Genomic DNA, 113,368 nt, shown 5'->3' with positions numbered 1-113,368 from the left:
AGCGACTGGGATCCCTGGCCGGAGGTCGACGTCCGCGTGGACACGCAGGCGTTGCTGCGCAGTGCGCTGGCCCGGCTCAAACCGGAGGAACGGGAAGTGCTGGGCCTGGTCGCCTGGGAGGACCTGACCGTCGCGGAGGCCGGGCGAGTGCTCGACATCCCGGCGGGCACGGCCCGCCGCCTGTTGCACCAGGCGCGCAAGACGTTGCGTGAGACCCCCGAGGTGGCCGCGCTGCTGCAAGTCCCGACAACGTGAAAAGACACCCCATGGATGAAATGGATCTGATGAAGAATCTGCGTGAAGTGCCGTCCCCAGGTCCCGAGGCCTACGACCGTGCTCGCACGGCGCTGCACACGGCGATGACGGAACCCGTTGCCGCGGTCGTGCGGCCGAAGCGCTGGTTCTCCTGGCCCAAGGTCAGCGTTGCCGCGGTGGGCGCGGCAGCCGTCGCGGCGGCGGTGGTGATGGGCACGACGGGTGGCAGCGCTCCGGTCGGCCCGTCCGACGCGGCTCCGCGGGTGGTGGTCGAGTCACCGCTGGTGAAACTGGCCGGAGAGGTCAAGGCCGCCGCGCAGCCCGGTGACTCGTCGCTGGTCATCACCAAGAAGATCGCGCCGGACGGCTCGCTGTACGTCGTCTACACCGTCTACACCGACAAGGGGCAGGTGTTCCACGGAGACTCGGCGCAGACCCTGTCTGCCGCGGCGGCCAAGGGGGACGACGCGGCCCGTCCGTACGACCAGAAGGTGATGGCGGCGGCCCGCCTGGCCGCGAGCGGCGACGTGGAGAAGGCCAAGGCCGAGATGGTCTCCGCGGCCGGCAACTTCCTGGGAGTCGGCCTGAGCCCCGCGGAGGCGGAGAAGGCGTGGGCGGACGCCCAGGCGAAGACGGCCGAGATGTTCCGCGAGCTCGGCAAGGAGGGGTTCGTCCCCAGGCCGCGGCCGACGGGTGTGGAACTGGAGAACCTCATCGGCAACCACCTGTGGAGCAACACCACGTACGCGCTGTTCGTCGGCGCCGCCAACACCGAGGTCCGCGCGGGGGTGCTGAAGCTGCTCGCGAGCATGAAGGAGGTGACCGTCGGCGAGACCGACGTCAACGGTCAGCGCGCGCTGACCCTCACCGGGAACGCGGCCATTCAGGGTGGCGGCGGTTCGCAGGTGATCACCGTCAACGCCGACAACGGCCTGCCGATCAGCTCCGAGGTCGTCCCGGCCAAGGACTCGGCTGACCCGTCGAAGCCCTCGATGGTCAACTACAAGTCGTCCCGCGTGAACCTCGCCGACGTGGTGGCGGGCAAGATCTGATCCACCTGCCGAACCGTCCGGGGAGGGCCGAGATCACGTCGGCCCTCCCCGGACGGGTGCGTTCAGGCGAAGCGGTCCGTGGCGGCGATGATCGCCGCGGTCATGCTGCCGCCGCCGTGACCGGTGTCGTCCAGCACCACGAGCTCGCTTCCCGGCCAGGCCCGGTGCAGCGCCCAGGCCGTGCCGAGCGGAGCGCTGACGTCGTAACGACCGTGGATCAGCACGGCGGGAATCCCGTGGAGCCGTTCGATGCCGCGCAACAGCTGCCGCTCCTCCAGAAAGCAGCCGTGGGACCAGAAGTGGGTCACCAGGCGGGCGAAGGCGAGCTGGAACTCCGGATCGGCGACCGACAGGAAAGGGGCGGCGTCGGGGGCCAGCGACATGTGCGTGTCCTCCCACAGGCACCACTCGTGGGCGGCCGTGGCGCGGACCTCGGGGTCGGGATCGTGCAGCAGCCGGCTGTAGGCGGCCGCCAGGTCGCCGTCGCGTTCGGCCGCGGGCACGGCGTCGCGGAACCGTTCCCACTCGCGGGGGAAGACGCGGCCCATGTCCCGGGTGATCCAGTCGGTGTCGCGGCGGTCGCCGTCGGTCACGGCCGCGAGCACCAACTCGGTCACCCGCTCCGGATGTGCCTGCGCGTAGGCGAGAGCGAGGGTGACGCCCCACGAGCCACCCTGCACCAGCCAGCGCTCGACTCCCAGGTGGACCCTCAGCGCCTCGATGTCGGCGACGAGGTGCTGAGTGGTGTTCGCCGACAGGTCGACGACCGGGTCGGTCGCCGAAGGCGTGCTGCGCCCGGCGTTGCGCTGGTCGAACTGGACCACGCGGTAGCGGTCCGGGTCGAACAGGCCCCGCTTGCCGGGAGAGCTCCCCGATCCGGGACCGCCGTGCAGCACGACGGCCGGTTTGCCGTGGGGACTGCCCGACACCTCCCAGTACAGCGAATGGCCGTCGCCGACCTCCAGCACGCCTGACTCGTACGGCTCACTCGCTGCATAACGCCCGTCGTCGGATGTGCTCGCCATGCGGACATGATCGCGCAGCGGTGCCTGGCGCGTCAGTGGTTGTACATGGTCTCCAGCGCCGCGCGGCGGGTGGCGACGTCGTCCGGGTCGTCGCCGAAGACGAGCAGGTGCAGCGTGGTCTGCTTGATCGGGGCGTCGGTGCGGCGGGTGTCGTGCCCACCGGTGACGAGAAGTCCTCCACGTAGCAGCGCGGGTCGCAGCGCGGCGAGCAGCGCGGCGACGGAGGCGGAGGTGGTGATCTTCGTGGACTCCGACGGGCGGTCGAGGGCGTCGGGGCGGATGGTCTGCAGCGCCAGCAACGGGATGGACCCGCTGGTGATGCGGAAGTTGAGGTCGAGCATGACGAGTCGGCCGTCGTGGGTCTCGGCGCAGTCGAGGCTGCACATGCCGCGGTAGCCGACGTCGGCCGCGCGCTGCGCGATCGCCAGGCACTCGACGAGCAGGTCGGCGGGCAGCGGGACGACGAGCCCGAACCGGCCGCCGGTGTAGACGCCGTCGGCGTCGACGCGCTGGTCGGTCACGGCGAGCAGGCGGGCCTGACCGTCGGCGGCGACGTAGAGCTGGACGCCCCAGTTGCGGTGGATGCTCAGGTACTCCTCGACGACCACCTCGGTGAGGAGGTCGGTGAACGCGGGGAGCTCCACCAGGTCCCCTGCTCGGTGCAGGTAGACGTCGAGGCTGGCGCCGTGGGCGGCGTTCGTGGCGGCCTTGAGCACCCAGGACTTCTCGGCGGGGGCGGCCTGGGCGAGTTCGTCGGTGGTGACGATCTCGCGGCGGGCCTGGAAGCGCGGGGCGACGAAGGTGCTGATGCTGGCCTTGTTGTTGAGGTAGCCGACGAGTTCGGCGCTCTTCACGGAGCGTTCGTCCGGGTACAGGCTCGTGGGCTGCGGGTACTCCATGGACAGGCGTAAGCCGTCGCTCAGTGCCTCGGTGACGCGGGTCGCGAACTCGGCCTCGGTGCGGAACTCGCGCGGGTCGGTGCCGACGGGCAGGCCGCCGTCGCGCAGGGCGGCGATCAGGTTGGGTTCGGTGCCGCCCGCGCTGCTGATGACCGGGGTGCCGGCGGCGACGGCGAGGGGGCGGGCGGACAGGACGTCACGGGTGTTCCGGTGCCTGCTCGAGGGCACCATCGGTTCCTGGGCGGGACGTGCGCAGACGGCGATGTCAGGGCCGTAGATGTCGGTGAGCGTGCGGGGAGCGGCCAAGGTCGGCGTGAGCGCGGAAGCGGTGATGGGAGATCTCCCTCGTGGGGTCGTGCGGGAGCCCGGTCCTGGGCGTGGAGTGGAGCGAACTGACCGGGAGCGGTGAAACGCGCCTGGATGAGGCGGCGTCCGCTCCGGGGTGAAGGGCGCGCCTGCAGGTGTGGACCCGAGGCGGGCGGAGATGTCCACTCTCTCACGTTTCGCGAGGTTGGGGGCGATGCCGTCGGCGCGGTGACGGGCGGCACGCCGGTGGGCGCGAGCGTGGTGGGCCGGTCGCGGGCGTGCGCCGCGGGCCAGGGGACCTTCCTGGCTCGCGGCGCGTCCTCAGGCAGGCTCTCCCGACGGCGCGGGGACCTGCGCGCCGAGCGGGACCGGGGTGCCGAAGTCCGGGGTGTCGTCGGCGTTCCAGGTGAACTTCTGCGCGCGCGTCGACCGCTCCATGCCGCAGCCGGCCGAGGCACTCGTGTTGCCGTGGTAGACGATCCAGTCCTCGGTGCCGTCGGGGGACTTGAAGAACCCGTTGTGGCCGGGACCGAACACGCCGTGCTCGTCGTTGCGCTGGAACACCGGGTCGGGCGACTTCGTCCAGTGCGCGCGGTTGAGCGGGTCGGACCCGGTGAGGGTGAGCAGACCGAGCTTGTAGTCGGGACCCCAGCAGGCACTGGCCGAGTACACGATCATGGTGCGGCCGTTGCGGTACAACGGCTCCGCGCCCTCGTTGACCGGCGCGGTCTGCCGCTCCCACGCCAGGGTGGGCTGCGAGATGGTGCGCCGCGCGCCGCTGATCGTGTACGGGGTCGACAACGGGGTGATGGTCAGGCTCTGGGTGCCGTCCATCGCGCTGCCCATCAGGTACAGCTTCCCGTTGTGCCGCAGGATGCTCGGGTCGAGCTCCCACGTGTCGCCCAGGTCCGCCTTGAACGAGTACGGGCCCATCGGGTCGGTGCCCGCGCTCTCCAGCACGTGCAGGCGCTGGGTGGGGTTGTAGTCGGGCACGTTCTGCCCGGCCACGTAGTACAGGTACCACCGGCCGTTGAGGAGGTGGAACTCCGGCGCCCACATGGTGCAGCACCCGTTGGGCCGCCCGGACAGGGTGAACACCACCGTGTCCGCCGCGCTCGACAGCCCCGCCAGCGTGCGGGACCGGCGCATGGTGATCGTCGAGTTCCACGTCGTGGTGGCCAGGTGGTAGTAGCCGTCGTGGAACTGCAGCCACGGGTCGGGGCCGCCCCGCTTGATCGGGTTGGTGACGTTGCCGGGGGCGCCGATCTTCACCAGCCGCCACTGCTGGTTCCTGCCGCCGGTGTCGGGCCACTGGATCACCTGCGCGCCGTTGGCGGCGGAGAAGTCGAGGACGTCGACCGCCTTGCCGCTCGCACGGCTGACCAGCCGCACGTGCCCGTCCGGCGAGTCGGCCAGCCGGAACTGCTGGCCCGCGCGGCCGGCGTCCGTCGTCTGCACGAGCCCGGCCCGGTCCGCGGTCGACGGGAAGTCCAGCACCTTGCCGCTGTGCCGGGACTTCACGCGGTAGTGGCCGCCGCCGGAGTCGACGAACTGCCACAGCTGCCAGGCGCCGTCGTTGCGCGCGTACTGCGAGATCCTGGCACCGTCCGCAGTGGACAGGTCGTAGACGTCCAGCGCCTTGCCGCTGTTGCGGTTGACCAACGCGTACGACGCGCTGGTGTCCACGACCGCGGCGGCCGCCACCGCCGGCACGGCGACGGTGATGCCGCCGAGCAGGAGAACGGTGGCGGCCAGGACGGTGCCGCGCGAGCTGCTGATCGAGGTCAAGGTCTTCTCCTCACCGCAGGTACGGCCAGCCCGCCGAGTCGATCGCCAGCAGGTTGATGCCGAGCCGCGACGCGCCGGTGTCGGTGTAGTAGTGGTAGATCAGGACGTCACCGTCGGCGTCGGCGAGGACGTCCTGGTGCCCGGGCCCGTGCACGCTGCCCTGACCGGCCAGGACCTCCGTGCCACCGCCGGACGTCATGGCCGTGCCGTCGCGGGCGACGTAGGGCCCGGTGACGCTGGTGGAGCGGCCGGCGACCACCCGGTACGTGCTGGACGCGCCCCGGCAGCAGTAGTCGAACGAGACGAAGAGGTAGTAATAGGCGCCGCGTTTGACGATGTTCGGCGCCTCGATCGGACCGCCGTTCCTGCCCGCGAGGGACCGGACGACCGAGTCGGACCGCAGCCCGGTGGACGGGTTCAGCGCGACCATCTTGATGCCGGACCAGAACGAGCCGAAACTCAGCCACCAGCGGCCCTGGTCGTCCACCACGAGGTCGGGGTCGATGGCGTTGAAGTTGTCGGACGTCCTGGTCTCGACGACCAGGCCGCGGTGGGTCCACGTGCCGGAGTCGCCGCTCGGACTGGTGGCGAGGAAGATCGCCGACCTGTTCGAGCCGAACGTCGAAGCCGAGTAGTACAGCCAGTACCGTCCGTCGCGATAGGACAGATCCGGCGCCCAGAGGTTGGTGCCGCCGCCCGTGTACGGGGTGGTCCACGACGCGCCGCCGGGAAACACCGAACCCGCGTTGCGGAACGCGATCCGGTCGGTGGAGGTCTTCAGCGCGATGTTGGTGCCGGTGTGCGCCACCAGGTAGCTTCCGTCGGCGCGCTTGACCACGCTGGGGTCGTGCACGTTGACGTCACCGGTGACCCGGCCCGGCAGGGGATAGGCCGACGCGGGCGGTGCCGTCGCGACCGCGGTGGTCAGGACCACCGCCACGGCCACCAAAGCTCTTCTCACTGAGGTCGTCCTCGAAGCGCTCATGTCACTCCAGTACGAACGTCGCGTCTGCCCGGCCCTGCGCGTCACCGACCGTCTGCAGGTAGAGCAGTCCGTTGCTGACGCGGATGTGGCGGCCGGGGAAGTTCACCGACTCGAACGACACCGCCGACGTGGCCGCGAGTCCTGCCCGTTGGGTGAAGCTGGCGTCGTTGCGGAACAACGTGCTGCCGTCGCTTCGCTCGACCCACAGCTCGTTGTCGCGGTGCCGCAGGTAGTAGCCGGGGAAGTTGGCCGACTCCAGCGACACCGCGCCGGATCCCGCCAGCCCCGTGACGAGCCTGAACTGGGAGTCGGCCAACGGGGACACGTTCGCTTCCAGACGCGCTCGGTACTCCCAGTGCCGCACGAAGCGGTCGGAGGCGGCATAGGACCGGAGCCTGACCGGGGTCGGCCCGTCGGCGACAGGGATGCCGAGATCCGGTGAGCCGTCGGCCTTGTAGTAGACCTTCTGCACGCGCGTGCGGCGGTTCGGGTCGTTGAGCGGGTCGCCGCTGATGTCGCGGTAGTTGCGGTCGTGGTAGACCATCACGTCGCTGCTGCCGTCCTCGGACACCGTGAACGAGTTGTGGCCGGGCCCGTACTGCCCGGTCGCGTCGTTGCTGGTGAACACGGGACTGGCGCCCTTGGACCACGACGCCGGGTTGAGCAGGTCGGCCGACGCAGAGGCGGTCAGCAGGCCGAGGCAGTAGTTCGCGTCGGTGGCGCTGGCCGAGTAGGTCAGGAACACCTTTCCGTTGCGCTGCAGGACCGCCGGACCTTCCGCCACCTTGTACCCGCGGGTCTCCCAGGCGAGCGACGGCACCACCAGCCGGGTCACCGTGCCGGTGATCGTCCACGGGTTCGCGCCCATGCGAGCGAGGTAGACGTTCGAGTTCGTGGCGATTCCCGGCTCCTGCTGCGCCCAGGTGAGGTACCGCACGCCGTTGTGCGTGAACGTGGAGGCGTCCAGGGAGAAGGTGTCCCACGGGGTCGTGATGCGGCCGCGCTCGGTCCAGGATCCGCTCACCGGGTTGGCACTGGAGCTCTCCAGCACGTACATCCGGATGCGCCAGATGTCGTCACTGCGGCCCGCCGCGAAGTAGACGTACCACTTCCCGTTGATGAAGTGGATCTCCGGCGCCCAGATGTGGGCGGCCATCTCGCCGCTGGAGTGCTTGCGCCAGATCACCGTCTCCGCCGCCGAGGCCAGTCCCTGGATCGTGGTCGCGCGGCGCAGGACGATCCGGTCGTACTCCGGAACGGTCGCGGTGAAGTAGTAGAAGCCGTCGGTGTGCTTGAAGACGTGCGGGTCGGCACGCCGTTCCGCGATCGGGTTGGTGTAGCGCAGCGCGGGCGTCGCACCCGCCTGCGGCACGGGCATTCCGGCCACGCAGGTGACGGCGGCGAGCACCAGCACGGCCAGGCGGAGGAGAACCGTCTTCATCGACTGTCCTTTCAGGCCAGTGGCGCGGTGACGGTGAAGGACGCGTCACCGGCGAACGCCGAGTCCGAGGTGCGCCAGTCGACGCGCAGTTCGTAGTTCTGGTGGCGCAGGTACCGGCCGGGGTGGGAGTAGGACTCGAACGACGTGCTCCCGCCGCCCGCGAGACCGGTCCGGCCGCAGAACGTGGCGTCGCGGGCGAACACCGCGTCGCCACTGTTGACGTCCAGCCGGACGCGGAAGTCGTAGTGCCGCAGGTAGCGGTCCGGGTAGTTCACCGAGCGCAGTGAGTAGCAGCCCGCGTTCGCCAGGCCGGCCACGACCGTGAACGTCGCGTCCTGGCGCACGGGGAGCGTGCTCGACGAGCTCACCGGATCGACGTACGCGAGGTTGTCGCGGTGCCGGACGTACCGGTCGGGGAAGTTGGCCGAGCGCAACGACCTCGCGCCCGTCGCCACCGCCGTGCCGTCACCGGAGTCCTCCCGCAGCACCGTGAAGTGCCGTGCGGTACCGGACAGCCCGGTCAGTTCGGTCTTGGCGCCGAAGCTGCCGAGATTCGTGCTGTCGGCGTAGAAGTACCGCCGCTGGCCGTACTGGTCGAAGTAGATCCGCCACCGGCCGTCGGGCAGCCGCACGAGCGCGGGCCCTTCGAGACCGGAGCCCCAGCCAGCCCAGTTGCCCGTGCCGACGAACGTCCACGGCCCGTTCAACGACGTCGCGGTGGCGTGCTCGATGTACTTCGTCGTCTCGTTCTTGAGGAAGTTGTGGTAGGTGCCACCGACCTTGACCAGGAAGCTGTCGATGTAGTTGGCCGGGATGCCGAGCGCGACCGGGCTGCTCCACGCCGACAGGTCCGCGTTCGTCGCGGTGATCCGGTACGGGCGGAACTGTCCCGCCGTTCCCGTCGTGGACGCGGAGAAGATCACGTGCACGCTGCCGTCGGAGTCCTTGAACCACTCCGGCGCCCACGTGCTGCCGGTGGCGCCGTTGAGTCCTACCCGGACGGTGCGCAGGAACGTCCAGTTCACGTAGTCCGCGCTGCGGGCGAAACCGATGGTGTCGCCCGTCCAGTTCGTCGTGTGGACGATGTAGTAGTAGCCGTCGGTGTGCCGCAGGACGCTGGGATCGCGAATCAGTCCCGACGGCGGCGTGTAGGCGTTCGCTTTGACCTGGGTGAAGCCGGTCGCGTTCGCCGAGTCGTAGACGTACATGTTCGACTCGCTGCTGTTCGTGAACGCGGTCATCAGGTAGTGCGGCACGGGTCCGGCGGCGGATGCCACCGGACCCGGGACGACGACACCGGCGACGAGTGCTGCGGTGACAGCGATCACCGGCAGGGAGAGACGCATGGACCGGCTCCTTGGTGTGGTCAGAACGCGACGGGCTTGCCGCCGAGGGTGACGACGAGCCTGCCGTCGGAGGCGAACGACCAGCCGAGTGCGCCGGTGTAGCCGGAACAGCGGGAGCCGTTGGTGCCCGCCCAGAACTGGTTGGAGGAGTCGGCGTCGCCGACCACCTTGTCGTTGCTCCCGCTGCTGCCGCGGCAGGAGGTGTTGGTGCGGAACACCGAACTGCCCGCGTCGAAGGAGAAGTTGCGTTCGTCGTTGTCGATGCTCAGGTTGCTCGACACGGCCATGGAGCCGAGGTTGCGGTTGTAGGTGAAGCCGTGTTTGCCGTTGTCGTAGGCGATCGTGCGGGTGATCGTGTGGTTCACGCCGATGTCCTCGCCGCCCAGCTTGAAGCCGTTGCGGTCGCCGTTGCCGGCCTGGCCGCCGTTGCTCAGGGTGCCGTTCTTGTACGCCAGCGAGTCCTCGATGGTGACGGCGCCGATCGGGCCGGTGTCCGACTTGGTGTAGAGGTCCCACCCGTCGTCGATGTTGTTGTGCGCCACCGAGTAGCGGAACACGTTGCCGGGTCCGGACGTGAGCTTGGCGGCGAACCCGTCGGCGTCCTCACCGTCGGAGTCGGCGTTGTCGTGCGACTCCGCGCCGAGGATGAGGTTGTGGGACGGCCACTGGTCCTTCGGGGTGCTGGACAGCGTCCGGGAGAGCTGCAGGCCGGTGTCGCGGTTGAACCGGGTGATCGTGCGTTCGAAGATGTTGTAGCTGCCGCCTACGAAGATGCCGTTGTCCCCGGCGCGTTCGACGATGACGCCCTGCACGTGCCAGTACGAGCCGGTCACGGCCAGGCCGCGGTTGGCGGGGTCCTCGGTCTGCGCCGAGAAGTTCAGCACCGGCTTCTCGCCCTGGTAGGCCGCCAGCTTTTTGCGGGCGCTCGCGGTGCCGTTGTTGGTGGGCGGGATCGTCACGGTCTGCGAGAAGCTGTACGTGCCACCGCGCAGGAAGATCGTGCCGCCCGCGGCGACGCGGGGGAGTGCGGACGTCAGCGTGGTCGGGTCGGAGATCGTGCCGGAAGCACCGTCACGACCGGTCGGCGACACGTACAACGCGTTGGCGGGCGGCGTGCCGGTCGTCGTGGTCGTAGTGGTGGTGGAAGTGGTCGTGCTGGTCGGACCGCCGGCCGGTGTGAGCGTCCACTGCTTGGTGGCGGCGCTGTCGCAGGAGTTGGTCTGCACCAACGCGTCCGGCGTGGTGGCGTTGTCCTTGACGTTGAGGCACTTGCCGCCGTTGGCGTTGACCAGGCGGTGGTCGCCGCCGTTCGGGGTCAGCGCCCAGACCTGGCTCGTCGCGCCGGTGCACGCTTCGAGCTGGACCGGTTTGCCCGCGCTGGTCGACGCGTCCCGCACGCCGACGCACAGGCTTCCCGCGGTGATCCGTACCCCGCCGCTGACCTCGGTCAGCACCCACTCCTGGCCGGCACACGCCTGTTGCCGCAGCTGCGTTCCGCTCGTCGGGCTCGTGCCCGCGTCGAGGCACTGGCCGCTGCCCGCGTTCTTCAGCACGTAGGTGCCCGCGACGTTCGCGTTCGCGGCGATGGCGGGCCACGCGGCGAGCGCGGTGACCAGTGCGACGACCGCGCCACCCGCCACCAGCCCGGCGCGAACACGGCGTTGCCGCGCGAGCTTTTCCGAAATGCCCATGAGGACTCCGCTTCTCAACGCTGAGAGAAAGGATTTCCGTTCGGATGTGCGGCGGGTTCTCGCCGGATGTTATGAGCGTTCTCCGTGCCAGGTCAAACGTCGAAAACGGGCGAGTGCAGTCGATGTTCGTGGTCGAATCAATCGAATGGCCAGGTCACCGCCAATCGAATCGATCAACAGGCGTGAGCAGGAAATATCCGCTGGTCACACTCGTGAACGGAATGGGTCGTCCCCGGGTTCATCACCATGAACTCGTGGTGGTTCGATGTTCCCGCCTCACTGCGGCGGACGCCGACGTACTCCGCACGCGGTGGCGGCCAGCAGGACCAGCAACATCTCGATCAGGCGCACCGACAACAACGAGGTCTCCACCGTGATCTGCATCGGATTTCCTTTCATCCGTTTTCCCGTGGTTTCACGATGAGGCCTGCGGTCGTGCGCGTCATCCTCCTGTTCAGGAGGTGCGGAGAGCGTTGCCGGTGGTCAGGACCCTGTGCTGGAATGAGGTGATCTCCAGGGGGTCCTGTGCGCTTCAACGACGAAGTCGACTGGCCGGAAGTGTTCGGGGAGCACATTTCCCGCCCCAGCCTCGCCGATCCCCGCAATCCGCGGCGCTCGGTCTACGTCACGACGATGGTGTTCCTGGAAGGCGGGCTCGAGGAGATCGACGACCAGCTGTCCGGCCGCAACTCGCGCAGTCGCGACGAACTCGCGGGCGCCCGGTTGACGCGCGAGATCGTGGTGCGTCGTGCCGCCGGAGTCGCCGCGGAGCTGTCCGGCGTCGCCCACGTCGGCGAGGGCGCGTTCCGCGATCGCTGGCCGGGACCTGGTGGCATGGCGAACTTCTTCATGTGTCTCATCAAGTACACGTGCACGGCGCCGCGCTGGAGCAACTTCCTCGACTACGGCCCGCGCCGTGCGCTGGCCGAACTGCCGAAGGTGCGCGACGGCAGGCTGGATCTGACCGATCTCATCGCGAAGATCGCCACCCACGACCTGCGGATGCGCAGCCGGCTGGCGAGGTACTGGCTGTTCCAGCTCTCGCTGACGATCGACGCCAAGTGGCGGTCCGTTGCCACGAAGGCCTACCGGGAGATGCTGGAGGCGTACTCCACGCGGTGGGTGCCGGTGTACGAGGAGGGCCTGCGGCTGTTGGACGTGCGGTTCCGGCCGGGCGTCACGGCGCGGCAGCTCTGTCTGATGATCTCCGCGCAGACGTCGGGTTTCGCGCAGCAGGTCGCCGGTGCCGGTGACGACACGGGGGAGAACCGGGAGCTCTTCGTGGCGTCGGTGCAGGCGATGATCTTCGCCGCACTCGATCCCGGAGACGGGCACGGGATCGCGGAGGCGCTGCGCCAACGTCTTCGCGGGCCTCTACGGTGATGCCGTGGCCGACACCCGACAACGCCTGATCGACGGCGCGATCGAGACCATCCGCACGCACGGCCTGACCGGCACGACGGCGCGGAGCATCGCGGCCACCGCCGAGGTCAACCAGGCGCTGGTCTTCTACCACTTCGGCACCGTCCACGACCTGCTCCAGGCCGCGTGCCTCGCCGCGACACAGGCGAGGGTCGAGCTGTTCGCCGAACGCCTCGACCAGATCACCGACCTGCGGCAGCTCCTCGCGCTCGGCCGTGGCCTGCACACCGAGGAGCGCGCCCAGGGCAACGTCATGGTGCTCGCCCAGTTGCTGGCGGGCGCCCAGACCGACCCGAAACTCGCCGAGGCCACCGCGGCGTCCCTGCAGTTGTGGATCACGCCGATCGAGCGCGCCCTGACCAGGTTGCTGGCCGGCTCGCCGATGGCCGAGTTGATCGACACGGCGGGTCTCGCCCGCGCGGTGAGCGCCGGGTTCATCGGTCTGGAGCTCTACGAGGGCGTCGACCCGGACGGGGCCACGGCGGCGTTGGACGCGCTCGACCGGCTGGCCGTGCTCATCGAGGTGGTGGACGACCTCGGGCCGGTCGCCCTGCGCGCCCTGCGCGGCAAACTCCGCAAGACGGCCAAGAAAGTGCGCTAGGACAGATTTGAGCATCTGCTCAAATCTGGCTACCCTGCTGTTTGAGCAGATGCTCAAACAGCAGGAGGTCTCATGGCGCGGCGAACGCTCTACGTGGAGACGGTGATCCAGGCCGACCTCGACGAGCTGTGGCGGCGGACGCAGGAACCGCGGCAGCACCAGCGGTGGGACCTCCGGTTCACCCGGATCGAGAACCTGCCGAAGGCGGAACCGGACGCGGCACAGCGCTTCCGGTACGCCGTCCGCGTCCTGCCCGGCCTGACGGTGGACGGCACCGGCGTCAGCGTCGGCGAGCGCACCAAGCCCGACGGCTCACGGACGTCGGCGCTGCGGTTCAGCTCGGCGCATCCGTTGTCCCTGATCCGCGGCGGTTCCGGCTACTGGCGGTACGTGCCGACCAGCGCCGGGATCCGGTTCCTCACCGGGTACGACTACCAGCCCGGCTGGGGCCGGCTGGGGGCGCTGGCCGATCGCCCGTTCCGTCTCCTGCTGGGGTGGGGCACCGCCTGGTCGTTCGACCGGCTCCGGCTGTGGCTGGAACGCGGTGTCCCACCTGAGGTGTCGCTGCGGCGGGCGCTGCTGGACGCGGGAACGCGGCTCGCGGTCTGTGCCGTCGCCTGGTGGGCCGCACCGGCTGTGCTCGCCGCCGCTGTCACTCTCGCCGCCCTGCTGGCCCCGCCGTTGCCGTCCACGCCGGCCGCCAGGCGGTGCCGGCGCAATCCACCGGACCGCCGTTCGTCGACGGCGCCCTCCACCCTGTCCACCTTGGAGCACCCATGACGTCGATCTTCCAGCGGGCCCTCGGCGACGACTTCGACCGCCTTCACCCGCAACTGCAACGCCGGTTCGGTTTTGCCAGTGCGGACGGCGTCGCCTGCGTCGGCACGGGCACGATGGACCGGGTGTGGCACGGCCGCGGGTTCACCCGGCCGTTCCTCTGGCTCGGGGCCCAGCGCCACATCCTCCTTCCCGGCCACGGCCGCGACATCCCGTTCACCATCGAGAACTACCCCTACCGCGACTCGCTCGGCCGGGAGACGGTGACCTTCGTCCGCACCTTCACCTTCGACCGGCCGCGGCGCTGGGACGCCACGATGATCTACAGCCCCGAACGGGAGTCCGTTGTGGACTACCTGGGCACGCACCAGCACGTCTCCGTCGACCTGCACATGTCCGTCGACGAACGTGGCGGGCTCCTGATCCGCAGCGGGGAGCAGCGCTTCCACGAAGGCCCGCTGCACTTCCGCATCCCGGACCTGGTGACCGGTACGGCGGAGGTCCGCGAGTCCTACGACGACGAACTGGGCCGGTTCCGCATCAACGTCCAGGTCACCAACCACCGGTTCGGACCGCTCTTCGGCTACCACGGCACCTTCACCTGTGCCTACCCCGAAGGCGATTCCGTGCCGGACGCGATCAGGCCGGTGCGGGAGCAGGCAAGGGTCTGAACGGAGGTATAGACCAATACTGGCAACTGGCAAGCCGTGGAAACCCGTCGCGGAGCCAGTAGATCTCAGGGTGGGCGCCAGAGATCTACTGGAGGGGGCGTATGAGCGACAGGTGGAAACGGTCCGTCGCGGTCGCCGTGATCGCGGCGACCGGTCTCGTCTGGCCAGGAACACAGGCACACGCCGCACCGGTCACGCCGGGCGGCCAGGGACGCACGATCACACTGATCACCGGTGACCAGGTCGTGCTCACCGGATCCGGGCACGCCGAAGTGCGTGCGGCCGAAGGAAGAGAGAAGATCGGCTTCGTCACCCGGACCGACGTCGACGGCGACGTCAGCGTCATCCCGTTCGACGCACTCGGCATGCTGAGGTCCGGACAGCTCGATCCCCGGCTGTTCAACGTCTCCGAGCTCCTCGACAGCGGCTACGGCGACGCTGAGCGCGGCGACATCCCGCTGATCGTCACCCAGGCAGGCAGCTTGAACGCGCGCAAGGTGCGCGAACTGCCGAGCGTCGGCGGCGCGGCTGTGATCGCGGCCAAGGGCACGGCGTTCTGGAACACCCGCGACGCCACCAGGATCTGGCTCGACGGTCCGGTGCACGCGGTGCTGGACAAGAGCGTTCCGCAGATCGGTGCGCCCACGGCCTGGCAGGCAGGCCACACCGGGCAGAACACCAAGGTCGCCGTGCTTGACACCGGCATCGAACCCACCCACCCCGACCTCGCCGGCGCGGTGGTCGAGGCCAAGGACTTCACCAGCAGCGCCAGCGGAACCGTGGACAAGCACGGACACGGCACGCACGTGGCGTCCATCGTGACGGGCGACCACACCACCTACAAGGGCGTCGCGCCGGACACCAGGCTGCTCGTCGGCAAGGTCCTCAACGACTCCGGCAGCGGCACGGAGTCCGGGATCATCGCCGGGATGGAATGGGCCGCCACCAACGGCGCCCAGGTGATCAACATGAGCCTGGGCAGCGATGCCCCCAGCGACGGCACGGATCCGTTGTCGCAGGCGGTCAACGAGATCACCGCTCGGACGGGTGCCCTGTTCGTGATCGCCTCGGGCAACAGCGGACGCACGCCGGGCTCGCCCGCCGCCGCGGACGCCGCGCTCACCGTCGGCGCGGTCGACCAGACCGACGCACTGGCCGACTTCTCCAGCCGTGGCCCCAGGTTGCGCGACAACGCCGTCAAACCGGACATCACCGCGCCGGGTGTGGCGATCGTCGCCGCGCTGGCGAAGGACAGCATGATCAGCCGCAGGTTCCCGCCGGTGGGGGAGGACCACGTCGCGCTGGACGGGACGTCCATGGCCACCCCGCACGTGGCAGGGGCCGCCGCGATCCTGGCCGGTCAGCACCCGGACTGGAAGGCCCCGCAGCTCAAGGCCGCCTTGATGGGCAGCGCGAAGCCGAACCCGGCGCTGACCGTGTTCGACCAGGGCGCAGGACGGGTCGACGTCGCCAAAGCGGTGACGACGACGGTGCACGCGTCCGTGGGAAGCATCAACAACGGCATCGCGCAGTGGCCGCACACCGACGACGCGCCGATCGCCACCGCGGTGACCTACCTCAACTCCGGTACGTCACCCGTGACCCTGAACCTGGCCGCGGAGGTCAAGGGCCCCAACGGGAAAGCCGCTCCGGCGGGGATGTTCACCGTCGCCCCGGCGACCCTGACGATCGAGCCCGGTGCGACCGCCCAGGCCACGGTCACCACGAACACGAAGATCGATGGTGCCGACGGGATCTACAGCGGTGTGGTCACCGCCGGGGACGTCCGCACGCCCATCGCCGTCACGCGTGAGGTGGAGAGCTACGACCTCAAGGTGAACGTGCTCGGCACCGACGGCAAGCCCACGCCGGACTACGCGTTCCGGCTGGTCGACCTGAGCAAGCCGGAAATGCGCGTGCCGTACGACGCGTCGGGGTCGCTGACGGTCCGTGCGCCCAAGGGGCACTACTACTTCGAGTCGCAGGTGTCCACAACGGACGGTCGGTTGTCCGTCGCCATCGAGCCCGACGTGAACCTCGGCGCGGCCACCACGATCACGGTCGACGCGCGGCAGGGCAAGCCGGCCGGGCTCGTCCTCGACCGGCGCGGTGCCAAGGCCGGCGAGAGGTTCGTGGAGTTCGCCCGCTCGACCTCCTACGGTGGCAAGGACTTCCTGCGCACCAGGATCAGCCCGCCGGAGTACGGCGACGTGCTCGTCAGCCTGTCGAAGACCTCGGCGCCCGGCCAGTTCCGGTACTCGGCCGGCGGCAGGTTCGCCGAGCAGGACGGCACCGGGAGCTTCGACGCCAGTCCGTACCTCTACAACGTGCGAGGCGACGTCAACGGACGCATGCCCGCGGATCCCGTGCTTCGGGTGCGGGACAAGGACCTGGTCAAGGTTCGCACCACGCACGCCGCCACCGCGCCCGGCACCCTCGGCAACCGTCAGGGCATGATCACCAAGCCGCTGCCGTTCGCTCTCGACGAGTTCTACTCGCCGGAAACGCCGTGGCCCACCGAGTTCACCGAGATGACCGCCGAAGGGGAGTACAGGTCGCGCCTGTTCTCCAGCACCCCCAAGAGCTTCCCGCGGGTGAGGGCGACCACGGACTCGTACAACCTGGGGGTGTTCGGCCCCGACCTGCCCTCGAACCCGGACCGGCCGTCCCGGTACGCGGGCCGTTCCGGCGACACGATGGTGTTCCAGATCCCGCTGTTCGCCGACTCCCGCGACGACCGCGAAGGGTTCTCCGCGCACGCCGGGAGTTCCACGCTGTACCGGGACGGCGTCGAGATCGGCAGGATCAGCAGCACCAGCGGGCTTTTCGAGGCTGGGCCGGGGAAGGCCACCTACCGGTTGCACACGGAGGCGACCAGGGACCGCACGCTGACCAGCAAGATCATCGCCGACTGGACGTTCGCGTCCGACACGGTCGCCGAGGGCCCGGCCCAGCCGTTGCCGTTGATGGCCGTGAAGTTCGCGCCCGCCCTGGACGGGCACAACCGGGCGAGCCGATCGTCGTCGACGATCGTGCCTGTGTCGGTCAACCACAACACCGGCGTCGACGCCAAGCCGACCGGCGTCCAGGTGTCGCACGACAGGGGCGTGACCTGGCGAGCGGCCCCGCTGTTGTGCCGTGACGGCAAGTGGTTCACCGTCCTGAACCACCCGAAGGGCGCCACCTCGGTGTCGCTGCGGGCATCGGCACGGGACACCGCCGGCAACTCCGTCAGCGAGACCATCGTCGACGCGTTCCTCCTGAAGTGACCACGTCCGGCGGGGTGCCCCAGCGGTACCCCGCCGGACTTGCTCCGTTCGAGGAATTTGTATTGCCCGCGTAACGACCCGATCGCTCACAGAGACATCAGCCTTGGTGTCCGCGCGAGGTGAGGGTGTGTCGATGAAGATCGATCTGTTCAACGAGATCCAGAACCCCGGCCCTGCCCCCGAGCAGTTCCGCTTCCGCCAGGCCCTCGACCAGGCCCGGCTCGCCGACGAGCTCGGCTACGGCTGCTGGTGGCAGGTCGAGCACCACGGCGCCGGCGAGTTCAGCCTGTCCTCCGCCCCCGAACTGATGCTCGCCGCCCTGTCCCAGCAGACCTCCCGGATCCGTCTCGGCCACGCCGCCGTGCTCGCACCCGGCCGCTTCAACCACCCGATCCGCGTCGCCGAACGCGCCGCCACCCTCGACCACCTGAGCGGCGGCCGCGTCGAACTCGGCCTCACCCGCTCCACCATCCCCGAGTGGAACCTCTTCGGCGTCCAGCCCGCCGACGCGCGCACCCAGACCGCCGAGGCGTTCGAGATGGTGCCGAAGATGTGGACCACCGACCGCTTCTCCCACAGCGGCGAGCACTACGACGTCTCCGACGTCTCGATCATCCCCAAGCCCCTGCAGACCCCGCACCCGCCGCTGTGGCAGGCCGCCGCGTCCCCGACGTCGTTCGAGGAGGCCGGCCGCCGCGGTGTGGGCGTGCTCGGCACCACGATCTGGGAGTCCATCGACCGGGTGGCCCGCATGATCGACCTCTACCGCGCGGCCGCCGCCGAGTGCACCTCGCCGGTCGGCTCGTTCGTCAACAACCAGGTCGCCTACTTCACCTTCGTGCACTGCGCCGAGACCGATGAGCAGGCCATGCGCAACGGGGCAGCGGCCGCCGCGGCCTGGTACACGGTGACAGCGCTGCGCTTCTTCAACGCCGCCGCTGAGTTCGCCGCGACCATGCAGCGCCACCAGGACATCCTCGCAACCGGCGACGGCGGCCTCACCGGCGAGTTCCTGCGCGCCGAGGTGGACGCCGTGCCCACCGACGCGCAGCTCGTGATCGGCCGGATCATCCAGGGCGAGGACGTGCCGGAGGACGAGCTGTTCGAGGTGCTGTCGGCGCAGCAGTCGCTGATCGTCGGCAGCCCGGACACGTGCCGCAAGAAGCTGCAGGCCTACGCGGACCTCGGGATCGACCGGCTGATGTGCCTGCAGCAGATCGGGCCGATCGGGGCGGACGAGGTGATGACCAGCATCCGGCTGATCGGGGAGCTGATCCCGGAGTTTGACCGGTCCTGACACCTCGTTCACGCCTCCGGCCCGGCCAACTTGCTTCGAGTCTCGAACTTGTTATGCTCGCTCGAAGATACTTCGAGACTCGAACGACTTGGGTGGGTCATGGACTCCTTGAACGGCATCACCGCGCTCGTCACCGGAGCGTCGAAAGGGCTCGGGCGCGCCTATGCGGTGGAACTGGCACGCCGGGGCGCCAACCTCGTGCTGGTGGCACGCAGCACGACGGCGCTGGAAACGCTGGCGGCAGAGGTGCGGGCCGCGCACGGCGTGACGGCGGCGGTCATCGGCGTGGATCTCGCGGACCCTTCAGGCCCCGAGACCGTCGCCAAGGCCGTCGCCGGGCTCGGCGTCCAGGTCGACCTGCTGGTGAACAACGCGGGCTCGGGCTCGGCCGGCCGGTTCCTCGAGCGTCCCTTCGAGCAGAGCACCCGCTCGGTCGCGCTCAACGTCGGCGCGCTGATGGAGCTCACCTACCTGTTCGGTCGCGAGATGGCGGCCAGGGGAGCGGGCGGCATCATCAACGTGAGCTCGACGGCGGCGTTCCAGCCGATGCCCTACCAGGCGAGCTACGGCGCGACGAAGGCGTTCGTCCTGTCGTTCACCGAGGCCGTCGCCGAGGAACTGCGGGGCTCCGGCGTCCGCGTCATGGCCGCGCATCCCGGGGCGACCGACACCGGTTTCTTCGACGGCACCACGGCCACGATGGATCCGCGCGTGACCGACTCGCCGGAGTCGGTCGCCGCCCGCACGCTCGACGACTACACGCGCGGGCGCGTCGCGTCCTATCCCGGACGCGGCGTGAATCGGCTGACCACGCTGGTGTCGCGGGTCATGCCGCGTCGCACGGTCACCAACGCCGTCGCCGCGCTCAACCGCAAGCTCGGCCTCGACGTGGTCACCGACGTGCCCTGAGCCGTCACGGTCCCATCGCGTCCAGGGGCAGCACGACCTGGAACCGCGTGTCGCCCGGTGCCGACTCCACGCGGATGGAGCCGTGGTGCTTGTTGACCACGATCCGCCACGAGATCTCCAGCCCGAGCCCGGTGCCCTCGCCGACCGGCTTGGTGGTGAAGAACGGTTCGAAGATCCGGCTCTTCACCTCGGCCGGGATTCCGGGGCCGGTGTCGCCGATCTCGACGACGAGGTGCTTGTCCTGCCTGGAGGTCCGGACGGTCAACGTGCCCGACCCGCCCATCGCGCTCAGGGCGTTGTCGATCATGTTCGTCCACACCTGGTTGAGCTCGCCCGCGTACGCGGGGATGTGGGGGAGCGTCCGGTCGTAGTCCTTGACCAGCCGGACGTCGCCGAGCTTGCCGCCGAACATGACCAGGGTGGAGTCGAGCAGCTCGTGCACGTCGACCACCTGGAACGGCGCGCGGTCCATCTGCGAGTACTGCTTGGCCGCACCGACCAAAGTGGACACCCTGGTGGTGGCGTCCTCGATCTCGTTCATCAGCATCTCGGTCTCGACCGTGTACCTGAGCCAGTGCACGGCCGAACCGGTGACGGCCGCCGGGCACGCCTTGAGCTCGCTCTCCAGCCACTCGACGTCCAGTCCGGCCGCGACCAGCACGGGTGCGACGTCCCAGCCGCCGCCGATGTCGTGGTCGTCGAGCCAGTCGGCGACCTCGTCCTCGGCGTCGCTGGCCTGCAGCGGACTGAGCTTCGGTGCCTTGGCGACCCGTTCGACCGCCTTCTCCTGAAGCTTCACCAGTGAGGGCAGCGTGGCCGGGTCGAGCGCCCCCTGCGCGAGGAGGGAGAGTTTGTGTCGCATGCCCGCGACCCGCTCGCGCAGTGCCGCGGTCGCCCGCACGGCCGCCGCGGCCGGGTTGTTGAGCTCGTGGGTGAGGCCCGCGGACAGGGCACCGAGCGCGGTGAGCCGTTCGTGCTGGCCCACCGTCGCCTGGGTGTTGCGCATGCCCCAGAACAGGCCCTCCAGCAGGTGCATCGCCATCGGGAACCACGCGCGGATCATCGGCCCGAACTCGTCCGCGTCGAACTGCAGCATCGACGTGGCGGTGATCGACTCGACGGTCATCTGGTAGGTCGGCTGGTCGAGCTCCAGATAGGCCTGGGTGGCACCGAAGTACGAGCCGCGCAGGTCGCTGCGGCTCACCTCGATCCGCTGACCGCCGATGGTGCGGCACAGGGCGACGGTGCCCTCGAGCAGCACGAAGAAGCACGTCGCGGGCTCGCCTTCGGTGAGCACGGGCGTGCCCGCCGCGCGGGTCTCGATGTGGCCGTGGCCCGCGAGCCAGTCCAGCTGTTCCTGGCCGAGCTTCTCGAACAGGAACAGTTCGCGCAGGTCAGCCGCGGTGAGCCTCTCCATCACGACCTCTCCAGATAACGGTGGACCAGCGTGACCGCCATGGCACCCTCCCCGACCGCGGACGCGACCCGCTTCACCGAGTCCGCCCGGACGTCCCCCGCGACGAACACGCCGGGCACGTTCGTCTCCAGGTGGTACGGCGCCCGCTCGAGGTCCCACCCGGACGGTGAGCCGCCGAGGTCGGGGCCGGCGAGGAGGAAGCCGTGCTCGTCGCGTTCCAGTGTGCCGTCCAGCCAGTCCGTGCGCGGGGCGGCGCCGATGAACGCGAACAACCAGCTCGCCTCGACGGTCGTCGTCTCGCCGGTCTTGTTGTGCAGCAACGTCAGCGTCTCGAGGTGGTCCTCACCCGTGCCGCCGCAGATCTCGGTGCGCGTGCGCACCTCCACGTTCGGGATCGCCGCGAGCTGGTCGATCAGGTACCGCGACATCGACTGCTCCAGCGAGTCACCCCTGACCAGGATCACCACCTTGCGCGCGTGCCCGGAGAAGTAGACGGCCGCCTGGCCCGCGGAGTTCGCCCCGCCGACCAGGTAGACGTCCTGACCGGCGCAGTTCGGGCCCTCCGTGGTCGAGGCGCCGTAGTACACGCCCCGCCCGGTCAGCTCGCCGAGTCCGGGCGCGTCGAGCAACCGGTACGACACACCGGTGGCGAGGATGACGGTGTGGGCGGCGAGTTCGGTGCCGTCGCCGAACCGCACGATCCGCGCGGCACCCCGGCGTTCCAGGGCGACGACGTCGCGGGTGGTGAGCAGCTCGACGCCGAACTTCACCGCCTGCCTGCGGGCCCGTTCGGTCAGCTGCCCGCCGGACACCCCGTCCGGGAAGCCCAGGTAGTTCTCGATGCGGCTGCTGGTCCCCGCCTGGCCACCCGTCGCGATCCGTTCCACCAGGACGGTCCGCAGTCCCTCCGACCCGCCGTACACCGCCGCGCCGAGCCCCGCGGGCCCGCCGCCCACGACGATCAGGTCGTAGAACTCGGCGGACGGCTGCGTGCTCAGCCCCACCTCGGCGGCGAGCTCCGCGTCCGACGGGTCGACGAGAGCCGTGCCCTGAGCCGTGACCACGACCGGCAACGTCGCCCCGTCCTGGTGCGCCGCCGTGAGCAGGCAGCGCGCCTCCGGCTCGTCGAGCGCGTGCCAGCGGAAGGGAACGTTGTTGCGTGCCAGGAAGTCACGCACCTCGTAGGACCGCGGCGACCAGCGGTGCCCGATCACCCGCACCCGCTGCGGTGGCTGCCGGTCGCTCACCGCCCAGGCCCGCAGCTGCTCGTCGAGCACCGGGTAGAGGTTCTGCTCCGGCGGGTCCCACGGCTTGAGCAGGTAGTGGTCGAGGTCCACGACGTTGATCGCCTGGATCGCGGCGTCGGTGTCGGCGTAGGCCGTGAGCAGCACCCGGCGTGCCTGCGGGAACACGTCCATGGCCTGCTCGAGGAACTCGATGCCGCTCATCTGCGGCATCCGGTAGTCCGCGAGCAGCGCCGCGACCTCCTCACCGCGCAGCTTGATCTCGTGCAGCGCCTCCAGCGCCTGGGACCCGGACTCCGCCCGGACGATCCGGTAGTGCTCGCCGTACATCCGGCGCAGGTCGCGCGCGACCGCCCGCGACACGGCGGGATCGTCGTCCACCGTGAGAATCGAAGGCCGCGCGACGCGGCCGGCAGTCGTCATGCGCCCAGTCAAACACCAGAACTTGTCGATGACAGCAACAGAGGTACCGTCGTGCCGTGGCAACTACTTGCGAACACGTCGCCGAACTGGGCGCGGAGCCCACTCCCAGCACGCTGGAGGGGTGTGAGGACTGCCTGGCCGTCGGCGGCGGGTGGGTGCACCTGCGCCTGTGCCTGGGTTGCGGCAAGGTCGCCTGCTGCGATTCGTCGCCCGCCAAGCACGCCTCGAAGCACTTCGCCGACGAGGGTCACCCGATCATGCGCTCCTTCGAGCCGGGGGAGACCTGGCGCTGGTGCTTCGTGGACAACACGGTCGTGTGATCCTCAGCCCGGCACCTCGTCCAGGTACGCCTGAGCCTGCAGCGTGAACAGCTCGGCGTACCCGGCCTTGGCCGCCATCAGTTCCTCGTGCGTCCCGTACTCGGCGACCTTCCCGTGCTCCAGCAACAGGATTCGCTCCGCCTGTCGCACGGTCGAGAACCGGTGCGAGATGTACAGCGTCGTGCGGCCCTCCGACAGCTCCCGCAGTCGTGAGAACAGGTCGTGCTCGGCCCGCGCGTCCAGCGCCGACGTCGGTTCGTCGAGCACCAGGATCGGTGCCTCCCGCTGGAACGCCCTGGCCAGCGCGATCTTCTGCCACTCGCCGCCCGACAGGCTGACGCCCTGGTCGAACCAACGGCCCAGCGGGCTGTCGTAGCCCTGGGGCAGCCGTTCGATCCGCTCGTCCGCGCCGGCTCGGCGGGCCGAGCCCTCGATGTGCGGCCGGTCTTCGAGTCGTGTCAGGTCGCCGAGGCCGATGTTCTCCGCGGCCGTGCCCTGGTACGTCACGTAGTCCTGGAACATCGCGCTGATCCGCGTGCGCAGTGCGACGGGGTCGTACTCGCGGATGTCGACGCCGTCGAGCAGGATGCGGCCGCCGGTCGGGTCGTAGAGCCGGCAGAGCAGCTTGAACAACGTCGACTTGCCCGCGCCGTTGCGGCCCACCACGGCCACCGTCTCGCCGGGCCGGATCTCGAAGCTGACGGCGTCGAGCGCGGGTTCCTCGGCGCCCGGATAGCTGAAGGTCACCGAGTCGAACTCGATGTGACCCTCCACTGTGGACGGCATCGGTCGCGGTGACGCCGGCGCCGTGATCTCCGGCTTGGTGTCCAGGAACCTGTACAGCGTGTCGAGGTAGAGGTTGTTCTCGTACATCCCCGAAAGTGCCGTGAACAGCCCGGACACCGACGCCTGCACGGACGCCGCCGCTGCTGTGTACAGCGCCAGGTCTCCCAGCGTGAGCCGGCCGCCGACCGCTTCCAGCGCGATGTACAGCGTGATGGCCGAACCCGCGGCCGTGCTCAGCAGCCCCCACGAGGTCGAGCTGATGTTGCGGTTCACCGTCAGCTTCCGCTGCCGCTCGTAGGAGACGGTGCCGAGCCGGCGGAACCGGTCGACGAAGTACGGGCCGAGCCCGAACAGCTTCGTCTCCTTGGCGTAGGTGTCCGTCGTGACCAAGGAGGACAGGTAGTCCATCCGCCGCTTGATCGGCGACATCATGAAGGTCAGCCAGAACGCGCGTGAGCCGTACTTCGACTGCGAGATGAACGCCGGGATCGGCGCCACCAGCGCGACCAGGGCCAGCAGCGGGCTGATCGAGACGAGCAGCGCGATCATGCTGCCGAACGTGATCAGCGTCCGCAGCAGCCCCAGCGCGGAGTTCATCATCGACAACGGCCGCGTCGGCGCTTCCTGCGCGGCCTGACGCAGCATGTCGTACGACGTCGAGCCCTCGAAGTAGGCGAGGTGCAGGTCGCTGGCGTGCTGCATCACCCGGTGGCGGATGGTCAGCGTCATGCGTTCCTGCAGCAGTGCCTGCGCGATCGACGTCAGCGCGCTGCTGACCGCGGTCGCGCCGAGCACGCCGAACTGGAGCAACGCGACCTTCGCGATGTCACCCGTGGTGCCGGTGTGCTGGATCGCCGCGACGACGGAGTCCAGCAGCAGCTTCGCGATGTACGCGGTCACGGTCGGCAGCAGTCCCGACAGGAGCGTGATCAGCGCCAGCAGGATGGTCAGGGTCGGGCTGGCCTGCCACGTCAGCCTCGCGACCTTCGGCAGGCCGCGGACGGTGCCCGCCACGGACGTCTTCGCGCGCTTCAGCCGGGAGCGCAGGTCCTTCGGTTCGTCGTCCGGTTTCGGTTCCGGAATGTCGACGGGTCCGGTGAGTCCGCTCTCCGGCACCGTCGTGGCGCGCCGCCGACGGCCGCGCCGGCCCAGCATGAACTCCATGCCGCCCCCGCCACCCGGGATCATTCAGCCTCCACGGCGCCGTGCAGGAAGAAGTCGACCACCTGGCGCGTGGTGGGCGCGTCGATGTCCGCGGCCAGCCGGCGGCCGCCGAACAACAAGGTCAGGAACAGGGCCGCGAGCTGCTCCGGTGGCAGCCGCAGCCGGTCCTTCTCCGGCGTGAACAACTCGACCATCGCCCCTCGGATGGCGGCCATCGACTCGCGGCGCCCGCCCTTCCAGCTGCCGCGCTGGTCCTTGTGGCGCTGTTCGGGGTCGCGGTGCTTGATCCGGCCGGACGCGTGCAGCGCGCCCATCAGCGCGCCCATCCGCTCGAGGTGCGCGCCGAGCGCTTCCGCGGCTTCGACGAGCCGGTCTTCCAGGGGCTGCTCGACGGGGATCTCGGCGATCGCGTCGAGCACGTGGTCGGGTCGCAGTGCCTCGGCCGTGCAGGCGTCGAACAGCTCGTCCTTGTCCTTGAACGCGCGGAAGATGGTGCCCTCGCCGATGCCGGCGGCGCGGGCGATCTGGCTGCTCGTCACGTTGGCGCCGTGCTCGATCAGGAGCGGCAGCACCGCGTGCACGATCATGGCGCGCCGGTCCTCGGCGCTCATGCTCGGCGCTCTGCGCCGGGTCTCGGGTGCTGGTGTCATGCATCCATCATGCGGAGTGAGTGCTCACTCCGTCAAACGAGTATCGACGACCCGGCGGCCGGACCACCGGTCCGCGGCAATCCGCGGTGGCCTGATGCGGTGAGACGTCGATCCCGTTGCGCGATGCCGCATTTCATGGCTTGGGCGGGGGAGTCGGCCCATTTTCGGAGCTGTGAGCTGCGATGAGCTGCCTTCTGCGTTCGAATTTTCGGCATTGCTGTTTCGTGAATCGGGATTTCGTGCCCTCTTTGGCAGGTCGTTAGCTTCGATTCATGGAATGGAGCTTTCACTCGGCCGAAGAACTCGTCACCGCGATGCGCGCCGGTGCGGTGACGTCGGTGGAACTGACCGAAGAGGCGATCGCCCGCATCGAGCGCGACGACGAGGTGATCAACGCGATCTGCGTGCCGGACTTCGACCGTGCGCGGGTCGCCGCGCACCGTGCCGACCAGGCCCGCGCACGTGGTGAAGACCGCCCGCTGCTCGGGATCCCGGTGACGGTCAAGGAGTCCTACGACATGGCCGGGCTGCCCACGACCTGGGGCATGCCGCAGCACCGGGACTACCTGCCGGACGAGGACGCGGTGCAGGTGTCACGACTCAAGGCCGCGGGCGCGGTGGTGCTCGGCAAGACCAACGTGCCGTTGGGGCTGCAGGACATCCAGAGCTTCAACGACGTCTACGGGACCACCACCAACCCGTGGGACCACGGTCGCACGCCCGGCGGATCCTCCGGTGGGTCGGCGGCGGCCCTGGCGTCCGGGTTCGGCGCGTTGTCCATCGGCTCGGACATCGCCGGCTCGCTGCGCACCCCCGCGCACTTCTGCGGCGTTCACGCGCACAAGCCGACGCTCGGACTGGCGGCGAGCCGGGGCATGGTCGCGCCGTCCGAGCCGGCGTTGCCCGTCGACCTCGACCTCGCCGTCGTCGGTCCGATGGCGCGCACCGCCCGCGACCTCACGCTCCTGCTCGACGTCATGGCCGGACCGGACCCGCTGACGTTCGGCGTGGCGCACCGCGTGGCACTGCCGCCCGCCCGCCACGAGCGGCTCCGCGACTTCCGGGTCCTGGTCCTCGACGACCACCCGCTCATCCCGACCGGGTCCGCGGTGCGGGAGGGCGTGAACCGGATGGCCGCCGCGCTTGCCGACGGGGGCGCCCGCGTCGAACGGCACAGCCCGTTGCTGCCCGACCTGGTCGAGGCCGCGACGCTCTACATGCGGTTGCTGGTTTCGGGCTCCGTCGTGCGTTTTCCCATCGGGTCGCACGAACCGAGCGCGGACGACCAGAGTCTTCACGCCGTGCGGCTGCGCGCCATGGTGTGCAGCCACAGCGACTGGATCGAGGCGAACAACCGCCGCGAGGTCCACCGCCACGGCTGGCGGCGGCTGTTCGCCGAGTTCGACGCCGTGCTGTGCCCGATCACGCCGACGCCCGCGTTCCCGCACGACCACCACCCCGACCCGATGGAGCGGCGCATCGACGTCGACGGCGTCGAGCACCCGTACTTCGACCAGTTCGTCTGGGCCGGCCTGGCCACCATGCCCGGCCTGCCCGCCACCGCCGTCCCCGCGGGCCTGTCACCCGAGGGCCTGCCGGTCGGAGTGCAGCTGATCGGGCCGATGTTCGAGGACCGCACCCCGCTGCGGCTGGCCGAACTGCTCGAGCAGGGGCCTGCCCACCCCAGGCAGGCCCCTGCTCAGTTCGTCAGGCCTAGCAGCCGCCTGGGCGGATCGAGCTGATCTTGTCGCTCATGTCGTACTGGGTGACGTTCCCGGTCCAGATGGCCGCGATGGGCAGGCACCGCCCCTTGAAGCTGGCCTCGGTGTAGACGGACCACACCTGTCCGGTCCGGTTCCTGATCGACGAGGTGATGTTGTCGAAGTCCAGCGGCAGCGTGCGCTTCTCGGCCTTGTGGCCCGTCACCCTTCCCTGTCCGTCGACGTGCTCGAACAGGCAGAAGTTGCCGGCCCCGCACCGGTCGAACCCGGACGCGGCGGGCGCGGCGGACGCCGTCGCGGCGCCCCCGATCGAGATCAGGCCTGCCGCCACCACTGCCGCGGCCGCGATGAATCGGTTGTTCTTCACGAACTTCCCCCTCTGTGGATCCGCATGTCAGATCCCGTCACCACGCTGCAGGGACCCGTCCTCACCGCGTCACCGCGCCGTCCTCCCGCAGGTCAACTGGCTAGGATCGGCAGCTGGGGGAGGGGAGTCGATGGACTTCTGCGTGCTGGGGCCACTGGAGATCTGGACGGCAGGGGGACGGCTGGCGCTGCCGGGGACGCGGCACCAGCGGGTGCTGGCGACGCTGCTGCTGACTCCGGGCGCGGTCGTGCCGATGGCGCGGCTGATCGAGTCGACGTGGGAGGACGAGCCGCCGGCGACCGCGACCAAACAGGTGCAGAACTGCGTGTCGGCGTTGCGGGACCGGCTGGGCGACGCCGAGCAGCGGCTGATCGTCACCGACGGTCCCGGCTACCGGCTCGTCGTCACCGACGACCAGGTCGACCTGCTGCGGTTCACGAAGCACGTCGCCGAGGCGCGACGGCAGGCCGGCATGGGCGCGTTGCGCGACGGGGTGCGCGAGATCCGGACGGCGTTGAAGCTGTGGCGCGGCCCGGCCCTCGACGGACTCGGCGCCGGCGTGCTGGCCGGGCGCGCGGCGCGGCTCGACGAGCAGCGCCTGGACGCGTTCGAGTCGTGCGTGGACTGGCAACTCGAGCTGGGGCAGCACCGCGAGGTCATCGACGAACTGGCCGAGGTCGTGGCCGAGAACCCGCTGCGCGAACGGCCGCACGCCCAGCTCATGCTCGCCCTCGACCGCGCGGGGCGGCAGGCCGACGCGCTCAGGGTGTTCCAGCAACTGCGCGCCGGACTGGCCGAGGAACTGGGCATCGATCCCGGCACGGAAGTCCGGAAGCTGCACGAACGCGTCCTGCGCGGCGAGAACCGGCAGCAGCGCGCGACTCCGGCACCGGCCGACGACCTGGACCGCGCGGCGAAGGAGCTCGCGGCGGCGATCACCCGGCAGTGGACGGCCGAGGCCGAGATGCGGTCGTTGCGACGACCGAAACCGGTGCCGCTGCGCTGGTCGAGCACCGAACGCGAGGTGGCGGCCGCGGCGTCGGCGGTGCTGGGCGAGCGTCCCGGCACCGGCTCGGAGCGGCTGGTGCTCAGCGGCGACCTGACCGACGTCGTGGCCAAGTTCCGGCAGGTCCCGTCGCGGCAGCTGGTCGTGCTGGGCGAGCCCGGTGCCGGCAAGTCGGTGCTGGCCATCCTGCTCACCCTCGGCCTGCTCGCCGACCCACCGCCGGGGGAACCGGTGCCCGTGCTGCTGACGCTGGCGTCGTGGAATCCGCACCACGAGCACCTGGACGCCTGGCTGGCCCGGCGGCTGGTCGAGGAGTACCCGGGGCTGGCCAACACCGCCGTCTACGGCCGGGACGCCGGGCTGCGCCTGGTGCTCGAAGGCCGGGTCGTCCCAGTGCTGGACGGACTGGACGAGACGCCGCCCGGCCTGCACACGGCCGCGATCGACGCCCTCGACCAGGCCGTCGGCTCCGGCCGGCCGCTGGTGGTGACCTGTCGCGGGGCCGAGTACGAACTGGCGGTGCGGGCCGCGGGCTCGTTCCTGACCAGGGCCGCCGTGGTGGAGATCGAGCCGGTGGAGATCGAGGACGCCGTCGAGTTCCTGACCGCGCGCCGACGTCCCGGCGAGACCCGCTGGCGGCCGCTGGTCGAGAGGCTGCGCCGGGAGCCGGCGGGAGCGCCGGCCCAGGCGCTGCGCACGCCGTTGATGGTCGACCTGGCCAGGAGCGCCTACGCCAACCCGGCCACGGACCCGGGCGAACTCTGTGACACCGCACGGTTTCCGGACCGCGCCGCGATCGAACGGCACCTGCTCGACGCGTACCTGCCGTCCGTGTACGCACGCCGTCCGTCCCCGCCGGACAGGCTCGGCGAGCCGCGCGACTACGACCCGACGGACGTCGAGCGCTGGCTGTCGTTCCTCGCCCGGCGGCTCGAACGCGACCGCACCCGCGACCTCGCCTGGTGGCGGCTGGACCGGGCGGTGCCGCGCCACGTCGTCGGCCTCTACCTCGGCCTTCCGCCCGCGCTGCTGATCGCGCTCGCCGGTGCGCTGGCGGCGGACCCGGTCACCGCGGCGATCTACGGCGTCTCCTTCGGCGCCGCCGGCGTCGTCACCCACGGCATCGGCCGCAGGCCGGGCCCGCAGCGGGTCGAGGCGACCTTCACGGGGATCGCCGGCCGGTTCACCCGCCGTTTCGCGGCGGGCGCGGCGGCCGGGGCCTGCCTCGGCTTCGGCTGGTCGCTGCCCGCCGGGGTGATCGGGCTCGTCGCGGTGGTGTTCGGCCTGGCAGTCGGCGTGCACGTCTGGCTCGGCACGCCGCTGGACGCCAACCGGGTGTCCAGCCCCGGCACCGTGCTGCGCCAGGACCGCGCCGCCGCCCTGTCGTTCACGCTGGCGTTCACGGTGTCGCTCAGCCTGTTCTACGGCCTCGCGCTGCGCCTCACCCAGGACGAGCCGACCGTCCAGTTCCTGGACGGCCGCTTCGACGTGGTGTTGAGCCTGGCGGGAGGCGTCGCCGCCGCCCTGCTCGGGCGGTACTTCGCGCCGAAGCCGGGCACCGTCACGTACGGCGTCGCCGGGGCGCTGATCGGCGGCCTGGTGATCACGAACGTGCCCGGCGTGGGCCAGGCGGTGGCCGCCGGAGTTCTGTTCGGGCTGGCAGTGGGGCTCAGCGTCTGCCTGTCCCGCGCGTGGGGCGCGTTCGGCTGCACGCGGTTGTGGCTGGCCGCCCGCGGCCACATTCCGTTGCGATTCATGGCCTTCCTCGACGACGCGCACCGCCGCGGCGTGCTGCGACAGGTCGGCGCGGTGTACCAGTTCCGGCACGCCCGGCTGCAGGAGAGGCTCTCCGGCGACGAGTCCGCGCGATGATCGGGGAACCTTGGGCCGTCTCGTGCGTTGGCGTTGGTGAGACCTTGAGCGCCCCAGCGGGAGGACCGGGAATGAGACTGCCGGACCGCGAGCAGCAGGAACTGGACGAGATCGAGCGCCGCCTGGCCGAGGACGACCCGAAGCTGGCCGCCAAGCTCACCCGCCCGGCACCCAGGGTGCCGCGCCGCACCCTGGTCTTCGCCGGGTTGCTGCTGACCTATGCGGCCGGGCTGATCGTCGTGATGGCCGGAGTGACGCTGTCCTCCGTGGTGCTGATCGCGCTCGGCGCCTGCGTGGTCCTCGGCGTGTTCGCCTGGTTCGCCGTGCGGGTCTGGCGCGAGCACCGCGAGTAGTGGTGGCGGGATCGGCAGACCGGCTCGCCTGGGCGGTCGCCATCGCGGCCGCGGCGGGTGTGCTGGCCGTCGAACCGTTCGCCGCTGGTACCGGGCGCCGGTGTGACAGGCGGCGCTACCGCGCGCCCTGCCGAGGGGTCTTGACCGGGCCGGGGAAGAACATGTTGGTCCTGGCCTGGTAGAGCGCGTAGTCGGGGCGCTTGCGAAGGCTGTAGTGCTCGGCGGGGCGCGCGCCGGTGTGCTTGGTCAGCGTGACGTACAGCGTCCAGGAGGCGAAGAACAGGCCCAGGGTCAGCATCACCCACACCAGCGGCGTGGTGTCGTGGAACCTGGCCGGCAGTGACGGCAGCGCGACCAGGACCAGGGCGTTCCACTGCATCCACTGGAAGAAGTAGTTGGGGTGCCTGCTGTAGCGCCACAGCCCTCGATCACAGGTACCCCGCGTGCCACTGGCGGCGAACCGCTGCTTCTGCCGGTCCGCCACCGACTCCAGCACGTAGGACGCGGCCCAGAGAGCCAGAGCGGCGCAGGACCAGACGGACAGCGGCCGCTGCCCGTCGGCGGCGACGAGGAACGCGGGGACGGCCAGCACCGACGCGTTCGCCAGTCCCTGCAACCAGATCTCGTACTGGACGGACCACGTCTCGCTGCGGAATCCCTGCCGTTCCCAGCGTCGCCGCTGGTACTGGTAGCGGGGCAGTTCGATCTTGGGGGAGCCGGGCTTCCACCAGCCGTGCCGCACGGTCAGCACCAGGCTCCACAGACCCATCCGCGCCCCCATGGCCAGGTAGGCGAGCGCGACCGCGACCAGCGGAACGCTGAGCCGGTCGGCGGTGAGCAAGGTGACCAGGCCGATGGCCACGAGGCCCCACGGCCAGGCCACGTCGACGTACGACACGTGCCGCGTGAGGTACCCCGGGACGGCCGCCGCCAGGGTGAACAACACGACCTGTGCCACCAGGTTCCACCACGCGGGTCCCGCGGTGGCCGGGGCCAGCAGCAACGCGACTCCGACCAGGACGAACGGCAGCATCGACCAGATCCGCCGCATGCGGTCCTCCTCGCGCAGGGTGAGACATTCTTTCTGATTGTCTCAGTGAGACACTTTATACATGCTGTCTCACGCTGCGGCCAACGTGAACCTGACCACCGAGCCCGAGGTGGATCCGGTCGTCGTGCACGCGCTTCGGCAGTTCCTCCGCGAGAGCCGCATCGACATGGGCGAGCTCGCCACCGAGGCCGGCATCGGCCGGGCCACGCTCTACCGCCGGTACGGCGACCGCGACCGCGTGCTGGGCGAGGTGCTGTGGGCCATCACGCAGCGGGCGTGGGCGCGCCTGTGGCTCGCCAGCCCGCAGCGGGGCATGGCCAGGGTGATCGCGGTGCTGGACCAGGCGATGCGCGACACCGTGGCCTCGCCGGCTCTGCGCGCCCTGCTCGAACGCGACCCCGAGACCGCGCTGCGGGTGCTGACCTCGCAGCGGGGAGTGGTGCAACACCGCCTCGTGGCCGGTCTGGCCGACCTCATCCGCGCCGAACGGAGCGACGACACGTCGGAGATCCCGCCGACGAAACTGGCCTACGCCGTGGTCCGGCTCGCCGAGTCCTTCTGCTACTCCGACGTCATCACCGGCGCCCCGCCGGACATCGACACCGCCACCGAGATCATCCGCAAGCTCCTCGCCTGAAGGCGGGTCGTTCAGGCAACGGGTGCCGGGGCGATCAGCTGCCGGTCCTGGCGCAACTGCCTGGCCATGTTCCAGCCCAGCACGCCGACGACCCGCCCCTGCACGACGTAGTGCGCCACGAACTTCCGCTCGTCGAGCCGCCCGTGGACGACGGACATCTCCGCACCGGCCGGGAAAACGCCGTACGCCTGGACCTTCACGTCGAACTGGTCGGTCCAGAAGTACGGCACCGGAGCGAACGGCGTCCGCTCGCCCAGCAGGGCGCGAGCCACCGCCATGCCCTGTTCGGTGGCGTTCATCCGGTGCTCGACGCGCATCAGACCGCCGAAGTGCGGGTTGAACCAGCGGGCCACGTCGCCGGCCGCGTACACGCCGTCGACGGCGCGGCAGGTGGCGTCGCACACCACGCCGTCGTCCACCGGCACCCCCGAGCCGTCCAGCCAGCCGGTGGCGGGTGCCGCGCCGATCGCCACCAGCACGACGTCCGCCCGCAGCACGGTTCCGTCGGTCAGTTCGACTCCCGACACCGCGATGTCGCCGTGCAACGCGGTCACGCCGGTCCCGGTGCGCAGCCGCACTCCCTGTTCAAGATGGAGTTCGGCGATCGCTGACGCGACTCTGTCACCGAACTGGCGCACCAGGGGCAGCGGCAGCAGGTCGACCAGCGTCACGTCCAGCCCCAGCCGTCGCGCGGACGCGGCCGCCTCCGTGCCGAGGAATCCCGCTCCGACGACCACGACAGCGGACGACCGAAGCAGGTCACCTCGCAACGCCAGCGCGTCGTCGATGGTCCGCAACACGTGCACCCCGGCGAGGTCGTGGCCGAACGGCAGTGTCCGCGGGGCCGTTCCGGTGGCGATCACCAGGCCGTCGTAGGCGATCTCCTCGCCGTTGGACAGCGTGATCGTGCGGCGGGCGAGGTCCAGTCCGCTCGCGGCACTCCCGAGCTTCAGCTCGATGTCGTGGTCCACGTACGCGGAATCGGGCCGCAGCACCGTCTTCTCCGGTTCCCACGTGCCCGCCAGGACCTGTTTGGACAGTGGCGGCCGGTCGTAGGGGAGCACCTTCTCGTCGCCGACCAGGGTGAGCCTGCCGGTGAAACCCTCGCGGCGCAGCGTCTCGGCGGTGGTGACGCCGGCCGCCGAAGCGCCGACGACGACCACCCGTTCGAGGTTGCCCACTACTTGTCCACGACGATCGCCAGCGCCGGGCACAGCAGGGCGGCGTGCTCGGTGGCCGCCTCCAGTTCCGCGGGCGGGTTCTCCACCAGCAGGACCACCATGCCGTCCTCGTCGCGCTGGTCGAACACGTCCGGTGCCGCGAGCACGCACTGGCCCGCTCCCACACAGGCGTCCACGTCGATGCGGACCTTCATCGGTTGTCCTCGCTGTCCCACGTGACGGGCAGCGACCGCACGCCGTAGACCAGCGCGTCGTTCTTGAACTCGATGTCCTCGAACGGAACCGCGAGTCGCAGCGTCGGGATGCGCTGGTGCAGGCGGGCGAACACCTCCTGCAGCTCGACCCTGGCCAGCTGCTGGCCGAGGCACTGGTGGATGCCGTAGCCGAACGCCAGGTGCGCGGTCGCCTCGCGCTTCAGGTCGATGCGATCGGGGTCTGCGAACACCGACTCGTCGCGGTTGCCTGCCGACAGAGCGGCCACGAGCCACTCCCCGGCCTTGATCGTCTCGTCGCCGATCGTCACGTCGCCGGTGGCCTGCCGCAGCACGCCGAACTGCACGATCGACAGGTACCGCAGCATCTCGTCGACGGCGGTGCCCGCGAGCCCCGGATCGGCGCGCAGGGCGGTGAGCTGGTCGGGCTGGCGCAGCAGCGCCAGCGTGCTGAGGCCGATCATGTTGGCCGTGGTCTCGTGCCCGGCGATCAGCAGGGTGATGCCGAGCGTGACCAGTTCCTCGACCGACAGCTCCTGGCCGTTCTCGCGAGACCGGACGATCAGCCTGCCCAGCAGGTCGTCGCTCGGCGCCGCCAGCTTGGTCAGCACCAGCTGGGTCATGAACCCGACGACCTCCTGGTTGGCCTGCTGCAGCGCGTCGGGGTCGCTGTTCGTGCCGATCAGCACGGCCGTCTGCTCCTGGAACCGGTCGCGGTCGGCGTAGTCGACGCCCAGCAGCTCGCAGATCACCAGCGACGGGATCGGCAACGCGAAGTCCGCCACCAGGTCGACCGGCCCGGTGCGGGCCAGCAGTGCGTCGAGGTGGTCGTCGACCAGGCCCTGGATGTAGGGGCGCATGGCCTGGATCCGCTTGACCGTGAACTCCGGCGTCAGCAGGCGCCGCAACCGGGCGTGGCCGGGGCCGTCCATGTTCAGCAGACTGCCGGGCGCCACCGGCCGGTCGAGCAGGCCGTCTGCCACGACGTGCGTGGACGGGGCCGCGTGCGAGCTGAGGTTGGGATTGCCCAGCGCCGCGCGCACGTCGTCGTACCGGCTGACCACGCGGGCGTCGACGCCGACCGGACACGCCACCGAGGCCGTGCCCTCCTGAGCGCGCAGGTCGGCGTACTCGGCGGGCGGGTCGAACGGGCAGCCGGAGTCGCGTTCGGTCGGGAACTCCCGAGAAAAAATGGCAGTCGCTGTCATATGACTGACACTGCCAGATGGCATGGCATGCCGCAACCGTGTGTCATATGGCAGTGACTGCCATGTGGCAGTGCTACCGTTCGCGGGAGACGGGGCAGGGAGGTGCGCTGTGGGCTTGCGCGAGACGAAGATGGAACGCACCCGGAGGTTCATCGCCGAGTCGGCGTTCGACCTGTTCGTCGCGCAGGGGTACGACGACACCACCATCGAGCAGATCGCCGCCGCGGCCGAGGTCGGCACGCGAACGCTGTACCGCTACTACTCCACCAAAGAGGCGCTGGTCGTCAGCTTCGTGGAGAACGGCCTCGACGCGGCGATGGACGCCTTCCTCGCCCAGCCCGACGAAACGCCGCTGTCCGAGGCGCTCTACGCCGTCGTCGACAGCGTCGAGCAGACGATCGGGGCGAACTCGGCGCGCCTGCTCGCGCTGTACGACATCTTCGACAAGACCACGGGGCTGCGGGCCGGCCTGGCCGACCTGTGCTGGAGCTGGCGGCAGCGGCTGGCCGAGGAGATCCTCCGCCGGGAGGGCGGGACCGGGGACGTGCTGCACGCCGCGCTGACCGCCGCGAGCACCATGAACGTGATCGAGGTCGTCGTGCAGACGTGGACCGCGAACGGCGGCAAGGCCGACGTCACGGACATCACCCGCGACACGCTCGACCTGTTGCACACCAAGGCGATCCCGTTCCCCAGCCCCGCAGTTCGCTAGCCGGCCGGAAGGATCTCGACGAACCCGTCGGTCCCGTTCACCCTGATCCGCTGACCGTCCTGGATCGTCCGGGTGGCCTGGTCGACGCCGACGACCGCCGGCAGTCCGTACTCCCGCGCGATCACCGCGCCGTGCGTCATCATGCCGCCGACCTCCGTCACCAGGCCCGAGATCGCCACGAACAGCGGTGACCAGCTCGGGTCTGTGTAGGCGGTGACGAGGATGTCGCCCGGCTCCAGGTCGGCGTCCGCCACGTTCAGGACGACCCTGGCCCGTCCTTCGACGGTCCCGCCGGAGACGGCCAGGCCGGAGAGCGCGCCTTCCGGCAGGTCGTCGCGCCGGTAGCTGCCGCTGATGGCCTCGCCGTCGGAGGTGAGCACGCGCGGGGGAGTGAGCACCTCGTACGACTTGAAGGCCTCCCTGCGCTCGCGGATCACCTCGCCGTAGCTCTGGCCGGTGCGCGTCAGCTCGAGAAGTTCCTGCAGCGTCAGGAAGAACGCGTCCTCTTCGGACTCCAGCAGGCCCGCGCCGGTCAGACGTCCGGCTTCCGCCAGCAACGCCAGCTTGTAGACGAAGTAACGGCTGATCATCCCGTACTTCGGGTACTCCCGATAGCCGATGAACGTGCGCACGCGGTCGATCATCCGCTTGGTGTCGGCGGCCTTCTGCTCGCCGTCGGGGAGGACGAGCAGGCGTTCCAGGACCTCCTGCTCCTTCTTCCACGCCTCCTGCCGGCCCTGGTCGAAGCGGAGCTCGGCGGCGCCCTGCTCGAAGTTCCGGACGTTGGTGAGGATCATCGGCAGGAGCGCGGACGGTTGCTCGCTCCACCGCGTCCTGGTGATGTCGATCTCGCCGACGCAGCGCATTCCGTACTTGCCGAGGTAGTCCTGGATGGCGTCGCGTGCCTCCGAACCGCCTGGGAGCCCTGGCAGTTCGTCGAGGAAGTCGTCGCCGGCGCTCTGCAGGAACGCGACGACCTCGGGGTGCGGGCGGATCGCGTCCGCGACGTCGAGCAGCGCCAGTCCCATCTCGGACGTGACGTTGTGCGGAGCGGACAGCGTCAGGGTGTCGGCGGCGTTCTTCTCGCCGAGCCAGTCGAGCAGGTTCTCGTTGAGCCACCACGTCGCCTGCATCCCGGCCATGATCACCTGGTTGCTGCGCGGGTCGAACAGGATCCGGCGCAGCTCCGCGAAGTCCGCGAGCACGAACTCGATCAGGTCCGCTCCGGACTTCCCCCGGATCTCCCGCTTCAGCACGGCGACGGACGCCTCGGCGTTGCCGATCAGCTCGGTGACGAGGTCCGGATCGGTGTCGATCTCGGCCTGCGCGGTGCCGGGGAACGACGGTCCGGCGCCGTCGCCCGCCGCGACGAAGCCGGTGCGGCCCAGGACGGTGCGCAGGGCGTCGCCCATCAGCGGATCGGACTTGTCCGCGACGTCCAGGAACGCGGCGCTGCTCTGGGGCGAGGCGAGGATCGGGGTGACGTCGACGAAGAGCCGCCCCGCCGCGATCGCCATCGGCCTGGGCGTCGTCAGCTGCCAGACGGAGAGGCCCAGCGGCTTCATGGCGTCGGTCATCATCTGCTGATGGCCGACCGAGACGTAGACGTGGTTGTCGTCGTCGCCGGTCTCCGGAACGGGGAACAGCGTCGTGATCGGCCTGCTCTGGACGATCTGGAACTCGTCGCCCGCCAGGCACCACTCGATGTCCTGGGGCCTGCCGAAGTGCTCCTCGATCCGCCGGCCGAGCCGGGTCAGCCGCACCACCTGTGCGTCCGTCAGCGTCGGTTGGCCGGTGGCGATCGCCTTCTCGATGATCTCCTCGTCGAGGACGCGGTACATGTCCGCGTTCACCAGACCGGACACGAAGGACTCACCGAGCCCGAAAACGGCTTCGACGCAGGAGATCCGGCGGCTGGACGTGACGGGGTCGGCGGTGAAGAGAACGCCGGCCGAGTCCGCGGAGACCATCTGCTGCACGACCACCGCCATCCGCACGCCGCGGTGGTCGAAACCGTTGCGCAGCCGGTAGGTCACGGCGCGCTCGGTGAACAGCGAGGCCCAGCACCGGACGACGTGCCGCAGAACCTCCTCCGTTCCCACGATGTTCAGGTACGAGTCCTGCTGACCCGCGAACGACGCGGTCGGCAGGTCCTCCGCCGTCGCGCTCGACCGGACCGCGCAGGGGATCTGCTCGCCGAGTCGTGCCAGCGCGTCCGTGATCGCCGCCGCCACTTCGCCGGGCATCTCGAGGCGTTCGATCTCCTGACGCACCTCCACACTCCGCGCGGCGATCTCCTCCCGGTCGTCCGCTGCGAGAAGTCCCAACCGGTCGAGTCGCTCGCCGATCGACGGCGCCTCCCGCAGAACCCGGTCGAACGCTTCAGTCGTCACGCAGAAGCCGGGAGGAACCTGGACGCCCTCGAATCGCGTGAGCTCTCCCAGGTTCGCTCCTTTTCCGCCACAGAGCGAAATTCGCGTGCCGTCGACTTCATCGAGACCGACCACATAGCCGCTCATCCGTTCGTTTCCCCCGATTTCTCGTCTCGCGCACTGGCACGAGCTTTGCTTCAGGCGGGAGATTGTGCGCGACGAACTGGGTCTTGCCGCAAGCCCAGGGGTGCGCTATACGTTGAAGTGGGGAGAGGAGATCTCCCCATTTTTCGTCTTCGGCCCCGGGCAATCGTTCACTCGGCCGGGTACACCTGGCGCCAGTGCGGGGGAGACGGCCGTGTCCGGCTCTAGCCTTGTCCGCCGTGGGTTCTGGTAGAAGGTGGAGCGCGGCAGCGTTGACGTTGGCGCTGGCTCTCACGTTGGCGCAACCGGCTGGGGCGGACGAGCCCCTGCTTCCCGATCTCCGCCAGGCACCGGTCGGATGTGCCGGTGGCTACGGCGGCGATCCCTCGCTGTGCCGCGACTGGGACGTCTGCCTGGTCGCCGATGCCCAGGCGCCCAACGGGGAGTGCGTGACGTCCGGTGAGATCCGGGCCGTCCGGATCCGGTTCACCACCGCGATGGACAACGTGGGCGAAGGCCCGTTGATGCTGCACGGCCGCCGGCCCGACCGGACCTCGGACGAGATGTCCGTGCGCCAGGCGTTCCAGACCTCGCGCGGCGGACCGATCCCCGGCACCTACGACGACGCCCGGCGCGCCACTGCCACGTCGATGTACTACGAGCCGACGCCCACGCACCTGCACTGGCACCTCATGGGGTTCGCGCGGATGCAGTTGCGCACGCCGGGAGGCCGGACGGTGGTCGCCGACCGCAAGAACGGCTTCTGCCTGGGCGACCGGTACCGGAACGCCGACGCGGGTCCGCTGCCCGACGCGGCCAGTCCGGAGGGCCAGCTCGCCGAACGCCTGAAGAAGAGCAACTGCGGCAGGAACGACCCGGACGCCACCGAGATGTTCGAGGGCATCTCCGCCGGCAGCGGCGACGACTACCGCAAGGGCGTCGACTTCCAGTGGCTCGACCTCACCAACGTCACCTCGGGCACCTACGACCTGGTCAACACGGTCAACTCCGACCGCACGCTCGTCGAGTCCCGCTACGACAACAACTCCTCCTCGATCTCCCTCTCGGTGCAGTGGCCGGGCGGGGCGAAGCGGCGGCCCGCGGTGATCACCGAGGCCCCCGCCGTCACGTTGCTCCGCAGCTGTCCCGGGCAGGAGCGGTGCTCGGGACAGTTCCGGGCGGACGACCTGCTCGCCCGCGCCCGCAGCGGCCCGATCCGGGAACCCGCGCCGGGCAGGCCGGAGTGCGCGGGCTGCTGCTGTTGCGACTGCCGCTGAACCGGGCGTTCGCGGAATCCTGATCGGACGGTCGCGGCCTACACTCGGTCGTCATGTCCGTCCTGCTGCGACTGCACGGCGTGCGCCCGGCCGAGGTGTCGGCCCGGTGTTCGGCGACCGCCGAGCTCATGGCGTGCCTGCACGTGCTGGCGGAACCGGGCCACCACCCGGACCGGGGCACGTGGGCGCGCAGGGTGCTCGCCGACCTGCCAGGACCTGCGGCGGCGGAGTGCGTCGCGTTCGCCCCGCTGTGGGCCCGGTTCCGCACCCGACTGATGCTGCCGCTCACGTCGGCGGGTACCGGCGACCTGGAGGCCGAGCTCGCCGAGATAGCGGATCTGGACCTCGGCGTGTTCATCCAGATGGCCGGGATGGCGATCTTCGGGCTCCGGCAGAACTTCGGCTGGCCGCTGGACGACACCGCCAGCGCGCAGGCGTTCGTCCGGGCGTGCGGGGAACGGTCCACGCGGCGCGGTGTACTGGCCGGTGAGCTCGTGGCGGATCCGGAGAGGTTCCGCGTCCGGTTGCTCGGGCTGCTGCACGTGGCGTCGGAGACGTTCTTCGGGGTGCTGTGGCGCCGGCTGCGGCCGGCTCTCGAACGATCGGCGGAGCGGGTCGAGGCGTCGCTGCGCACGGAGCCGTTGCCGCTGGTCGTGGGGTCGCTCTCGCCCAACGCCGTCATCGACGTCGCCGAGCACACCGTCGAGTTCAGCAAGCTCCAGCAGGCGGCCGTGACGGTGCGGGGGCGCGGGCTGGTGCTCGTGCCGTCCCACTTCGGGCACCCGCACCTGCTGGTCAAGGACGAGAAGCTGAAGAACTGGCCGCAGCAGCCGCCGGTCGTCGTGCAGTACCCCGCGGAGCAGCACGGGCCGCGGGGTGCGGACACCCTCGACAAGATCCGGGAGCGGATGCTCGTGCTCACCGACGCGGGCCGGCTCGAGATCTGCCGGCACCTGATCAACGAGCAGTGCACCACCACCGAGCTGGCCTGGCGGACGGGGATGACCCAGCCGCAGGTGTCCCGTCATCTGCGGCGCCTGCGCGAGGTCGGCCTGGTCGTGTCGGCGCGGCACGGGCGCACCGTTCAGCACCGCATCCAGACCAGCAGGCTCTACGGCATCGGCTACGACCTGGTCTCCGGCATCGTCGGCTGACCATTACCGCACCCCCGGTAACTCACGGCTCTTCGGCACGGGCCCGGACGCATACTTGGCGCCACTCGCCGCCCGACGTCCCCAGGAGTGCCGATGAAGACGCTTCGCCGCCTGCTCGCCGCAGCGCTCGTGGTGTCCACAGTGGCCGGATGCGCCGCCAAGGCCACTGTGGACACGACCACCCCTCGTCGCGGTGGGGAGCTGGTGATCGCGAGCATGCCCACCGCGCTCGACCCGGTGTACTCGACGCTGCGGAGCAACTGGCTCGCCGCCGCGACGATGTGCGAGGGGCTCTGGGAGAACGACGCCCGCATGGTCGTGCACAACGGACTGGTCCAGGACTACGAGTACGACGGCGCCACCACCTACACCGTCCGCCTACGCGGGGGAGTCACGTTCCACGACGGCCAGCCGTTGCGCGCCGAGGACGTCGTGGCATCGCTGAAGCGGTACGCGGGGAGCAGCCCCGGCGCGACGTTCGGCAAGATCCTCGACACCGTCTCCGCAGCCGGCGACCTGACCGTCGTCATCAAGCTCAAGCAGCCCAGCTCCGCCGTTCCCGCGCTGCTGTCCACTCCGGACACCGCCGCGTACGTCATGCCCGCGCGGCTCGTGGCCGGCGTGCCGCCGAACAAGCCCTTGCCGCGCATCGTCTGCACGGGTCCGTACAAGCTCCGCGAGTTCGTACCGGACCGGCAGGTGGTGCTCGACCGCTTCGACGGCTACCGGGCCCGCGCCGAGCCGTCGGACGGTGCCAGCGGCGCGAAGACCGCCTACGCCGACCGCATCAAGTTCGTGCCCTACAACGAGTCCAACGTCCTGAACCAGCTGCGGACCGACGCCGTCGACATCGCGCCGTCCGGGCCGTTGATGGACCAGCTGCCGAGCTACCGGCGCGACGACAAGCTGAACCCGGTCGTCGTGCCGGGCGGCCAGTTCCGGCTCGTGCAGTTCAACCTCAAGCAGGGACCGGCGACGAACCTCAAGTTGCGCCAAGCCGTTCAGCGCGCGCTGGACCCGAAGCAGATCGCCCTGCAGAGCCTAGGCTCCACCGAGAACTTCCTCGACGACTCCGGCATGTTCCTGGACACCTCGCCGTGGCATTCGACCGCGGGAAGCCAGATCTACCGGGCGGCCCCGGACGTCGAGGGCGCGCGGAAGGCGTTGGCGGAGGCGGGCTACGACGGCACGCCGTTGCGGGTGCTCTACCGGCCCAGCCGCGACCCGCACGCCGAACTCGTCCGCCAGCAACTTGCCGCCGCCGGGATCACCGTGTCGTTGCAGGCCACCGACGAGACCAGCTTCACCTCGCGGCGTGCCGACCCGGCGCAGTGGGACATGTTCCTCGCCACCGGCACCAGCTACTCCGACCCGTTGACGGTGGTGTTCTTCAGCTCCGGCTTCCCCGGCTGGTGGAACACCCCGGCGAAGAACGCGCTCATGAACCGCATCCTCTCCGGCGCCGACGAACCCGCCCGGCAGGCCGCGTGGACCGAACTGCAGGAGCTCGTCTGGACCGATCTCCCGTTCGTGAAGCTCGGCTTCGAGGGGAACCTCGCCGTCACCAGCACGCGCATCGGCGGGTTCACGCCGGCGCTCGGCACGGTCCGCGGCTTCTACAACGTCTGGCTCGGTCGCTAGCTCACCTCGTACGAAGGAATCCCATGCTGCGACAACGTTTCCGCGACCTGATGCGCGATCGGACCGCGATGGCGGGGGCCGCGCTGCTCGGGCTGATGGTCGTGCTCGCCCTGCTGGCCCCGCTGCTCGGCGGCGACCCCTACCGCGTCGATCCCACCAGCACGTTGCGCCCGCCCGGTGCGGGCCACTGGTTCGGCACCGACGAGAAGGGCCGCGACCTCTGGACGATGGTGGTCCACGGAGCCCGCACGTCCCTGGGCATCGGCGCCGTCACCACCGCGCTCGCCGTCTGCACCGGCTACGTGCTGGGGGTGCTGTGCGGTTACTTCCGCTGGGTCGACGCCGTGGTGATGCGGGTGGTGGACGGCCTGATGTCGTTCCCCTCGATCGTGCTGGTGATCAGCCTGGTCGGGGTGCTGGGCGACGGCGTCGCCACGATGATCACCGGGCTGACCGTCGTGCTGATCCCGATGGTGACCCGCGTCGTGCGCGGTGCGGCGCTCGCGGTGAAGGCGATGCCGATGGTGGAGTCGACGACCTCACTGGGATCGCGGACGAGCTGGGTGCTGCTCCGCTACGTCGCGCCGGAGGCGTTGTCGGTGACGATCGTGCAGGCGGCGCTGGCGTTCTCGGTGACCGTGCTGTCCGTGGCGGCGCTGAGCTTCCTCGGCATCGGGTTGCCTCCCGACGTGCCGAGCTGGGGCACCAGCCTGTCGGCCGCCCAGCAGTACTTCTACTCGGCCTGGTGGATCGGGGTGTTCCCGGGCCTCGCGATCGTGCTGACCGTGCTCGGGCTCGTGCTGCTCGGCGACGGCCTCCGCGACGTGTTCGACCCCCGGTCGGCGAGGAAGTGAGAACCCCGTGACCAACTACCTCCTCAAGCGCCTCGGCGCGCTGCTGCCCACCGTCGCCGTTCCGATGGTGCTCCTGTTCGTCATGCTGCGCCTGGCACCCGGTGACCCGGCGGCGGCCATCGCGGGCGACGCCGCGACCTCGGAGGAGATCGCGGAGGTCCGGACCAGGCTCGGACTGGACGCCTCGCTCTGGGAGCAGTTCCTCACCTGGCTCGGCAGGGTCGTGCGGCTCGACTTCGGGAACTCGCTGTTCGCGGATCAGGCGGTGTCGGGCCTCGTGGCCGAGCACGCGCTGGTCACGGTGCAGCTCACCGTTCTCGCGCTCGCCGTGGCGGTGCTGATCGGCCCGGTCCTCGGCATCGCGGCAGGCACCCGCAGGCACGGTCTCCTCGACCGGGTGCTGGTCTTCGGGTCGTCGGTCGGGATCGCGTTGCCGAGCTTCTGGCTCGCCGTCCTGCTGATCGCGGTGTTCGGCGTGGTGTGGCAGGTCTTCCCGGTGGCGGGGTACGTCTCGTTCACCGAGGACCCCCTGCTGTTCCTGCACCACCTGGCGTTGCCGGCGATCTCACTGGGACTGCTGGAGGCGGCCACGCTGTTCCGGTACAGCCGGGCCGGGGTGCTGGACTCGCTGCACCAGCCGTTCGTGACGACCGCGCGGTCGATGGGACTGCCCGAACGCACGGTGATCCGCAAGTACGTGTTCCGCGCGGCCGTGGTGCCGATGGTGACCGTCGTCGGGCTGACCACCGGCTCGCTGATGGGCGGGGCCGTGGTCACCGAGTCGATCTTCTCGATCCCGGGGCTGGGCCAGTTGCTGCTGACCGCGGTGCAACGCCGCGACTACCCGGTGATCGAGGGCTGCATCTTCTTCATCGCCGTGGTCTACGTCCTGCTCAACCTCGTGATCGACCTGCTCTATTCGCTGCTCGACCCGCGCATCCGCTACTGAGGAGTCGGCGTGCACACCACAACAGAGCCAGTACTGCGCGTGTCCGGGCTCTCGGCGCGCGTCGGAGACCTGTCCTTGGTCAGGGACGTCGGCTTCGAAGTCCACCGTGGACGGACGCTCGCCGTCGTTGGCGAGTCCGGATCGGGCAAGAGCATCACCGCCGCCGCCGTGATGGGCATCCTGCCGCCCCAGATCACGGCGGAGGGCTCGGTGTTCTTCGACGGCACGGAGCTGCTCGGCGAGCCGGCGAGACGACGCCGTGCCCGTGGGGGAGCGGAGATCGGTTACGTGTTCCAGGAACCGATGAGCGCCCTGCACCCGTTGCTGCGCATAGGAACCCAGATGATCCGCCCGCTGCGCCACCACCTCGGACTTGGTCGCCGGGAGGCCCGTGATTGTGCTCTCGAACTGCTGGAGCAGGTCGGGCTGGGTGGCGAACGGAAGGTGCTCGACGCGTACGTGCACGAGTTGTCCGGCGGCATGCGGCAACGCGTCATGATCGCCATGGCGATCTCGTGCGGTCCCCGGTTGCTGCTCGCCGACGAACCGACGACGGCGCTCGATCCCACCGTGCAGCAACAGATCCTGCGGCTGCTCGTGCGGCTGCGCGAGGAGCTCGACCTCGCCCTCGTGCTGATCAGTCACGACCTCGGCCTGGTCGCCCGCTACAGCGACGAGGTGCTGGTGATGTACGACGGACGGGTCGTCGAACAGGGCCCCACCGCGCAGATCATCGAGCAACCCGAACAGCCCTACACCCGTGCGCTGATCGACGCGGCACCCCGGCTCGGCCGCCGCGTCGACCGGCTGCCGACGATCGACCGCGCGGTGCTGGACCAGACCCGTGCGATGGCGGGAGGCGCGTGATGGACGTGGTGCTGGACCTCGACGGTGTCGGCAAGGACTTCGCCGCCGGACCGTTCTTCGCGCGCCGCCGCACGGCCGCCGTCACCGAGGTGAGCCTCCAGGTGCACGCCGGCCGGACGGTCGGCCTGGTGGGGGAGTCGGGCAGCGGCAAGTCGACGCTCGGCCGCATGGCCGTCGGCCTGCTGACGCCGGACCGCGGCCGGGTGACCGTGCACGGTCAGGCCCTGTCCTCGTTGACACCGAAGAAGATGCGCCCGTTCCGGCGGACGATGCAGATGGTCTTCCAGGACTCGTCCAACTCGCTCAACCCCCGGATGACCCTGGAGGACCTGCTCGTCGAACCGTTCCGCGCGCAGGACCTGCACACCCGTGCCGAACGCCGGCACCGCGCCGCCGCCCTGGCCGACGAGGTCGGGCTCGCCCGCACCGGCCTCGGCAGGCTGCCGCACGAGTTCTCCGGTGGCCAGCGGCAGCGCATCTCGATCGCCAGGGCCCTCGCGCTCGAACCGGACCTCCTCGTCGCCGACGAACCCGTCTCCGCGCTCGACGTCTCGGTCCAGGCCCAGATCCTGAACCTGTTCAAGGACATCCAGCAGGCGCGGGGCTTCGCGATGCTGTTCGTCTCCCACGACATGGCGGTGGTCGAGTTCATCAGCGACCAGGTCGCCGTGATGCGCGCCGGCGCGCTCGTCGAGTTCGGCAGCCGTGACGAGATCTTCGACTCCCCGCGCGAGCCCTACACGCGGACTCTGCTCGACGCCGCACCTTCCCTGTGACGGCACAGAAGAAAGGACCTGCATGTTCGTCAACGCGGCCATCGTCACCGGCCCGCACCCGGACGTCCCCGGCTCCCGCGCCGTCGTGCTGGAGCCCTACGGCACCGACCGGCTGGCGCGCTACGACTACGTCCAGGAGGAGTACCTGGTCTCCGGCGAGGCAGCCGGAACCCCCTACGGCACCAGGATCCTGATCCGCCGCCCGGCTGACCCGGCCCGGTTCAGCGGCACCGTGATCGCCGAGGCGAGTCACATCTGGGGCGGCACTTCGGTGTGGCGCGCGATCAACCGGTTCGTCATGCGGAACAACCACGTCTGGGTCGAGATCGACTCGCAGGCACCGTCGGCGATGGGCCTGATCGCCGGAGCCGCCCCGGACCGGTACCGCACGTTCACGTTCGCGGAAAGCCCGCTCTCCCAACAGTTCGCCGCCACCATTCCGTTCTCGCCGGACGCGGACTACGCCGACGTGGTCGCGGAGTACGACAGCTTCATGCGGCGGTGGTGGGACGCGACACCGCAGTCGCCGGAGATCCTGGCCCAGGTCTCCGCCGCGTTGCGCGAAGGCCTGCCCGGCGGCGGGATCAAGGCCCGCAAGGTCTACCTCGGCGGCATCTCGCAGACCGGCGGCGTCGTGCGCGAGTTCGTCCGCCACCACCACAACCGCCTGCGACTGCCCGGCGACGCACCCGCGTTCGACGGCTACCTGCCGGGAGCGTCTGGAGGCCCCGCCCTGCCCGACATCGACGTCCCGGTGATCGAGGTGCTCGGTGAGGCGGAGTTCCAGAGCGTCCGCCGCCGCTGCGGGGTGGGCGGCCAGGTGCGCGGCCTGAGCCACCGCCGTCCTGACAGCGCGAGCTTCCGCCTGTACGAGGTGGCCGGCATGGCCCACCGGGAGACCAGGGAGATGTCCGCCGCGGACCGCGAACGGCTGGCCGGCTGCCCGCTCCCGTCCGGAGCGAGGTGGAGCACCTTCCCGAACAGCCACGTCCACCACGCGCTGTGGCAGGCACTGCTGGACTGGTCGGACACCGGCCGGGCACCGGCGCCGAGCAAGGTGCTCGCCACCGAGGGGGACACCGACGAGATCCTGCGCGACGAGCACGGCAACGCACGCGGCGGCTGGCGCACCACCTACGTGGACGTGCCGACGTCCACGCTGACCGCCGCGACCCCGCTCGGCCGCCCCAGCTGGTACCACGGCAACGAGATCCCCTTCGACCCCACGACGTTCGAGCAGCTGTACGGCGACGTCGAGAGGTGGCAGCGGAAGGTCGCGGACCGGCTGGAGCAGTACCTGCAGGAGCAGACCTACCTGCCGATCGACGCCGAGGAGCTGCGGCGCTGAGCACCCGGCCACATGTTCACGTCGCTGAAACCAACGTGGTGCCCGCGCCGACATAGTGTCTCGCCATCCTCGACGAAATTGATCCATTCATCGGAACGGCTGCCACCTCACTGCCCGCGGCGCAGGGGCTGGCGGCCACCTGGTGGTGGCCGAAAGCGCAGGTGGGCAACACCCACCCCGGCGCGACGTCCCCGCTGGGCATGGTGTCCGCCTGCGCCTACTCCGGTGCCTATCCGACCGGATACGGCCTCTACATGAAGAACACCGAGGGACAGCCGGAGGAGCTGTTCGACCGGCTGCAGGCGTCCGGTTTCACGCACTTCCAGCAGTCCGGCACCGGTGCGATCCGCAAGTACTACAACTACGTGCGGGTGACCCCGATGGTGCAGCAGCTGGACGTCCTCGGCGAGGCCTGGCCGCTGCATGACGAGACCGCTGAGGCCGGGTACTACGCGGCCACTCTCGACACCGGCATTCGCTGTGAGGTCACCGTCGGCGCCAAGGTCGCCGTCCACCGGTACGTCTTCCCCGAGCATCGCAGCGCACGGGTCGTCGTCGACCTGTCCAGCGGTGGACTGGCCATCGACCTCGGCCGCACGGTGCCGCTGCGCGCGCACGTGGAAAGCCTGGGCAACGGCCGCGCCCAGGGCACGGTGGTCGTCGAAGGCGTGCCGCTGTCGGTGTACATCAGGGTCGACAGTCCGGGCTGGCGGCAGATGCTCTGGCACGACCGCCGGCTGATCGAGGGTGGCACGCGGCTCGACTTCGACCGCATCAGGCAGACCACGCTGCGCCCGTTCGGGATGCTCTACATGGGCCCCACCACCGCGGGGCAGAGCGTCGAGATCCAGATCGGGTTCTCGCTGCGCGGCTGTGACCAGGCTCGGGAGAACCTGTATCGCGAATGCGGTGACGGGCCGACGGCGTTCGACCTCGTCCGGGCGCAGACCAAGGCCCGGTGGCGCGACCACGTGGGCCGGGTGGAGGTCGAGGGCGGGTCACCGGCCAGGCGGCAGGTGTTCGCGACGGCCCTGTACCACTCGCTGATCAAGCCGTGCTTCGCCGACGACGAGAGTCCGTTCTGGCCGTCGTCCGGGCCCTTCGTGTTCGACATCTGCACGATGTGGGACATCTACAAGACCCAGCTGCCGTTGCTCATGGCCATCTGCCCGGACAAGGCGGTCGATCTCCTGGAGTCGCTGATCCGGGTCTGCGAGGAGGAAGGCAACTTCCCCATCGGCTACCGGATGGCCCGCGGCGCGGACAGGTTCTTCCGGCAGGCGAGCGCGCTGGTCCACACCGCGCTGGCCGACGCGCACGCCCTCGGCCTCGGCGACCTGGACTGGACCTGGGCGCTGGTGCACATGTACGACGACCTGCGCCGGATGTACGGCGAGGACTTCTACGAGCACGGCGTCGTGCACCCGATCTCGCACACGCTCGACCTCGCCTACGCCTGCCACTGCACCTCCGGCGTCGCCCGGTCCCTGAACGACGTCCAGCTCGCCGACGACCTCGACGCACGCAGCCGCCTGTGGTCCAACGCGTTCGACCCGGACACCGGCCTGCTGCTCGACTCGTCGTTCTACGAGGGCGGCAAGTGGAACTACTCGTTCCGGCTGCTGCACGACATGGCCGCGAGGATCGCGATGGTCGGCGGGAACGAGGCCTTCGTCAGCACGCTCGACGCGTTCTTCGGCTACGGCGCCCCGCGGGTGGCGCAGCCCGGCAGGCGGCCCGGCGCGGCGGAGATGGCGGCCGGCTACCTGCTGAACCGGTTCGAGGGGCTGAACAACGAGCCGGACATGGAAGCGCCGTGGTCGTATCACTACGCGGCTCGGCCGGACCGCACGGCCGAGATCGTGCACGCGGCGCTGACCTGGCAGTTCGGCACCGGTCGCGGCGGCCTTCCTGGCAACGACGACTCGGGTGGGCTGAGCTCCTGGTACGTGTGGGCCTCGCTCGGCCTGTTCCCGGTCGCCGGGCAGAACCTGTTCCTCGTCAACGCGCCCGCCTTCAGCCACGCCACCCTGCACCTCGGCGACCGCGACTTCGTCGTCGAGACGCGTGGACACCGCGAGACGTCCATCAGTTCCGACGGGGTGGAAGAGCACCCGCCGCCGCAGTACGTGCAGTCCGCCCGGCTGAACGGCAAGCCACTGGACGCGGCGCACCTGCGCGCGTCCGACGTCCACGCCGGCGGCCGGTTGTTGCTCGAACTAGGCCCCCAGCCCTCGGAGTGGGGACGCAAGATCCTTCCGCCGTCAGTGTCCGACCCGCTCGGAAAGGGGGCTCGCACATGAGCAGGCCACACCGCCGTCTCGTCATCGTGGTCCGGGCCGACCCAGTCATCTGCGGTCACTCCGGAGAAGCCCGCAACCTGGCAGAGGCCGCGCTCACCCGCGGCTTCGACGACGTCCGGTTGCTCACCTGGCCGATACCCCTGCTGCAGGCGGCAGGTCTGCCGCTCAAGCCGCTGGACCGGATCATGCCCTACAGCGAGGGCATCACCGTGGAACGGCCGGAGCCGGTCGGCGACTACCGCGTACCCGACGGCCGCTACCTGGCCGGGCTGACGGGACGCCTGGTCGAACTGCTCGCCGAGCCGGTCCCGACCACCTGCGTGTCGATGTACCTGGCTCCCCACGACGCCGTGGTGCGCGACGCCGTCGACGCGGCCCGCGCGGCCGGCTACGCACCGGACGTCCACACCATCGCGAAGGCGGTCGGCTCGGACGTCACCAACGTGATCCGCTCGTGCCTGAAGGAGCGGCGGTTCGGGGCGGCCGTGGTCCTGTTCACCCGGTTCCTCGCCAACGACCAGGTGATCGCCGTGTCGGAGTACACCAGGCAGGAGATCATCGCCTGCGCGGAGGCCGTCGACGCGCACTGCGGCACCAGGTTCGCCCGCCAGTGCGTGCGCCGGATAACGGTCAGCTACCCGCCGATCGACACCTCGGCCTACCTCGACCTCGATCCGGCACTCGTGGACACCGCCCTGTCGCGCCGCGGCCTCGAACGTGACGGGTACGTGCTGTTCCTGTCCCGGGTGACCAGGGCCAAGGGCATCTACGACCTGGTGGACGCGTTCGCCCGGAGCGAGGCGCGGTCGCGGCTGAAGCTCGTGATCGCCGGCAACGGCCCCGAGTTGGAACACCTCCAGGCGATCACCCGGCACGACGACCGGATCGTCTTCCTGACCGATGTGGAGGACGAGGAGAAGCCGCTGCTGATGAACGGCTGTGCCGTGTACGCGCTGCCGACCAAGCCCGAACCGGACTTCGTCGAGACCTTCGGCATCGCGCTGACCGAGAAGATGCTCGCGGGCGGCGGTCCGGTGATCACGACGACCACCGGTGGCGTCGGGGAGGCGGTGGGCGGGACGGCGATCCTCGTCGAGGCTGGGAACGCCGCGCACATCGCGGCCGCGATCGACCGGGTGGTGCTCGACATGTCGGCCGAGGAGCGGCAGGTCATGGCGGATCGGGCACGCGAGCACGCCCTGTCGTTCGATCGTGTGCGGGTGTTCGACGGCCTCTTCGCCACGTCCAACCCGCCTGTCGTCCTGACGGGTTGAACCCCAGCAGCCCCGGTGTTTCTCCTACCGCTGGCCGCGGTATTCGCTCGCCTTGCCCATGATCCACGTGACGGCCTCCGCGGACGACAGCCGTCCGCGTGACCCGTGCAGCAGCAGAGGAGCGTCGCGCCAGACCTGCGTCCACGCGTCGAGCGCGGCCTGGTCGGCCTGGCCGTCCTCCCGGTGCGGTGCGCCCAGGACCAGGCGGTAGAACGGCACCGCCAGAAGGTCGTAGACCTGCCCGAACGCGGTCCGGTCGCCGCCTGCGACAGCGGTCATCAGTTCGCCCAGGCCTGTTCGTTCACGAGCGGACGTGCCGTCCGGCGTCTGTGCGCCGGCCGGGCGCGATCGTGAGCTCACGATGTCCTGAATCTCCTTGAACCGCAGGCGGGCGTTGCTTGCGAGGCCGTTGCGCAGCAGTGCTTTTGCCGCGCCCGCACCAACGCTATTGCCGCGCACGGCGGCCTGCATGACGGCCAGCCGGTCCAGCGGAGTGGTGCGGCTCACCCCGGCTCGTGAGCCGGGATGAACGCCATCGCCGGGGCAGGCGTATCCCCCTGCAGGGCGTCGCGCACCGTGGTGCCGGGGCCACCGAAGGAGGAGCACGGATGAATCCCACCGCTCACATCGCCTTCCGCGTCGCCGCCGCGTTCGTGGTGCTCGGGCTGGGCGGGGCGTTGATCTCCGCGCTGGTCGGCCTGGTCCTGTCGAACGTCGGGCCCGCGGCGGGCGCGAGTGTCTCGCTCTGCGCCAAGGACGGCGTCGTTCCGGCCGGCGGGAAGGACTACCTCGCCCAGAACAACGTGTGGAACGCCGCGACACCTCAGTGCATCACCGTCGGGGACCAGTCGTTGCGGATCGAGAGTGCCGAGCACGACGTGTCGCCGGACGGCGCCCCCGCTGCCACGCCGTCGTTGCTCAAGGGGTGTCACTGGCAGGAGTGCACCGATGTCGGCGGCCTGCCGGTCCAGGTGTCGGCGATGCCGCGGGTCACGAGCAACTGGGTCAGCAGCCAGGTCGACACCGGGGTCTACAACGCCGCCTACGTGGTGTGGTTCCACAGCGGGCCGGTTGCCGAGGGCACACCGGACGGCGCGGAGATGGTGATCTGGCTCCGCAGCCGCGGTGGTGTCCGGCCAGGTGGTGTTCTGCTCGCCCGGGAGGTGTCGATCTCGGACGCCCGGTGGAACGTGTGGCTGGCGCGTGATCAGGGGCGTGTGCGCATCACTTACGAACGAATCGGTGAGGCCACTGCCGTCAAGGACCTCGACATCAGCGCGTTCACCGGGGACTCCGTCGGACGCGGCCTGGTCTCGCCGGACTGGTACCTGATCGCGGTCGAGGCCGGGTTCAACCTGTGGCGCGGAGGTGCGGGCAACGCCATCGAGAACTTCTCCGTCTCCGTGGCAGACCAGAAGCCCAAGCGGGCGCTGGGGGCTCCCGCGTCGTGTTACGCCGCCCTGAACGTCGAGGAGACCTGGACGGGCGGGTTCCGCGCGGTCGTGGAGGTGACCAACGTCGGGGACTCGCCGGTCCAGGGCTGGATCCTCGACTGGACGTTCCCCGACGGCCAGCACGTGGAGAAGGCGTCCGCGGCTCAGGTGACCCAGTCCGGCTCCGCGGTCCACGCGGTCGGTGGCGCGCTCGAAGCGGGGAGGTCCACCACCTTCGACGTCGTCGGCAGTGGCGTCTCGCCCGGCATCGTGTCGATCACCTGCACACCGGCCTGAGCGCGCCGGGGCTGAGGCGGCCGTCGTGGACCTCGGCGATCTGGTCCACGTCGGTGAGGTGGCCGCGGTCGTGGGTGACCAGGACGGTGGCGGTGGCCCGCTGGTGGGTGAGCCGGGTGAGGAGATCGAGGACGACGGCTCCGCGTTCGTGGTCGAGGGCGCTGGTGGGTTCGTCGACCAGCAGGACGGTGGGGGCGTTCATCAGGGCGCGGGCGATGTTCACGCGCTGGCGCTGGCCGCCGGAGAGTTGGTGCGGGCGGCGTTGTGCCTGCGGTGCGAGGCCGACGGCGTCGAGCAACTCCAACGCGCGGGCGCGGGCCTTGGCCGGGGAGCGGCCGTCGATCTGGGCCATGACCTGGAGCTGTTCGCACGCGGTGAGGGCGGGCAGCAGGTTGGGCTGCTGGAAGACGATGCCGATCTTGTGGCGGCGCAGGTCGGTGAGGTCGCCGCGGGTCATGCCGGTGGTCGTGGTGCCGTCGACGGTGACCGTGCCGGAGTCGGGGGCGATGAGGGTGGCGGCGACCGCGAGCAGGCTGGACTTGCCGGAGCCGGAGGGGCCGACCACGGCGGTCAGGCTTCCTCGGGGGACGTCCAGGCTGACCTGGTCGAGTGCCGTGAGGCGGGACTCGCCGTCGGGGTAGGTGAGGGTGACGTCCGTCAGGGTGAGGCTCATCGGGTGCTCCCCAGGGCGGTCAGCGGGTCGACGGAGGTGATGCGGCGGATCGCGAGCGCGGCTCCCAGCGCGCCGAGCACGACCATCACCGCGGCCGGCACGAGCACGGTGGCGGGGGTGAGCACGAACGGGACGGCGGAGCCGGCGAGGGCGGCACCGAGGCCCGCGGCGAGGCCGGTGCCGATGAGGGTTCCGCCCGCGAGCAGGACCACGGCCTGGCCCAGCGCGTCCTTGAGCAGCCCGGCCGTGGTGGCGCCGAGCGCCTTGAGGACGGCCACGTCACCGCTGCGCTGGATGGTCCAGACGGTGAAGAAGGCGCCGATGACCAGTGCGGAGATGGCGAACAGGAAGCCGCGCATCAGCTGCAGGGAGCCGTTCTCGGAGGCGTAGGAGCCGATCGCGGACAGGGAGTCGTCCGTGGAGACCGTCCTGGTGCCCGCGGCGTGGTCGGTGGCGGCGAGATCGGTGCCGGAGGTCGTGGTCAGGGCGATCACGGTCCCGAACTGGCTGCTGGACGGGGGCGCGGTCGCCCGCCAGACGTCGAGGGTGGTCCAGATGACCGGGGTGTGGCTGAAGGACGCGTCACCGGACACCGCGGCCACGGTCAGCTTCCGTCCGCCCAGGGAGATGCTGTCACCGGACTGGATGCCCAGGTCGGCGGCGGCCGCGGTGGACAGCACCGCGGAGTGCTCGGTGAGCTTCCCACCGTCCGGGGCGAGAGGAGATCCGGTGAGGACGCCGAAGACCGAGACACCGGCGCTCCGGCCGCCCGCGGTGGCCTTGGTGGTGGTGATGCCCAGGGGTTCGGCGGTGGTGATGCCTGGGGCGGTGGCCCACTGCCGCCACTGCGCCTCCGTGACGGTGGAGTCGGCGTAGGACAGCCCCTGATCACCGCTGGGCGCGGCGAAGGCGATCCTGTCGGCGGGCAGGCCGGTGATGGCGGAGACGTTCTGCCGGCCGAGTCCGGCGGTCAGGCCGGACAGCAGCCCGACCAGCAGGGTGATCAGCACGATCACGGTTCCCATCAGGGCGAAACGCCCCTTGGCGAACCGGAGTTCTCTCCAGGCGACGAACAAGGCCTCTGTCCTCACAGCGGGGGATCGGTACGTCTCCACGGTCGCCGTCGGCACCCCGTCGCGGCATCTGGCCGTGGATGGCACTTCCCGAGCCGGAAGACAGCGCCCCGCCTACACCTTTCGACAGAGGCGGCTCCCGCTGCTCGGACGTAGCCTGGACACACCGTGAACGCCGCCGCTCTGACACCGACCAACCGGGTGCTGACCTGGTGCCTGCACCTCCTGTTCCTCGCCCTGCTCGTCCTGGCGATGGCACGGGCCGTCGCCGGGGGACATCCTCGGGCCACGGCGATCGTCGTGGTCGCGGTGGTCTGCGGCGCGCTGTACGCGGCCGGACCGGTGCTGCCCCGCGTCCGCACGTCCCGGCCCGTCGCCGCGCTGTGGCTGGGTGCCGTCAGCGCCGTGTGGCTGGTCCTGGTGGTGCTGACCGCCGACGGCGTGTGGGTGGCCTTCCCCCTGTACTTCCTGCAGCTCCACCTGTTGCCGCGCCGGGCGGGCCTGGTCGCGGTGATCGCCACGGCGCTGGCCGCGGTCACCGCCTTCAGCGCGCACCAGGGCGTCTTCAACCCGGCCGCCGCGATCGGCCCGCTGCTCGGCGCCGCCGTCGCGGTCGCCGTCGTCCGGGGCTACCAGGCGCTCTACCGGGAGAGCGAGCAACGCAGGCGCCTGATCGAGGAGCTCACCGCGACCCGCGCCGAGCTGGCCCGCGCCGAGCACACCGCCGGGGTGCTGGCCGAACGGGAACGCCTGGCCCACGAGATCCACGACACCCTCGCCCAGGGCCTGTCCAGCATCCAGCTGCTGCTGCGCGCCGCGGAACGGCAGCTGCCGGACACCTCGGGCAACGCCGCCCGCTACGTGGACCAGGCTCGCCAGGCCGCGGCGGACAACCTCGCCGAGGCACGCCGTTTCGTCGCAGCCCTCACTCCGCCCGCCCTCGACGACACCACGCTGGCCGGTGCCCTGGAACGCCTGTGCGCCACCACCAGCACCCGTCACCGGATCACCGCGCGGTTCCACCTCACCTGCGATCCGGTCCCGCTGCCGACGGCGCACGAGGTCGCCCTGCTGCGCATCGCCCAGGCCGCCGTCGCGAACACCGTCCGGCACGCGGGCGCCACCACCGTCGAGATCACCCTGGGCCACCTCGGCGACGAGATCGCGCTCGGCGTCGTCGACGACGGAACCGGCTTCGACCCCGAGCGCCTGCCCGCTCCCGATCCCGGCGAGGGAGGGTTCGGCCTGGCGGCCATGCGCGCCCGCGTCCGTGCGCTGGGCGGCTCTCTCAGCGTCGAGTCGGCCCCCGGCCACGGCACCGCGCTGGCCGCCCGGCTTCCCCTGCCGCAGGCCCTGTCATGACCGGCACCCCGATCCGCCTCCTCCTGGCCGACGACCACCCCGTGGTGCGCGCCGGTCTGCGGGCCGTGCTCGAGACCGAACCCGGCCTCGTCGTGGTCGCCGAGGCCGCGACCGCCGAAGCCGCCGTGGCGCGCGCCGGCGAGGGCGACATCGACGTCGTCCTGATGGACCTGCGGTTCGGGCCAGGAATGACCGGAGCCGAGGCGACCGCCGCCATCACCGCTCGTCCCGGCGCGCCCCGCGTTCTCATCGTCACCACGTACGACACCGACGCCGACACGTTGCCCGCCATCGAGTCGGGTGCCACCGGGTATCTCCTCAAGGACGCCCATCCCGACGACCTGGCCGCCGCCGTCCGCACCGCCGCCGCAGGACGGACCACCCTGGCGCCCACCGTCGCCGACCGGCTCCTGAACCGCATGCGCCTGCCCGACGCCGCGTTGACCCGCCGGGAGATCGAGGTGCTCGGCCTGGTCGCCGACGGGCTGTCCAACCGGGCCGTCGCGGCGCGCCTGCACCTCACCGAAGGCACGGTGAAGTCGCACCTGGCCCGCTGCTACACCAAACTCGGCGTCGACTCACGCACCGCCGCCGTCGCGACCGCGACCGACATCGGCCTGATCCGCCGCAGGTGAGGGTGACGCGGTCCAGGTCCCGATCGCGTTCAGCAGGTGGTCGATCATCGCGTCGGTGACGGGGCGGCGTTCGAACATGCCGCGGAACACCAGGGGGCCGATGAGGATCGCCGGGGCGTCTTGGAGGTCGGCTGAGGCCTGAAGCTCGCCGGTCCGTGCCGCCGAGTCCAGGGCCGTGCCGAGCTGGCCGCTGATCGTGGCGATGAGCTGCTCCCGCCGAGCGGTCGCGTCGGGCTCGTCCGGTGCTCCGTGGAACAGCGCCGCGGTCACCGCCTGGATCTCGGGCAGGGCCAGTTCGTCCGCGAGCGTGCGCATCTGCCGCGCCAGCCAGGGACGGACGGGCGGAACGGGGTCCCGGAAGAACGGCATCCGGACACCGGCCATCGTGTCGTCGAGCAGCATTCTCGGCTGTGGCCAGTGGCGGTACACGGTCGCGCGCCCGACTCCCGCGCGTTTGGCGACGTTCTGGTGGGTGACCGCGGCCGGACCGTCCTCGCGGAGGAGCTCCCGTGCGGCGGAGAGGATCGCCTCGCGGCTGCGGGTGATGCGCGGGTCGGTGGAGTCGGCCATGGCGCCATCTTATGAGACAACTTGACTCAGAAGCACGCGGGACGGCAGAGTGGAACTTATGAGACAAGATGACTCACAGAGTTCCCGGTTGGTGGTCCTGGGTGCGAGCGGTGGCACTGGACGGGCTGTCGTCGACGTCGCGTTGCGCGCCGGGCACGCCGTCACGGCCGTCGTGCGCCGCAGCGACGCGATCCCGTCCGCGCCCGGTCTGACCGCGGTGGTGCTTCCGGTGCTGACCGACCTGGCCCACGTCGTCGCGGGCCACGACGCGGTCATCAGCGTGCTCGGCACCAACGACCCCGGCCCGTCCACGGTCTGTTCGGACGGCATCCGCGCCGCGTTGCTCGCGATGAAGGCGGCCAACGTGCGCCGCCTTGTGGCCGTCAGCGCGCACGGTGCGGCGGAGAGCCGTGACCGATCGCTGTACTCCCTGCTGCTCTGGGCTTCGGTCAAGCACAAGATGCGGGACAAGGAGGTGATGGAGGCGCTCATCCGGCAGTCCGATGTGGACTGGACGATCGTCCGCCCGCCCGCGCTGAAGGACACCCCGGCGACCGGCGGCTACCGCACGGGCAACGATCTGCGCATCACCGTGACCTCCTCGGTGTCGCGCGCCGACCTGGCCGACTTCCTCGTGCGCGAGGCCGTGCGACCGGCGTTCGTCCACCAGACCCCGAGGATCGCCGCATGACCGTCCACAGTGGTCGGACAGATCTGAGCGGCCAGGTCGCGCTGGTGACCGGTGGCGCCGGCGGAATGGGCAGGGTGATCACCGCGGAGCTGGTCCGCGCCGGCGCCCACGTCGTCATCACGAGCCGCGACGGAGAACGCGGGGAGGCCCTGCGCCGCGAGATCGGCGCCGACCGGGTGGAGGTGCTCACGGGCGACCTGGGCGTCCGCGCCGACGTGCACCGGCTCGCCGCCGAGTTCTCGCGACGTCACGACCGGCTGCACCTGCTGGTCAACAACGCCGGGGCGCACTACCGCGACCGGCGCCTGACCGTCGACGGCGTGGAAGCGCATCTGGCCGTGAACCACCTGGCCGGGTTCACGCTCACGTACCTCCTGCACGACCGTCTCCATGCCGCCGCGCCCAGCCGTGTCGTCAACGTCGTCTCGGCGACCATGTCCGACACCCGAAGCGTGCCGCTGTTCGGCAGGCCCCGGCCGGTCCCGCTCGACCTGGCGGGTGTCACCGATCTGCGCGAGCTCAATCCCGCCGAGGGCTTCGCGCCGTTCACCGCCTACGCGAGGGCCAAGTTGCTGAGCACGATCTGCGGCTACGTCTTCGCCGACCGGTGGCAGGACGAGGGCGTGACGGTGAACGCCGTGCATCCCGGACTCGTGAGCACGAGCATCGTCGACGACATCACGCCCGCCGTGCTCACCCCGTTCCGGTCACTGATCCACAGTCGTTTGCTGACACCGGAAGCGGGCGCGGCGGCCGCTTTGCGCCTGGCCGCGGATCCTGGCCTCGCGACCGTGACGGGCCGCTATTACGTGCGGGACAAGGAAGAACGGTCGCCCAGCATCTCCTACGACCCTGCCACGCGCGCCAAGGCCTGGCAGCTCAGTGCCGACTGGGCAGCGCTCGGCGGCTGAGCAGAAATGTCGGTACCCCGCGCTACGGTGCCGCCGTGAATCCCAGGAACGTGAAGATCCTCGACCAGATCCGCACGGAGGCGCTCGTGCGGAACATCCCGGAACCCGACGTGGACCGGTGGCTGGAGCTCGTTCGCCCGTCCGCGCTCCTGACACTGGACGGGGACGGGCCGGTCGTGGGCAGGTTCGGCGGTCCGATCATGCTTCCCGCCGGCGTCGAGACGCAGGAGTACCCCCTGGTCGCGACCATCGACTGCGCCGCCCTTCCCCGGGACGCGACGGATCTTCCGCTGCCGACGGACGGCAAGCTGTTGTTCTTCGGCTATCCGGAAGAGCCGGGGATGGGCGAGGTGCTGTACGTGCCGGAAGGCGCGGAAGTCGTGGAACGGGAACTGGATCCTGAGTCCTACCCGGCTTGCAGCGACCAGTTCGAGGAGATCTACGACGAGTACCCGCAAGGCGACATCCACCTCACGGCCGATGTTTCCCTGCCGTTCGTCGGCACGGTCGACGCGCCGCCACCCGTCTACCTCCTGCCGGTGCCGGGGCACCCCCACTCCGAGGCGCTGGCCGAGGTGTGGGCGGACCAGTGGGGCGGAGCGAGCATGGTGCTGGGTGGGTACGGCACCGACAACAACGGGTGTGCCGCGGCCGAGACCGCGGTCCTCGGCACCGTCGCCGACGAGGACCAGGTTCTGTTGCTGGAGTTCAACGTCTACCGGTCGGGCGGGGGAGCCGCGATCTTCTGGGTGATCCGCCGCGACGACCTGGTCGCACGACGTTTCGACCGCACGCAGGTTCTCCTGGACTGGAATCCGTGAGAGCGCATGTCGGCGCGGGCGCACTCGCGCCCGCGCCGGGCGTTCAGCTCAGGAGCAGGCGTAGAACCGCGTCAGGCTTTCCTTCGGGAACCACTGGTTGACCGCGCAGTGGTAGACCGTGCCGCTGGATTCCTCGTGGATGTCGACGTACTCGGAGTACCAGGCGTCGGACTCCCGGCCGCCCTTGCCCAGGCTGATGTAGCCGATGGTGCCGAACGACGGGTGCCGGTGCGGGCCGGACGTCCACGTCTCGCCGCGGTTGAAGTCCCGGTCGAACTGCATCGGGTCGGACTTGCCCGCGGTGCCGAACATCGTCACCCGGACGGGATCCTCGGTGTCCGCGTTCGGCAGGTTGCCGGTGCGGAAGGTGAGGTAGTAGGTGCTGATGCCGTCGGCCGAGGCGGGAACGACCGCGGTGAGCGAGCCGAGGACGACCAGTGCCGCGGAGAGCAGCACAGTGCGGATCTTCATCTTCTCTCTTCCTGTAGACGTGAACCGTGACGCCGATACGGTCGCGCGGGACGGTGGCCCGTCAGTGGTCGTCCAGCGGCCGCCTAAGCTCGCGATCATGACGAAGCACGGGTGGACCGCCGGCGACCTTCCCGACCTGACCGGTCGCACCGTCGTGGTGACCGGTGCGGCCAGCGGCGTGGGCCGCGGCACGGCGACCGCCTTCGCCGCCGCAGGGGCCCGCACGGTGCTCGCGGTGCGCGACGTCGCCGCCGGCGAACGGGCGGCGGCCGCCATGTCCGGCAACACCGAGGTCCGTGAACTGGACCTGGCGAACCTGGCGTCGGTGCGCGCGTTCGCCGAGGGCTGGCAGGGCGAACTCGACGTCCTGGTCAACAACGCAGGGGTGGCGATGACCCCGCACGGTCACACGGCGGACGGGTTCGAGCTGCAGTTCGGCACCAACCACCTCGGCCACTTCGCACTGACCAACCTGCTGCTGCCCTCGATCACCGACCGAGTGGTGACCGTGGCCTCCGGCGCGCACAAGGCGGGCGTGCTCGATCTCGACGACCTCGACTTCGCCCGCTCCGGCTACACCCCGGTGAAGGCCTACGGCCGGTCGAAGCTGGCGAACCTGCTGTTCACCCTCGAACTGGAACGGCGCTGCCGCGAGGCGGGATCGTCCGTGCGCGCGCTGTCCTCGCACCCCGGCTACTCGGCGACCAACCTGGGCACGAAGGGCCGCAACCCGCAGCTGGTCAAGATCGTGCACCTGGCCGGGCGTTATCTCGCGCAGACCGAGGCCCAGGGCGCGCAGCCGTCGTTGTACGCGGCGACCCAGGACCTGCCAGGCGCAAGCTACGTCGGCCCGGACGGACGTTTCGAACTGCACGGCCACCCCGCGCTGGTGGGCCGGTCGGCAGCGGCCAGCGACCCGGTGCTGGCGCGGCGGCTGTGGGAGGCGTCGGAGCGGCTCACCGGGGTGACCTTTCCGCTGACCGCGAAGCCCTGAGTTCGCCGCCCTGCCCAGGGTTCCGGGTGGGTGTGACGCACCCTGCCGGAAATCCAGGCCCGGTCCTAGCGTCGAGATCATGAACGACGAACAGGTGATCGCGGAGCTGCACGGCCGGTGGGTGTTCGGCTGGGACCGCCGCGAAGGAGACGAGCCCTTCGACTTCGGACGCGTCTTCGGCGAGTTCTACGACTTCGGCTCACCGGACGTCCGCCTCTACGACGACTTCGACCCCGAACACAGGGTCGCGACGACCGCCGCCGGCTACGGCGCGATCTGGGAGCCGGCCTTCCGCGACATGGTGTCCGCGCACCACGCGATCGACGACGGACCGCACGTCGTCGCGTCGGGCGATCTGGCCGCGTCCACCCTGAGGTTCGTGGCGCGGATCGTCACACCCGGTGGTGTCACGGACATCCGGACCACGACGTCGCTGGTCTGGCACCGGACGCCGGCCGGGTGGCGGATCATCCGGGAGCACAACTCCACCGTGGTCCTGTCGCCGGGTGAGCTCGACGGGCGTGTCGACGGCGATGTCAGTTAGTCGACAGCTCTCAGCGTGCGTGCGCTGCGATAGAAGTCCTGCTCTGTCAACGTCTTCAGGACGGCGGCTCGCCGACCGGCGAGGTCCTGGTCGTCTCCGGTGGAGGTGGCCTTGAGGGCGGAGATCGCGTCGTCGAAGTATCTCTGGAAGTAGCTGAGCCGAAGCGGCGGTTCCGCAGGATCCTTCAGGAGTGCCGCCAACAGCTCTCCCAACGCCACCGCGCTGGCTGCAGCGTGCGGAGGAAACGCGGCTGTCGCGATCAGCCGGTGGACGGCGAGCAGCACGTCGAGTGTCTCGGAGTTCTCGTTCGATTCCGAAACTGCCGGAGAACCGTCGTCAAGGGATCTGACGATTTCCACCGCGGTAGGTGTCCACACCGAAGCCGGTAGGAAGGAGCTCGCGAACGTCAGAACGCGGATCACGTTGTCACCGGGTCGCCCCCGTCTCGCCCTGGCGAGCAACGCCTCCGGTCGCAGATCGGCGGCCGGGAGACCATCCGAGGCGTAGCGACTGTTGACGTGGGTGGGTTCGAGCGTCGCGAAGTACTCGAACAGCAGCCGGTGGGCGAACATGTGGCCGTCGCCCACCTTGAGCATCAGCATCCGTGATTCCGCGAAGTCGAGGAAGGCGGTCTGCCGCCACGGGACGACGCCCACCCCGGCCATCACGGCGCGGCTGCCCCAATGCCCGAGCAGGGCTCGGCCGCAGTAGAGGTAGCCGCACGCCAGACCGAACACCGCGCCTGCGAGCACTTCCATCGCGCCCCAGTGGCTTTCCAGTACCAATGCCGCCAGTGTCGACACGCCCACGGTGATCAGGCAGAAGAACCACCAAGTGTCCCGCAGCGCGTCGCCACCGCGCCGCGTTCCGCCTGCGTAGACCTCCAGCTCGGAGAAGAAGGGGGCGGGCATGGTCAGGCCGAGTAGCAGGCCCCACAGAGCACCGATTCCCAGCATCCCGAGCATGAGATCGAGGAAGGACGCCCCGAACAGAACGCCGACGATTCCCACCGGCACGCTGGCGATCAGAGCCAGCGCGCCACCGAGCACTGGCAGGGCCACTCCCAGGACGATCCCGAAGGCGATCCAGGAGATCAGGACCAGAAAGACACGTCCGCCGAACGAGTCACCCTCGACGAGAGACACGTTCGGCGGGCTGCTCGATTTCATGATCATGCCGTAGACGATCGCGGTGAACAGCCCCGTGCCCAGTCCGGTGACCGGGTGGATGACCACGGCGATCGGCAGCCCTACCGCGCCGCCCAGCAACACCGAGCCGAGCAGTGCCGCGAGCCGGTTCAAGCGACGGCGGTGCGTCGGAATGAGCCACCTCGTGCTGATGAACTCCGGTCCGTAAAACATCTCGAGCCGTTCTGCGAGCGAACGGGCGATGTAGGCGAGCCAGCGCACGGTCTGTTCCGGCGTGAACCCGGCAAGCTGTCCCTTGCGGCGCAAGGTGCGGTCCACGAAGGCCTCCAGGAGGTGGCGTTGTCCCTCCTCCAACGAGCCCGCACGACCCACATCGGCGGCGGGGCGTCCTTCGTAGGCACGCACCGCGACGCTCAACAGGAACGGCGTGCGCAACAAGTCCCACAGCACAGGAGCTTCTGCGAGCGCCTGGCGCAATCCCGCGAGCGCCGACCCGAAGCGCTTCAGGTACTTCATCGTCTGGGGCTCGCTCAACGGCTGGATCAGAACGGCCGCCCCGAGCGAAAGCTGGTACCCCAGCGCCTCGTAGTCCGCCAGCCGACTGGTGACCACCAGCGGGAGCAACTGATGTCCACTGTGGAACTGATCGATCGCACGCGCGCAAGCCAGTCGCCGATCCGATGACACCTCGTCGAGACCGTCGAGCAGAGGAAGGATGCGATCGTTGGCGACCCAGTGCTCGGCCAGGTCTGGCGAGACGCCGTAGAGCCGTCCTCGCAACTCGTCGACCAGCCACGCTCGCAACGGTTTGCCGCTCGAGGCCCACGAGGTCAACGGGAACACCACGGGAATCGGCGCGGTGTCGTCACGAGCCGCGGCGTCGAGCAGTTCCTCCAGCAGCGTCAGCAACATCGTCGTCTTGCCCGCGCCGGGCGCACCCGGCACCAGCAGTCCGTCGCTCATCGCGATGACGTCACGAAGGCTTTGGCCGGCCGTCAACACCCGGCGGCCGGCCTCGGGCGTGTCGAGCAGCACGTCCCACGGCCTGACCAAGGCCTCCGGCCGATCCTCCAGGCCCAGGTCGACGAGCGTCTGCCGGTACACCGAGCGCGCCAGCACGCCGTCGATCCATCGGGTGCGGACCTGGGCGAGCATCCGTTCGCGGTTGTAGGCGGCCCGTTCCGGCGTGACCTCCCGTGGTGTGCCCGCACGGTGCAGGCTGATCGCCAGCCAGATGCCGCTGACGACCAGCAGGCCGAGCAGTGGCCACGCCAGCCACAGGTGCGGCTGCCACTTCTCGGGCATGCGCTCGGTCGCCACATTCGTGGCGATGGCGGCGAGCGCCGCCGCCAGGTTCGTGGCGACGATGAGCCACAACACGCCGTTGCGCATGTTCGTTCAGTCGCTCGGCTCTCAGGCGCCGTTACACGTAGTGACCAGTGATGACACTGGGGGCATGCGTGCCCGGCCGGAACGATCCCGTTCACGCCGATGAAGCTTCTGCGCCGCGCCTAGCTTTGGACGCGGGCGATGAGGTCGCGCACCGTGGCGAGGACCTCGTCCGGGTGGTCGAGGTGGACGCTGTGCGTCGCGCCCGGCCAGGCCGCCACGTCCGCGCCGAGTGCCGTGGCGAGCCGGTCGTGGGCGAGGCGGACGGCGTGGTCCGGCTTGCGGTCGGCCGTCACCAGCACCGAGGGGAGGCGGGGGAGGTCGGACTCCCGCACGCCGCGGGAGATCTCCGTGATGCCGCGGACCGCTCGGGCGAGCGTTCGGATGTCCAGGTCCGCGGTGCGTTCGAGTGCGGCCAGGCAGTCGGGCCGCAGATCACGTCCTCGCGCGGATCGCAGGGCCGCGGATCGGAAGGTCGCGGCCAGGGGGCGGCGCAGTCCTGGCACGGCTGCCAGCTTGCCGAACAGGCCCATCATGCGTTCGAGGCCGGCGCACACGCCGGGATCGTTGATCGGCGTCGGGTCCAGCAGGACCAGGCCCGCTACCTGCTCGGGGTGGTCGCGCGCGAGCAGTACGGCCACGGCGCCGCCGAGGCTCTGCCCGACCACCACGACCGGGCCGCAGCCCAGCCGGTCGACGAGGGCGCTCAGGTGGGACGCGGCGTCTGCCAGCGATCCGTCCTCGGCGTTCGTGCCGGTGCCTGGGCGGTCGTGCACGATCACCCGCGCGCCGGGGTTCGCTGCCAGGCCTTCCGGCAGGCCGGGGAAGAAGCCGTCGCAGGCCTCGGCGCCGCCGGGTAGCAGCAGCACGGGCGTCCCGGCCTCGCCGTGGACCTGGACTCCGTCGATCTCCACACGCACCCCTCGCTGTGCCGAACCGGTTCGTCTCGTCGATTGTGACACAATCCAATCGGGTACTGTGACACCCCTGACGGACGTAAGGGGTGTCATGGCCGGGACGCAGGCCGCGCCGGAACGGATCGCCGCGGCGGTGCGGAGGGAGTTGCTCGACGGGGTGCACCCCGTGGGCACCCGCTTCCGCGAGGAGGACCTGGCGGAACGGTTCGAGGTCGGCCGGTACACGGTGCGCTCTGCGCTGCGGCTGCTCGTCGAACGCGGCCTGGTCGTGCACGAACGTCACCGCGGCGCCGTCGTCCCGCAGCTGAGCAAGGAACGCATCGACGAGGTCTTCGACTACCGCAAGGTGCTCGAGCTCGGCGCGCTGCGCATGGCCCTGGCCGCCGGTGCGGACCTGGGACCGGTGGTCGCCGAGGTGGAACGCCTGGAGGCGCTGGCCGAGCGGACGACGCGGCCGTCGTGGCGCGAGTTGACGCGCGTGCACAGCGCCATCCACACCGCGATCGTCGCGGCGGCCGGCAACCGGCACCTGCTCGACAGCTACCAGCGCTGCGAGGACGAGGTGCGGCTGCTGCTCACGTTCGTCCGCCCCGACTTCGACGTCGTGAGGATGGCGGCCGTGCACCGCGGGCTGGTCGAGAAGCTGCGGCTGGGCGGGGAGGCCGCGGTGGACGCGCTGACCGAGGACATCGACCACACCGGGCGGGCCGCGTTGCTGGTGGCACTACGCCGCGCCGAGGAGAGCGCCCGGCTGCTCGGACACTGAACGGAAAGCGCTCTCAGGCGAGAGACATCGCGGTGCGCGGACTACCCGGCGTTACGCAGGACGATCGACCGGGCGCCCGTGGTCGACGACGACACGCAGGTGATCAACGCCATGCCGGTGGTCCGGTCGGTCGACGACAAACGCGCGATCGTGTCGCGGCTGCGCTACGTGATGGAGGACCCGGCGGCACAACTCGCGACCGCCGGCTCCCAGTTCATGCTCGACCAGTTGAGCGCCAACGGAAACCGGCCCGACCTGGTCGAGATTCCCGGCTTCACCCACACCACCTATCCGGCCGGGACCGCCGTTCGTCGCTGAACCGCCGTCAGTCGACCACGATGATCGACTTGCCGCCACCGCGTCCCGCACCGAAGGCGGCCGGTGCTTCGGCCAGTGGGTACGTGGAACCGACCAGAACGCGCAGGCTTCCCTCGCGGACGAGCTTCGCCAGTTCGGTGAGCCGGTGGCGGTCCGCCTCGACGACGAAGAAGATCGCGCGGCCGTCGCGCGGCCTGGCCTTCGGCGGTTCGTTGACGGTGACCAGGGTGCCGCCGGCGCGGACCAGCCCGGCCGAGCGTTCGAGGATCTCTCCTCCGAAGACGTCCAGCACCACGTCGACCTCGCCGACGTCCTCCAGGCGTTCGGTCTGCAGGTCGACGAAGGTGTCGGCGCCCAGAGCGAGTGCGACGTCGCGGTTGCCGGCGCGGCCCGTTCCGATGACTCGCGCTCCCGCCCTGCGCGCGAGTTGCACGGCGATCGATCCCACCCCGCCCGCCGCGCCGTGGATCAGGACGGTCTGCCCGGACTCGAGCCGGCCGTGGTCGAACAGCGCCTGCCACGCGGTCAGGCCGGAGATCGGCAGGGCGGCGCCGACGGTGTGGTCGACATCGGCGGGCAGTGGCGCGAGGTTGCGGGCCTCGACGGCGGTGAACTCGGCGAGCGATCCGTCGCGGGTCCAGTCGGCGAGCCCGAACACCCGCTGTCCGACGGTGAGGCCGGTGGTGCCGTAGCCGAGTTCCGCGACGACGCCGGACAACTCGTGACCGGGCACGCTGGGAGTCCGGTCACGGCCGGCCCGGTCGGTCCAGGTGCCCGGCCAGTCCAGTTCGCCGGGGGTGAAGCCGGCCGCGCACACCCGCACGACGACGTCGTTCTCCGCGGCGTGCGGGTAGGGGTGGTCGGTGAGGGTCAGACCACCGAGGCCGGCGGCGCGGTCCTGCACGGTGATGGCTTTCATGACTCCGAAGCTAGCCCGGTTTCGGCTCGGAACCTGGGACCACTTGGCCTCCCGGATCGGGGACCAGTCACCGAAGAGCGCGCACCAGGGCGTCCAGCGTGCCCGCCCGGGCACTCGGGGACGGCGCGGCGAACCCGACGACCACGCCGTCGCGGTCCGAGGTGGATCCGGGGTGCCGGAAGCGTTCGAGGGGCTCGATCGCCAGCTGTTCGCGGGCGGCTCGGCGCACGAGTTCGGCGCCGGTTCGGCCGGGCTGTTCGAGGAGGACGTGCAGCCCGGCGGACATCCCGGTGACGTGCGCGGCAGGGGCGTTTCGGCTGATCGTCTCGACCAGCTGCCTACGTCGCCGGTCGTACTGCGAGCGCATCGCGCGGATGTGCCGGTCGTACGCTCCCGACGCGATGAACTCGGTCATCGCCAGCTGGTTGACGAACCCGACGGAATCCTCTGATTCCCCCTTCTGCGCGGCGATCGAGCCGACCAGGTGGTCCGGCAGGACGAGCCAGCCGAGGCGCAGGCCCGGCGCCAGGGACTTGCTCGCGGTCCCCAGGTAGAGCACGTGGTCGTGGTCCAGCCCCTGCAACGCGCCCACGGGCGACCGGTCGTAGCGGAACTCGCCGTCGTAGTCGTCCTCGATGACCAGCGTGCCCCGCCGGCGGGCCCAGTCGACGACCGCCGCCCGCCGGTCGGAGTGCAGCGCCACGCCCAAGGGGAACTGGTGCGACGGCGTCAGCAGAACCGCGCCCAGGTTCCGATCGTGGTCGAGCGCCGACAGGTCGGCGCCGTCGGCGTCGACCGCGATCGGGACCGCTTCGATCCCGGCCTGCAGCAACGCCAGGCGCTGGGTCTGGAGACCGAACTCCTCGACCGCCACCTTCGTGACTCCCGCGCTCGCGAGCGCGGCGGCGACGAGCCGCAGGCCTTCCGCGGCCCCGCTGCACACGATGACGTTGTCCGCCCGTGCGCGCAGGCCCCTCGCACGAGCGAGATAGCGGGCGAGGACGTCGCGCAGTTCGCTCATGCCGTGCGGATCGGTGTACCCGAAGGCGTCGAACGGCGCGGTGCCGACCGTGCGCTTCACCGCGCGAATCCACTCGTCACGCGGAAAGGACGACAGGTCCGGACGGCCGGGCCGGAGATCGTGCACCGGCCGCGGTGGTGCCGCGGGCGTCCGGGGCCTCGCTCGGTCGCCCACGAGCTCCGCGGAACGCCGCGCCACCTCGGTACCGGAACCGTGCACCCCGGTGAGCCATCCCTCGCTGATCAGCTCCGAGTAGACGCGGACGACGGTGTTGCGGCCCAGCCCGAGGTCGGTCGCCAGCACGCGGCTCGACGGCAGCCGGGTCCCCGGTGCCAACCGGCCGGTGCGGATCGCCTCGCGGAAGGCGTCCATGAGGCCGGCGCGGGTGCGGCCGACGTCGCCCAGATGCAGGTCGAGGCCGCCGGCCGCTCGATCGGTCACGCCGGACAACGATACGGACCGGTCCCGGACAGGGCAGGTCAGCTCGTCGTGACGACGGGCTGCAGCAACGTCTCCAGGTTGACCCTGGCGATCTGCCTGCGGAACTCGCCCCGGTAGGTGCTGTCGCCGGAGTCGTGCATGGTGTCGGTCATCCAGATCGCCGACTGCTGGCGGTTCCAGATGTGGCGCAGGCAGGTGTCCGAGTACTCGTCCAGCAGGCGCGAGTCGCCCGCGTCGAGGTGGCGGATCAGGGCGTGGGCAAGGGTTTCGGCGTCGTGCAGTGCGAGGCTCATCCCTTCGGCGCTCATCGGGGAGATGATGTGCGCGGCGTCGCCCAGGAGGTAGAGCCTGCCGTGGCTCATGGGGCTGAACACGATGCCGCGCAGGGGAACGATCTGCCTGGTGGCGACGGGGCCCTCCTTCACCGGGCGCCCGAACCGGTGGGCGAGTTCGCTCCAGATCCGCTCGTCCGGCCACTGCTCGACGGTGTCGGTGAGCGGGCACTGCAGGTAGATGCGACTCTTGCCGGGGCCGCGGGTGATCTGCGCGGAGAAGCCGCGGGAGTGCACCGCCATGACGGCCAGGGGGTCCGCGCCGACCTCGGCGAGGACGCTGAGCCAGGCGTAGCCGAACTCGTGGGAGTCACAGGTGAGGACGTCCGCGGGGATGGACTTCCTGCTGACGCCGTGGAAGCCGTCCGCGCCGGCGACGAACTCGCAGCCGATCGTCCTGACGGCGCCGGAGGGGTCGCGGTAGCGGACCAGGGGCCGGCCGGTGACGTCCTCCAGCGCGACGTCGGCTGCCTCGTAGCGGAGATCTCCGCCTTCGCGCAGGAAGATCGCGGTGAGGTTCGTGGCGAGGACCTGCTGGGGGCAGAAGATCGACTCGTCCCCGTCCTCGTCGTCCCCGTGCTTCCACTGCCGCGTCTCGCCTTCGATCAGCACCGGCAGGTCGGACGATCCCGTGAAGTGGCTGGGGGAGTCCGCGAAAGCCTCGTCGAGCCCCCACTGCCGGAACGTGCGCACGCCGCTCGCTTCGAGGGATCCTGCGCGTTGCCTGCGCTCGATGTGCTCACGGCTGTGCTTCTCCACGATTACGCAGCTGATTCCGCTGCGCTGCAAGAAGTTCCCGAGCGCGAGGCCGGCGACACCGCCACCCACGATGACGACGTCCACGTTCGTGTCTGCTTCGTTCATGTCCTCCACTGTGGTCACCGAGGCTGCCGCGTCCCACCGGTATCGAGACAGCGGATACCGAAAAGCCGCCAATCTCGGCTAGCTGTGCAGACCCGCCTGGTAGCGGCCGGGGGTCTGGCCGACCACGGAGCTGAACGCGTCGATGAAGCTCGAGGGGTTCGACCATCCGCACGTGATCGCGGTATCGGTGACCGAGACACCGTTGGTGAGGTGGATGACGGCGTGGTGCACGCGCAGGACGGTGCGCCAGCGGTGGAAGCTCATGGCGAGCTCGGAGTCGAACAGGCGGCTGAGCGTGCGTTCGCTCGCGCCTGCCTCGCGGCCGAGTTCGGTCAGCGTCGAGGTGCGGCCGGGGTCGGCGTGCAGAAGGTCGGTCACCGCGCGCAGCCTGGGGTCGTGCGGTTCAGGCAGGTGCAGGGACAGCTCGGGTGTCTCGACCAGTTCGTCGATCACGACCTCGAGCAGTCGCGCGTGTGCGCCGGGACGGGACTCCGGGCGGTCCGTCAGCGCCAGGACCGCCTCCCGCAGCAACGGGCTCACCGCGAACACGCTGGGGTGCGGCACGAGCGCGTCGCACAGGGCCGCGGGAACGACCAGGAGACGCACGTCGGTCCGGCCGTAGAAGCGGTGGGAGTGCTCGAATCCCGGCGGCGTCCAGGTGGCGCGGTTCGCCGGCGCCACCCACGTTCCGCGCACCGTCGACGTGGCCAGCGCTCCGGACGCGGCGTAGACCAGCTGCCCGTCCGCGTGGGAGTGGACGTCGATGTGGAAGCCGTGGTCGAGCCAGCCGCCACCGCTGGGCACGGCGTCCGTCAGCGCCGCGTCCCACGTCTTCACCGGCGGTGTCATCGCAGGTACGAGGCTCCGTTGAGGTCCAGGACCGCCCCGGAGGACCAGACCGCCTCCGGAGAGGCCAGGTGGACGATGGCGGAGGCGATCTCCTCCGGCGTGCCGACCCGGCCGAACGGGCTCTGGTCGCGCACGGTGTCGCCTTCGTCGCCGGCGAGCTTCGACGCCTGGCGTTCGGTGGCGACGAAACCCGGCGCGACCGAGGTGACCGAGATCCGGTGAGGTGCGAGCGCGATCGCCGCGGACTGGCCGAACGCCTGCAGCGCTGCCTTGGTCGCACCGTAGGCGGGGTAGTCGGGTTCGCCGCGGAACGCGCCGCGCGAGCCGACGTTGACGATGCTGCCCGGCGCACCGCGGTCGATCAGGTGCTGCGCCACCGCCCAGGTGACGTTCACCGCCCCGAGCAGGTTCACGTCGAGCATGGACCGCCACGCGTCGGCCCACCCGTCCCAGGAGGTCTCCCCGATCCGGTGGCGGTTGGCCGGACCCGGTGCCACGGCGGCGTTGTTGACCAGCACGTCCACCGTGCCGAGTCGCTGCACCGCCTCCGTGACGAGCCCCCGGGCCACGTCGGGGTCGGCCAGGTCGCCTCCGATGACCGCGTGCCCGGTCCCCGCGAGCTGGGCGACGGTCTCGTCGGCGTCCTCGCGGCGGCTGCCGTAGTGCACCGCGACCCGGTACCCCTTCCCGGCGAACGCCACGGCGGTGGCGCGGCCGATCCCCCTCGACGCCCCGGTGACGATCACGCCTCCGGTACCGCGTTCCGACATCCCCGTCCTCCTGGCCTGTGGTCCGACTGCTCCGAACCGCAGCGTATGCGCACGTCGCGGCCGCCCGGAATCCGTGCGGCCGCGACGACGAACGAGCGTCTGGACGTCAGCAGGTCTTGCGGAGGTATCCGCTGGAACCGGCGGGCACGACCATCACGTCGCGGCGCACCATGCTGATCTTCGTCTTCCACTCGGGACAGCCCTTGGACATGCCAGAGGCCGTGTACTCCACGTTGACCACGCGGTTGCCGAACGGGCCCGCGTAGTCGCCGCACTCCTCGTACTCGCCGCATTCCTCGGTGACGGCGAAGTCCAGACCGTTGGCGGTGCGGTTGCCGGCGAGTTCCGGGGTGTTCTTCTGGGCGATGGCGAGGTTCTTGCTGTGGGAGTAGGCGGACAGGAGCTTGATGTACTCCTGGGCGTGCGTGGTGGTGATCAGGTTCTTCGACCGGGAGAAGCTGTCGTAGTTGTCGGGCTCGACGGCCTGATAGCCCTTGGAGGCGCAGGTGTCGATCCAGGTCTTGACCTTGGCGGCGACGCGGCTGCGCTTGTCCGCGGTGCGCAGGTCGAGCAACGTCTCGTGCCAGTCGGGGTCGACGACCTTCTTGCCGCTGGAGTCGCGGAGCAGCAGGTCGCTCTGCCAGTCGCCGTCCTGGCCCTCCTGGGCCTGGAACGCGTTGAGGTAGCAGATGTTGTAGAGCCCGGCCGCAGGGGACGCTGACACGTCACGGCTGACGATCTGCACTCCGGACGGCGGGGTGTAGGCGCCGCCGATCTGGTAGTCGAACTTGCCGGCCAGCGGTGGAAGGGGGACCGCTGCCGACGCGGGTGCGGCGGTGGCCGTGAGCGCTGCGAACGCCAGGGCTCCCGCCGCGGTGACCGCCGCTAATCGTCTGCCGTGCAAGGAAGAAAGACGCCTCATGCCGACTCCGTCGTCGTTGGGCGCATCAGGATGCGCGGTGAGGAGTGCCGGCCGGTGCGGCCGGTGTAACGGCGAAACGTAGGCAGCCCAACCGAAACGGTCAACGAAGTGCGCATCCGCGATGAGCGTTTTCACCGTCCTATTTGGTCTTCACCTCGACCACGGTGACGCGCACGCCGGCGGCCCGGATCGCCGCGACCGCCGCCGGATCGGCGGACAGGTCGGTGATGACCTCGTGGACGTCGTGGATGTCGGCGATGCGGGCGAGAGTGGCTTTGCCGAGCTTGCTGCCGTCGGCCATCACGATCACCTGCTTGGCGCGGCTGAGCATGGCGCGGTTGGTGCGGGCCTCGTTCTCGTCGTGGGTGGTGATCCCGGCGGTGACGTCGACGCCGTCGACGCCGATGAACGCGGTGCCGATGCTGATCGACGCCAGCACGTGCTCCGCCCACGGACCCACCAGTTCGTAGGACTGAGGTCTTGCGACGCCACCGACCACGACGAGCTTGTGCCGCGGGTGCAGTGCCAGTTCCATCGCGATGTTCAACGCGTTCGTCACGACCGTCAGATCGCCGCGGTTGGGCAGCTCCTTGACGAGTTCGCTCGTCGTGGAGCCGCCGGTCAGGGCGATCACGTGCGGTCCCGGCGGCAGCAGCCGGACCGCCCTGCGCACGATCGCCAGCTTCGCGTCACGGGAACGGCCTCCGCGGTAGCGCACCGGAACCTCGTTCACGCTGCCCTGCGGTTTCGCGCCGCCGTGGGTCCTGGTGAGCAGCCGCTGCTCCTCCAGCTGCGCCAGATCCCGGCGCAGGGTCGCGGAGGAAACGCCGAATCGCTCACGGAGTTCACCGGCCTGCAGCGAACCGGTTTCCCGAAGCATCCGGAGTATTTCGGACATGCGTTCAGCGCGCGTGGTTCGCCTTTTCCGCACGCGGGTGCCGGACGCGGCGGAATCCGTGGAGTCGGCCATGGAGCGGAGCCTACGACAGATCATCCGAGTGAGCGGTTGTGCACGCGGTGCTCACTCGAGTGGACCGCTGAACTGGGGCCACTCGGCCAATCGCTCACCTGAAACGCTCATTTCAAATGTTCATTTGAATGCAGAACCTTGCCGCCGGCGCGACGGCGACCGTACGAATGCAGCCATCGTCAGATCGGCGGAGAGCCTGAGCCCCAGGGCGATCGGCGGCATTCGAAGAACGCCCCCGGACGTGTTAATCGGAAGGCAACACACCATGACCGTGAGTGAGAGTGGGCTCGGCAGCAGCTGGACCGCGAGGGAGATCTGGCAGCAGCCGACCACCTGGCCGCGCGTGGCGGAAGTGGTGGAGCGACTGCGTCCGCGGGTCGAGGAACTGGTGAGCGCGGCGCTGTTCGAGGCGAGTCCGCGGATCGTGCTGACCGGAGCCGGGACCTCGGCGTTCATCGGTGAGCTCGTGGCTCCCGCCCTGGCACGACACCTCGGCAGGCAGGTGGAGGCGATCGCCACCACCGAGATCGTCGCCGACCCGCGGGCGGTGGCCGCGGACGACCGCCCGATGCTGCTCGTGTCGTTCGCCCGCAGCGGCAACAGCCCTGAATCGCTTGCGGCGGCTCGACTCCTGCGGAGCCTGACCCCCTCACTGCGGCACCTGGTGATCACCTGCGACTCCCAGGGCGAGCTGGGCCGGCAGTGGGACGGTGACGAGAACGCCGTCGTGATCGTGCTGCCGGAGGAGACGAACGACCGCGGCTTCGCGATGACGTCGTCGTTCACCGGGATGGCCCTGGCGGCGCTGCTGGCCTTCGGTCTCGACGTCGACGTGCAGGAACTCGCGCGAGCCGGTGCCGGCGTTCTCGGCGAGGCCGCGGAGCGCGCGTCCGCGATCGCTGGAGCCAAGCCGTCCCGCCTGGTGTACCTGGGTTCGGGGGCGTTGCGAGGCCTGGCCAGGGAGTCCGCGCTCAAGTGCCTGGAACTGACGCGCGGCGAGGTGGTGGGGATCGCCGACTCGTCGCTGGGCTTCCGGCACGGGCCGAAGTCGGTGCTCGACGACCGCACGATCGCCGTCGTCTTCCTTTCCCCGGACCGGTATGCGCGTTCGTACGACGAGGACATCGCTCGTGAGCTCGTGCCGGCGCTCGGCCCGAACCGCGTGATCGTCGTGGGGGAGACCGACTCCAGCGCGTGCGGGGGAGCGCAGGTGTGGCCCGTCCCGGGCCTGGCCACCGCTCCTGCCGCGGTGTGGGCGCTGGCCGCGGTGATCACGGCCCAGACCACGGCACTCGCCTGCTCGCTGGCACTGGATCTGACGCCGGACAACCCGTTCCCCGGCGGCGAGGTCAACCGCGTGGTGCGGGGAGTGGTCATCCACGAGTTCGTTGAGGGAGTGAGCTGACATGTTCCTCGGTGTCGACGGTGGGGGTACCAAGACCGCGTTCTGCCTGGTGGATCTGGACGGCCGGGTCGTCGCGGAGGCCAGGACCGCGAGCGTGTACTACCTGGGCGACGGCGTGCAGATCGTCGAACCCCTGCTGCGCCAAGGGATCGCCGAGGTCTGCCGCATCGCGGGCATCTCGTCCGACGGCATCACCTACGCGTTCTTCGGACTGCCCGCCTACGGGGAGATCAGCGCCGACGTGCCCGTGCTGGACGCCGTGCCGTCGGCGATCCTCGTCAACGGGAACTACCGCTGCGGCAACGACATGATCTGCGGCTGGGCGGGCTCGCTCGGCGCGGTGGACGGCATCAACGTCGTCGCGGGGACCGGCTCGATCGCCTACGGGGAGAACGAGGGCAGGCAGTGGCGCGGCGGCGGGTGGAGCGAGCTCTTCGGTGACGAGGGCTCGGGTTACTGGGTCGCGATCAACGGCCTCAACGCGTTCAGCCGCATGGTGGACGGCCGCCTCCCGGCCGGTCCGCTGGTCGGTGAACTGCGTGAGGCGCTCGACCTCGCGGTCGACTTCGACGCCATCGACGTCGTGGTCAACCAGTGGCAGGGGGATCGCGGCAAGATCGCGAGCCTGAGCAAGGTCGTCGTCAGGGCGGCCGACGCAGGGGACGCCGCCGCCACCGAGATCCTCCGGCAGGCGGGACGTGAGCTCGCACTGCTGGTGAACGTCGGCCGTGACGCGCTCGGATTCGCTGCTGCACAACAGGTTCCGGTGTCGTACTCCGGCGGCGTGTTCGGCTCGGCGCTCGTGCTGGCGTCGTTCCGCGAGTCGCTCACCCACGACTTCGACCTGCGCGAACCGCTGTTGGAACCGCACATCGGTGCCGCGCTGCACGCGGCACGCCTGCACGGACACCCGTTGCGGGCCGAGCAAATCCACTCTTCCGCCGCGCTCTCCCTCTGAGGAGCTCACGATGACCGGATCTGGCGTGTCCGCCCCGACCCTCCGCACGACCAACTGGATCCCGTACGCGGGACTGCTCGTGTTGTTCTGGGGTGTGTGGGGCGCTTTCTCCGCCCTGCCCACCAAGCTCTACGCCTACCCCGACCCGATGATCTACGTCGTGTGGGCGCTGACGATGATCATCCCCGCCTGGTTCTCGTTGCGCGGCAAGAAGTTCGACCGCAGCCGCACCGCCACCGGGTACGGCCTGCTGATCGGGCTGACCGGAGCGGGCGGTCAGCTGTTGTTGTTCAAGGCGCTCACCATCGGGCCCGCGTACGTCATCTTCCCGATCATCGCGCTGTCCCCGGCGATCACCGTGCTGATGGCGTTCGGCCTGCTGCGCGAGCGGCTTGGCGCCCTGTCCTGGATCGGCGTGGTGCTGGCACTCGTCGCGGTCGTCCTGTTCTCCGTGTCCACCGGGGAGGGAGGCGACAGCGGGTGGTTCTACCTGCTGCTCGCGGTGCTGGTCTGCGTCGCCTGGGGTGTGCAGGCGTTCTTCATGCGCAAGGCGGCGATCGCCGGAGTCGACGACGCGTCGACGTTCGGCTGGATGACCATCAGCGGGCTGGTGCTGATTCCGGTGGCACTGCTGATGATGGGCGGCCTGCCGCTGGACTTCCCCTGGCAGGCACCCGCTCTCACGGCCGGCACGCAGGTGCTGAACTCGATCGGCGCGCTGTTCCTGGTGATGGCGATGAGTCGCGGCAAGGCCTCGATCGTCGCGCCGGTCACCAACGCGCTGGCTCCCGTGCTGACGATCGTGTTGTCGCTCATCGTGTTCGGCGCGCGGCCCAGCGCGTTCCAGGTGGTGGGCATCGTGCTGGCGCTGGTCGGCTCAACGCTGATGGTCTACCGCGCCGAGAAGAGCAGCGAGACCGTTCCCGGCGCGGTCGAGGCAGCGACGTGACGAACCGGATCCTCACCATCACGCTCAACCCCGCCATCGACGTGACCTACCGCGTGAAAGCCCTGCGCGTCGGCGAAACCGTCCGCGTGCCGGAGGTCCGGTCACGGGCGGGCGGCAAGGGCGTGAACGTCGCGGCCGTGGTCAAGGCACTGGGCGGGGACAGCATCGCCCTGGCTCTGACCACGACCGCGGCACCCGACGAGTTCCGGTCGGGGTTGGAGGAGCTGGCGATCACCCATCGACTCGTGCCCGCCCTCGCCTCCGTGCGGCGGACCGTGGCGGTCGTGGCCGAGGACGGCACCACCACGTCGTTGCAGGAGAACGGTTTTCCGGCCGTCGAGGGGGCGGAGGAGGCGATCGCCGCCGCGCTGCGGGACGAGTTGGAGGCGGGAGCTGGGGCCGTCGTGATCTCCGGCAGCGTTCCGGCCGGCATGAGCCCGGACGTGCCCGCACGGCTGACGAAGCTGTGCGCCGAGTTCGGCGTGCCGGTCATCGCCGACGTGTCCGGACCCGCTCTGCGCGCGGTCGCGCCCAGCGGAGCGGTGCTGATGCCCAACCAGGACGAACTGGCGGAGCTCGACGGACGGACCGCCCGGGACCTGGTGGCCGGGGGAGCGGCCGCCGTCGTGGCTACGGCCGGACCGGACGGAGTCGTCGCGGTGACCGCGGCGGGCACCTGGCAGGCGTGGCCGGTCGAAGTGGTCTCGGGCAACCCGACCGGAGCGGGCGACGCGGCGGCCGCCGCACTGGCGCTCCACCTGGCCGAAGCGACGCGGGTGGAGGGCGTCGACTGGGTCGCGGCGCTGGCCGACGTCGTCGCGACCTCGGCCGCGGCGGTGCTGCGCCCGGTGGCCGGCGAGATCGACCTGGCGGCCCGAGGCCGCTGGATCCCCCTGACGACGGTGGAGGAAGTTCGATGATCGAGGACTGGACCACGTTGTTCGGCGAGAGGCGTGCGGAGCGACGCGCGGTGGGCGCGTTCAACGCGATCCTGATCGAGCACGCCGAGGCCATCGTGGCGGGCGCCGAGCTGAGCGGGCTCCCGGTGATCCTGCAGATCTCGCAGAACGCCGTGCGCTACCACGGATCGTTGGCGCCCTTCGCGCTCGCGTGCCTCCGGCTCGCTTCCGAGGCGAGCGTGCCTGTCCTGGTCCACCTCGACCACGTCGAGGACGAAGCCCTCATCCACGAGGGACTGGACCTGGGCATCACCTCGGTCATGTTCGACGCCGCCAAGTCGAGCTACGCCGAGAACGTGGCCAGGACGCGGGCCGTGGTCGAGCGCTGCCGTGCCGCCGGCTGCCTCGTCGAGGCCGAACTGGGCGAGGTCGGCGGCAAGGACGGTGCCCACGCACCCGGTGTGCGCACCGATCCGCGCGAGGCCGCGGAGTTCGTCGCCGCGACCGGTGTCGACTCGCTCGCGGTGGCCGTCGGCTCCTCGCACGCCATGGCGGACCGCAGCGCGGTGCTCGACGAGGACCTGATCTCCGCGCTCGCCGAGTCGGTCCCGGTGCCGTTGGTGCTGCACGGCTCGTCCGGGGTGAGCGACGACGGCCTGCGGGGCGCGGTCGCGAACGGCATCGTCAAGGTCAACATCGGCACCCGGCTGAACCAGGTGCTGACCGAGGCGGTCCGTGCGGTGCTGGGGGAACGCGAACTCCTGACGGATCCGCGCCGCTACCTCGCTCCCGGCCGTGACGCGGTGCGCGACGAGGTGGCCAGGCTTCTCACGGTGCTGGCGAAGTGAGCCGAGGTGACCACGCGGCGCTGGCGAAGCTGGCCGACGTGCCTACGTGGCGTTGGCGAAGTGGGCCGAGGTGACTCCGCGGCGCCGGTGAAGCTGGCCGACGTGCCTACGCGACGCCGGTGAAAAGGCTGAGCATCGACCCCGGCGTGCCCGCGCCGCAGATCAGCTCGAAGTCCCGGCGGGCCTCCTCCGCCTCCGCTGCACTGCGGGCGAACAGCTCGGCTTCGTAGGCGCCGAGAGCGGCCTCGACGTCGCCGGGACGTGCGGCGAGGAACCGGCCGAGCTCCGCACCGTCGAGCATGGCGAGGTTGGCGCCCTCGCCGTTGGGCGGGGAGAGGTGAGCGGCGTCGCCCAGCAGGGTCACGCCCGGCACGCGGTCCCAGCGGTGCCCGGCGGGCAGTGCGGTGATCGGGCGCAGGACCGGCGGGGTCTCGCCGTCGGTGATCAGTGCGGTGAGCTCGGGTGCCCAGCCCTCGAACTCGTCCGCGACCGCCGCGGTGGCCGCCGCCGGGTCGGTGAAGTCGATCGCGGCGAACCACTCCTGCGGCTTCTCGAGTGCCACGTACGTGTGCAGCACGCCGTTGCTCTCGCGGTGAGCGCTGATGCCCTTGCCCGGTATGGGTGCGGACATGCCGCCCGCGCCGACCGCTTCGGCGCTGGCGGCGTGCCGGGTGTCGGCGTCGTACAGGTAGGTCTCCACGTACGACGTGCCGTAGTACTCGGGCTTCGCGGTCGAGAGCAGTGGGCGGACGCGGGACCACGCGCCGTCCGCACCGACGAGCAGGTCCGTCGTCACCGTCGAGCCGTCGGCGAAGGTCACCTCGTGACGTCCTCCGCCGAGTGGCGCGACGGCGGTGACCTTGTGGCCCCACCGCACCGTGCCCTCCGGGAGGGACTCCAGCAGGATCCGGCGCAGGTCGCCGCGCGGCACCTCGGGGCGGTGGCCGGCGCCGTCGTCGGGCAGGTCGAGCAGGACGGTGCCGTCCGATCCGAGGACCCGGTGGGCCTCGGCGCCCGCGTGGATGATCGCGTGGAACTCCTCGGTGAGTCCCGCGGCCGCGAGTGCGATCTGCCCGTTGTGCTCGTGGATGTCGAGCTGCCCGCCCTGGGTGCGGGCGGTGGGTGAGGCATCGGCTTCGTACACCGTCGACGCGATGCCGTTGACGTGCAGCACGCGAGCGAGCACGAGCCCGCCGACGCCTGCTCCGATGATCGTGACTTCCGTGGTCATGGCACTCCTCCAAGATTGGAACGTTGTTCCATTCCATCTTGGAACGACGTTCCAGACGTGTCAAGATGAGTGCGTGACATCACGGACCCGGCGCACGGACGCCCTCTCCCGCGAGCGGATCGTCGAGGCGGCGGTCGAGCTGCTCGACTCGGCCGGCGAGAGCGGGCTGACCTTCCGCGCCCTCGCCGAACGCCTCGCCACCGGAGCCGGAGCGCTCTACTGGCACGTGGCGAACAAGGGGGAGCTGCTCGACGCGGCCACCGAGGCCGTCGTCTCCGTCGCGCTGTCCACGCCGCCCGTCAGCGGGGACACGCCGGGGGAGCGGATCCGGGCCGTGGCACTCGGCCTCTACGAGGCGATCGACCGGCACGCCTGGCTCGGCGCCCAGCTCGCCACGCAGTTCGCGCGCAATCCGCTGAACGCGGTGGCGCCCCGCATCTGGGAGAGCTTCGGCCGGCAGGTCCGCACGCTGGGCGTGCCCGAACCCGCCTGGTTCCACTCGACCTCGGCGCTCGTGAACTACGTCCTCGGCGCGGCGGGCCAGAACGCGGTCAACGCCGGCGGCGCGCAGGGCCGGACCGGTGACCGCGGCACGCACCTCGACTCCGTCGCGACGGCGTGGGAGCGGCTCGATTCCGAGAGCTACCCCTTCGTCCGCGCCGTCGCCGGCCAGATCCGCGACCACGACGACCGGGAGCAGTTCCTGTCGGGGGTCGACATCGTTGTCGCTGGGATCGTCGCGGTGCACGGGCGCGTTCTGTGAGCCGGTGCGTCAGCCTCGGGCGGTGCCTCCCAGTGCGCCGACGACGGTCCTGACGACCAGTTCGGCCCGTGACGTTCCGGCCGCGACGAGGTCCGGGGCGTTCTCGGGCAGTGTGTGAACCTCGTGCAGCAGGGCGAGGTAGACGTGGCGGCACCAGTCCGCGCCGACCGCGGTGATGTCTCCCGCCTCCCTCAGACGTGCGAAGACCTGTTCGAGCCCGGCCGCGACCTCGGGGCTCAGTCCGGAGTGGCAGCCTTCCTGGTCGCCGGCCAGTTCCATCGCGAACCGATGGCTGACCTTGAGCTCGAAGACGATCTCGGTCAGTCGCCGGAACTCCAGCAGCGGAGACGCCGCGTGCGTCCGCGCCTGCTCCAGCGCGCTGAGGTAGCGCTGGTTGAGCTGCTCGGACAACGCCTCCAGCAGTGCCAGGCGTGAGGCGAACCGGCGATGCACGGTGACGCGGGTCAGGCCGGCCGCCTCGCCGATGCGCTCCAGCGACGCGGAGGGATCAGCGGCGAGCACGTCCTCCGCGGCGGCGAGGATCCGCGCGGTGTTGGTTTCCGCGTCCGCCCGCAGGCGCCGCGCAGTCGTCTCAGCCACCAGCAAATGATACATGGCTGTCACAGCTATTGCGTATCCGTGACAGACGTGTATCACTTAATAGGGAGAGAACACCGCAGAGAGGAACCAGTCGTGGACCTGCAACTCGAAGGCAAGCGCGTGCTCGTGACCGGGGCGAGCAAGGGCATCGGGCTCGCCGTAGTCCGGGCGTTCGTCGCCGAGGGCGCCTCCGTCGTCGCCGCCGCGCGCCGCAACACCGCCGAGCTCAAGGAGACCGGCGCCCACTTCATCCCAGCCGATCTGTCCACTCCGGACGGTCCGCGCGAACTGGTCGAGGCGACGCTGGCGCTGGACCCTCGGCTCGACGCGCTGGTCAACAACGCCGGCGGCGGTGACGTGCCGGAAGGGATGTTCGAAGATCCGTTGAGCGGAGACGACGACACCTGGACGAACGTGTTCGCGCTGAACCTGGGCAGTGCGGTGCGCACGACCCGTGCCGCGCTTCCCGCGTTGATCGAAGCCAAAGGCGCCGTGGTGAACATCAGTTCCACCAGTGCCCGCGACCCGCACACCGCGCCGTTGCCCTACTCGTCGGCCAAGGCGGCGCTGAACGCCTTCACCCGCGGCCTGGCCGAAGCGGTCGGCCGTGCGGGCGTCCGGGTCAACGCCGTCACCCCCGGCGGCACGCGGACGAACATCATGCTGAGTTCCGACGGCTACCTCGCGAGCGTCGCGGCGAACATGGGCATCGAGCACAGCGCGTTGCTGGCGGCGTTGCCCGACCAGTCGGGCATGCTCACCGGCAGCCTGATCGACCCGGACGAGATCGCCCGCGCCGTGCTGCTGCTGGCCTCGCCGACGATGCCGAGCGCAGTCGGGTCCAACTGGACCGTGCACGCGGGCTCGGTCAAGAGCGCCTGAGACGGGCGTTCCCCGGCAGTAGGACGGCGGGTTTCCTGGCGCTACCGTGACCCGATGCGGGCGCCCAGGAGAAGGTCCATCGTGGTGGCCAAGCTGGAGGCCTACCGCGGTGACAGCGCGCAGGCGGCCATCCTCGCCGAGTTGCGGCGGTGCCTGCTGGACGGCGTGCCGCCCGGCAGCGCCATTCCGCTCGACGAGGTGGCCGCCGTGTTCGGCGTGAGCCGGATCCCGGTGCGGGAGGCGCTCAAGACGTTGATCGGCGAGGGCCTGGTCGAGCACCGGCCGAACTTCGGCTACACCGTCGCGAAGCTGACACCTGGGGAGTTGCACGAGCTGTACGTGGTGCGGGGCGTGCTCGAAGCCGCGGCGCTGGGGGCCGCGGTCTCGTGTGCGCAACCGGCCCACGACGAGCAGGCCCGCGCCGCGCACGCCGCTCTGGCCGACGCGCTGGCGGCCGGTGACGTGCGGGCGTACCACCGGGAGAGCCGCCGGTTCCACCTCGCCCTGGTCTCGCCGAGCGGGATGAAACGGCTGCTGGACATGTTCGAGTCGGCCTGGAACCTCACCGAACCGTTGCAGCCCATGGCACACGTGCGCGAGGCGGAACGCGTGGCGCTGCACGCCGACCACGAGGGCATGCTCGCGGCGTTCGTGGCACGGGACGCGACCACGTTGGTGGAGGCGGCCAGGACGCACCACGACCGGTTGCGGTCGTCGCTGGCGGCCGTGCCGAGGGACACCGGCCTGTTCGCGGACGGGGAAGATATACGTTTCCCGTAGCAGCCGGGAAACAACTCCTTCCTACGGTGGCGTCACCCCACCAGGCAGGAGCGCGGCGATGACAGCGACAGCAACGAACGCGGAACGCAGGCTCGCCTACGACCCGAGGCTGACCAACGCCGATCTGGCGCCGTTGGAGAAGCAGACCTGGGGCTCCTACAACATCTTCGCGTTCTGGATGTCGGACGTGCACAGCGTCGGCGGGTACGTCACCGCCGGCAGTCTCTTCCTGCTGGGCCTGAGCGGCTGGCAGGTACTGGTGGCGCTGGTGGCGGGGATCGGCATCGTGTACTTCTTCTGCAACCTCGTCGCGAAGCCCAGCCAGCAGACCGGCGTGCCGTTCCCGGTGATCAGCCGCAGCGTGTTCGGCGTGCTCGGGGCGAACGTGCCCGCGGTGATCCGAGGGCTGATCGCGGTGGCCTGGTACGGCATTCAGACCTATCTGGCGTCTGCGGCTCTGGACGTGGTGCTGCTCAAGCTGTTCCCGTCGTTGCTGCCGTACGCGGACGTGCAGCAGCACGGGTTCCTGGGACTGTCCACGCTGGGCTGGGCGTCGTTCACCGTGCTGTGGTTCGTGCAGGCGGCGGTGTTCTGGACGGGGATGGAGACGATCAGGCGGTTCATCGACTTCTGCGGTCCCGCCGTGTACGTGGTGATGTTCCTGCTCGCCGGCTACCTGATCGCCCGTGCGGGCTGGGGAGCGATCGACTTCAACCTCGGCGGCGTGGTGCACACCGGCTGGGCGTCGTTGCCGGTGATGTTCGGTGCCATCGCGCTGGTGGTCTCGTACTTCTCCGGCCCGATGCTGAACTTCGGCGACTTCTCCCGCTACGGCAAGTCGTTCGCGGCGGTCAAGCGCGGCAACCTGCTCGGTCTGCCGGTGAACTTCCTCGTGTTCGCCGTGCTGGTCGTGGTCACCGCTTCGCTGACCGTGCCGGTGTTCGGCGAGCTGCTGACCGATCCGGTCGCGACGGTCGCGCGGATCGACAGCACGTTCGCCATCGTGCTGGGAGCGTTGACGTTCAGCATCGCCACGGTCGGCATCAACATCGTCGCCAACTTCATCTCACCCGCGTTCGACTTCTCGAACGTCAACCCGCAGCGGATCAGCTGGCGCGCGGGCGGCATGATCGCCGCGGTCGGCTCGGTGCTGATCACGCCGTGGAACCTCTACCACAACCCGGCGGTGATCCACTACACGCTGGAGACGCTGGGCGCGTTCATCGGCCCGTTGTTCGGCGTGCTCATCGCCGGCCACTACGTCGTGGCCCGGCAGCGCGTCGACGTCGACGACCTGTTCAGCATGTCGCCCACCGGGAAGTACTGGTACCGCAAGGGGTACAACCCGAAGGCGATCATCGCGACCGCCGCCGCCTCGCTCGTGGCGATGGTGCCGGTCCTGCTGCCCGCGCTGGCGGGCGTCGCCCCCTACAGCTGGTTCGTCGGCATGGCACTGGGCTTTGTGGTGTTCACCCTGCTGTCACGGGGAGACCGGTGAGGATCCATGTCGTCAATCCCAACACCAGCGCGGCCATGACCGAGACGATCGGCCGCGCGGCCGCCGCGATCGCCGCACCGGGCGTGGACGTGCGAACCACGTGTCCGTCAATGGGTCCGGCGTCGATCGAGAGCCACTACGACGAGGCCCTCAGCGTGCCGGGTCTGCTGGCCGAGATCGCGTCCACGCGGGCGGACGGCTACGTGATCGCCTGTTTCGGCGATCCGGGCCTGGAGGCCGCCCGCGAACTCGCGGACGGTCCCGTGGTCGGCATCGCGGAGGCGGCCATGCGCACCGCGGCCTTCCTCGGCCGGGGGTTCAGCGTCGTCACGACGCTGGACCGCACCCGCGGCCGCGCCTGGGACCTCGCCCACCGCTACGGCGTGGCGGGGTTCTGCCGAGGCGTGTCGGCCTGCGACGTGCCGGTGCTGGAGGTGGAGGCCGCGGTGGACGCCGTGGTCACCGCCTGTCGTAGAGCGGTGGCGGCGGACGACTCGGACGTGGTCGTGCTCGGGTGCGCCGGCATGACCGCCCAGCGCGCCGAGATCGAGCGCCGGGTCGGCCTCCCCGTCGTGGACGGCGTCCAGGCGGCGGTGCTGCAGGTGGAATCGTTGGTGCGCATGGGTTTGCGGACGAGCGCGGCGGGGGAGTTCGCCGCGCCGCCGGCGAAGCCCTACGCCGGCCTCCTCGAACCGTTCACGACGGCCTGACGGGCGGTTCAGCCCGTCGCGTCGCGGACGTCCTGCCCGTGCTCGGCGAACGCCTTGAAGTCCTGCATGTGTTGCAGCGACTGCTTGCGGAAGCTGCCGGGCATCAGGAGACCCACCAGCCGCATCAGCAAGCCGCTGAACCGGTACTCGTTCTCGCTCACCCAGAGCGTCGACTCCGGGCCGGTCTCGGTCAGGCGTTCGCGCGCGGCGCTCCACATGCCCTTGCCGACGATCTCGCGTTCGAAGTGGACGACGGTCTCCTTCGGGATTCCGTGCAGGTCCACGGGTTCCCGGCGGGTGATGGTCTCGGTGGCCTCGAACTCCTGCTGTCCCATCCGCATCACCACTCGCGACTTCGTGCCGACCTGCCCGTGCTCCCCGTTCAGCGGCTCGTGCAGCACCAGGCCGCGCAGCCAGTTCGGCAGGTGCCGCGGGTCGGCGAGCAGCTGGGCCACCCGCTCCCGCGGCAGGGCGATCTCCAGCGAGACGGTGTACTTCATGGCGGAGCGCTCCAGTTCTCGTGGGAACGGACGCACGCTAGCAGCTCCGCCCTGGTCAGAGCCCTTGCGGTCAACCGGTGACGACGCCCGTGCGCCACGCCCATGCCGCTATCTCGACGCGGTTGCGGACGGCGAGCTTGCGTTGCGCGTTCGCCAGGTGCGTCTTCACGGTGGCGACGGAGACGTACAGCTTGGCGCCGATCTCGTCGTTGGTGTGGCCGTTCGCGACGAGCTTCACCACGTCCAGTTCGCGGTCGGTCAGCGGTTCCGGCAGCGGCCTGTCCACAGTGGAGTCCTGCCGCGCCGGCGCCAGCTTCGACAGCAGCCGCACGGTCACGGCGGGGGAGATGAGGCTGGTGCCGGTGGAGGCGGCGCGGACCGCCTCGATCAGCAGCGCCGGTGACATGTCCTTGAGCAGGAAGCCGCACGCGCCGTTGCTCAGCGCGCGGTACACGTACTCGTCGAGGTCGAACGTGGTCGCGATGAGCACGTTGAGAGGTGCGTCGACGCCGGGGCCGGCGAGCAGCCGCGTCGCCTCCAGGCCGTCCAGTGCCGGCATCCGGATGTCGAGCAGGCAGACGTCGGGACGCAGCCGGCGGGCCTGTTCCACCGCGCGCTCGCCGTCCGCGACGCTCGCCACGACCTCCATGTCGGGCTGCGTGCCGAGGATCATCCCGAACGCCGAGCGGATCATCTCCTGGTCGTCGGCGATCAGCACCCGGATTGTCATGCCGTGGAGGATGGCAGAAGCGCTGTCACTGCCCACCCACGACCCGTCGGGCCGGCGGTGAGGCTGCCTCCCGCCGACTCCACCCGTTCGGCCAGGCCGACCAGGCCGAAGCCGCCCTTGGGCAGGCCGTTGTCGCCTGCCTGGCCGTCGTTGGTGACGCTGATCTCCACCTCCTGCCCCCTGGCGCGGGCGCTGATCATCACCTGACTGACGCGGGTGGCGTGCCTGAGCACGTTGGTGAGCGCCTCCTGCACCACGTGCCTGGCGGCGTCCACAGTGGAGGTGGGCAGGTCGAGGGAGGCGATCGCCGGATCGACGTTCGTGCTCACCGGCGCACCGGCGAAGCTGGTCGCGAGATCGGTCACCATCAGCGTGAGCGCCTGGTGGGGGTGCATCGGGGTGTTGTCGTCGCGCAGGACGTCGACCATGGTCCGCATCGACGTCAACGCCTGCGAGCCCGCCCGTTCGATGCCGTCGAGCATCTTGTCCAGCACCGCGGGGTCCGGCAGTTGCCCGCTGCCCGTGGCGAAGCGGACCGCCTGGGTCTGCACGACGATCGCGGTCACGTGGTGGGCCACGAAGTCGTGCAGGTCGCGCGCGTACTCCAGCCGTTGCGCCTGCCGGGACAGCTGGAACGAGTCGGTGCGGCTGCGGTCGTACAGCCGCATGTACAGACCGAGCATCAGGACGAACGCGAGCACCACGGCGATGAAGAACGCCATCGCGGGGGTGATCACGCGGTCCAGGTCCGCCAGGCGCAACGGCAGCGTGGTCGCGGCGACGCCCAGCAGCACGCACAGCCCCGCCGCGCGCCAGGCGGGGAACACCAGCAGGGTCCGGACGCAGAGACAGGCGAGCCCGATGAGCTCGAACAACCCGAACGTGTTGTCGAGATGATCGGGCAACAGCGTTGCGCACACGACGGTGAAGGCGATCGACAGCGTCCCGATGCCCGCCACGGCGCGCGCGGAGAGGTCGCGCGTGAACAACGCCACCGAGGGCAGCAGCCCGCAGACCAGCACGCCCACGGCTCCGTACGCGCTCGGTGAGCTGCCCGCCTCGACGACCAGCAGGGCGGCTCCCGCGGCGACGATCAGCCCGAAGACGCCGCGCTGCCACCACGAGAGCCGCGCCAGGATGCCTGTCATTCCTGTCATGACGCCGACGGTAGGTCAGCGGCGGAACCGCCGTCCTCAACCTTTCGGTGGAGCCGCCCCGAGATCACTCATCGGTGAGGTGGATCCGCGAGATCACTTCCCCCAACAGGCTGGGCACCGTTCCCCGAAGTCGACGAGAACGGTGCCAGATGGATCAGCGAACGGTGGCGGTGGCCGACCAGCTCGGCAAGGTGTACGGGTCCGGGCAGGCCGCGGTGACGGCGCTGGCCGGGGTGTCCGCGCAGTTCCGGCGCGGCGAGTTCACCGCGGTGATGGGGCCGTCCGGCTCCGGTAAGTCCACCCTCATGCACTGCCTCGCGGGGCTCGACACGCCGACCTCGGGCAAGGCGTGGGTCGGTGGCGCCGACCTCGGGTCGCTGAAGGAGGCCGAGCTCACGCGGCTGCGGCGGGACAAGATCGGGTTCGTCTTCCAGTCGTTCAACCTGCTGCCGACGCTGACCGCCTGGGAGAACATCGTCCTGCCGCTGACGCTGGCCGGGACGAAGCCGGACCAGGACTGGACGCGGCGGGTGATCGACGCGGTCGGGCTCGGTGACCGGCTCGGGCACCGGCCCTCCGAACTGTCCGGCGGTCAGCAGCAGCGCGTGGCCTGCGCGCGGGCGCTCGTGTCGCGGCCGGAGATCGTGGTGGCCGACGAACCGACCGGCAACCTCGACTCCCGCAGCGGTGCGCAGATCCTGGGGCTGCTGCGCCGGTGCGCGAAGGAGTGGGGACAGACGGTCCTCATGGTCACGCACGACCCGATCGCCGCCGGCTATGCGGACCGCGTGCTGTTCCTCGCCGACGGACGGATCGTCGACGAGATGGCCGGCCCCACAGCGGATCTGGTGCTGGACCGCATGCGCCGCTTCGACGGCCAGGCGGTGCGCTGATGATCCGCGTGGCATGGCGGTCCATGACGGACAACCGGATGCGCTTCCTCCTGCCGGCGATCGCGATCGTGTTCGGCGTCGCGTTCGTCACCGGGTCGCTGGTCTACGGCGACACGGTGCGCGCGGCGGTGGAAGGCGCCCCCAAGGACTTCGACGTGCAGGCCGAGCAGCGGGACAACGAGGCGATGTCCCCCGCGACGGTCGAACGGCTGCGCGGCGTGCCCGGGGTGGGCGGCCTGCACCTCGTCGCCGAGGGCCCGGCGTTCCTGGTCGGCAAGGACGGGACGCTCGTCGGCACTCCGGGATCCGACGGCGGGGTCAACTTCGACCCACAGCGCCACAAGCTGACCAGCGGCGCGGCTCCGGCCGGACCGGACGAGGTCGCGCTCGACAAGTGGTCCGCGCAACGCACGGGCTATCAGATCGGCGACAAGATGCGGGTCGTCGTGGTGGGCACGGCGCGCGACGTCCGGCTGACCGGTGTGTTCGACTTCGAGAGCACCGAGATCGTGCAGGGCGGCACGCTCGTCGCGTTCGCCGACACGACCGCGAGGGAGCAGTTCGCCCCTGGCAACGGCGGCTACACCTCGGCGTTGCTCACCGCGGCGCCGGGCACCGGTCAACAGGCGTTGGCCACCGCGGTGGTGAAGGCGTTGCCCGAGCTCCGTTCGTACACCGCCGACGAGCTGACCAGGCGCGAGGCGAGCTACGGCGACAAGCTGACGATGATCCTGCTGATCTTCGCGGGCGTGGCGCTGTTCTCGTCGGCCTTCCTGGTGGCCAACACCTTCACGATGCTCGCCGCCGCCAGGGCGCGCGAACACGCGCTGCTGCGGGCGATCGGTGCCGGGCGGCGGTACGTGTTGCGCATGGTCCTCACCGAGGCATCCCTGCTGGGCGTCGTCGCGACCGTGCTCGGCTACCTGCTGGGCGTGGGTGGCGCGGCCGCGTTGAAGTCGCAGTTCGCCGTCTTCGAAGGGGCACCTGTCCCGTTGCGGCCGTTCACTCCGACGACCCTCCTCGCGGCGTTCGGCGTCGGACTCGGCGTGACCCTGCTGGCCGCCTACCTCCCGGCTCGCCGGGCGGCCGCGATCCCGCCGATCGCGGCACTGCGCACCGGCCTGCCCCCGACGGGGAAGTCGTTGCGCCTCAGGAACATCACGGGCTTCGTGGTCACGGCGATCGGCACCCTGATGGTGGTGCTCGGTCGCGGTGAGCAGACCATGATCTACCTCGGCGCGCCGACGATGCTGATCGGCCTGATCATCCTCACGCCGTTGCTCGCCGCGGGGCTGACCTCCGTGCTGCGCCGCCCGTTGACCCGGTTCGCCGGCCTCACCGGCACCCTGGCCGTGGAGAACACGCGCCGCAACCCTCGTCGCACCGGTGCGACGGCGAGCGCGCTCATGATCGGACTGTCGGTCTGCGCCGCCGTCACCGTGCCCATCGCCTCGATCTCGGCGAAGAGTGCGGAGACCGCGAAGGCCTGGAACAACGCGGACGTCCGGGTGGAGGCGCTCCCGTTCGCCGAGATCAGCCCGACCATCGCCGACGAGATCGCGAAGGTGCCCGGCGTCGAGCACGTCACGGCGCTGCGGCGGGCGTTGCTGCCGCTGGACAAGGGCGACCTGGAGGTGACCGCGGTGAACGCCGGGGCGATCGGCGCGCTCGTACCGCTGACGATCCGCGAGGGCTCGCTGGAGCAGCTCGGCACGGGCATCGCGCTGGCGAGCGGCGTCGCGGCGGAACACGGCTGGACAGTGGGATCGAAGGTGGGCAAGGACAAGCCGCTCACGGTCGTGGCCCTCTTCGACGCACCGGAGGAGCTCGGCGCCGAGGCCCTCGTCGACACGGCGAACATCCCGGCCGACGAGCTCTGGAACCGCGAGGTGCTGATCAAGGCCGGTGGATCGGCGGAGAAGGTGCGCGACGAGATCCGCACCGCGCTGGACAACCCGGTCCTCGTGGTGCAGACGCGCGACGAGTACGTCAAGGCGCAGGCCGCGCAGTTCGACCTGTACCTCAACGTCCTCTACGCGATGCTGAGCGTCTCGGTGCTGATCGGGGCGATGTCGGTGGTCAACACCATGACGATGTCCACAATGGAACGCATCCGCGAGATCGGCCTGCTGCGCGCCGTCGGGCTCGGCCGGTCCCAGGTGGGCGCCGTGCTGCGGATCGAGTCGGTGATCATCGCGGTGATCGGTGCGCTGGTCGGCGTCGTGTCCGGCTGCGTGATCGGGGCGATGACGGTGAGCGGACAGGCGAACACCACCCCCGTGCTCCCGTGGGACCGGCTGGCCGTGTTCATGGCGATCACCGTCGCGATCGGTGTCGCCGCGGCCTTCGTCCCTGCCCGCCGCGCCGTGCGGATCCCGATCCTGACGGCGATCAAGACGGACACCGAGTAGTCATGCCCGCGAACCTGAGGAGGAAACCCTTGCGTCCCATGCTGTCCGTCGTCGTGCTGACGACCTCCGTGCTCTGCGCCGGCGGCGTCGCTTCCGCCGCGGAGCAACCGGACTGGAAACCGTGCTCGGCGGTGGCAGCCGGGTGGAATCCGGCCGACCAGCGCACCGAGTGCGCGATGGTCCAGGTGCCGCTCGACCACGCGAACCCCGGTGGGCGGCAGATCGAGATCGCCGTCAGCAGGCTCAAGGCCACCGGCGACAGGACCGGTGCGATCCTGGTGAACCCCGGCGGCCCCGGCCAGCAGGGCGTGACGATGCCGAGCCATCTCGCCGCGAGCAGGGCCGGTGGGCTCAACGTCCGGCACGACCTCGTCGGCTTCGACCCGCGCGGCATCGGTTACAGCACAGCCGTTCCGTGCGAGCGCGACGAGACGCAGCCGGACCCGTCGCTGTCCCCGAAGGAACGCGCCAGGTTCGCCGCCGAACGCGACGCCAGGCGCAACCGCGAGTGCTTCGACCGCGACCCGGATCTCGCCCGCTCCATGACGACCCAGAACGTCGCCCGCGACATGGACGTCATCCGCGCGGCACTCGGCGAGACGAAGATCGGCTACTACGGGATCTCCTGGGGCACCGGGCTCGGCGCGACGTACCGCACGCTGTTCGACGATCGCGTGGACCGGATGCTGCTCGACTCCGTCGTGCCACCGGTGCTCGACGTGCGGACGATGGACGACGGTCAGGCCAACGCGGGGGAGAACACCTTCCACGAGTTCGCCGCCTGGATCGCCCGCTACGACGCCGTCCACCACCTCGGCGCGACCCAGACCGCGGTGGCGCAGACGTTGCTGGACCTGCGGGCCGAACTGACGGCCCACCCGCGCACCATGCCGGACGGCAGCGTCGTCGACGGCGACACCGTGAACATGATGTACGCCAACCCCCGCAAGGAATGGGCAGGCCTCGCCGCTCAGCTCAGGTCCATCAAGGACAACGGAGCGGCAGCGGCGCCGTCACGGCCGGGCGGCCTCGGCTGGGACGCGGACGTCCACCGCTACGACCCGTTCCCGCAGACCGCGTTGCTGTGCAACGACTCGCCCAGTGCGCGCGACTTCGAGACGGTGTGGCGCCACCACGAGGAGCGCGTCGAACGCTTCCCGGTGGCCGGCCGGTTCGGGCTCTACGAACAGCGTTGCGTCGGCTGGCCGACGGAGGGAAGGCCGTGGGACCTCAAGGCCGGCAAGAGCCCGGTGCAGCTCGTCGCCCACCTCTACGAGCCGGTGACGCCGATCGGCTGGGCCCTGGAGATGCGTGGGCGCATCGGCGGCGACCTGATGACGATCGAGGACGACGTCCACGGCTCGCTGCAGGACCTGCCCTGCGCCGACGCCGCGGTGACGTTCTTCGACACCGGCCGCACGTCGACGAGCAGCTGCGCGGGCGCACCGGTTCCAGCGCCTTAGGTCAGGCGCCCGCCGCCAGCTCACGCGAACAGGAGTGGCGCCGAAGATCGACGGAGGTTCCGGGCGCGGCAACTCCACCGCACGCGTGGCCGCCGGTTCGTCGACGTCCTCGCGGTGCCCCGACCTCCGATGCAGATCGGATCATCGGGCGAATCCAGGCTCAGCCTGCGGAGTTCGGTGCCGGGGCGGTCTTGGGGAGAAGGCGCAGCAGCGGCAGGCAGAGTGCGGTGACGACCATGACGGTGATGACGGCCAGGGTCATGGCGCGGTCGGGTGCGCCACCGTGGAGGTACACGGTGGTGACCGTGGCGGAGCCCAGCGCGGTGGCGAGTTGCTGGACGGCGGTGAGGGTGCCGCTGGCGCTGCCGGCCTCGGTCGGGTCGACGTCGCCGATGGTGATGTCGAAGAGCGTGCCGAAGCAGGCGCCCATGCCGATGCCGGCGAGCACACTGGCGGGTGCCAGTGCGAGGAGGGTGACGCCGGTGCCGCTGGTCATCACCAGAGCCAGCAGCCAGCCGCCTCCGGCGAGCGTGACGAGCATGCCGGCGAGGATCAGGCTCCGTCCCATCCGCGCGGCCAGGCCCATGCCCGCCCCGGCCCCGGCGATGATGCCGAGCGTGAGCGGGAGCATGCCCACGGCGGCGCTGCCGGGGCTCGCGCCCAGGGCCTGCTGGATGAACAGGGAGATGACGAACGCCAGTCCGTTGGTCACGGCGAAGAACATCAACCCGACGGTCAGCCCCGAGACGAAGCCCCTGTTGCGGAACAGGGACGGCTTGATCAGTGGCGTGGCGGCGGTGCGCTGACGGCGGGCGAACAGCAGCAGGAACAGCACGCCGGCGGCGAGGGAGAGGACGGCGGGCAGGCTCCAATCGGTCTCGGACCCCTCGATGAGGCCGAACATCGTGCCGAGCACGGCGACGGCCAGCAGGCCGGCTCCGGTGCCGTCCACGGTGACGGAGCGGTCGCCCTGGGAGTGGGGGAGCAGGCGGGCGGCCAGCGCGATGCCCGCCGTGCCCAGGACGAGGTTGACGAGGAAGATCGGGCGCCACGACAGTCCGGCGACGTCGGCCTCGATGACGAAACCGGCGAGCACGGGACCCGCGATCGTGGCGATGCCCAGCAGCGGTCCGAACAGGGCGAACGCGGTGCGCCGCATCTCCGGGGTGAAGTGGCGGGCGATGACCGCCATGCCCTGCGGGATGAGCAGAGCTCCGAACGCGCCCTGCAGCACCCTGGCGATGATCAGGACGGCCGGTGTGGGGGCCAGCCCGCAGATCGCGGAGGCGACGGTGAAGCCGGTCATCCCGATCAGGAAGAGCCGGCGCTGGCCGTACCGGTCACCGAGCCGCCCGCCGACCACCAGCAGGACGCCCATGGCCAGGGCGTAGGCGGCACCGAGCCATTTGATCAGGCCCGGCCCGCCGCCGATCTCCCCGGCGATGCTCGGCGCGGCGATCGTGGTGACCGTGGCGTCGATCATGTCGAGCGCGTCGGCGAGCAGGACCAGGCCGAGAAGTGCCCACATGACCGTCCGGCTCAGCGCCGTGCGGTCGGGTGTGGTGCTGATGGACGCCTGCATGGCGTGCTCCCGTGGGTCGAAGAGGATGTCTCCACGAGAAAAGCAGAACGATTCTAGTTTCGCAATCAGTATGAGTTCGGATGTGTTCTAGGTTATCCTGGGCGCATGGTGACGACCCGTGGATCCACGCCCGGCCGGCGTGACCGGAAGAAGGCCGCGACCCGCCAGGCCCTGGCCGACGCGGCGCTGAAGCTCTTCCTCGAACGCGGCTACGACAACGTGACGGTGAAGGAGATCGCCGAGGCGGCGGACACCGCGATCGCGACGCTGTTCGCGCACTTCCCCGCGGGCAAGGAGGCCCTGATCCTCGCGGACAGCGGTGAGCGGCTGGAGTCGCTGACGGCCGCGGTCCGCGAACGAGCGGACGGCACCTCCGTCCTGGACGCCCTGCACGCCTTCTTCGCCGCACGAGGGCCGTTCAACGAGAACCTCCCCGAGGAGTACCGGATCCGCATGGACCTGGTGCTGCGCACACCCGCGCTGTGGGCCTACGCCCGCACGGTGTGGGTCGCCTGCCAGGCCCCTCTCGCCGAGTTGCTCGCCGAAGCCGCCGGCCTCGACGAGCCGGACGATTCCCTGCACCTGCTCGCCCGCTACGTGCTCGAGACCCCTGATCTGGCCTCGTCCCGCCCCGATCGCCTGGCCGCTCTGGGCGAGGCGTTCGCCCGGCTCAAGCGAGGATGGCCGCAGCTGTGAACCCGCTTCGCGCCGAAGGAAAGAACGTGCTGGTCACCGGCGGCAACGCGGGCATCGGCTACTTCGTGGCCGAGCAGCTGGCCGCAGCCGGTGCCACCGTTGTGCTCGGCAGCCGTGACGGCGGCAAGGCGGCCGCCGCTGCCGCCGCGATTCGTGCCGAGGTGCCCGGCGCCGCGGTCCGTCACATGCCGCTGAACCTGGCTGATCTGCGGTCGCTGAAGGCCTCCGCGGACACCCTGGAACTCGATCGCCTCGACGCCGTGGTGCTCAACGCCGGCGTGGCGCTGGACTCCCCGCCCCGGCGGGAGAGCGTCGACGGCCACGAGCTGATGTTCGCCACCAATCACCTGGGCCACTTCGCGCTCCTGCACTGGCTCGCCCCGATGCTCACCGCGGCTCCCGCCGCCCGCGTCATCACCACCGGCAGCTTCGCGGCCCGCTCCGAACGGCTCGACCTGGACGATCTGCAGTCCACCGGGTCCTACGATCCCAAGAGGACCTACGGACGCTCCAAGCTGGCGCAGATGAGCTTCGGGTTCGAACTCGACCGCCGTCTGCGGGCCGCGGGCAGTCCCTGGCTCAGCGTCGTGGTCCATCCCGGCGGTGCGCTGGACTCCCTGACACCCGCGCGAGCCGGAGTGCACGCCCGCTCCGCACCCCGGCGACTGCTCGGGCTGCCCGCGGGACTTCTCCTGCACGGCAAGGACGCCGGCGCCCGGCCTGCCGTCCTGGCCGCTCTTGATCCCGACGTCCGCGGTGGGCAGCTCTGGGGTCCGCGCCAGTTCGGCCTGCGCGGCGCACCCCACGTCGAACAACCGCACGCGCACATGACCGACCCCGGCACCGCCGCCCTGCTGTGGAGGAAGAGCGTCGAGCTGACCGGAGTCGACCCCGTGGCCTGACTCAGGCGATCGCCTCGTACACGGCGGAAACGTAGGCCTCGCTGCGGTTCGAGCCGATGATGCCGGGCGCCATGCGGTTCATCGCGTACGAGATGGTGAGCCGGCGCTCGAGATCCATGATGATCATCGACCCGCCCCACCCGCCCCAGAAACAGATCCTCCCGGCAGGGATCCAGGGGAGGGTCTCCTTCCTGGGCAACGCGAAACCCGTTCCCCAGCGGATCGGAATGCCGAGCACCAGGTCCACGCCGTCGGCTTGGACCTCGAAGATCAGGTCCAGTGTCGCGTCGCTGAGGAAGCGGGTGCCGCCGACGCTGCCACCCCGGGAGATCACCGACAGCAGCCGGGCCACCGAACGGGCGTTGCCGTGCCCGTTCAGCGCGCCGATCTCCGCTCCGCGCCAGTCGGCCGTGTTGGCCGCGCCGGCGTCCACGGCCGGGCCGGCGAACGTTCGGGCCGCGACGCTGCCGGGCTCTGGCAGCCGCGTCGGCGGAGGCGGCGGGACGATCTCGGCGATGCGCGGCCAGTCCTCCTCCGCCGCGCCCAGGTGGAAGTCCGCCCCCAGCGGGCCGCTCAGTTCGTTCGCGACGAACTCGCGCAGCGTGCTGCCGGTGACCCGCCGGACCAGTTCGCCGAGGAGGTGGCCATAGGTGGCCGCGTGGTAGCCGGATGCGGTACCTGGCTCCCACCAGGGTTCCTGGCTTGCAAAGAGCGCCGTCGTGTCCATCGGGTCGTAGAGATCCGCGAGCTTCACCGGTTGCTCCAGTCCGGACAGGCCGGAGGTGTGCGACAGGAGGTGGCGGACCTCGATGGCGTCCTTGCCGCGGTCGGCGAATTCGGGCCAGTACCGGGCGACCGGGGCATGCGCGTCCAGCAGTCCGCGATCGATCAGCAGCAGCGTCGCGAGACTGGTGACGGTCTTCGTCGTCGACCAGACGTTGACGATGGTGTCCCGTTCCCAGCCGGCGGTTCGAGCGGTATCGCGGTATCCGCCCCAAATGTCCACAACAGACTCACCGTCGACGTCCACGACGAGAGAGGCGCCGAGCTCTTCACCGGTGGCGAGGTTCTTCTCGAACGCGGCACGCACGGCATCGAAGCGACCGTCGTGTGCGCCGGAGGAGAGAGTCATGCCGTGAGGTTAAAACCTGACACCAGTGTCAGGGGCAAGGATCGATTCGATAAGCGAATCGATGAGCCGGCGGGAGTGAAACGTCTTCGCGTCCATGCTTGATTCGGCCAAGTTCGGTTGTTAACGTCCACATCCGCTTGTGGCGCGGGTCACACCGAAGCCGCGCTCTCGGCCTGCCTCGAACCGTGGCGACCGTCAACGTTGATCCACGCGAGGAGCCGGAATGAGATTCCCGAGGTTCGCTGTGCTGGCAGTCGCGCTCTTGGCGGCGGCGTGCGGCGGGCCAGCGGACGGGCAGCAGCCCAAACCCGGTGACGGTGCGCTCGTCGGCGTCACCATGCCGACGACCAAGTCGGAGCGCTGGATCAGCGACGGCGAGAACATCAAGCGCGACCTGGAGTCGCGGGGGCACCGGGTCGACCTGCAGTACGCCGAGAACGACGTGCCCACCCAGGTGAAGCAGATCGAGAACCAGATCGCCATGGGCGCGAAGCTCCTGATCATCGCTTCGGTGGACGGCTCCGCGCTGACCAAGCCGCTCGACACGGCCGCGAACGCCAGGATTCCGGTGATCGCCTACGACCGGCTGCTGCGCGGCAGCCCGAACGTCGACTTCTACGCGACGTTCGAGAACTTCCGGGTCGGCGTCTACCAGGCCGAGTCGCTGCTGACCGGGCTGGGCCTGCGCAACCCCGACGGCACCCCCGGCCCCGCGGCGGGCCCGTTCAACATCGAGCTGTTCGCCGGCTCGGCGGACGACAACAACTCGGCGTTCTTCTTCAACGGCGCCATGTCGGTGCTCAAGCCGTACCTCGACGACGGCAGGTTGGTGGTGCGCAGCGGTCAGACGGAGTTCCAGGCCGTCACGACCCTCCGCTGGGAAGGAGAGACCGCCCGCAAGCGCCTGGAGGAGATCCTCGGCACGAGCTACCGCAAGGCCAAGGTGAACGGCGTGCTCTCGCCCTACGACGGCATCTCCCTCGGCATCCTCACCGCGCTGAAGAACGGCGGCTACGGCCCCGAGTTCCCGATCGTGACCGGCCAGGACGCCGAGCTCGGTTCGGTGAAGTCCATTCTCGCCGGCGAGCAGTACTCGACGATCTACAAGGACACCCGCGAACTGGCGAAGGCCACGGCGTCGATGGCCGAGGCCGTGCTGAAGGACCGCACGCCGCCACAGCTGAACAACCTCAACGACTACGACAACGGCGTCAAGGTCGTTCCGGCCTTCCTGCTGAACCCGGTGAGCGTCGACAAGGCCAACTGCCACAAGGTTCTCGTGGAGTCCGGGTACTACACCGACGACCAGCTCCGCTAGCCGTGGGCGTGGCGGTGACGTCACCGCCACGCTCACGTGCCGATCAGGGATTCCAGTACCGGGTGACGAAGACGCGGTCGAAGCGCCGGGCGATCAGGTCCTCGCGCTGCACCGCCCAGTGGACGGTGGCGCCCTCCCAGCCCTCGATGTCGGTGTGCCAGTCGGCGAGAAGCACCCAGTCCGCGAAGTGCTCCGACACCTCGCCGTCCACCTTGCCCGCCTTCTTGGCGCGCAGGGCCGTGCTGATGACCGACTCGACCGGGTCGCGGAGGTCCGTCACCTCCTCGGAGGCGCACCCTCCGATCTGGAGCGTCCCCCAGTCGCCAGCGTCGTCACGGGCCTCGCGGAGCAGTCCGACCAGTGTGGCCGAGTACGGGGGCCACTTCGAGTCGTTCCACATGTCGACGCTGAAGTCGTCGTCGCAGAAGTGGGGCAGCGACAGGTCCGCCGCCGCCCGCAGCGGCCCCTGCGGGTACTGCTCGATCATGTCGCGGTAGTCGTCCACGTCGGCCCACCAGGACAGGTACCTGTCCCGTTCGGACACGGCGGTTCCGGCCGGGACGTGGACCGCGCTGCCGACGTTGCCGTAGCAGTCGTCGTCCTCGGGGAAGGCGAAGAGCAGCAGGTGACCGTCGGAGGGCAGGGGGAGTCCGGCGGCCTCGGCGGGAAGCGCCGCCAGGTCGAGGGACGCGACGTGGGGGTGGGAGGGGTCGGGGGCGTCGGCGGGGAGCAGGAGCGGACCGCCGAACTGGCCGACGACCGGCCCGTCCCCGCCGAGGTTCAACCGGAGGCAGGGACGGGCGACCGCCACCCACCGCTCCACCTCGTCGGCGGAAAACCCCTGTGCGACAGCCTTTTCACGGAAAGCGTCTAATCGATCTCGCGTTGGCGAACTCACCCCGGAGATCGTAGGGCCACCCCGTTCGCGATCTTCCGTCCGCTACTCGAACACCCCGTAACCGGCCACGGCGTGTGCCCGCACGCCGTCCATGTCGAGCTCCACGCCGACACCGGGAGTGTCGGGCAGCGTGATGTACCCGTCCTTCACGATCGAGCCGCTCCCGTCGGCGGCGTGGACGTAGCTGTCCCACACCTCGCGTTCCTCGAGGGCGTGCCATTCCTGGACGAAGAAGTTGGGGATGGCTCCGCACAGGTGCGACGTGGCCATCGTGCCCAGCGGTGTCGACACCAGGTGCGGTGCGAACGGGATGTAGTGCAGCTCCGCGAGGTTGGCGATCTTCTTGGCCTCGGCGAGGCCACCGCACTTCGGCACGTCCGGCTCGATGACGTCCACGGCGCCGCGTTCGAGCAGGTCGCGGAAACCCCACCGCAGATAGAGGTTCTCGCCCGCGCAGATCGGCGTGCGGGTCTGCGCGCGCACCCGCGCCAGCGCGTCGACGTTCTCCGCCGGCAGCGGTTCCTCCAGCCACATCAGGCGGAACGGTTCGAGCTCCCACGAGATCCGGCACGCGCTCGGCACGTCGTAGCGGGCGTGCAGGTCGATGGCCAGGTCGACGTCCGGTCCGATCGCCTCCCGCACGGCGGCCACCCGTTCGGTCATCGAGCGCAGCTCGGCGTTGTTGATCGTGTGGTTGAAGGCGTCGAACTTGGCGGGGTGGTGCAGGTTGTCGATGTCGAACTTGATGGCGGTGAAGCCCTCGGCGACCATCCGCTGGGCCCGGTCGACGCATCCGGCGACGGACCCCGCCGGGTCGTCGCCGTCGCCGCAGTCGGCGTAGAGGCGGATCCGGTCGCGGAACTTCCCGCCGAGCATCCGGTAGACCGGCTGACCCGCGGCCTTGCCCGCGAGGTCCCACAGTGCGAGCTCGATGCCGGACAGGGCGATCACGAACACCCCGCCCTGGGGGCCCGCGAAGACCTTGTTGCGCCGCAACTTCTCCCAGCAGCGCTCGACGTTGCGCGGGTCCTCGCCGATCAGGAGGGGCTTGAGGTGGTTGATCATTCCGACCACCGCGCCGGCACCCGCGTCGGGGTTGGCCTCGCCGAACCCGCTGATGCCCTCGTCGGTGTCGATCCGCACCAGGGTGGCCTCGCCGTGGTAGGCCACCACTGCCGTCGTGACGTTCACAATCCGCATTTGCTCTCCCAGCGCTGGGTCGTGCATATGAGACGGACTGTCGCTTTCTCCAACTTGTCCTATAAGCTGATGACATGCAAAGGGGACAAGAGTCTCCGGATCCTGTCAAGGTCCGCACTCTTCCGGTCCAGGTGGCGGCACACCTGACCCGCCGCATCGTCAGCGGCGAGATGGAGGACGGCCGGGCCCCGTCGGAGCTCGACATCTCCCAGGAGTTCGGGGTGTCCCGCGTGGTGGCGCGGGAGACGCTCAAGATCCTCGCGTCGCTCGACATCGTGGACGTCGCACAGGGAAAGCGCGTCGTCGTGCGTCCCCCCGCGGAGTGGGACTACCTGAGTCCGTTGCTGATCGAGTGGCTGCCGTCGGAGACCGTCGGCGAGCTGTTGCAGGAGCTGCACCAGATGCGCGTGCTGCTCGAACCGGAACTCGCCGCGATGGCCGCGGCCAGCGCCACCGACGAGGCGCTGGACCGGCTCAGGGGCGAGATCGACCGCATGTCGGCGCTCGAGGCGGATCCCAACGCGTACCTCGAGGTCGACCACGAGTTCCACATGGAGATCTGCCGGGCCGCGGACAACCGCCTGCTCGACCGGATCATGTACTCGGCCCGCTGGCTCGGCACGGCCAGCCGGCGCATCACCAACGAGGCACCGGCCGCGCTGCGCAAGGCCACCGCCGACCACACCGAGATCTACGAAGCGCTCGTGGCGCGCGATCCCGACCGTGCCCGCGCGGCGATGCGCAAACACCTCGCCAACAACTCCAACCTCCTCGCGGAGAAGGAGCAGCAGACCAGGAGTGCCCGGCGGCGTTAGCGCCGCACGGCCATTTCGCCAGACAACGCTTCAGCAGTTCGGCGTCCTTCGCCGCATGAACGACCCGGCAGCGCGGCTCTCGCCCCGCTGTCCCGCCGGTTGCAACGTCGCCCCCGTCGGTACGCGTCCGCATGGCCGGACGCGAGAGGAGTTGTTGTTGTCATGGAAGACAATTCTGGCTTATCAAGGCGCACCTTCCTCGGTGTGAGCGCGCTGGGCGTGCTCGGTCTCGCCGGCTGCGGAGGTGGAAGCCCCGCGGCGCCGCAAGTCGACGTCCAAGTGCCCCAGGCACTGCTCGACCAGGCCGCCTCGCTGCGCGGCGGGCAGGTCGGGATGCTCTCGCAGAAGCTGTACTCGGAGTCCGCCAACAAGGCGCTCGACAAGTCGCTGCAGGTGTTCGCGCAGGCGACCGGCACCACCGTCCGCAACGACCTGGTCTCCGGTGACGCCGGGGACATGGTCGCGAAGATGGACGCCGAGGTGAAGGCGGGCACCAGTCGTGACTTCGCCTTCGTGAGCGACCGGCGGTTCGTCGGCCAGTTGCACAACCTCGGCGCTCTCACCGACGTCACCGACGTGGTCGAGGAGATGCGCAAGCTCTACGGGGAACCCGCGACGGAGGCGAGCACCTACTGCGTGTTCGACGGGCGCTGGTTCGCGATCCCGTACCACTTCATCGCGTCCGCGATGTACCTGCGCAAGGACTGGTACCAGGAGAAGGGACTCCAGCTCAAGCCCTACTACTCGTGGGAAGAGCTGCGCGACAACGCCTTGGCGGTCTCCGATCCGGCCAAGAAGCGGTTCGGCTGGGGCCTCACGGTGAACCGCTCCGGCGACGCCAACGGTTTCATCGCGAACGTCATCAACTGCTACGGCGGCGCGATCGCGGACAACACCGGCACGAAGGTGGTGTTCAACTCGCCGGAGACCGTCGCGGCCGTCACGTTCATCGGCGACATCTACACGAACCCGAAGTACACGCCGATGCTGCCACCGGGGATCGGCAGCTGGACCGACTCGAGCAACAACGAGAACTGGCTGGCCCAGATCCTGGGGCTCACGCTCAACCAGTTCAGCGTCTACGCCGACTCGAAGACCAAGAACAACCCGGTGTACGGCAACACCCACCCGTTCAACGGAGCCACCGGACCGGCGCTGGACAAGCCGCTCGCGTTCGGCGAGTCCAACTCGTTCGTCATCTTCAAGGGGGCGAAGAACGCCGACCTCGCCAAGGTGGTCGCGAAGTACATGGTGAGCGGGACCGCGCTGCTCGGTGTCGCGAAGGGAGCGCCGTGCCTGGTGAACCCCTCGTGGGACAAGGTGTGGGACTCCGATCCGTACTACACGACCGGTGACCAGGCGTTCCCCGCCCTGCGGGAGCAGACCCGCACGAAGCTCCCGGTGACCACCAGGACCGGGTTCGCGTTCCCCCAGGCGCCGAGTCCGGGCGAACAGGCCGCCACCGCCGCGTACGTGCTGACGGACATGATGCAGTCGGTCATCCAGGGCACCAAACCGGCCGACGCCGTCGCCGCGACCCACGCCCGGATCGTGCAGGTGTTCGAGCAGCAGGGCTACAAGCAGTGACCGTCGTTCGTGAGCGACCGGCGCCGGCCAGTCCGGCGCCGAGCGCGTCCTCGCCGTTCACCAGGTCGCAGCGGCTGCTCGGGCGTGACTGGCGCCTCGCGGCGGTGTTCATCGGGCCGACGCTGGTGCTGGTCGCGGGCCTGATCCTGTTCCCGATCGTCGACTCCGTCCTCACCAGCACCACGGAACGGCACGGCGCGGAGACGGTCTTCGTCGGGCTGGACAACTACACGGCCCTCATCAACGACTCCCTGTTCCACAAGGGAGTTCTCAACTCGTTCGTCTTCACCGCGTACGCCGAGATCTTCAAGGTCGTCCTCGGCCTGATCGCGGCGATGATGCTGCACCACATGCGCCGCGGCCGGGCGTTCCTGGCCGGGGTGATCCTGCTGCCGTGGGTGGTGCCGACGGTCGTCACGGCCTTCACCTGGCGGTCGCTGTTCGACCCGATCTTCGGCAGCGTCAACGTCCTGCTCACCGACTCCGGCATCGGGCCCGTCCTCGCCTCGATCGGGCTGGTCGACCGGTGGCCGGCGGAGTGGCTCTCGGATCCGGCGCTCGCGATGCCGTCGGTGATCCTGGTCAACGTCTGGAAGGGCATCCCGTTCTTCACGGTGACGTTCCTCGCGGGGCTCAAGGCCATCGACAGCCACCTCTACGAGGCGGCCATGGTGGACGGTGCCTCGCCGTGGCAGCGCTTCGTGAACATCACGCTGCCCGGTCTGCGGCACGTGATGATCGTGACGGTGCTGCTGTCGTCGATCTGGACGTTCAACAACTTCGACCTGATCTGGCTGATGACCCAGGGCGGGCCGGGCGACGCCACCGCCCCGTACGTGATGGTGGCCTACTCCAAGGCCATCCAGCAGCTGCAGCTGGGCGCGGGCGCCGCGGTCACGCTGGTGATGCTGCCGATCGTCGCGATCCTCGTGGTGATCCTCGTGCGGATGATGCGCCGCAACGACCTTCCGGGCGCGGGCGACCTGGGGCGCAGGCGGCTGACTCCCGCGCAGCGCAAGGCGATGCCGTGGGTGATCGTCGTGGCGTCGGTGCTCCTGCTGGTCTGGGCTTCGCCGCACATCGTGTGGAAGGCCGCGCTCGTACTGGGCGTGTTCGTGGTGCTCGCGGCCGCGGTCGGACGGGTCGTCTCCGTGCTCGCCGCGCGGGGCAACCAGCTGGCCGCGCGGGTGGTCAGCGGCACCGGCAGCGGGGTCGCGCTCGTGGCGTTGCTGGCCTTCGTGCTCGCCCCGCTCTACTGGATGACGGTCACGGCCTTCAAGTCCGACGACCAGATCGTCGCGCGCACCGATGACCTGTGGCCGACCCCGTGGACCACCCAGCAGTTCACCAACCTGTTCACCGACAGGGCGTTCGGCACCTGGTACGTCAACACGATCCTGGTGTCGGTGGCGTCCACCGCGATCGCCCTGGTCTGCGCGGCGCTGGCGGGCTATGCGTTGGCGCGGCTGAAGTTCCGGGGTTCGGAGAGCTTCACGGTGACGATCCTGCTCACCTACGTGATGCCGGGCGCGCTGCTGTTCATCCCGCTGTACCAGATGATGAGCGGGATCGGGCTCAACGACTCGTTGTGGTCGCTGGTGCTCGCCTATCCGACGTTCACCCTGCCGTTCGCGACGTGGCTGCTCGTCGGCTACTTCAAGTCGATCCCGGCCGATCTCGAGGAGGCCGCGCTGGTCGACGGCTGCACGCGGTTCGGCGCGTTCATCAGGATCGTGCTGCCACTGGCCAAACCGGGCCTGCTCGCGGTCGCGCTGTTCACGCTCACCAACGCGTGGAACGAGTTCCTGTTCGCCTTCGTGTTCATCACCAAGGACGACTACAAGACGCTGCCCGTCGGCATGCAGTCGATGATCTTCGGCGACGTCGTGCCGCAGGGACAGCTGGCCGCGGCCTCGTTGCTGATCAGCATCCCGGTCGTGGTCATGTACGGGTTCGGGCAGCGGTTCCTGACCGAGGGCCTCACCGCGGGGGCCGTGAAGGGATGAGCGAGACGATCACGGAGGAGCACGTCGCGACGGGGTCCCGGCCTAGCGATCTGCGCATCACGGACCTGCGGGTGGCCACTGTGGCCGGGGTGCCGTTCCGTTCGTCGATCATCAGGATCGACACGAACCAGGGCCTGGTCGGCTACGGGGAGGTGCGCGACCAGGCCAGTGCCACCTACGCGCTCGTGCTCAAGAGCCGGCTGATCGGCGAGAACCCCTGCAACCTCGACAAGATCTTCCGCAAGATCAGGCAGTTCGGGTTCCACGGCCGTCAGGGCGGCGGGGTCTCGGGCGTCGAGATGGCGTTGATGGACCTGGCGGGCAAGGCGTACGGAGTGCCCGCGTACGCCTTGATCGGGGGCCGGTTCCGGGACGAGATCCGGTGCTACGCCGACACTCCGTCGCTGCCGGACCCGCACGCGATGGGCGCCCGGCTGCTGGACCGCAAGCGGCTCGGGTTCACGATGCTGAAGATGGACGTGGGCATCGACCTGCTGTGGGACGTGCCGGGGGCGTTGATCGCGCCGCCGGGTGCCCGCGCGGACCTGACGACGATGCACCCGTTCACCGGCATCCAGGTCACCGCCAAGGGAGTCGACCACCTGGCGTCCTATGTGGACGCGGTTCGCTCCGTCGTCGGCTACGACATCGCCTTGGCCGCCGACCACTTCGGCCACATCGCTCTCGACTCGTGCATCCGGATCGGCCGCGCGCTGGAACCGTTCACCCTGGCGTGGATCGAGGACCTGATCCCGTGGCAGCTGACGGACCAGTGGCGTCAGCTCACCGAGGCGGTCGCCGTCCCGACGTGCACGGGGGAGGACATCTACCTGCTCGACGGCTTCCGGCCGCTGCTCGACGCCGGCGCCATCCGCGTCGTGCACCCGGATCCGGCAACGGCGGGCGGGATCGCGGAGACCAAGCGGATCGGCGACCACGCGCAGGAACGCGGGATCGCGATGGCGCTGCACCTGGCGGCGTCACCGATCGCGACGATGGCGTGCGTGCACCTGGCCGCGGCCACGGAGAACTTCCTCGCACTCGAACACCACGCGGCCGAAGTGGAGTTCTGGAGCGACCTCGTCACCGGCCTGCCGCGACCGCTGATCCAGGACGGCCACATCACGGTGCCGGACACGCCAGGACTGGGATTCGGTGACCTCGACGAGGAACTCCTGCAACGCCATCTCGATCCGCGCGATCCGGTGTTCTTCGCCGAGACGACGCACTGGGACGCGGAGTCGAGCCACGACCGGCTGTGGAGCTGAGTCAGGCTCGGCCCTGCTCGGCGCGCCACCGCTCGTACTCGGGCCGGGCCTCGTCCGACAGCGGGTAGTACCGCCGCAGATCACCACCCTCGGAGAGCCGGATCCGGGAGAACTCCTCCCATTCCGCGTGCTCCTGGGCGACGGCGACGAGAGCGGGCGCGAGCTTGACCGGCACGACCACGGCCCCGTCGTCGTCGGCGACGACGATGTCGCCCGGCACGACGAGCGTGCCACCGCACGCCACCGGCACGTTGACGGCGGCCGGGACGATGTCGGTCTGGGCGTGGTAGTTCGGTGTGGCGCCGCGGATCCACAGCCCGAGGCCGAGCTGCTTGGCCTCGCCGGTGTCGCGCAGGCACCCGTCGATCACCACGCCGGCGCCACCGCGGCCCTTGAAGTAGGTCAGCATCATCTCGCCGAACACACCGCTGCTCATGTCACCGCGCGCGTCGACGACGATCATGTCGCCGGGCTGGGCGTGGTACATGACGTGCCGGTGCAGCTGCTTCTCCGGTTCCTCGTACTCGTCGACGGGGTAGAGGTCCTCCCGCTTGGGCAGGAACTGCAACGTCAGCGCCGGTCCCGCCACGCGCATTCCGGGCGTCACCGAGACCGGCCCGCGGATGAACGCGCTGCGGATGCCCATGCGGCTGAGCTCGGCGCTGGCCGTCGCACTGCCGAGGACCGCGAGGGCCGCGCTGAGTTCGGCGGGTGGGCGAACGATGTCGTGCGTCTCGACCACGTCGGTAGCTCCTCGGATCCGCGCTGACCGTAACCATCGGAGGGTTCGCTGAGATTCCGATCCTGAGCCTAGTCCAGCGAACCCCTGTGAGGTAAGGAAAACGTGCTGGGGCATCTCGTCGTCGGTGTGGCCGTTCCCGATCGGTCGTCGGCTCTGGCAGCGGCCTGTCCACAGTGGAGTCCCGCCACACCGGGGTTTTCGGCCCGAGGCAGGGACGGAGGACAGCAGCCCACCGCCCACCTCCTCGGCCGAAAACCTCGGTGCGACACCCTTTCGCGGAAAGCGGTCAAACGATCTCGTCGTGGTGAACTCACCCCGGAGATCGCGGGACCACCGCCGGACGCGCGGTCAGGAGATGCCGCGGAAGAAGGCGCGGATGTCGTCCGCGAGCAGCTTCGGCTCCTCCATCGCGGGGAAGTGGCCGCCTTCGGCGAACTCGCTCCAGTGGCCGATCGCCTTCCCCGGGTCCATCGCGCGGCGCATCAGCGGGTGGGTGCCGAACACGGCCCAGCCGGACGGCACTCCCGCCGCCATGACCAGGGGGAGTCCGGAGTGCTCCGACTCGTAGTAGAACTGGGCGCTCGACTCGCCGCTGCGGGTGAACCAGTACAGGCTGACGTTCGTGAGGAGCTGGTCGCGGTCGACCGTCTCGTCCGGCGTCCGGTAGGTGTCGCCGGTCCTGGTCCTGAACTTCTCGGCGATCCACGCGAGCTGACCGACCGGGGAGTCGGTGAGCGCCGCGCCGATCGTGTCGGGACGGTGGTCCTGCATCAGCAGATAGCCGCGGTCGGCCGTGTGCTCGGTGCGCCTCGCCTCGATCTGGGCGGTCTCGTCGTCGGACAGGCCCTCGGGGAAGGGGAACTTGTCGCCGAGCAGACCGAGCAGCAGGGAGTCGACGCCGATGTGCGTGCCGATGACGCGCTCGGGGTGGATCGCGGCGAGCCGGCCGGTGGTGCCCGCGCCGACGTCGGTGCCGTGGGCCGCGAACCTCTCGTAGCCGAGTCGCGTCATGATCTCGGCGTAGGCCTCCGTCGTCCGCGCCAGCTCCCAGCCGGTGCTCGACAGCGGGGTGGAGAACCCGAAGCCGGGCAGCGACGGGATGATCACGTGGAACTCGTCGGTCAGCAGCGGGACGAGTCGCTGGTAGTCGACGAACGAGCTCGGCCAGCCGTGGTTCAGGACCAGCGGGGTGGCCTCCGGGTTCGCGGAGCGCACGTGGACGACGTGGAACGTCTGGCCGTCGACGACCGTCGTGAACTGGTCGTGCTCGTTGAGCTTCTCCTCCTGCGCACGCCAGTCGAACCCGTCGCGCCAGTACTCGGCGAGCTCCTTCAGGTACGTCAGCGGGATCCCGCGGCTGAAGTCGCTGCGATCGTCCCGGCCCGGCACGGGGTTCGGCCAGCGCGTGTGCGCCAGCCGGCTGCGCAGGTCGTCGACGTCCGCCTGCGGGATGTCGACGCGGAACGGCGTGAGTGCGTTGTTCTCGTTCATGACGCAGACGTTTTCAGGCAATGCGGCAGGTTGGCTTCCGCAATTGCTGGAAAGATCGCGAACATGCTGGAGACCTCGGCCCGTCTGCTCGAACTGCTGTCGTTGCTCCAGCTCAAGCGCGACTGGACGAGCACCGAACTCGCCGACCGGCTCGGCGTGAGCACGAGGACGGTGCGCGCGGACGTCGGCAAGCTGCGGTCGCTCGGGTATCCCGTGGACGCGCGTCCCGGCGTCGCGGGCGGGTACCGGCTGGCCGCGGGGACGGCGATGCCCCCGCTGCTGCTCGACGACGACGAGGCCGTCGCCGTCGCGGTCGGACTGGGTGTGGTCGCGACCCAAAGGCTTGGGGTGGAAGAGACATCGCTCACCGCGCTCGCGAAGCTGGAGCAGGTGCTGCCCTCGCGTCTGCGTCGGCGCGTGGAGTCGGTGCGCGAGGCGACGAGCGTCGTTCCAGGGGCCAGGCCGTCGCTCGACGTCTCCGTCCTGGGCGCCGTCGCCGCGGCGATCCGCGCTCACGAACGGCTCCGGTTCGGCTACACGAAGCCCGGCGGCGACGAAGAGGCGCGCCACACCGAACCGCAACGGCTGGTGAGCTGGGGAGCGCTCTGGTACCTGCTCGCGTGGGATCTCGACCGCGACGACTGGCGGGTCTTCCGCGTCGACCGCATGGTTCGGCAGGCGCTGACGGGCGCGCGGTTCCGGCCGCGCGCGATTCCGGAGAACGACGCCGTCGAGTACGTCGTCGCCCGTGTCAGCAAAGGCGCCTGGAAGTACCGCGCTCGCGTCCTCATGCACGCTCCGGCCGCCGAGATCGCCGCGAAGATCCACATCCCGGTCGACGTCGAGGCGGTCGACGAGTCCACGTGCCGTGTCGACGTGGGTTCCGACGACCCGGACCGCCTCGCGCTGTGGATGGCGCAGCTCGACGTCGACATCGAGGTGATCGACGGAGACGAGCTCGCGGAGGCGTTCGATCGCCTCGCGACGAGGTTCCGCCGTGGGGCCCGGCGTCTGAGCTAACGCGTGTCAGGCAAGTCTCTGCTTGCAGGCAAGCGGAGACTTGCCTATTGTGCTGAGCGTGGAAGGCGAGCTCTTCAAGGCACTGGCGGATCCGAACCGCAGGCTCATCCTCGACGAGCTGACCGAGCGCAACGGCCAGACGCTGTTCGAGATCTGCACCCGGCTGATCTCCAAGCACGGCCTGAGCCTGACCCGGCAGGCGGTCAGCCAGCACCTGGCCGTGCTGGAAGCGGCCGGCCTGGTCCGGTCACGCCGTGAGGGCCGCTACAAGTTCCACGACCTCGACACCGAACCGCTGGAGCACATCGTCGAGCGATGGCTCAGGCCGCGACCGGAGGACACCCCATGAAGATCCACCTGACCAGCGTCTTCGTCGACGACCAGGACAAGGCGCTCGGCTTCTACACCGACGTCCTCGGCTTCGTGAAGAAGACCGAGGTGCCGATCGGCGCGGACCGCTGGCTGACCGTCGTCTCGCCGGAAGACCCCGACGGCACCGAACTTCTGCTCGAACCCGACGGCCACCCCGCGGTCAAGCCGTACAAGAACGCGTTGGTGGCGGATGGCATCCCCGCGACCCAGTTCGCCGTCGACGACGTGCGCGCGGAGTTCGACCGGCTGAGCGCGCTGGGCGTGAAGTTCACCCAGGAACCGCTGGACATGGGCCCGGTCACGACCGCGGTGCTGGACGACACCTGCGGCAACCTGATCCAGATCGTCCAGCACCAGGGCGCGTGAGTTCGGGACCGTTCGAGGGAGCGCTCTCACCTGTCTGCGATCATGCTGCGCCATGAATCGCTATGAGCAGTTCCGCAGCACCGCACTCGATCGTGACCTCCCGGACGACGAGGTCGGCAAGTTCTCCGACCAGCTCCGGTTCGCGATCTGGACGGGTGCGGCCGGCGCCGAGGAGGAGGGCGTCGGGCAACTCGGGGGACTGCCCCGGTTACCGGTGGGCGCGGAGTGGCCGGGTGGCGGAGACCCGCTGCCGTTCGTCGGCTCGGTGGACCTCGCGGCCCTTCCGCGGGCCGAAGGGCTCGCCCTGCCACAAGACGGCTCGCTGCTGTTGTTCCTGCACCACGAGGAGGACATGGAAGAACATTCCCCCGGTGCCGAGTCGCACTACGCGCGAGCACTGTACGTCCCGGCCGGAACGGACACGGCGGTGGCGGCACCGCCGTCCGGCCACGACAGCAGGACGTTCTTCCACGAGGAGATCCCGTTCCTCATCCCCGAGAGCCGGCTCTCCGCGTGGGTTCAGCCGGTTCTGCCGGACTGGATCGAGGACCGCGACGTCGAGTTCCAGTCGGACACCGTGAAGCAGCTCTTCGACGAGCTGAAGCACATCGACGACCTGTGCGCGCTGGTCGGCGAACTCTGGCCGGCGCCGGCCAGGTCCGCCGCGCTCCGCCTCGGTGGGTACTGCTCCGAGATCGGCGGCCAGGACGGCCCGTGGACGCAGATGGCGTCCGTCCACCTCGGCGACCGGCCTGGAGACGGCCCCGAACTGCACAGCGCGGAGTGGTTCCGCCTGCTGCACGAGGAGGCGGACCGGCTGAGCCGGGACTGGGTGCCGCTCGCCCAGTTCCACACGGAGAGCGAGGTGTACTACGGGTGCTTCCTGATCAGCTCGGACGATCTCGCCGCCGCGCGCTTCGACCAGATGCGGTCGTTCACCATGTTCACCGAGTAGCGCGCACGCCGGTCACTTGCCGCACAACGCGGTGGCGAACGTCGACATGATCGCGCCCGACGTCTCGGGCTTCACGGGGTAGGCGTTCACCGCGATGACGGCGATGCGACCGTCCGGGCCGACGCCGGCCATCGACATGTAGCCGAAGGTGGATCCTTCGTGGCCCCAGTACTGGCCTCCGCAGGGGAGCGGCACGGTGAACAGGCCGAGTCCGTAGGACGCGTTCGCCACCCCGAGGTTCGGCGCGGGCACGGCAGACTTCATCGCCTGAAGCTGGGCGGGCGGCAGGACGCGGCCGCCCAGCAACGCGTCGTAGAACGTCGCGATGTCCCTCGCCGTGGAGATCAGTCCGCCTGCCGCCCACGCGAGCGTCGAGTCGTAGTCGCTGAAGTCGATCACGCCGCTCTTGCCTGGCACGTAACCGATGGCGTGCGGCTGGGGGAGTTCGGTGTCGCCGCGGCCGGGGAGGTAGGTGCTGGTCAGGTTCAGGGGACGGACGACGCGCCGGTCGATCTGCTGGGAGAGGCTGTCGCCGGAGACCTTCTCGACCAGCATGCCGAGGACGATGTAGTTGGTGTTGGAGTAGGTCCAGCCGGTGCCGGGGGCGAAGAGCGAGGGCTGCTGCACGGCGGTCGCGACCAGTTCGGCAGGATTCGCTCCCTGGTTGCGGAGGGTCTCCGGATCGATGCCCGCCAGCTTGCCCAGGTAGTTCGGCAGCCCGCTGGTGTGCTGGAGGAGTTGGCGGACGGTGATCTTCGTGCCGTCGTTGCCGTTGCCTGCCACGAGTCCTGGCAGATACTTCTCGATCGGCGCGTCCAGGTCGACCTTGCCTTCCGCCACCAGTTGCAGGACCACGGTGGCCACGAAGGACTTCGTGATGCTGCCGGCCCGGATCCGGCCGTCGGAGATCATCGGTGTCTTGTCGGCGAGGTTCGCGACACCGCTGGTCGAGGTGCGCACCTGATCTTTGTCCCGCAGGAGTGCCTCCGCGCCGGGAACGCCACCGGCCGCGGTGAGCTCGTCCAGTTCGGGTTGCACGACATTCCCCGCTTCCGGTGCCGCGGGGGCGGTGTCCGAACCACAGGACGACACGAACAACGCCAAGCCGCAGGCGAGTGCGGCGAGCTTGCCGGTCACACGGATCTTCACGGGATGTTCCTTCCACGAAACGAACTGGTGGACGAAACGCTAGGGAGCCGGGACGCACGGATCGTCGCCCTGCGCCGTGATCGTTTCTCCCCCTGCAGGGGGACTACTGGCGGTCCCGCGCCGGACACAATGTCCGGATGTTCAGCAGCGCAACGGCCTTCGGGAAGACGGCGGCCCGCCGGGTGCTCCGGTCAAGGGACGATCAGCCCGTGGCGCGGTCGCTGGCCCGGCAGTCGATCATGGTGGCGGCCGCGTGCCTGGTGACCGACGTGGTGAGCTTCGCGACGCGCGGGCCCGAACTGGGATCGGCGAACCTCCTGTTCCTGGCCGGAATCGTCGTCGCCGACGCGGCGCTGGCGACGGCGCCGCGGCTGTCCGGGTGGGTCGCGCTCGTCCACGCCGTCCTCGTCCCGGTGCTGGCCCTCGTCCTGCCCGGCCGCAGCGCGAGCACCGCCGGGCAGCTGGTCGCCGCCTATCGCGCGGGCGCCTGGTTGAAGGGCTGGTCCGCCAAGGGATCGCTCGTCGTCCTCGCGCTCGGCGTGCTGTCGTCACTGGTGATCAGCGGTTTGACGGCGCCGGTGAACGTGCTGTCGCTGGTGGTCGCCAACTCACTGCTGCCGTGGCTGGTCGGCCGCTACACCACCGGTCGCAAGGCCTATGTGGACGAACTCCGCAACCAGCGGGAGGCCGCCGTGCGGGACGCCGAGGCCGAACTGAACCAGGCGCTGGCAAGGGAGCGCGAGGCGATCGCGATAGACCTGCACGACGTCATCGCGCATCACGTGAGCGCGATCGGTGTCCACGCCACGGCCGCGCGGCTGAACCTCGACGGCGCGGGCACCGGCCCGGTGCGGACGTCGCTCGCCGCGGTGGAGGGGTCCAGCCGGGCGGCGATGATCGACCTGCGACGCTTGCTCTCGCTGCTGCACGAGGGCGAGGCGTCTCCAGACCAGCCAGGTCTCGCGAAGCTCCCGGACCTGTTCGACGGGGTGCGCGCGTCCGGGCTCCAGGTCAGCTTCGTCGTCTACGACGATCCTCGTCCGGTACCGCGCGGCATCGACACGATGTTGTACCGGGTGGTGCAGGAGATGATGACGAACGCGTTGCGGCACGGCGATGGAGGACTGGCCCGGGTGGAACTCGAGTACAGCGGTGACCACGTGTCGGTGACCGCGCGCAACCGGATCCGGTCCACTGAGGACAATTCCCGGGATGTCCCTGCGGGGCACCAGGGTCTGGGCGTCGGCCTGGCCGGAATGCGCAAGCGGGCGGAGGCACTGGGTGGCTCCATGTCGGCGGGACCGGCCGGGGACGGCCAGTACTGGGAGAGCACCGTGACGATGCCGACGGGAACCGGATCATGACCCTGCGCATCCTGATCGCCGACGACCACGCGGTGTTCCGATCCGGCCTGCGCGCGGTGCTCGACGCGCAGCCGGACATGGAGTGCGTCGCCGACGTCGGGGACGGCTACAGCGCGGTCGAGACGACCCGGTCCCTGCGCCCGGACGTGGCCGTCCTCGACGTGCGCATGCCCAAGCTGGACGGCCTCGCGGCGGCCCGCGAACTCCGTTCGTCCGGCACGCATCCGCTCAAGATCGTCCTGCTGACCACCTTCGACACCGACGAGTACGTCCGGACGGCGCTCGCCTCGGGCGTCAGCGCGTTCCTGCTGAAGAGCCTGCCTCCGGAGGAACTGGTCACCGCGATCCGCGTCGCGGCCAGGGGCGACACCTACATCGACCCGACGATCACCCGCCGGCTCGCGCCTCGACTGGCCGAAACGCTGGCCGCGACCGTCCCGGCCCGCACCGCGGCGCCAGGACTCGAACGGCTCACTCCGCGCGAGCACGAGGTGTTCCTGCTGATGGCCGCGGGATTCACGAACGCCGAGATCTGCGACCAGCTCTACGTCAGCGGCGAAACGATCAAGTCGCACGTGTCGCGGGTGCTGGCCAAGCTCGACCTCCGGGACCGCGTGCACGCCGTGCGCTTCGCACACCACTACGGCCTGATCGAGCCCCACAACACCTCCGGGTTGTGACGGCTCAAGGGTGGAGGTGGGCGCGTTCGC

General features: G+C 70.0%; 105 protein-coding genes (2 of these 105 only partly in view). 61 read left to right on the top strand and 44 right to left on the bottom strand.

What is annotated here, in order from left to right; genetic code table 11:
- Both ACH413_RS35520 and ACH413_RS35515 read left to right on the top strand, forming a co-directional pair.
- On the top strand, positions 1-255 hold the 3' end of the coding sequence (locus ACH413_RS35520) for a sigma-70 family RNA polymerase sigma factor (RefSeq protein ID WP_360038537.1). It extends 300 nt beyond the left edge of the window; the window shows 255 of its 555 coding nt (coding positions 301-555); its start codon lies off the left edge, out of view; its stop codon occupies positions 253-255.
- A 29-nt stretch (positions 256-284) separates the two neighbouring features.
- Positions 285-1,307, top strand: coding sequence for a hypothetical protein (locus ACH413_RS35515; RefSeq protein ID WP_360038534.1), 1,023 nt, complete (start codon positions 285-287; stop codon positions 1,305-1,307).
- A gap of 62 nt (positions 1,308-1,369) precedes the next feature.
- Here the strand turns inward: ACH413_RS35515 and pip are convergent, their stop codons facing one another.
- The 7 genes from pip to ACH413_RS35480 all read right to left on the bottom strand — a co-directional run bounded on the left by pip (position 1,370) and on the right by ACH413_RS35480 (position 10,788).
- Positions 1,370-2,332: a prolyl aminopeptidase gene (pip, locus tag ACH413_RS35510; protein ID WP_360038531.1), complete on the bottom strand. Its 963-nt coding sequence runs from the start codon at positions 2,330-2,332 to the stop codon at positions 1,370-1,372.
- A 32-nt stretch (positions 2,333-2,364) separates the two neighbouring features.
- A complete protein-coding gene (locus ACH413_RS35505) occupies positions 2,365-3,537 on the bottom strand; it encodes a hypothetical protein (RefSeq protein WP_360038528.1) in 1,173 nt (390 codons plus the stop codon).
- Positions 3,538-3,858: 321 nt separating this feature from the next.
- Positions 3,859-5,325 carry a family 43 glycosylhydrolase gene (locus ACH413_RS35500; RefSeq protein WP_360038526.1) on the bottom strand — a complete coding sequence of 489 codons (1,467 nt, stop codon included), beginning with the start codon at positions 5,323-5,325 and terminating at the stop codon, positions 3,859-3,861.
- Positions 5,326-5,335: 10 nt separating this feature from the next.
- Positions 5,336-6,310 (bottom strand): arabinan endo-1,5-alpha-L-arabinosidase, encoded by a 975-nt coding sequence (locus tag ACH413_RS35495; RefSeq protein WP_396425428.1) that lies wholly within the window; start codon positions 6,308-6,310, stop codon positions 5,336-5,338.
- A gap of 1 nt (position 6,311) precedes the next feature.
- Complete coding sequence (locus ACH413_RS35490; protein ID WP_360038520.1) at positions 6,312-7,751, bottom strand: family 43 glycosylhydrolase; 1,440 nt, start codon at positions 7,749-7,751, stop codon at positions 6,312-6,314.
- Positions 7,752-7,762: 11 nt separating this feature from the next.
- Positions 7,763-9,097, bottom strand: coding sequence for a glycoside hydrolase family 43 protein (locus ACH413_RS35485; RefSeq protein WP_360038517.1), 1,335 nt, complete (start codon positions 9,095-9,097; stop codon positions 7,763-7,765).
- A 20-nt stretch (positions 9,098-9,117) separates the two neighbouring features.
- Entirely contained in the window at positions 9,118-10,788 is a 1,671-nt protein-coding gene (locus ACH413_RS35480; protein ID WP_360038514.1) for an RICIN domain-containing protein, read from the bottom strand.
- Positions 10,789-11,313: 525 nt separating this feature from the next.
- Between ACH413_RS35480 and ACH413_RS35475 the strand changes: the two genes are divergently transcribed.
- The 7 genes from ACH413_RS35475 (at position 11,314) to ACH413_RS35445 (ending at position 19,734) form a co-directional block, all read left to right on the top strand.
- Entirely contained in the window at positions 11,314-12,171 is an 858-nt protein-coding gene (locus ACH413_RS35475) for a hypothetical protein (protein WP_360038511.1), read from the top strand.
- 4 nt (positions 12,172-12,175) lie between these two features.
- On the top strand, positions 12,176-12,811 hold the full coding sequence (locus ACH413_RS35470; protein WP_360038508.1) for a TetR family transcriptional regulator: 636 nt from the start codon (positions 12,176-12,178) through the stop codon (positions 12,809-12,811).
- Between the two features lie 72 nt (positions 12,812-12,883).
- Complete coding sequence (locus tag ACH413_RS35465; RefSeq protein WP_360038505.1) at positions 12,884-13,591, top strand: hypothetical protein; 708 nt, start codon at positions 12,884-12,886, stop codon at positions 13,589-13,591.
- A complete protein-coding gene (locus ACH413_RS35460; RefSeq protein WP_360038502.1) occupies positions 13,588-14,259 on the top strand; it encodes a DUF4166 domain-containing protein in 672 nt (223 codons plus the stop codon). Before ACH413_RS35465 ends, ACH413_RS35460 begins: the two co-directional genes overlap by 4 nt.
- 101 nt (positions 14,260-14,360) lie before the next feature.
- Positions 14,361-17,528, top strand: a complete 3,168-nt coding sequence (locus tag ACH413_RS35455) for a S8 family serine peptidase (protein WP_360038499.1) — start codon at positions 14,361-14,363, stop codon at positions 17,526-17,528.
- Between the two features lie 133 nt (positions 17,529-17,661).
- Positions 17,662-18,825 (top strand): LLM class flavin-dependent oxidoreductase, encoded by a 1,164-nt coding sequence (locus ACH413_RS35450; RefSeq protein ID WP_360038496.1) that lies wholly within the window; start codon positions 17,662-17,664, stop codon positions 18,823-18,825.
- Positions 18,826-18,924: 99 nt separating this feature from the next.
- Positions 18,925-19,734, top strand: a complete 810-nt coding sequence (locus ACH413_RS35445; protein WP_360038493.1) for an SDR family oxidoreductase — start codon at positions 18,925-18,927, stop codon at positions 19,732-19,734.
- A 4-nt stretch (positions 19,735-19,738) separates the two neighbouring features.
- Here ACH413_RS35445 and ACH413_RS35440 read toward each other — a convergent pair whose 3' ends face one another.
- Together ACH413_RS35440 and ACH413_RS35435 are read right to left on the bottom strand one after the other, a co-directional pair.
- On the bottom strand, positions 19,739-21,151 hold the full coding sequence (locus tag ACH413_RS35440) for an ATP-binding protein (RefSeq protein WP_360038797.1): 1,413 nt from the start codon (positions 21,149-21,151) through the stop codon (positions 19,739-19,741).
- Positions 21,151-22,818, bottom strand: coding sequence for an FAD-dependent oxidoreductase (locus ACH413_RS35435; protein WP_360038490.1), 1,668 nt, complete (start codon positions 22,816-22,818; stop codon positions 21,151-21,153). The genes ACH413_RS35440 and ACH413_RS35435 overlap by 1 nt, the downstream gene beginning before the upstream one ends.
- Positions 22,819-22,874: 56 nt before the next feature.
- Here ACH413_RS35435 and ACH413_RS35430 point away from each other — a divergent pair, with 56 nt between their 5' ends.
- Positions 22,875-23,138 (top strand): UBP-type zinc finger domain-containing protein, encoded by a 264-nt coding sequence (locus ACH413_RS35430; RefSeq protein ID WP_360038487.1) that lies wholly within the window; start codon positions 22,875-22,877, stop codon positions 23,136-23,138.
- A 3-nt stretch (positions 23,139-23,141) separates the two neighbouring features.
- Here the strand turns inward: ACH413_RS35430 and ACH413_RS35425 are convergent, their stop codons facing one another.
- On the bottom strand, positions 23,142-25,088 hold the full coding sequence (locus ACH413_RS35425; protein WP_360038794.1) for an ABC transporter ATP-binding protein: 1,947 nt from the start codon (positions 25,086-25,088) through the stop codon (positions 23,142-23,144).
- Between the two features lie 20 nt (positions 25,089-25,108).
- A complete protein-coding gene (locus tag ACH413_RS35420; RefSeq protein ID WP_360038791.1) occupies positions 25,109-25,699 on the bottom strand; it encodes a TetR family transcriptional regulator in 591 nt (196 codons plus the stop codon).
- Positions 25,700-26,010: 311 nt separating this feature from the next.
- Between ACH413_RS35420 and ACH413_RS35415 the strand changes: the two genes are divergently transcribed.
- The gene (locus ACH413_RS35415; RefSeq protein ID WP_360038484.1) at positions 26,011-27,480 is read left to right on the top strand and encodes an amidase; all 1,470 of its coding nucleotides are present in this window, start codon (positions 26,011-26,013) and stop codon (positions 27,478-27,480) included.
- Here ACH413_RS35415 and ACH413_RS35410 read toward each other — a convergent pair.
- A complete protein-coding gene (locus tag ACH413_RS35410) occupies positions 27,452-27,826 on the bottom strand; it encodes a peptidase inhibitor family I36 protein (protein WP_360038481.1) in 375 nt (124 codons plus the stop codon). The genes ACH413_RS35415 and ACH413_RS35410 overlap by 29 nt on opposite strands.
- Before the next feature lie 130 nt (positions 27,827-27,956).
- Here ACH413_RS35410 and ACH413_RS35405 point away from each other — a divergent pair, with 130 nt between their 5' ends.
- Positions 27,957-30,704 (top strand): BTAD domain-containing putative transcriptional regulator, encoded by a 2,748-nt coding sequence (locus ACH413_RS35405; protein ID WP_360038478.1) that lies wholly within the window; start codon positions 27,957-27,959, stop codon positions 30,702-30,704.
- 71 nt (positions 30,705-30,775) lie between these two features.
- Positions 30,776-31,057 (top strand): DUF3040 domain-containing protein, encoded by a 282-nt coding sequence (locus ACH413_RS35400; protein WP_360038475.1) that lies wholly within the window; start codon positions 30,776-30,778, stop codon positions 31,055-31,057.
- A gap of 115 nt (positions 31,058-31,172) precedes the next feature.
- On the opposite strand, the gene ACH413_RS35395 is transcribed toward ACH413_RS35400, so the two are convergent.
- Entirely contained in the window at positions 31,173-32,108 is a 936-nt protein-coding gene (locus ACH413_RS35395) for a DUF1295 domain-containing protein (RefSeq protein WP_360038472.1), read from the bottom strand.
- A gap of 61 nt (positions 32,109-32,169) precedes the next feature.
- Here ACH413_RS35395 and ACH413_RS35390 point away from each other — a divergent pair, with 61 nt between their 5' ends.
- Positions 32,170-32,745: a QsdR family transcriptional regulator gene (locus ACH413_RS35390; protein ID WP_360038469.1), complete on the top strand. Its 576-nt coding sequence runs from the start codon at positions 32,170-32,172 to the stop codon at positions 32,743-32,745.
- Between the two features lie 11 nt (positions 32,746-32,756).
- Here the strand turns inward: ACH413_RS35390 and ACH413_RS35385 are convergent, their stop codons facing one another.
- From ACH413_RS35385 to ACH413_RS35375, 3 genes are read right to left on the bottom strand one after another with little or no spacing between them, the layout of a single operon-like run.
- Complete coding sequence (locus ACH413_RS35385) at positions 32,757-33,926, bottom strand: FAD-dependent oxidoreductase (RefSeq protein WP_360038466.1); 1,170 nt, start codon at positions 33,924-33,926, stop codon at positions 32,757-32,759.
- A complete protein-coding gene (locus ACH413_RS35380; protein ID WP_360038463.1) occupies positions 33,926-34,120 on the bottom strand; it encodes a ferredoxin in 195 nt (64 codons plus the stop codon). The genes ACH413_RS35385 and ACH413_RS35380 overlap by 1 nt, the downstream gene beginning before the upstream one ends.
- Complete coding sequence (locus ACH413_RS35375) at positions 34,117-35,346, bottom strand: cytochrome P450 (RefSeq protein WP_360038460.1); 1,230 nt, start codon at positions 35,344-35,346, stop codon at positions 34,117-34,119. Before ACH413_RS35375 ends, ACH413_RS35380 begins: the two co-directional genes overlap by 4 nt.
- 109 nt (positions 35,347-35,455) lie before the next feature.
- Between ACH413_RS35375 and ACH413_RS35370 the strand changes: the two genes are divergently transcribed.
- Positions 35,456-36,058, top strand: coding sequence for a TetR/AcrR family transcriptional regulator (locus ACH413_RS35370; RefSeq protein ID WP_360038457.1), 603 nt, complete (start codon positions 35,456-35,458; stop codon positions 36,056-36,058).
- Here the strand turns inward: ACH413_RS35370 and rph are convergent.
- The gene (gene rph, locus ACH413_RS35365; RefSeq protein ID WP_360038454.1) at positions 36,055-38,577 is read right to left on the bottom strand and encodes a rifamycin-inactivating phosphotransferase; all 2,523 of its coding nucleotides are present in this window, start codon (positions 38,575-38,577) and stop codon (positions 36,055-36,057) included. The two genes, ACH413_RS35370 and rph, sit on opposite strands and share 4 nt — an antisense overlap.
- 236 nt (positions 38,578-38,813) lie before the next feature.
- On the opposite strand from rph, the gene ACH413_RS35360 reads away from it, so the two are divergent.
- From ACH413_RS35360 to ACH413_RS35315, 10 genes are all read left to right on the top strand, one after another.
- On the top strand, positions 38,814-39,851 hold the full coding sequence (locus tag ACH413_RS35360; RefSeq protein ID WP_396425427.1) for a lysyl oxidase family protein: 1,038 nt from the start codon (positions 38,814-38,816) through the stop codon (positions 39,849-39,851).
- A 53-nt stretch (positions 39,852-39,904) separates the two neighbouring features.
- Positions 39,905-41,005: a DUF5937 family protein gene (locus ACH413_RS35355; protein WP_360038448.1), complete on the top strand. Its 1,101-nt coding sequence runs from the start codon at positions 39,905-39,907 to the stop codon at positions 41,003-41,005.
- 93 nt (positions 41,006-41,098) lie between these two features.
- Positions 41,099-42,646, top strand: a complete 1,548-nt coding sequence (locus tag ACH413_RS35350) for an ABC transporter substrate-binding protein (RefSeq protein ID WP_360038446.1) — start codon at positions 41,099-41,101, stop codon at positions 42,644-42,646.
- Positions 42,647-42,669: 23 nt separating this feature from the next.
- Positions 42,670-43,500 carry an ABC transporter permease gene (locus ACH413_RS35345; RefSeq protein ID WP_360038443.1) on the top strand — a complete coding sequence of 277 codons (831 nt, stop codon included), beginning with the start codon at positions 42,670-42,672 and terminating at the stop codon, positions 43,498-43,500.
- Positions 43,501-43,507: 7 nt separating this feature from the next.
- Positions 43,508-44,449, top strand: a complete 942-nt coding sequence (locus ACH413_RS35340; protein ID WP_360038440.1) for an ABC transporter permease — start codon at positions 43,508-43,510, stop codon at positions 44,447-44,449.
- Positions 44,450-44,458: 9 nt separating this feature from the next.
- The gene (locus ACH413_RS35335; RefSeq protein ID WP_360038438.1) at positions 44,459-45,316 is read left to right on the top strand and encodes an ABC transporter ATP-binding protein; all 858 of its coding nucleotides are present in this window, start codon (positions 44,459-44,461) and stop codon (positions 45,314-45,316) included.
- A complete protein-coding gene (locus ACH413_RS35330; protein WP_360038435.1) occupies positions 45,316-46,092 on the top strand; it encodes an ATP-binding cassette domain-containing protein in 777 nt (258 codons plus the stop codon). The genes ACH413_RS35335 and ACH413_RS35330 overlap by 1 nt, the downstream gene beginning before the upstream one ends.
- 22 nt (positions 46,093-46,114) lie before the next feature.
- Entirely contained in the window at positions 46,115-47,440 is a 1,326-nt protein-coding gene (locus tag ACH413_RS35325; RefSeq protein ID WP_360038432.1) for an alpha/beta hydrolase domain-containing protein, read from the top strand.
- A gap of 65 nt (positions 47,441-47,505) precedes the next feature.
- Positions 47,506-49,743 carry a glycoside hydrolase domain-containing protein gene (locus ACH413_RS35320; RefSeq protein ID WP_360038788.1) on the top strand — a complete coding sequence of 746 codons (2,238 nt, stop codon included), beginning with the start codon at positions 47,506-47,508 and terminating at the stop codon, positions 49,741-49,743.
- Positions 49,740-51,017: a glycosyltransferase gene (locus ACH413_RS35315; RefSeq protein ID WP_360038429.1), complete on the top strand. Its 1,278-nt coding sequence runs from the start codon at positions 49,740-49,742 to the stop codon at positions 51,015-51,017. The genes ACH413_RS35320 and ACH413_RS35315 overlap by 4 nt, the downstream gene beginning before the upstream one ends.
- 24 nt (positions 51,018-51,041) lie before the next feature.
- On the opposite strand, the gene ACH413_RS35310 is transcribed toward ACH413_RS35315, so the two are convergent.
- Positions 51,042-51,524 (bottom strand): hypothetical protein, encoded by a 483-nt coding sequence (locus ACH413_RS35310; RefSeq protein WP_360038427.1) that lies wholly within the window; start codon positions 51,522-51,524, stop codon positions 51,042-51,044.
- Positions 51,525-51,625: 101 nt separating this feature from the next.
- On the opposite strand from ACH413_RS35310, the gene ACH413_RS35305 reads away from it, so the two are divergent.
- Positions 51,626-52,747, top strand: a complete 1,122-nt coding sequence (locus tag ACH413_RS35305; RefSeq protein ID WP_360038424.1) for a cellulose binding domain-containing protein — start codon at positions 51,626-51,628, stop codon at positions 52,745-52,747.
- On the opposite strand, the gene ACH413_RS35300 is transcribed toward ACH413_RS35305, so the two are convergent.
- Both ACH413_RS35300 and ACH413_RS35295 read right to left on the bottom strand, forming a co-directional pair.
- Complete coding sequence (locus ACH413_RS35300) at positions 52,728-53,420, bottom strand: ABC transporter ATP-binding protein (RefSeq protein WP_360038421.1); 693 nt, start codon at positions 53,418-53,420, stop codon at positions 52,728-52,730. The two genes, ACH413_RS35305 and ACH413_RS35300, sit on opposite strands and share 20 nt — an antisense overlap.
- A complete protein-coding gene (locus ACH413_RS35295) occupies positions 53,417-54,496 on the bottom strand; it encodes an ABC transporter permease (protein ID WP_360038418.1) in 1,080 nt (359 codons plus the stop codon). Before ACH413_RS35295 ends, ACH413_RS35300 begins: the two co-directional genes overlap by 4 nt.
- Before the next feature lie 165 nt (positions 54,497-54,661).
- Here ACH413_RS35295 and ACH413_RS35290 point away from each other — a divergent pair, with 165 nt between their 5' ends.
- Both ACH413_RS35290 and ACH413_RS35285 read left to right on the top strand, forming a co-directional pair.
- Entirely contained in the window at positions 54,662-55,855 is a 1,194-nt protein-coding gene (locus tag ACH413_RS35290; RefSeq protein ID WP_360038415.1) for a sensor histidine kinase, read from the top strand.
- Complete coding sequence (locus ACH413_RS35285) at positions 55,852-56,490, top strand: response regulator transcription factor (RefSeq protein WP_360038412.1); 639 nt, start codon at positions 55,852-55,854, stop codon at positions 56,488-56,490. Before ACH413_RS35290 ends, ACH413_RS35285 begins: the two co-directional genes overlap by 4 nt.
- Here the strand turns inward: ACH413_RS35285 and ACH413_RS35280 are convergent.
- Positions 56,434-57,060: a TetR/AcrR family transcriptional regulator gene (locus ACH413_RS35280; protein ID WP_360038409.1), complete on the bottom strand. Its 627-nt coding sequence runs from the start codon at positions 57,058-57,060 to the stop codon at positions 56,434-56,436. The genes ACH413_RS35285 and ACH413_RS35280 overlap by 57 nt on opposite strands.
- Positions 57,061-57,151: 91 nt before the next feature.
- Here ACH413_RS35280 and ACH413_RS35275 point away from each other — a divergent pair, with 91 nt between their 5' ends.
- Genes ACH413_RS35275 through ACH413_RS35265 form a run of 3 tightly spaced genes read left to right on the top strand, consistent with a single transcriptional unit; the run spans position 57,152 to position 59,483 of the window.
- Complete coding sequence (locus tag ACH413_RS35275; RefSeq protein WP_360038785.1) at positions 57,152-57,751, top strand: NAD(P)H-binding protein; 600 nt, start codon at positions 57,152-57,154, stop codon at positions 57,749-57,751.
- Positions 57,748-58,662 carry an SDR family NAD(P)-dependent oxidoreductase gene (locus tag ACH413_RS35270; RefSeq protein ID WP_360038406.1) on the top strand — a complete coding sequence of 305 codons (915 nt, stop codon included), beginning with the start codon at positions 57,748-57,750 and terminating at the stop codon, positions 58,660-58,662. The genes ACH413_RS35275 and ACH413_RS35270 overlap by 4 nt, the downstream gene beginning before the upstream one ends.
- A 35-nt stretch (positions 58,663-58,697) precedes the next feature.
- Entirely contained in the window at positions 58,698-59,483 is a 786-nt protein-coding gene (locus ACH413_RS35265) for a DUF1963 domain-containing protein (RefSeq protein ID WP_360038403.1), read from the top strand.
- Positions 59,484-59,531: 48 nt separating this feature from the next.
- On the opposite strand, the gene ACH413_RS35260 is transcribed toward ACH413_RS35265, so the two are convergent.
- The gene (locus tag ACH413_RS35260) at positions 59,532-59,954 is read right to left on the bottom strand and encodes a PLAT/LH2 domain-containing protein (RefSeq protein ID WP_360038400.1); all 423 of its coding nucleotides are present in this window, start codon (positions 59,952-59,954) and stop codon (positions 59,532-59,534) included.
- Between the two features lie 97 nt (positions 59,955-60,051).
- On the opposite strand from ACH413_RS35260, the gene ACH413_RS35255 reads away from it, so the two are divergent.
- Together ACH413_RS35255 and ACH413_RS35250 are read left to right on the top strand one after the other, a co-directional pair.
- Positions 60,052-60,948 carry an oxidoreductase gene (locus ACH413_RS35255; protein WP_360038398.1) on the top strand — a complete coding sequence of 299 codons (897 nt, stop codon included), beginning with the start codon at positions 60,052-60,054 and terminating at the stop codon, positions 60,946-60,948.
- 79 nt (positions 60,949-61,027) lie between these two features.
- Entirely contained in the window at positions 61,028-61,492 is a 465-nt protein-coding gene (locus ACH413_RS35250) for a nuclear transport factor 2 family protein (protein WP_360038395.1), read from the top strand.
- On the opposite strand, the gene ACH413_RS35245 is transcribed toward ACH413_RS35250, so the two are convergent.
- Positions 61,489-64,032, bottom strand: coding sequence for an NACHT domain-containing protein (locus ACH413_RS35245; RefSeq protein ID WP_360038392.1), 2,544 nt, complete (start codon positions 64,030-64,032; stop codon positions 61,489-61,491). The two genes, ACH413_RS35250 and ACH413_RS35245, sit on opposite strands and share 4 nt — an antisense overlap.
- A 119-nt stretch (positions 64,033-64,151) precedes the next feature.
- Positions 64,152-64,943, bottom strand: a complete 792-nt coding sequence (locus ACH413_RS35240) for an alpha/beta hydrolase (RefSeq protein ID WP_360038389.1) — start codon at positions 64,941-64,943, stop codon at positions 64,152-64,154.
- A gap of 94 nt (positions 64,944-65,037) precedes the next feature.
- Between ACH413_RS35240 and ACH413_RS35235 the strand changes: the two genes are divergently transcribed.
- Both ACH413_RS35235 and ACH413_RS35230 read left to right on the top strand, forming a co-directional pair.
- Entirely contained in the window at positions 65,038-65,712 is a 675-nt protein-coding gene (locus ACH413_RS35235; RefSeq protein ID WP_360038386.1) for a GntR family transcriptional regulator, read from the top strand.
- A 78-nt stretch (positions 65,713-65,790) separates the two neighbouring features.
- Positions 65,791-66,030, top strand: coding sequence for a hypothetical protein (locus ACH413_RS35230; protein ID WP_360038384.1), 240 nt, complete (start codon positions 65,791-65,793; stop codon positions 66,028-66,030).
- Between the two features lie 7 nt (positions 66,031-66,037).
- Here the strand turns inward: ACH413_RS35230 and ACH413_RS35225 are convergent, their stop codons facing one another.
- The 7 genes from ACH413_RS35225 to ACH413_RS35195 form a co-directional block, all read right to left on the bottom strand.
- Positions 66,038-66,949 carry an NADP-dependent oxidoreductase gene (locus ACH413_RS35225; RefSeq protein WP_360038381.1) on the bottom strand — a complete coding sequence of 304 codons (912 nt, stop codon included), beginning with the start codon at positions 66,947-66,949 and terminating at the stop codon, positions 66,038-66,040.
- A 67-nt stretch (positions 66,950-67,016) separates the two neighbouring features.
- A complete protein-coding gene (locus ACH413_RS35220; protein WP_360038378.1) occupies positions 67,017-68,411 on the bottom strand; it encodes a PLP-dependent aminotransferase family protein in 1,395 nt (464 codons plus the stop codon).
- Between the two features lie 38 nt (positions 68,412-68,449).
- On the bottom strand, positions 68,450-69,607 hold the full coding sequence (locus ACH413_RS35215) for a 4-hydroxybenzoate 3-monooxygenase (protein ID WP_360038375.1): 1,158 nt from the start codon (positions 69,605-69,607) through the stop codon (positions 68,450-68,452).
- A gap of 78 nt (positions 69,608-69,685) precedes the next feature.
- Positions 69,686-70,456, bottom strand: coding sequence for a helix-turn-helix transcriptional regulator (locus tag ACH413_RS35210; protein ID WP_360038372.1), 771 nt, complete (start codon positions 70,454-70,456; stop codon positions 69,686-69,688).
- The gene (locus ACH413_RS35205; protein WP_360038370.1) at positions 70,453-71,226 is read right to left on the bottom strand and encodes an SDR family oxidoreductase; all 774 of its coding nucleotides are present in this window, start codon (positions 71,224-71,226) and stop codon (positions 70,453-70,455) included. Before ACH413_RS35205 ends, ACH413_RS35210 begins: the two co-directional genes overlap by 4 nt.
- A gap of 106 nt (positions 71,227-71,332) precedes the next feature.
- Entirely contained in the window at positions 71,333-72,148 is an 816-nt protein-coding gene (locus ACH413_RS35200; RefSeq protein ID WP_360038368.1) for an endo alpha-1,4 polygalactosaminidase, read from the bottom strand.
- A 139-nt stretch (positions 72,149-72,287) separates the two neighbouring features.
- Entirely contained in the window at positions 72,288-73,118 is an 831-nt protein-coding gene (locus ACH413_RS35195) for a DeoR/GlpR family DNA-binding transcription regulator (protein WP_360038366.1), read from the bottom strand.
- A gap of 265 nt (positions 73,119-73,383) precedes the next feature.
- Here ACH413_RS35195 and ACH413_RS35190 point away from each other — a divergent pair, with 265 nt between their 5' ends.
- The 5 genes from ACH413_RS35190 to ACH413_RS35170 are packed head-to-tail and all read left to right on the top strand — an operon-like array spanning position 73,384 to position 78,177.
- On the top strand, positions 73,384-74,523 hold the full coding sequence (locus ACH413_RS35190) for an SIS domain-containing protein (RefSeq protein WP_360038364.1): 1,140 nt from the start codon (positions 73,384-73,386) through the stop codon (positions 74,521-74,523).
- Position 74,524: 1 nt separating this feature from the next.
- Positions 74,525-75,481, top strand: a complete 957-nt coding sequence (locus ACH413_RS35185) for a BadF/BadG/BcrA/BcrD ATPase family protein (protein ID WP_360038363.1) — start codon at positions 74,525-74,527, stop codon at positions 75,479-75,481.
- Between the two features lie 10 nt (positions 75,482-75,491).
- On the top strand, positions 75,492-76,430 hold the full coding sequence (locus ACH413_RS35180; RefSeq protein ID WP_360038361.1) for a DMT family transporter: 939 nt from the start codon (positions 75,492-75,494) through the stop codon (positions 76,428-76,430).
- Positions 76,427-77,350, top strand: coding sequence for a PfkB family carbohydrate kinase (locus ACH413_RS35175; RefSeq protein ID WP_360038359.1), 924 nt, complete (start codon positions 76,427-76,429; stop codon positions 77,348-77,350). The genes ACH413_RS35180 and ACH413_RS35175 overlap by 4 nt, the downstream gene beginning before the upstream one ends.
- Positions 77,347-78,177: a class II fructose-bisphosphate aldolase gene (locus tag ACH413_RS35170; RefSeq protein WP_360038356.1), complete on the top strand. Its 831-nt coding sequence runs from the start codon at positions 77,347-77,349 to the stop codon at positions 78,175-78,177. Before ACH413_RS35175 ends, ACH413_RS35170 begins: the two co-directional genes overlap by 4 nt.
- A 106-nt stretch (positions 78,178-78,283) precedes the next feature.
- Here ACH413_RS35170 and ACH413_RS35165 read toward each other — a convergent pair whose 3' ends face one another.
- On the bottom strand, positions 78,284-79,408 hold the full coding sequence (locus ACH413_RS35165; protein WP_360038353.1) for an NAD(P)/FAD-dependent oxidoreductase: 1,125 nt from the start codon (positions 79,406-79,408) through the stop codon (positions 78,284-78,286).
- Positions 79,409-79,481: 73 nt separating this feature from the next.
- Between ACH413_RS35165 and ACH413_RS35160 the strand changes: the two genes are divergently transcribed.
- Positions 79,482-80,171 (top strand): TetR family transcriptional regulator, encoded by a 690-nt coding sequence (locus ACH413_RS35160; RefSeq protein ID WP_360038350.1) that lies wholly within the window; start codon positions 79,482-79,484, stop codon positions 80,169-80,171.
- A gap of 9 nt (positions 80,172-80,180) precedes the next feature.
- Here ACH413_RS35160 and ACH413_RS35155 read toward each other — a convergent pair whose 3' ends face one another.
- Positions 80,181-80,771 carry a TetR/AcrR family transcriptional regulator gene (locus ACH413_RS35155; protein ID WP_360038347.1) on the bottom strand — a complete coding sequence of 197 codons (591 nt, stop codon included), beginning with the start codon at positions 80,769-80,771 and terminating at the stop codon, positions 80,181-80,183.
- Between the two features lie 93 nt (positions 80,772-80,864).
- Between ACH413_RS35155 and ACH413_RS35150 the strand changes: the two genes are divergently transcribed.
- The 4 genes from ACH413_RS35150 to ACH413_RS35135 are packed head-to-tail and all read left to right on the top strand — an operon-like array spanning position 80,865 to position 84,641.
- Positions 80,865-81,653 (top strand): SDR family NAD(P)-dependent oxidoreductase, encoded by a 789-nt coding sequence (locus ACH413_RS35150; RefSeq protein ID WP_360038344.1) that lies wholly within the window; start codon positions 80,865-80,867, stop codon positions 81,651-81,653.
- 54 nt (positions 81,654-81,707) lie between these two features.
- Positions 81,708-82,433 carry a GntR family transcriptional regulator gene (locus ACH413_RS35145; protein WP_360038341.1) on the top strand — a complete coding sequence of 242 codons (726 nt, stop codon included), beginning with the start codon at positions 81,708-81,710 and terminating at the stop codon, positions 82,431-82,433.
- A gap of 58 nt (positions 82,434-82,491) precedes the next feature.
- Entirely contained in the window at positions 82,492-83,931 is a 1,440-nt protein-coding gene (locus tag ACH413_RS35140) for an NCS1 family nucleobase:cation symporter-1 (protein ID WP_360038338.1), read from the top strand.
- Positions 83,928-84,641, top strand: coding sequence for an aspartate/glutamate racemase family protein (locus tag ACH413_RS35135; RefSeq protein WP_360038335.1), 714 nt, complete (start codon positions 83,928-83,930; stop codon positions 84,639-84,641). The genes ACH413_RS35140 and ACH413_RS35135 overlap by 4 nt, the downstream gene beginning before the upstream one ends.
- Before the next feature lie 8 nt (positions 84,642-84,649).
- Here ACH413_RS35135 and ACH413_RS35130 read toward each other — a convergent pair whose 3' ends face one another.
- From ACH413_RS35130 to ACH413_RS35120, 3 genes are read right to left on the bottom strand one after another with little or no spacing between them, the layout of a single operon-like run.
- On the bottom strand, positions 84,650-85,177 hold the full coding sequence (locus tag ACH413_RS35130) for an SRPBCC family protein (RefSeq protein WP_360038332.1): 528 nt from the start codon (positions 85,175-85,177) through the stop codon (positions 84,650-84,652).
- A gap of 34 nt (positions 85,178-85,211) precedes the next feature.
- Positions 85,212-85,871: a response regulator transcription factor gene (locus tag ACH413_RS35125; RefSeq protein WP_360038329.1), complete on the bottom strand. Its 660-nt coding sequence runs from the start codon at positions 85,869-85,871 to the stop codon at positions 85,212-85,214.
- Positions 85,868-87,028: a histidine kinase gene (locus tag ACH413_RS35120; protein ID WP_360038327.1), complete on the bottom strand. Its 1,161-nt coding sequence runs from the start codon at positions 87,026-87,028 to the stop codon at positions 85,868-85,870. The genes ACH413_RS35125 and ACH413_RS35120 overlap by 4 nt, the downstream gene beginning before the upstream one ends.
- A 149-nt stretch (positions 87,029-87,177) precedes the next feature.
- Here ACH413_RS35120 and ACH413_RS35115 point away from each other — a divergent pair, with 149 nt between their 5' ends.
- From ACH413_RS35115 to ACH413_RS35105, 3 genes are read left to right on the top strand one after another with little or no spacing between them, the layout of a single operon-like run.
- Positions 87,178-87,921, top strand: coding sequence for an ABC transporter ATP-binding protein (locus tag ACH413_RS35115; protein ID WP_360038324.1), 744 nt, complete (start codon positions 87,178-87,180; stop codon positions 87,919-87,921).
- Positions 87,921-90,332, top strand: coding sequence for an FtsX-like permease family protein (locus ACH413_RS35110; RefSeq protein ID WP_360038321.1), 2,412 nt, complete (start codon positions 87,921-87,923; stop codon positions 90,330-90,332). The genes ACH413_RS35115 and ACH413_RS35110 overlap by 1 nt, the downstream gene beginning before the upstream one ends.
- A gap of 38 nt (positions 90,333-90,370) precedes the next feature.
- Complete coding sequence (locus tag ACH413_RS35105) at positions 90,371-91,795, top strand: alpha/beta fold hydrolase (RefSeq protein ID WP_360038783.1); 1,425 nt, start codon at positions 90,371-90,373, stop codon at positions 91,793-91,795.
- 160 nt (positions 91,796-91,955) lie between these two features.
- Here ACH413_RS35105 and ACH413_RS35100 read toward each other — a convergent pair whose 3' ends face one another.
- A complete protein-coding gene (locus tag ACH413_RS35100; protein WP_360038318.1) occupies positions 91,956-93,377 on the bottom strand; it encodes an MFS transporter in 1,422 nt (473 codons plus the stop codon).
- 105 nt (positions 93,378-93,482) lie between these two features.
- On the opposite strand from ACH413_RS35100, the gene ACH413_RS35095 reads away from it, so the two are divergent.
- Both ACH413_RS35095 and ACH413_RS35090 read left to right on the top strand, forming a co-directional pair.
- Positions 93,483-94,073, top strand: coding sequence for a TetR family transcriptional regulator (locus ACH413_RS35095; RefSeq protein WP_360038315.1), 591 nt, complete (start codon positions 93,483-93,485; stop codon positions 94,071-94,073).
- Complete coding sequence (locus ACH413_RS35090) at positions 94,070-94,975, top strand: SDR family NAD(P)-dependent oxidoreductase (RefSeq protein WP_396425426.1); 906 nt, start codon at positions 94,070-94,072, stop codon at positions 94,973-94,975. Before ACH413_RS35095 ends, ACH413_RS35090 begins: the two co-directional genes overlap by 4 nt.
- Position 94,976: 1 nt before the next feature.
- On the opposite strand, the gene ACH413_RS35085 is transcribed toward ACH413_RS35090, so the two are convergent.
- Positions 94,977-96,107 carry a serine hydrolase domain-containing protein gene (locus ACH413_RS35085; protein ID WP_360038309.1) on the bottom strand — a complete coding sequence of 377 codons (1,131 nt, stop codon included), beginning with the start codon at positions 96,105-96,107 and terminating at the stop codon, positions 94,977-94,979.
- Positions 96,108-96,330: 223 nt separating this feature from the next.
- Between ACH413_RS35085 and chvE the strand changes: the two genes are divergently transcribed.
- A complete protein-coding gene (gene chvE / locus ACH413_RS35080; protein ID WP_360038306.1) occupies positions 96,331-97,425 on the top strand; it encodes a multiple monosaccharide ABC transporter substrate-binding protein in 1,095 nt (364 codons plus the stop codon).
- Positions 97,426-97,468: 43 nt separating this feature from the next.
- Here chvE and ACH413_RS35075 read toward each other — a convergent pair whose 3' ends face one another.
- Positions 97,469-98,236 carry a DUF1963 domain-containing protein gene (locus tag ACH413_RS35075; protein WP_360038303.1) on the bottom strand — a complete coding sequence of 256 codons (768 nt, stop codon included), beginning with the start codon at positions 98,234-98,236 and terminating at the stop codon, positions 97,469-97,471.
- 129 nt (positions 98,237-98,365) lie between these two features.
- On the bottom strand, positions 98,366-99,523 hold the full coding sequence (locus ACH413_RS35070; RefSeq protein WP_360038300.1) for a mandelate racemase/muconate lactonizing enzyme family protein: 1,158 nt from the start codon (positions 99,521-99,523) through the stop codon (positions 98,366-98,368).
- 74 nt (positions 99,524-99,597) lie between these two features.
- On the opposite strand from ACH413_RS35070, the gene ACH413_RS35065 reads away from it, so the two are divergent.
- From ACH413_RS35065 to ACH413_RS35050, 4 genes are all read left to right on the top strand, one after another.
- Entirely contained in the window at positions 99,598-100,338 is a 741-nt protein-coding gene (locus ACH413_RS35065; RefSeq protein WP_360038297.1) for an FCD domain-containing protein, read from the top strand.
- 204 nt (positions 100,339-100,542) lie between these two features.
- Positions 100,543-101,925, top strand: a complete 1,383-nt coding sequence (locus ACH413_RS35060) for an extracellular solute-binding protein (RefSeq protein WP_360038294.1) — start codon at positions 100,543-100,545, stop codon at positions 101,923-101,925.
- Positions 101,922-103,931: an ABC transporter permease subunit gene (locus ACH413_RS35055; protein ID WP_360038291.1), complete on the top strand. Its 2,010-nt coding sequence runs from the start codon at positions 101,922-101,924 to the stop codon at positions 103,929-103,931. Before ACH413_RS35060 ends, ACH413_RS35055 begins: the two co-directional genes overlap by 4 nt.
- The gene (locus ACH413_RS35050) at positions 103,928-105,199 is read left to right on the top strand and encodes a mandelate racemase/muconate lactonizing enzyme family protein (protein ID WP_360038288.1); all 1,272 of its coding nucleotides are present in this window, start codon (positions 103,928-103,930) and stop codon (positions 105,197-105,199) included. Before ACH413_RS35055 ends, ACH413_RS35050 begins: the two co-directional genes overlap by 4 nt.
- 1 nt (position 105,200) lies before the next feature.
- On the opposite strand, the gene ACH413_RS35045 is transcribed toward ACH413_RS35050, so the two are convergent.
- Both ACH413_RS35045 and ACH413_RS35040 read right to left on the bottom strand, forming a co-directional pair.
- Positions 105,201-105,941 (bottom strand): ribonuclease activity regulator RraA, encoded by a 741-nt coding sequence (locus ACH413_RS35045; protein WP_360038286.1) that lies wholly within the window; start codon positions 105,939-105,941, stop codon positions 105,201-105,203.
- Between the two features lie 348 nt (positions 105,942-106,289).
- Positions 106,290-107,432, bottom strand: coding sequence for an epoxide hydrolase family protein (locus ACH413_RS35040; RefSeq protein WP_360038284.1), 1,143 nt, complete (start codon positions 107,430-107,432; stop codon positions 106,290-106,292).
- Between the two features lie 63 nt (positions 107,433-107,495).
- Between ACH413_RS35040 and ACH413_RS35035 the strand changes: the two genes are divergently transcribed.
- Genes ACH413_RS35035 through ACH413_RS35020 form a run of 4 tightly spaced genes read left to right on the top strand, consistent with a single transcriptional unit; the run spans position 107,496 to position 110,145 of the window.
- On the top strand, positions 107,496-108,452 hold the full coding sequence (locus ACH413_RS35035) for a WYL domain-containing protein (RefSeq protein ID WP_360038281.1): 957 nt from the start codon (positions 107,496-107,498) through the stop codon (positions 108,450-108,452).
- A gap of 58 nt (positions 108,453-108,510) precedes the next feature.
- Positions 108,511-108,801, top strand: a complete 291-nt coding sequence (locus ACH413_RS35030) for a metalloregulator ArsR/SmtB family transcription factor (protein WP_360038278.1) — start codon at positions 108,511-108,513, stop codon at positions 108,799-108,801.
- On the top strand, positions 108,798-109,190 hold the full coding sequence (locus ACH413_RS35025) for a VOC family protein (RefSeq protein ID WP_360038275.1): 393 nt from the start codon (positions 108,798-108,800) through the stop codon (positions 109,188-109,190). The genes ACH413_RS35030 and ACH413_RS35025 overlap by 4 nt, the downstream gene beginning before the upstream one ends.
- 52 nt (positions 109,191-109,242) lie before the next feature.
- Entirely contained in the window at positions 109,243-110,145 is a 903-nt protein-coding gene (locus ACH413_RS35020) for a DUF1963 domain-containing protein (protein ID WP_360038272.1), read from the top strand.
- A gap of 12 nt (positions 110,146-110,157) precedes the next feature.
- On the opposite strand, the gene ACH413_RS35015 is transcribed toward ACH413_RS35020, so the two are convergent.
- Positions 110,158-111,294 (bottom strand): serine hydrolase domain-containing protein, encoded by a 1,137-nt coding sequence (locus tag ACH413_RS35015; RefSeq protein WP_360038269.1) that lies wholly within the window; start codon positions 111,292-111,294, stop codon positions 110,158-110,160.
- A 137-nt stretch (positions 111,295-111,431) separates the two neighbouring features.
- Here ACH413_RS35015 and ACH413_RS35010 point away from each other — a divergent pair, with 137 nt between their 5' ends.
- Complete coding sequence (locus ACH413_RS35010) at positions 111,432-112,658, top strand: histidine kinase (RefSeq protein ID WP_360038266.1); 1,227 nt, start codon at positions 111,432-111,434, stop codon at positions 112,656-112,658.
- The gene (locus ACH413_RS35005) at positions 112,655-113,338 is read left to right on the top strand and encodes a response regulator transcription factor (protein ID WP_360038263.1); all 684 of its coding nucleotides are present in this window, start codon (positions 112,655-112,657) and stop codon (positions 113,336-113,338) included. The genes ACH413_RS35010 and ACH413_RS35005 overlap by 4 nt, the downstream gene beginning before the upstream one ends.
- A gap of 4 nt (positions 113,339-113,342) precedes the next feature.
- Here the strand turns inward: ACH413_RS35005 and ACH413_RS35000 are convergent, their stop codons facing one another.
- On the bottom strand, positions 113,343-113,368 hold the 3' end of the coding sequence (locus ACH413_RS35000; protein WP_360038260.1) for a helix-turn-helix domain-containing protein. It continues 547 nt past the right edge of the window; 26 of the gene's 573 nt are visible here — the last part of the coding sequence; its start codon lies beyond the right edge, outside the window; it ends in the stop codon at positions 113,343-113,345.

Source organism: Lentzea sp. NPDC020367, from assembly GCF_044387305.1.
Taxonomy (GTDB): domain Bacteria; phylum Actinomycetota; class Actinomycetes; order Mycobacteriales; family Pseudonocardiaceae; genus Lentzea.
Note: the sequence above shows the minus strand (reverse complement) of the source record. Positions and strands in the feature narration are given on the sequence as shown.

Coding starts and splice junctions, on each gene's coding strand:
- ACH413_RS35185 (WP_360038363.1), top strand. CDS start 74,525: ATGTTCCTCGGTGTCGACGGTGGGGGTACCAAGACCGCGTTCTGCCTG.
- ACH413_RS35445 (WP_360038493.1), top strand. CDS start 18,925: ATGGACTCCTTGAACGGCATCACCGCGCTCGTCACCGGAGCGTCGAAA.
- ACH413_RS35495 (WP_396425428.1), bottom strand. CDS start 6,310: ATGAGCGCTTCGAGGACGACCTCAGTGAGAAGAGCTTTGGTGGCCGTG.
- ACH413_RS35190 (WP_360038364.1), top strand. CDS start 73,384: ATGACCGTGAGTGAGAGTGGGCTCGGCAGCAGCTGGACCGCGAGGGAG.
- ACH413_RS35400 (WP_360038475.1), top strand. CDS start 30,776: ATGAGACTGCCGGACCGCGAGCAGCAGGAACTGGACGAGATCGAGCGC.
- ACH413_RS35095 (WP_360038315.1), top strand. CDS start 93,483: ATGGTGACGACCCGTGGATCCACGCCCGGCCGGCGTGACCGGAAGAAG.
- ACH413_RS35005 (WP_360038263.1), top strand. CDS start 112,655: ATGACCCTGCGCATCCTGATCGCCGACGACCACGCGGTGTTCCGATCC.
- ACH413_RS35440 (WP_360038797.1), bottom strand. CDS start 21,151: ATGGAGAGGCTCACCGCGGCTGACCTGCGCGAACTGTTCCTGTTCGAG.
- ACH413_RS35355 (WP_360038448.1), top strand. CDS start 39,905: ATGTCCGTCCTGCTGCGACTGCACGGCGTGCGCCCGGCCGAGGTGTCG.
- ACH413_RS35035 (WP_360038281.1), top strand. CDS start 107,496: ATGCTGGAGACCTCGGCCCGTCTGCTCGAACTGCTGTCGTTGCTCCAG.
- ACH413_RS35380 (WP_360038463.1), bottom strand. CDS start 34,120: ATGAAGGTCCGCATCGACGTGGACGCCTGTGTGGGAGCGGGCCAGTGC.
- ACH413_RS35300 (WP_360038421.1), bottom strand. CDS start 53,420: ATGAGCCTCACCCTGACGGACGTCACCCTCACCTACCCCGACGGCGAG.
- ACH413_RS35305 (WP_360038424.1), top strand. CDS start 51,626: ATGAATCCCACCGCTCACATCGCCTTCCGCGTCGCCGCCGCGTTCGTG.
- ACH413_RS35020 (WP_360038272.1), top strand. CDS start 109,243: ATGAATCGCTATGAGCAGTTCCGCAGCACCGCACTCGATCGTGACCTC.
- ACH413_RS35325 (WP_360038432.1), top strand. CDS start 46,115: ATGTTCGTCAACGCGGCCATCGTCACCGGCCCGCACCCGGACGTCCCC.
- ACH413_RS35515 (WP_360038534.1), top strand. CDS start 285: ATGAAGAATCTGCGTGAAGTGCCGTCCCCAGGTCCCGAGGCCTACGAC.
- ACH413_RS35050 (WP_360038288.1), top strand. CDS start 103,928: ATGAGCGAGACGATCACGGAGGAGCACGTCGCGACGGGGTCCCGGCCT.
- ACH413_RS35165 (WP_360038353.1), bottom strand. CDS start 79,408: ATGACCACGGAAGTCACGATCATCGGAGCAGGCGTCGGCGGGCTCGTG.
- ACH413_RS35345 (WP_360038443.1), top strand. CDS start 42,670: ATGCTGCGACAACGTTTCCGCGACCTGATGCGCGATCGGACCGCGATG.
- ACH413_RS35280 (WP_360038409.1), bottom strand. CDS start 57,060: ATGGCCGACTCCACCGACCCGCGCATCACCCGCAGCCGCGAGGCGATC.
- ACH413_RS35110 (WP_360038321.1), top strand. CDS start 87,921: ATGATCCGCGTGGCATGGCGGTCCATGACGGACAACCGGATGCGCTTC.
- ACH413_RS35270 (WP_360038406.1), top strand. CDS start 57,748: ATGACCGTCCACAGTGGTCGGACAGATCTGAGCGGCCAGGTCGCGCTG.
- ACH413_RS35330 (WP_360038435.1), top strand. CDS start 45,316: ATGGACGTGGTGCTGGACCTCGACGGTGTCGGCAAGGACTTCGCCGCC.
- ACH413_RS35455 (WP_360038499.1), top strand. CDS start 14,361: ATGAGCGACAGGTGGAAACGGTCCGTCGCGGTCGCCGTGATCGCGGCG.
- ACH413_RS35415 (WP_360038484.1), top strand. CDS start 26,011: ATGGAATGGAGCTTTCACTCGGCCGAAGAACTCGTCACCGCGATGCGC.
- ACH413_RS35140 (WP_360038338.1), top strand. CDS start 82,492: ATGACAGCGACAGCAACGAACGCGGAACGCAGGCTCGCCTACGACCCG.
- ACH413_RS35420 (WP_360038791.1), bottom strand. CDS start 25,699: ATGAGCGCCGAGGACCGGCGCGCCATGATCGTGCACGCGGTGCTGCCG.
- ACH413_RS35255 (WP_360038398.1), top strand. CDS start 60,052: ATGACGAAGCACGGGTGGACCGCCGGCGACCTTCCCGACCTGACCGGT.
- ACH413_RS35405 (WP_360038478.1), top strand. CDS start 27,957: ATGGACTTCTGCGTGCTGGGGCCACTGGAGATCTGGACGGCAGGGGGA.
- chvE (WP_360038306.1), top strand. CDS start 96,331: ATGAGATTCCCGAGGTTCGCTGTGCTGGCAGTCGCGCTCTTGGCGGCG.
- ACH413_RS35120 (WP_360038327.1), bottom strand. CDS start 87,028: ATGACAGGAATGACAGGCATCCTGGCGCGGCTCTCGTGGTGGCAGCGC.
- ACH413_RS35070 (WP_360038300.1), bottom strand. CDS start 99,523: ATGCGGATTGTGAACGTCACGACGGCAGTGGTGGCCTACCACGGCGAG.
- ACH413_RS35225 (WP_360038381.1), bottom strand. CDS start 66,949: ATGAAAGCCATCACCGTGCAGGACCGCGCCGCCGGCCTCGGTGGTCTG.
- ACH413_RS35245 (WP_360038392.1), bottom strand. CDS start 64,032: ATGCGCAACGGCGTGTTGTGGCTCATCGTCGCCACGAACCTGGCGGCG.
- ACH413_RS35115 (WP_360038324.1), top strand. CDS start 87,178: ATGGATCAGCGAACGGTGGCGGTGGCCGACCAGCTCGGCAAGGTGTAC.
- ACH413_RS35480 (WP_360038514.1), bottom strand. CDS start 10,788: ATGGGCATTTCGGAAAAGCTCGCGCGGCAACGCCGTGTTCGCGCCGGG.
- ACH413_RS35105 (WP_360038783.1), top strand. CDS start 90,371: ATGCTGTCCGTCGTCGTGCTGACGACCTCCGTGCTCTGCGCCGGCGGC.
- ACH413_RS35125 (WP_360038329.1), bottom strand. CDS start 85,871: ATGACAATCCGGGTGCTGATCGCCGACGACCAGGAGATGATCCGCTCG.
- ACH413_RS35490 (WP_360038520.1), bottom strand. CDS start 7,751: ATGAAGACGGTTCTCCTCCGCCTGGCCGTGCTGGTGCTCGCCGCCGTC.
- ACH413_RS35450 (WP_360038496.1), top strand. CDS start 17,662: ATGAAGATCGATCTGTTCAACGAGATCCAGAACCCCGGCCCTGCCCCC.
- ACH413_RS35350 (WP_360038446.1), top strand. CDS start 41,099: ATGAAGACGCTTCGCCGCCTGCTCGCCGCAGCGCTCGTGGTGTCCACA.
- ACH413_RS35210 (WP_360038372.1), bottom strand. CDS start 70,456: ATGACACCGCCGGTGAAGACGTGGGACGCGGCGCTGACGGACGCCGTG.
- ACH413_RS35260 (WP_360038400.1), bottom strand. CDS start 59,954: ATGAAGATCCGCACTGTGCTGCTCTCCGCGGCACTGGTCGTCCTCGGC.
- ACH413_RS35435 (WP_360038490.1), bottom strand. CDS start 22,818: ATGACGACTGCCGGCCGCGTCGCGCGGCCTTCGATTCTCACGGTGGAC.
- ACH413_RS35485 (WP_360038517.1), bottom strand. CDS start 9,097: ATGCGTCTCTCCCTGCCGGTGATCGCTGTCACCGCAGCACTCGTCGCC.
- ACH413_RS35205 (WP_360038370.1), bottom strand. CDS start 71,226: ATGTCGGAACGCGGTACCGGAGGCGTGATCGTCACCGGGGCGTCGAGG.
- ACH413_RS35395 (WP_360038472.1), bottom strand. CDS start 32,108: ATGCGGCGGATCTGGTCGATGCTGCCGTTCGTCCTGGTCGGAGTCGCG.
- ACH413_RS35215 (WP_360038375.1), bottom strand. CDS start 69,607: ATGAACGAAGCAGACACGAACGTGGACGTCGTCATCGTGGGTGGCGGT.
- ACH413_RS35170 (WP_360038356.1), top strand. CDS start 77,347: ATGATCGAGGACTGGACCACGTTGTTCGGCGAGAGGCGTGCGGAGCGA.
- ACH413_RS35235 (WP_360038386.1), top strand. CDS start 65,038: ATGGCCGGGACGCAGGCCGCGCCGGAACGGATCGCCGCGGCGGTGCGG.
- ACH413_RS35200 (WP_360038368.1), bottom strand. CDS start 72,148: ATGAGGCGTCTTTCTTCCTTGCACGGCAGACGATTAGCGGCGGTCACC.
- ACH413_RS35010 (WP_360038266.1), top strand. CDS start 111,432: ATGTTCAGCAGCGCAACGGCCTTCGGGAAGACGGCGGCCCGCCGGGTG.
- ACH413_RS35100 (WP_360038318.1), bottom strand. CDS start 93,377: ATGCAGGCGTCCATCAGCACCACACCCGACCGCACGGCGCTGAGCCGG.
- ACH413_RS35425 (WP_360038794.1), bottom strand. CDS start 25,088: ATGGAGTTCATGCTGGGCCGGCGCGGCCGTCGGCGGCGCGCCACGACG.
- ACH413_RS35180 (WP_360038361.1), top strand. CDS start 75,492: ATGACCGGATCTGGCGTGTCCGCCCCGACCCTCCGCACGACCAACTGG.
- ACH413_RS35465 (WP_360038505.1), top strand. CDS start 12,884: ATGGCGCGGCGAACGCTCTACGTGGAGACGGTGATCCAGGCCGACCTC.
- pip (WP_360038531.1), bottom strand. CDS start 2,332: ATGGCGAGCACATCCGACGACGGGCGTTATGCAGCGAGTGAGCCGTAC.
- ACH413_RS35040 (WP_360038284.1), bottom strand. CDS start 107,432: ATGAACGAGAACAACGCACTCACGCCGTTCCGCGTCGACATCCCGCAG.
- ACH413_RS35315 (WP_360038429.1), top strand. CDS start 49,740: ATGAGCAGGCCACACCGCCGTCTCGTCATCGTGGTCCGGGCCGACCCA.
- ACH413_RS35375 (WP_360038460.1), bottom strand. CDS start 35,346: ATGACAGCGACTGCCATTTTTTCTCGGGAGTTCCCGACCGAACGCGAC.
- ACH413_RS35460 (WP_360038502.1), top strand. CDS start 13,588: ATGACGTCGATCTTCCAGCGGGCCCTCGGCGACGACTTCGACCGCCTT.
- ACH413_RS35250 (WP_360038395.1), top strand. CDS start 61,028: ATGAACGACGAACAGGTGATCGCGGAGCTGCACGGCCGGTGGGTGTTC.
- ACH413_RS35145 (WP_360038341.1), top strand. CDS start 81,708: ATGCGGGCGCCCAGGAGAAGGTCCATCGTGGTGGCCAAGCTGGAGGCC.
- ACH413_RS35085 (WP_360038309.1), bottom strand. CDS start 96,107: ATGACTCTCTCCTCCGGCGCACACGACGGTCGCTTCGATGCCGTGCGT.
- ACH413_RS35195 (WP_360038366.1), bottom strand. CDS start 73,118: ATGGCCGACTCCACGGATTCCGCCGCGTCCGGCACCCGCGTGCGGAAA.
- ACH413_RS35285 (WP_360038412.1), top strand. CDS start 55,852: ATGACCGGCACCCCGATCCGCCTCCTCCTGGCCGACGACCACCCCGTG.
- ACH413_RS35390 (WP_360038469.1), top strand. CDS start 32,170: ATGCTGTCTCACGCTGCGGCCAACGTGAACCTGACCACCGAGCCCGAG.
- rph (WP_360038454.1), bottom strand. CDS start 38,577: ATGAGCGGCTATGTGGTCGGTCTCGATGAAGTCGACGGCACGCGAATT.
- ACH413_RS35065 (WP_360038297.1), top strand. CDS start 99,598: ATGCAAAGGGGACAAGAGTCTCCGGATCCTGTCAAGGTCCGCACTCTT.
- ACH413_RS35025 (WP_360038275.1), top strand. CDS start 108,798: ATGAAGATCCACCTGACCAGCGTCTTCGTCGACGACCAGGACAAGGCG.